This window comes from Succiniclasticum sp., from assembly GCF_056977735.1.
The window spans coordinates 1-101,500 of record NZ_DBMCWA010000010.1; the positions used below are offsets into that span (position 1 = coordinate 1).

The window sequence follows — 101,500 nt, forward strand, 5'->3', positions numbered from 1 at the left end:
ACGCATTGCAATTATACCATGGGTATTGACAGACCGATTGAATGAGAAAGGGCATAAAATACAACTATTATTTAATCTTAAAAATAATTATACGAGGAGGAAACAAGGATGAAATTTACCTGGAAAAAAGCAGCTGCGTTTGCAGCAATGGCAGCACTGACTGTTTCGTTTGCAGGCTGCGGCGGCGGAGACAAAAAGGCTGACGACAAGAAAGCCGCTCCGAAGGGCAATGACAAAGAATTGGTTATGTACATGGGTATCGTAGAACAGGCTGCGAAAGTCGTAGCGGCTGAATTCGAAAAAGATACCGGCATCAAAGTAAAATTTGTCCGCATGTCCGGCGGCGAGACCCTGAGCCGTATCCGCGCGGAAAAGAACAACCCCCAGGCCAGCCTGTGGTACGGCGGCAGCGCCGACAGCTTCATCATGGCCAAGAAAGAAGGCCTGCTGGAAGCGTACAAATCCCCCAACGCGGAAAAGATCAAAGCCGAATTCAAGGATCCGGAAGGATTCTGGACCGGCATTTACCAGGGCTACCTGGGCTTCATCCTGGACAAACGCTGGTTTGAGGAACACAAAGCGCAGCCCCCGAAATCCTGGGATGACCTGCTGAAACCGGAATTCAAGGGCCAGATCGTGATGGGCAACCCGGGTTCCGCTTCCACCGGTTATGTGCTGGTTTCCGCTACCGTACAGCGTCTGGGTGAAGAAAAAGGCATGGAATACCTGGCCAAACTGGACAAACAGGTAAAACAGTATACCAAAGCCGGCGCGGCTCCGGCCCGTTCTGCTGCTCTGGGTGAATGCGCCATCGGTATCACCTACCTGCATAACGGCATCCGCCTGATGAAGGAAGGCAACAAGAACGTAGCTCTGTCCCTGCCGGAAGAAGGAACCGCATACGAACTGGGCGCCGTTGCCATGATCAAGAACGCGCCGCAGAAAGAAGCGGCCAAGAAGTTCATCGACTGGTGCTTAACGAAGAAAGCCCAGGAAATCGGCCAGAACAACAATTCTTACCAGTTCCTGACCAATCCGGAAGCCAATCCGCCGAAAGAAGCCCTGTCCTTCAAAGATGCCAAGCTGCTGAAATATGATTTCCAGTGGTCCGGCGACAACCGTGCCCGCCTGCTGGAAGCATGGAACAAGGCTGTGAAGAAATAATAGTGTAGAACCGTAAAGGCGCATGCGTGTTGCGTGCGCCTTTTTTGAAAGCTATTACAAAGCGTTGGGCTTACCCCTCCCTCCCCCGAATCGCGTAGCCGACTCACCCGCAAGCAGCCTTGCGGTTCGTCGCGACACGCTTCATGGGGCAAGCCCTTCCGGGGTAAGCCCAACGCTTTAATTTCAGTTATCGTTAAAAGGAGTTCACGTATGCAAGCGAAAATCGGTTTAATCGGACTGGCGGTTATGGGCGCCAACCTGGCCCGTAATCTGGCAAACAACAACATTCAGACGCTGGTGTTCAACCGTACGGCTGCCAAAACAGAGCAGTTCATGCGTGATTTCGGTTACAATCCCTGCCTGCAGGCGGCATACAGTATGGAAGAACTGGTGCAGAATCTGGAACGGCCCCGGAAGATCATCATGATGATCCAGGCAGGGCCGGCTGTGGATGCCATGCTGGATACCCTTACTCCGCTGTTGGAGGCAGGGGATATCGTCATTGACGGCGGTAATTCCTATTTTGAAGATACCCGGCGGCGCAGCGTGAAGCTGGCGGAACTGGGGATGGAATTTGTCGGCATGGGCGTCAGCGGCGGCGAAGAAGGGGCCCTGAACGGACCCAGCCTGATGCCGGGCTGCAGCCGGAAGGCCTATGTGCAGCTGGAACCCATGCTGCAGGCGATTTCCGCCAAAGCCGGGGAGAGCGGAACCGAACCCTGCGTCGCCTATATCGGGACCGACGGCGCCGGCCACTATGTGAAGATGGTACATAACGGCATTGAATATGCGGACATGCAGCTCATCGCCGACGTGTATACCATCATGCGGCAGGTGCTGGGCATGGAGCCGGAAGAGATGGCGAAGGTCTGGGACGAATGGAACAAGGGTGAACTGTCTTCGTACCTTGTAGAAATTACCGCTAACATTTTGAAGAAAAAGGATGCGGAGACCGGCAAGGCCATGGTGGACGTGATCCTGGATGTGGCGAAACAGAAAGGCACCGGCCGCTGGACCAGCATGAGTGCGCTGGAGCTGGGGGTTGCCGCGCCCACCATTACGGAAGCGGTGTTTGCCCGCAACATGAGCACCTATAAAGAGGAACGCACGGCGCTGGAAAAGGTGTACGTGGATTTGCCGGGGGCTGGCAAAGCGGCAGCGGCGGATACAAACGCTGCCGGGGAAAATAAAAATGCCTCCGTTACGGAAGCGGAAAAAGAACAGCTGCTGGAGGATTTGCGCAATACCTTATATGCGGCGAAAATCTGCGCCTATGCCCAGGGCTTCAACCTGCTGGGAACTGCCAGCGAGACCTACGGCTGGGATCTGCAGATGGATAAAATTTCCAAGATCTGGCGGAACGGCTGCATCATCCGGGCCCGTTTCCTGGATGACGTCAGCGACAGCTTCGCGAAACAGGCGGGGATGAAGAACCTGCTGTTCAGTGACTTCTTCGCGGAAGCCCTGAAAAAAGCCCGTGCAGGCTGGGGCCGTGTGGTGGCTCTGGCAGCGGAACGGGGTGTATCAGTTGTGGCATTAAGCAGCGCCCTGTCCTACTTTGACGCCTACCGCACCGCCAACGGCAATGCCAACGTGCTGCAGGCCCAGCGAGATTACTTTGGCGCCCATACGTACCAGCGCGTGGATAAAGAAGGCAGCTTCCATACGGAGTGGACGGAATAAAGGGAAAGATTAAGTATTTAATATTATAATAAAAATAGCGTCACCCTTGTTATCAAGCGGTGGCGCTGTTTTATATTTTACGGGCTTTTTGCTGAAAATCCGTCGTTCTATAATAGAAAAATGCAAGTAGTTGCAAAAATCTATTCCGGGAACTTGACTTTTTACTGAAATCCTGTCATTCTATAATAGAAAAATGTAAATAGTTGCAAAAATCTATTATGGGGTGACGGCGATGGAGATTAAGCGTAACTACTATCTGAATAAACTGATTCGTAAGCAAGGCAATGGTTTGGTCAAAGTCGTTACGGGCGTGCGCAGATGTGGGAAATCGTTTCTGCTAAACACACTTTTTTTCAAGTATCTGCTGGAAAGCGGCGTAGCTGAAGATCATATCATCCGTTTCGCATTTGATTCTGCTGACGATTTGCAGTTGATAGGGGAAGATCTGCTTGCGTTGCAGGAACAAAAACGGAAAGTGGATCCGGAAAAGTTTATGGATTATATCCGAGCAAAAATTTCCGGGGAGGGAAAGTATTGTCTGCTGCTTGATGAAGTGCAGCTTCTGGATTCTTTTGAGGCAGTGTTAAACGGATATTTGCGCAGAAGTAATATGGATGTGTTTGTGACCGGAAGTAATGCGAAGTTTCTTTCCAAAGACGTGATAACGGAGTTCGCCGGGCGCGGGGACGAAATTCGTATGTATCCGCTTAGTTTTTCGGAATTTATGAGTGTGTTCAAGGGAGATAAGTACGAAGGATTTTCCCAGTACATGCTGTATGGCGGCATCCCTTTAGTTGTGTTGCAGGAAAATTTTCAAGACAAGGCAGCGGTTCTTTCCGGTCTTTTCAGCGAAATATATGTCCGTGACGTAGTAACAAGGAACAATGTACGCAACAGAGGAGAACTGGAAGACTTATTAAATATCCTGTCTTCCACGGTGGGATCGCTGACGAATCCGGAAAAACTGAAAAACACATTTCGCAGCATCAAAAAATCCAGAATTACGGCAGCCACTATACTTAAATATCTGGGTTATCTGGAGGATTCATTTTTGGTGGAGGCGGCCAGCCGTTATGATATCAAAGGGAAGGCGTACATCGAGACGCCGAAGAAATATTATTTTACGGATGCGGGTCTGCGGAACGCGCGGATTAATTTCCGCCAGATTGAACCGACCCATCTCATGGAGAACATAGTCTATAATGAACTGAGGATGCGGGGCTACAGTGTGGATGTAGGCGTTGTACCTGTGGCAGAAAAAGATAGGGACGGAAAAGTGGTTCGTAAGCAGCTGGAAGTGGATTTTGTCTGTAATCTGGGTTTCAGGCGCTATTATATCCAGTCAGCTTACTCCATTTCTGACGAAGAAAAGAAGATGCAGGAAGTCCGTCCTTTCCGCAAGATTGACGATTCTTTCAAAAAAATAATTATTACGCAGGATATGGCGCCGGCGCATTATGATGATTCCGGGGTTCTGACGATGAATATTTATGATTTCCTGCTGGATCCTGCGGCATTGGAAAATCAGTGATGCAATGATAATGAGTTGCATGCAAGTTATAATCAACTGGAACTAAAAAGCAGCAATGGAACGGCATAAGCAAAACATCGGGAACGATTGCGTAATTTCATGAGACGAAATTTGCCGTCGTGGCGAGACTGTCTGAGGGGCGAAGCCCCGAGTTTCGAAGCCACAGGCAAATAAGTCCATGAAATAGCAACCGTTCCCGGTTTTGCGATGCCGTTTCCTTGCTGCTTTACTATTTATGTCAATATTAAGTTTTGTTTTTACAAATCCCCATAATCAAAATCTACTGGCGCCGCGACCCGCTCATCGATGATGGACTGCAGCACCAGCCCGATGAACGGGTTCTGGTTCAGCTGAATAGCCTGGATCACGGCCTTTTTCAATTTTACGGGAACCTTATCCCGGGGCCAGGTAGATACAGACAGGGCCGCCATGCCGATGGCGTGCTCATAAATAGAAGTGAGACAGGCCTGCAGCAACGATTCCCCTTCTCCGGGGTAATCCTTCAGGTAATGGGCAAAATTGACCAGCAGGTCTTCTTCTTCCATATACTGGCGCAGATGGGCTTCCGCACAGTCAAGGAACAGGTGCCGCCGGGTGTCGACACGTTTCTCGTCTCCGCCTGCGTCTGCAAACATCAGATAACGGAGGGCCGTGTGATCTTTCGGATGGTCATTGTAAAATTTAATGACGTCCGGCCAGATGTCGATGTCAAGGTCGGCGGCGAAGTCCACGATTTCCGAATTCAGCCTGCCGCTGTTGTCAAACAGGGAAGCCCGGATCTCCGGTTCCCAGTCCTTGCAATAAATGAGGGCGTCGCACTGGCCGATCAGGAGCTGGGCGGCATTAGCACTGAGAGCTGTGCCCGCTTTTTCCGTCGCCATCAATTCCAGCCGGTCTTTAATGGCAAAGATGGTCAACAGGTTTTTCGGCGTTTTACCATACGTCTCCGCATGGCGCAGGAAGTCACGCAGCAAGGGCTCCAGTGCGATACGTACCGGCATCATCAGGGAATTTTCAAAAGGATTCCCTGCCGGGTCCTGGTTGGGAACGAGGAAGATCATGTAAGTGATGATGACGTTGGCAGCCGCCAGATAAATGTCTTCCGTAATTTCCTTTTCCTGAAGCATCTGCTCCAGGCCGCTTTCCTTGATAATGACCGGCGCCAGGGGCGGCCAGAAGATGCGCAACTCCAGCCCCTTTTTCAGCAGCCAGAGTCGCTGGGCGGGGGTGCGGTACTCCAGCAGCAGCAGTGTGACGGCCTTACCCCAGCCCTGTGTGTGACGGGCCAGGAACCAAAGTTCTTTCTGAGGATGGATTTCACTTAATTGGCAGGCCATGCACAGGAAAATGGTAAACTCCTCACAGCGGGCCATGGTAAAAAGGTCGTTGTACAGGTGTTCCGAAAAAGATTTGCGTACCTGGTCCAGCCCGATGAGGCCGCAGATCAGGTAGGCAAACTTGACGGCTTCCCGGTCTTTGGCGGTGTAAAACCACTCCTGGGCCAGATGCAGCAGGTCATAGCTGAGCTTTTCTCCCCGCAGCTGACCGGCCAGGGCAAAGAACACCGTGATCAGGGGGGTAGTATAGATTTTCTCATACAGATTGTTCTTGGTTTTCTGTGTGGGGTTCTTCAGCCATTCTTTCAGCAGCAGATAGATATCTTTGGCTTCTTCCATGGTACTTTCATCGGTTTTGGGATGGAACATGGCGGCGTCCTCGGCGCCGTAGGTATACTCCCGCATCAGATTGTCAGGCAGGGGGGAACCGTCATAGTTTCCTTTGCTGTCGAGGTGGTCGACGACGAACAGGAAGAGGCTGTTGTAATTGGTATTGGTATTGGTAACTTTATTATCAGAAGACATGGTAACCTCGGAGGCAGTTTCCCGCAGAAAAGCAGTTTCGCAGGAAGTCTGATGTAATCAGTTTGTAAATGAAATGTGTTTTTCGTGCCCTACATTATAGCACATTACAAGAATAATGTATACATGGCGCTGAATAGTTGAATTTGTAAACCTCATATAATACAATAAAGCCACATATCTTAGGGACGCCGGTTTTATCCTTTGGCGCGATTGGACACGCGCTTCCTGTTCCGCCGGTTTTTTCCCGAAAGCCTTTACATTCCAAGGAGGAGACAAGATGAGAAAAATTAAGACGGTTTTAGTTGCCAACCGGGGCGAGATCGCCATCCGCGTGTTCCGTGCCTGCAATGAACTGGGAATTCGTACTATAGCGATTTTTTCCAAAGAGGATACCCTGTCCCTCCATCGCAATAAAGCCGATGAAGCCTATCTGGTAGGCCGGGGCAAAGGCCCGGTGGAAGCCTATCTGGATATTGAAGATATTATGAGGATCGCCCATGAACACGATGTGGATGCCATCCATCCCGGTTACGGCTTCCTGTCGGAAAACGCCGAGCTGGCCAAGCGCTGTGCGGAAGAAGGCTTTATCTTTATCGGACCCCGTGTGGAGCACCTGATCATGTTCGGTGACAAGGTGAATGCCCGCGCCCAGGCGAAACTGGCGGAGATTCCTATGATCCCCGGCAGCGACGGCCCCATTTCTTCTGTGGAAGAAGTCCGGGAGTTTGGGGAAAAGCACGGCTATCCGCTCCTGATCAAGGCGGTCAACGGCGGCGGCGGCCGCGGCATGCGTGCGGTCAACTCTCCGGAGGAAGTGGAAACCGCCTATGCGCTGGCCAAGTCCGAAGCGCTGAAAGCTTTTGGCAACGATGAGATTTATCTGGAAAAATATCTGAAAGACCCGAAACATATTGAAGTGCAGATTCTGGGCGATGAACAGGGCGAGATCGTGCATCTGTACGAGCGCGACTGCTCCGTGCAGCGCCGCCACCAGAAGGTAGTGGAAATGGCACCGGCCACCTTCGTCAAACCGGAATTGCGGAAACGGATCTGCGACGCGGCCGTGAAGTTGATGAAAAATGTGGACTACATCAGTGCCGGCACCGTGGAGTTTCTGGCCACTGCCGATGACGAGTTCTATTTTATTGAAGTAAACCCCCGTATCCAGGTGGAACATACAGTAACAGAAGCCATTACGGGCATTGATATCGTTCAAAGCCAGATCCGCATCGCGGAGGGCTACGGCATCCACAGCCCGGAAGTGGGGATTCCGGAACAGGATAAAATCGGCATCCGGGGCGAGGCCATCCAGTGCCGTATCACTACGGAAGACCCGCTGAACAATTTCATGCCGGATACGGGTAAGCTTATCGCCTACCGCAGCGGCGGCGGCATGGGCATCCGTCTGGACGCAGGCAATGCCTTCACCGGTTCCGTCATTACCCCGTACTACGATTCCCTGCTGGTTAAGGCTACCACCTGGGGCCTGAACCATACGATTGCGGTGACCAAGATGTTGCGCTGTCTGAAGGAGTTCCGTATCCGTGGTGTGAAGACCAACATTGCGTTCCTGGAAAACCTGCTGCAACACCCGCATTTTATCAACGGCACCTATACCACCAATTTCCTTGATGAGACGCCGGAACTGTTCCATTTCCCGGAAGGCCGGGACCGCGGTACCAAACTGCTGCATTATATCGGGGACATTACCGTAAACGGCTATGCCAACGTAGGCGTGGTGCCCAAACCGGAGTTTGCCCCCATGAATCTGCCAAAGCCTTTTACGGGTGAACTTCCCTCCGGCACAAAGCAGATCCTGGACGCCAGAGGACCGGAACGACTGGCTAAGTGGGTGCAGGAGCAGAAAGAAGTGTTGCTGACGGATACCACCTTCCGTGACGCCCACCAGTCCCTGTTTGCCACCCGCCTTCGCACGGCGGATATGCTGCGGGTCATCAAAGATACCGCCGGCAAACTGCCGGAACTGTTTTCTTTTGAATGCTGGGGCGGCGCGACCTTTGACGTGGCTTACCGGTTCCTGGACGAAAGCCCCTGGCAGCGCCTGCAGGCGTTTAAAGAAGCGGCGCCCAACGTACTGTTCCAGATGCTGCTCCGGGGCGCCAACGCCGTCGGGTATACCAGCTATCCGGACAATGTAGTAAAAGAGTTTATCCGCCTGTCCGCCAAAAACGGCGTGGACGTGTTCCGTATCTTCGACTCCCTGAACAGTCTGGATAACATGCGCCTTTCCATTGAGGCGGTGCGGGAATGCAATAAAGTAGCGGAACCCGCGCTGTGCTACACCGGGGACATTCTGGATCCGGAACGGGATAAATATAATCTGAAATACTTTGTGGATATGGCGAAGGAACTGGAACGGGCCGGCGCCAACATCATCTGCATCAAAGATATGGCAGGCCTGCTGAAACCCCAGGCTGCCTACGAACTGATCAGCGCCATGAAGGACGCGGTGACGGTGCCCATCCACCTGCACAGCCACGAAGGCAGTGGCAACACCATCTACACCTATGCCCGGGCCATCGACGCCGGGGTGGATATCGTGGACGTGGCCATGAGCGCCATGAGCAACGGGACTTCTCAACCTTCCGCTGCCAGCCTGTATTATGCCCTGGAAGGACATCCCCGCCAGCCTAAGCTGAGCGTGGACGCACTGAATGAATTCTCCCGGTACTGGGAGACCATCCGTCCCTATTACAAAGCGGCAGACAAGACGGAAAACTTCCCCAATCCGGAAGTCTATGTACACGAGATGCCCGGCGGGCAGTATACCAACCTGAAGCAGCAGGCCGCTGCCCTGGGACTGCTGGACCGCTGGGAGGATATCAAGGACATGTACCACCGCGTCAGCATGATGTTCGGCGATGTGATCAAGGTCACGCCGTCTTCCAAAGTCGTGGGCGACATGACCCTGTACATGGTGCAGAATGAAATTACGGAAGAGGATGTGTATGCCAACGGGGATACCATGGACTTCCCGAAATCCGTCATCGAATTCTTTGAAGGCCGCATCGGCACGCCTTACGGCGGCTTCCCGAAACGCCTGCAGAAGATTGTGCTGAAAGGGAAAGAACCGATTGCCCAGCGCCCCGGTGCCGTACTGCCTCCGGTTGATTTTGAAGAGGTCCGGAAAAAGCTGGAAGACATGAACGCGCCCACTACGGACGAAGCGGTTTCCTCGTACTGCCTGTATCCGGATGTGTTCAAACAGTGGGTGACCCGCTGTGAGGAATACGGGGATGTAAGCGTGCTGGATACACCCACCTTCTTCTTCGGCATGACCGTGGGCGAAGAAGTGGACGTGGAGATCGAAAAGGGCAAAGTGGTCATCATCAAACTGATCCATATCAGCGAGCCCAACGAAAACGGCAAGCGCACCGTGTCCTTTGAGTTCAACGGTATGCCCCGTGAACTGGAGATCTTCGACAAGAACGTGAAGACGGAAAACGTGGCCCGCAAGAAAGCGGACAAGAGCAACCCGGGCGAAGTAGGGGCCACCCTGTCCGGTTCCGTGGTGAAGCTGTTGGTGGAAAAGGGGCAGAGCGTAACTAAGGGAACGCCGCTGCTGGTTACCGAGGCCATGAAGATGGAGACCACCATTGCAGCGCCCATCAGCGGTATCATCGGCCAGATACATGTACAGGCCGGCAGCCGCATTGAGAGCGGGGACTGCCTGCTGGAGATCGATTCGAAGAATTAAGGCATAGTTAAAATTTAAAGACAAAGCGTGCAAGGCTTCACAAAACCGTACGTGTTTGTGATTCCATGGACTTATGCGCCTGCGGCTTCGAAACTCGGGGCTTCGCCCCTCAGACAGTCTCGCCGCGACGGCGCATTTCATCTCATGGAATTACACAAACACTTCCGACGTTTTGTTCAGTCCTTGCACGCTTTTGTTTTAAATGTAAAGTTTATATAATGATAGTCATTCAAAAGATTGACTTTTTGATTTTTCAATTATTTCACTTGTCAGAGTAATTGTTTCGCGATAGAATAAACTATCATATTACTATGAAAAATAATACTGCAGTCGAGAGGTGAAATATATTTATGAATAACAACAACGATAATGGCAGAAAGCCGCTGTATTATTACTACATACTGGCTCTGGTCGTGCTGATGTTCCTGAACACGTCGGTGTTCCCTTCCATGTTCAAGACCAAAGTGACAGACCTGTCATACGACTCCTTTATCCAGATGGTGGATGAGGGAAAGTTCGCGAAGGTGGAGATTAGCGATAAACGGATTGCGGCGACAGCCAAGGATCCGGAGGATAAAAAGATTTATGTCACCGGCCGGGTGGAGGACAATCAGCTGGTAGAGAAGCTGATGAAAAGCAAAGTGACGTTTTCCCAGGTCATTCCCCGGGAACCCGGACTGCTGGAAAGTATTCTTACAACCTGGATCCTACCTATCATCATATTCTTTGCCATCGGCCAGCTCATTATGCGTTACATTGGCGGTAAGGGTTTCGGTGGTATGGGCAACTTCGGCAAGAGTAATGCCAAGGTGTACATGCAGGCCCAGACCGGCGTCACCTTTGCGGATGTGGCGGGGCAGGACGAGGCCAAGGAAGCATTGGTGGAACTGGTGGATTTCCTGCATAATCCCGGCAAGTATTCCTCTATCGGCGCTACCATGCCGAAGGGCGCCCTGCTGGTAGGACCTCCCGGTACCGGTAAGACTCTGCTGGCCAAGGCCATCGCCGGGGAAGCGAAGGTGCCGTTCTTCAGCATTTCCGGTTCCGAATTTATTGAAATGTTTGTCGGCATGGGCGCGGCCCGCGTTCGTGATTTATTTAAGGAAGCCCAGAAAAAGGCTCCCTGTATCGTATTTATCGACGAAATCGATGCCATCGGCAAAAAGCGTGACAGCGGTGCGTTCGGCAGCAACGATGAACGGGAGCAGACGCTGAACCAGCTGCTGTCCGAGATGGATGGCTTTGACGGCAGCAAGGGCGTGATCATCCTGGCGGCCACCAACCGGCCGGAATCCCTGGATGCCGCGTTACTTCGTCCGGGCCGGTTTGACCGCCGGATCCCGGTGGAACTGCCGGACGTGAACGGTCGTGAGGCGATCCTGAAAGTCCATGCCAAAGATGTGAAGATGAGCGACGATGTGGACCTGAAAAAGATCGCCCGATCCACTCCCGGTGCCAGCGGCGCGGAACTGGCCAACATTATTAACGAAGCAGCCCTGTGCGCCGTGCGTAACAAGCGGGAAAAAGTGACCAACGTGGACCTGGAGCAGGCGGTGGATATCATCATTGCCGGCTATCAGCGTAAGAGCATGGTCATTTCCGAAGAGGAAAAGAAGAACACTGCGTACCATGAGATCGGTCACGCGCTGGTGGCCGCCAGCCAGACACACAGCGCCCCGGTGGAAAAAATCACGATCATTCCCCACACCAACGGTTCCCTGGGTTACACCATGCAGGTGGACGAACAGGAAAAGGTCAATTATACCAAGGAAGACCTGTTTACTAAAATTGTGACCTTCACCGGCGGCCGGGCAGCGGAAGAAGTGGTGTTCAACCACATGACCGCCGGCGCCTCCAACGATATTGAGCAGGCGACCCGTCTGGCCCGGGCCATGGTGACACGGTTCGGCATGACGGAAGAATTCGGCATGATGGGTATGGAGACCATCCATAACGCGTATCTGGGCGGCGATGCTACCCTGACCTGCAGTGAAGCCACCCTGGAAAAGGTGGACGTAAAGGTCATGGAGATCATTAAAGAAGCCCACCGGAAAGCGCTGGCGATTTTGCGGGAGCACCGGGACGATCTGGACCGTCTGGCAGCGTACCTGCTGGAAAAAGAAACCATTACCGGCGTGGAGTTTATGGCGATCCTGAATAACGAAGATCCTGCGGAAGCCATGCGGAAAGCGGCGGAAGAAGCAGAATCCCGCAATGCGGAACAGCGGGTGAAGGATGAGGAAAAGGCCCGCCGGGAAGCGGAAGAACTGGCGGCCAAGCAGGCCCAGTGGACGGCGGCTTCGGCTGCGGCCGGCATGGAAAACGGTGCTTTGGGAAAAGAAGTGAAGGACGGGGCGACGGATGCCGAATTCCGCCCGGCGGATGAAGAGAAAAAAGAAGAATAGCGCCGGTTGTCCGTAAAGAAATTTGACAGATAAAGTATATAAGAAAAAAGAATAAGCGGAGACCATATCCCTGAAGGGGCCCCTTCGATGAGTGAAACGAGGAGGGGGAATAAGGGATAGGTCTCCGCTTTATTAATAACTGTTATATGTTTATTATTACACTTTTTCCGCTTCACCCATTTCACTCCAGCCGGTGCGCAGTTCCGGCGGGCGCTGCACGGTGTGGTCGGTGCGCTGGGTAAAGCCCCGGCCGAATACGTCGCTGGCATCCTGCACGATCATGAAAGCAAAGGGGTCCAGCTTTTTGACCAGCTGTTTGATCTTGGCCACCTGGGTCAGCTTGACCACGCAGAACAGCAGTTTCCGGTGCTGGTGGGTGTAGGCGCCTTCCCCTTCGATATAGGTGACGCCCCGGCCTACGATCTTGATGATGGCTTCGGCGATTTCTTCGTTGCGGTCGCTGATGATGATTATGTTTTTCTTGAAATCAAAGCCGTCGGTGAAGGCGTTGGAAACTTTAAATACGACGAAGTACGCGGTGAGGGTGTACAGGGCCGGTTCCAGTCCGAAGAAGAAAGCGCCTGCCGTCAGCAGCACGATGTTGATCAGGAAACCGGTGGTGCCGATGCTGATGCTGTAAAATTTCTGGACGATGGCACCGATGATGTCGCTGCCACCGGTGCTGCCGCCCACCCGGTACAGGGTGCCCAGCCCGATGCCATGGAGCACACCGCCGGCGATACAGCTCAGCATGGGGTCGTGGACCTGCGTGAGCTGCTGCAGCGGCGCAAACAGATGCAGGAAAAAGGACAGGACCAGGGTGCCGTAAATGCCGCTGATAAAATAGTTGCGGCTCATCAGTTTATAAGCCAGGATGAACAGAGGGATATTGAAGAGGATGTTGGTGACACTGACCTGCCAGCCGAACAGGTAGTACAGGATCATGCCCAGACCGGTGATGCCGCCGCTCAGTAAGTGGTGGGGCAGGAAAAAGGCGTTCAGCGCGATGCCGGAGATGCAGGTTCCCAATGTAATGGTCAGGTAGCGTTTTAGTTGTTTATTCATACTATATACCCCCTTGTAATGAATCAGAATTCCGTGTACAAACGTTTTTTGGACATGTGTCAGTTATTGTTGCTGACCTGATTTAATGTAGAGGTCAGGCAGAAAATACCTACATAGCATACCACTACGGTAAAAAAATGCAAGGGGGCAGTGAAAGAAAATCATTTAATCAGCGTCTTCTTAAAAATAAGTTTATTCATTTTTTGAGTGGGAAATATTTAAAAAAATGCTGTAATATGCTAAAATGTATTTGAAATTTTGTATACAGTATTTTTTGTCTTTGCATAAGGCAATCATATATGCCTGCCTGCAGGAGCATGATGATTGCCGCTATAGATTAAGGAACGGTTTATGAAACTGACTGAAACAGGGTATGCCAAGATCAATCTGGGGCTGGACGTGTTGGGCCTGCGTCCGGACAGGTACCACGAAGTTGCCATGGTGATGCAGACGATTAGCCTGGCGGACACCATTACCATTACGGAGAGCCCGGAACTGGTTGTGACGACAGATCGTATCGGGCTGGAAGGGGGGCCTTCCAACCTGGCTTATAAGGCGGCCGTGCTGATGGGAGAATTTGCCCACCGGGAGCCCCGGGTACACATCCACATTGAAAAAAAGATTTTTCTGGCGGCCGGGCTGGCGGGAGGTAGTACGGATGCTGCGGCGGTCCTGCGGGGGCTGAACCGGTACTGGGAACTGCACCTGTCCGTGGAGAAGCTGGAACGGCTGGGGGCCAAGCTGGGGTCTGATGTTCCCTTCTGTGTGGCAGGCGGAACGGCACTGGCCACCGGCCGGGGTGAGATACTGACTCCGCTGCCGGATTTACCGCCGTTACAGTTGGTACTGGCGAAACCGGCTCTGGAGATCTCCACACCATGGGCCTACCGGGAGTATGATAAGCAGAAGAATGTGGTCCATCCGGACATCGAGGGTATGGTGCAGGCTGTACAGACCGGCGATGTGCAGGGCGTGCTGCAGCGCTGCGGCAACGTGCTGGAGCCGGTGACGGCAGGCGCCCGCCCGGAAATCCGGGAGATTCGGCAGCAGATGCTGCAGAACGGGGCCGGGCCGGTCATGATGAGCGGCAGCGGTCCGACGGTGTTCGGAATCATAAAAGATAAAGAGGCCGGCGAAAAAATTGCCGGGATATTGCAGTCACAGCGTCTGGAAACCGCAGTGGCGGAGATGGTGGGGAGGAAGAAGATATGAGCGGACATTTGGAACAGATTCGTCTGGACAGTTATAAACCTTTGCGGGAGCTGGTGTGCGAACACATCCGGGAAGCGATCATCAACGGCGTCTTCGCGCCGGGAGAACGCCTGATGGAGATCCAGATGGCGGATGAGATGGGCGTAAGCCGTACCCCGGTGCGGGAAGCGATCCGCAAGCTGGAAATGGAAGGCTTTGTGGTGATGATCCCCCGGCGGGGCACCTATGTTTCCAACATGTCTATCAAGGATATCAACGACGTATATGAGATCCGCATCAGTCTGGACACCCTGGCTGCCGGGCTGGCGGCGGAGCGCATCAGCGACGAAGAACTGGAAGAGCTGCAACGCCTGCTGGTAAAGGTGGGTAATGCCATTGAAGAGAATGATATGTCCAAAGTGGTGGAAGCGGATATTGAATTCCACGATGTTTTATACAAGGCCAGCCGCAATGAACGGCTGCGCAACATCATCAACAACCTGCGGGAGCAGATCACGGTGATCCGGGGCGTATCCATGCGCTATCCGGGCCGGTTAAAGGATACCCAGGAAGAACACCGACGGTTAGTGGAAAGCATTGCAGCCCGGGATGTGGAGAAGAGCCAGGAAGCAGCCCGCATCCATCTGGAAAACGCGGAACGGACCCTGATGGCTGCCATGTCGGAACGGAATGGCGGCGAGGAGTTCCATACTTCTCTTGCGGTGAAAAAGTGACGGGACAACATGAATACAGCAACGATGCAATATAAGGAGACGCTGTCTGAGCGGCGTCTCCTTAAATATGACCTGGTGATCCTGGCCGGCGGCGGAGGTACGGTATCCCTGCCGGGGCAGGAGCGGCAGCCAAGGGCGCTGGCACAACTGAAGGGGCGCCGTCTGTTGGATTATATAATGGAATCAGTCCGCCAAAGCAACCGTATCGCATCCGTGGTCCTGGTGACACACAGCGGGCACCTGCAAGCGTTCCGGCAGGCGGCCGTTCCGGGTATGCTGTTATGCGCCTGTGACGGCAGCATGGCGGAATGCGCGGCGGCGGCGATCCAAAAACTGAGGGAACAGCCGGGGCATGAAAACATAGATAAGGTCGTTACCGTGTGTGATGACCTTCCCTTTCTGACCGGGGAAGCCCTGGACGATTTTATCGCCCGGGCGGAAGCGGCAGAGGCGGACGGGGTCTACGCCATCGTACGGAAAGAGGCCTGCCTGCGAGAGTTTCCTTCGTTGCGTCGCACCTTCTTCCATTTAAAAGAAGGCGATTTTACCGGTGGTAATGTTTCGCTGGTTTCCGTGCATTTATTCCCGGGCTGTATCGAAAAGATGAAAGAAGTTTTTGCCCTGCGCAAAAATCCGGTAAAGCTGGCAGCCTGGCTGGGGCCGCTCTTTATCCTGAAGATGCTTTTGCACCGGTTGTCCCTTGCAGATGTGGAGAATAAGGTTTCGGAGCTGTTCGGCTACCGGGGACGGGCCGTCATTACGGATCACGCCTGCATCGGTACGGATCTGGACAGGGCGGAGGAATGGGCGGTGGCAGAAAAATATTTGTAATTCTTTCCGCCGCATATTATAATGTGGCAAATGATAAATGAAGTTTTTACAGATTTGTTTATAAATTATGAGAGTTACCAGGCGATCAAAGGAGAGTATTTAGAATGGCAAAATTAACGGCTGTGATTCTGGCAGCAGGCAAAGGTACACGGATGAAGTCCAAACTGCCCAAAGTATTGCATAAAGTAGGCGGGCATCCCATGCTGGAACATGTGATGGACGCGGCAGAAGCGGCAGGCTGCCGTGATAACGTGGTCGTGATCGGCCACGGCGCGGAGCTGGTACGGGAACTGGTAGGCAGCCGGGCCCGGATCGCCCTCCAGGCGGAACAGCTGGGAACAGGCCATGCGGTGCTGCAGGCAGCGGATACCCTGAAGGATTTTACCGGCACGGTGATGATCCTGTGCGGCGACACGCCGCTGCTGGAGGCGGATGAACTGAAAAAGTTTTATGAGGAACACGTAAAATCCGGCGCGGTAGCCACCGTGATGTCCGCCGTGATGGAAGATCCCTTCGGCTACGGCCGTATCCTGCGGGATGCCAACGGGGATGTAGCCGGCATCGTGGAGCAGAAAGACGCTTCCGAAGAGCAGAAGCTGATTAAGGAAATCAATACCGGCAACTACTGCGTGGAAGCCCCGCTCCTGTTTGAAGTGCTGCGGACGCTGGGCAACAATAACGCCCAGGGGGAATATTACCTGACAGATGTGCTGGCCAAACTGCGGGCCATGGGCAAAAAAGTAGGCGGCGTGGTCACAGCGGACAGCGAAATGATCATGGGCGTCAACAGCCGCCGCCAGCTGGCGGAAGCGGAAAGCGTCATGCGCCGCCGTATTCTGGAACGGCTCATGGACGAAGGCGTGACAGTTATGGATCCGGCTTCCACGTTTATTGAAAAGAGTGTAAAAATCGCACCGGATACCGTGATCTATCCCAACACCTGGCTGCAGGGGACGACGGTGATCGGGGAAGACTGCCAGATCGGTCCCAACGTGCGTCTGGAAAACGTGAAAGTGGCCGACGGATGCTGCTGCGAATTTACCCATGTGCAAAACTGCGAAATAAAATAAATACGGGAGCGCAAACTTATTAATAAGAATTATAAACCGGATGAACCTGTTTTTCCCCTTAATAAAAATACTTGTGGAAAACAGGTCGTTTGGTATATACTAAGTAGGGATTTTTGAAATAGCAGTTCAAGGCAAGTCATTTCATGATACCAAGGGAGACAGGGGAGGACGTCCAAATGTTGGCAAATGAAGACAAATTCAGGATTTTTACTGGTAACGCAAATCCGGACCTGGCACGGGAAATCGCGGCCTATCTGGGAACCACGCTGGGTGACGCGGTCATCAACCGGTTTAACAACGGCGAAGTGCAGGCCATGATCAATGAAAGCGTTCGCGGCAAAGATGTATTTATTGTCCAGCCTACATGCGGACCCATTGTCAATGACAATGTGATGGAACTGCTGATTATGGCAGATGCCTTCAAACGGGCTTCCGCCAATCATATCATCGCGGTGATCCCGTTCTATGGATATGCCCGTCAGGACCGCAAGGCCCGGGGCCGGGAACCGATCACGGCCAAGCTGATGGCGGATATTCTGCAGTGCGCCGGTATCACCCGGGTGGTGACCATCGACCTGCATGCGGCCCAGATACAGGGTTTCTTCAACATCCCGCTGGATCATATGCCGGCGGCTCCCGTACTGGCCGATTACATCAAACAGAAGAATCTGAAGGATATGATCGTAGTGTCTCCTGACCTGGGCGGCGTAAGCCGTGCCCGTGTCTTTGCGGAACGGCTGAACTGCGGTCTGGCCATTATTGATAAACGCCGTCCCGAACCGGGCGTGGCGGAAGTCATGAACCTGATTGGCAGCGTAGAAGGCAAGACGGCCATCATGGTGGACGATATGGTAGATACGGCCGGTTCCCTGACCGAAGGAGCCAAGGCGCTGAAAAAGTTTGGGGCCAAAGAAGTCTATGCCTGCTGCACCCATCCTATCCTGACGGATCCGGCTTTAAACCGCATTGCTGCTTCGGATATTACGGAACTGGTTGTGACCAATACCATTCCGCTGCCTCCGAACAAGAAGCATCCTAAGATTAAAGTTCTTTCGATTGCCCCGATCCTGGCAGAGACCATGCTCCGTATTTACAACGACTGGTCGGTAAGCCAGCTGTTTGAAGAAGTATAAGGACAGGTATTTATCAGATGTAAGGTGCGCATTTGCCCGGCTTATGGGCTGGTGTTTTCTTACGATTCGGTTTTCTCAGGCTCCGTGTCACATTGGCGGAGCCTTTATTTTATTTTTGGTTTGGTAACTAAGGGTAATTTTTATGCGTGTAGTATATATCATGGGGGCGTTTTATCTGGCGGCGCTGGTTTTCCTTTGGGTGGGGCGGCTGGGCAAAATCTCCCGGAAACTGGCCGTCACAGTTTCCGCAGTCTTCCTGTTGGCAGGGTCCGGCGCACTGGCGGCGGCAGTGTATCCGATTGGCAACAGTTATGGAAAAACGGTGAACCGTTTGCAGGATTTACCCGGCAATGGGGTGGTCGCTGCGCCGTCTCCTGGCGGTGCGGAATTTGCGGCGCCGTTACCGGGCAGTGCGGCGCAAAAGCCTGCTCCGGACAGCGGCAAGACCGGTTCACCGGCTATACCATCAGGCGGGTATATGGCCCTGACCTTTGACGACGGGCCCTATCCGCCTTATACGGACCGTCTGCTGGATGTACTGAAAGAGAAGAAGGCCCATGCCACGTTCTTTCTGGTGGCGGAGCAGGCGCAGCGGCATCCGGAACTGGTGAAACGGGCGCTGGCTGAGGGACATACGGTCGGGCTGCACGCCTTCCGGCACCGGGACTTCCTGAAGCTGACGGAAGAAGAAAAACAAAAGGATCTGGCGCAGGGGAAAAAAGTACTTCATGGCATTACCGGTAAAGAACCGGTGTACTGGCGCCCGCCCCACGGCTTCCGGGATTTTTCCGTGATGGAAGAAGCGGCTGCGCAAAACCTGGCAGTGGTAAACTGGTCGGTGATTCCCCGGGACTGGACGGGGATCGGGAAACAGGAAATCTATGGCCGGGTGATGGCCAAAGCAGAAGACGGGGCCATCGTCCTGCTGCATGACGGGGACAGCCCGTTTTACAAAGCAACCCGTCAGGCAACGGTGGACGCGGTGGCTTTGCTCATTGACAGCCTGCGGGAAAAAGGGTATCATTTGGTATCGTTGGAAGAATATCAGGAGATAAACAGATGAAAATTATAGCAGGCCTGGGGAATATCGGCAAAGAGTACGATAAGACCCGGCATAATATCGGTTTTATGGTGGCGGATGAACTGGCCCGGCGCTGGAATCTGGAGAATGCCTGGCGGACGGACCGGAACGCCATGTATGTAGAATATCGTGCGCCGGAAAAGGTGTTCCTGCTGAAGCCGACGACCTATATGAACCTGAGCGGCAACGCGGTAGGACCCTGGGCCCACTTTTTTAATATTGCCCCGGAGGACGTGGCGGTGGTCCATGACGATATGGACCTGCCTTTAGGAACCATACGGATCCGGAAGAACGGATCCAGCGGCGGTCATAACGGGATCAAATCCATCATCAGCAACCTGGGGACGGACGCCTTTCCCCGGTTCCGGCTGGGCATCGGCCATCCGGTCCACGAGCAGCAGGCGGTGATCAGCCATGTGTTGCAGCGCTTTGCCGGCGACGATAAAACGCTGATCGACGAAGCCGTCAAAAAGATGGCGGACGCCCTGGAGCTGTGGCTGAAAGAAGGCGGCGATCTGAATCCGGTGATGCAGCAGTTCAACACCAAACCGGCCAAGGCGAAGAAGCGGGCGGCAAAAGAAGCGGAACAGACTGCCGTGGCGGAACCACAGTAGAATTTCATTTTTTTAAAACTTCCACTTGCGCTCCGGAAAAGAGTGTGATATTATAGTGAAGCGTTAATGTCGGGAAATATTAATGCAAATAAAAAAAGAGGTGCATAGAAATGAAAGAAAAAATCCATCCGAAATTTTATACTGACTGCAAAGTAACCTGTGGCTGCGGCAACACCTTCATCACCGGCTCCACCAAACCGGAACTGCGCGTGGACGTATGCAGCAAATGCCATCCCTTCTATACCGGCCAGCAGCGCAGCGTAGCCGCCCGTGGCCGTATCGAAAAGTTCAACAAGCGTTACAATGTAGAAAGCAAATAAAAGCAACTCACACAGCAGAGCTTAGGCTCTGCTGTCGTTGTCTTCCGACCTTTTTTGACAAAAGTGTAAACTGTATCCACGCGGCTGGACAAACAAGAATCTCCGGCCGCCGCGTAATGTAAATTCAACGTATGTTGATTGGAGATAAACGAATTATGGCGAAGTTAAGTATCGGCGGGCAGGCGGTCATCGAAGGCGTGATGATGCGCGGTCCCAAAGACGTGGCGGTGGCGGTCCGGAAAGCAGACGGGACCATCGATGTGGATGTGAAGCCGGTCAACAGCATTTCAGACCGGTATCCGATTTTGAAGAAACCGCTGCTCCGGGGCGTGGTGGCCCTGGTGGAATCCCTGATCATGGGCATGAAGGCCCTCAGCTATTCCGCCCAGGTATCCGGCGAAGAAGACGAGCAGATGGACGATAAAGAGATGGCCCTGACTATGGTGACCTCCGTGGCCCTGGCTGTCGGTCTTTTTATTGCCGTGCCCACCTGGTCCATGCGCTTCCTGCAGCAGTGGACCCAGAACAGCCTGACCCTGAACCTGGCGGAAGGCTTCCTGCGCATGGGGATATTTTTGGTGTATATCGCTGCCATTTCTTCCATGGAAGATATCCAGCGGGTGTTTAAGTACCATGGGGCGGAGCACAAGACGATCTTCACCTATGAAGCAGGCATGCCCCTGACGGTGGAGAACGTGCGGACCTTTCCACGGCTGCATCCCCGCTGCGGCACCAACTTCCTGATGATCGTCATGCTCATCAGCATCTTTATCTTTGCCTTTTTAGGCTGGCCAGGCCTGCTGGAGCGGATCCTGTCCCGGATTGTGCTGATGCCGGTGGTGGCGGGCATCAGCTACGAGCTGATCCGTTTTGCCGGAAAGAATAACGATAAACCCTGGGTGCACCGGATGATTTTGCCAGGCCTGCTCCTGCAGAAACTGACCACCCGGGAACCGGACGATGAGATGATCGAGGTGGCCATTGCTTCCGTAAAAGCGGTGCTGCCGGAAGAAGAACTGCAGAAGGTGGAACTGAAGGTGCCGGACGCCATTGCGCTGAAGGTACCGGTTGCAGCGGAGGAATGACAGTTGAGCACGTATACACATACCCACATTGACAGTGATGGAAACGTGATAACCCATACGCATGAAGTCGCCGAATCGCGGCTTAAAAGCCATGGCCATTATCATTCGCCGGAAGCCCAAAAACGGCAAATCAATCGCATATCACGGGCAATCGGACATTTAAAGCATGTGAAAACAATGATTGAAAATGACGAAGACTGTTCCGATGTGTTGATTCAGATATCTGCCGTTACTTCCGCACTCAGAAATCTCGGAAAAGAAATCATAAACGAACATATGACACACTGTATTGTCCATGCGATTGAAGAAGGGGACAAAGACGCTGTTGAGGAGTTCCAGAAAGCGGTAAAAAAATTCATGTAGCCGCTGGCGTTTCCTGCGCACAGGTGGTTGCATCAGTTACACAGCGCTCCTTTTCATCCAGTTGGTTCTGCCGGCCAGAGGGCCGGCTTTTTTGTTTTTGTGGGCAAAACGTCCTCGGTCAGCGTGCAGACGAATTGATCAGCGCTTTCTTAGCGCCTGAAAAGCAAAAAAGTATCCCCCGGGGAGGCTTACGGACGCAACGGAAGGCCGATATAATAAATACAATCGGTATTATTTATTGTTATAGTGGTCATTTATTGTTGCACTGGTTATAGAAAAAACGCAACTTACACAAAAGAGAAACGGAACGAGGCGTGAGGATGAAACACTATGCAGTCAGACGGCTGCTGCAGCTGATCCCGATACTGTTCGCGATCACCTTCCTGTCTTACGGGATGATGCGGCTGGCCGGCAGCGATGTGGTGGAACAGAAAATGGAAAATACCAGCGGTACGGTCTCGCAGGAGATGCTCGATGCAGCCAGAGAGGAACTGGGGCTGGACAAGCCTTTTATTGTCCAGTATGTTACGTGGCTCGGGAAGCTGGCCCAGGGAGATATGGGGGTATCCTATGTCTCCAAAAAACCGGTCTTTGCAACGTTTGTTTCCAAACTGCCTGCCACGCTGCTGCTGGCATCCGTTTCCATTTTGCTGACGGTGATCGTTTCAATCCCGCTTGGAATCTGGTCGGCTGTGAACCAGAACAAGGCGGCCGACTATCTGGTTCGCACGGCAAGCTTCATTGGGAATTCGCTGCCTAATTTTTTTGTATCCCTGCTCCTGATGTATTTTTTCGCGATCCGGCTGAACTGGTTCCCGGTGATTTCCCGGGGCGTCAGCCTGCAAAGCGTGGCTCTCCCGGCCTTCACGCTGGCTATTGCCATGTCGGCCAAATATCTGCGTCAGGTTCGCGCAACCGTACTGGATGAACTCAGCAAGGACTACGTGCTGGGCGCCAAAGCCAGAGGCGTGAAGTTTTCGACGACGATGATGAAAAGCGTGATGAAGGCTTCTCTTGTAACGATCATCACGCTGCTGACGCTCTCCATAGGTTCCCTGCTGGGCGGGACTGCCATTGTAGAGTCGATCTTCATGTGGGACGGCGTTGGCAAGATGGCGGTGGACGCCATCAATATGCGCGACTATCCGATCATTCAGGCCTATGTCATGTGGATGGCTTTGATTTATGTGCTGGTCAATCTGGTAACCGACATAAGTTACCGGTATCTGGATCCGCGGATCAGGCTGGGGGGAACAGAGCGATGAACAGGCCGGTCACGGTTCGTGTGCAAAAAGTAAAAAAGAACAGGATCCGGGCGCGTTTGTTCTTTTTCCTGTTTCTCGTTGCGATTCTGCTGCTGGTTTCCTTTTTTGCAGACCAGATCGTTCCCTTTGACCCTTACGCGCAGGATCTGGGCCTGTCCAGACAGTCTCCGTCCGCAGCTCATTTCATGGGAACGGATCAATATGGCCGGGATGTTTTTTCCCGCGTAGTGGTTGGAGCGCAGGCCAGTGTTTTCTCCACGCTGCTGCTCGTTTCCGTCACCTCGGTATTTGGAACTGTGGTGGGAACGGTCTGCGGCTATTTCGGACGCGGCATAGACTCGGTTGTGATGCGCATTTCGGATGTCTGCCTGGCATTCCCGGGCCTGGTCTTTGCGTTGGCGATCGCGGCGCTGCTTGGCGGGGGGATCAGTAACGCCGTCATTGCGCTGGCCGTCATCAGCTGGCCCAAGTACGCCCGCGTTGCGCGCGGTCAGACGCTGGCCCTGAAGAACAGTGACTTTGTAGCGGCGGCAAGGCTTGCCGGAGACAATTCTGTCCAGCTGATCCGACGGCACATTTTGCCGAACATCCTTGGCCCGATTCTGGTTACGGCCATGCTGGATATCGGGACGATGATGATGGAACTGGCAGGGCTGAGCTTCCTCGGACTTGGCGCGCAGCCGCCTGTGGCCGAATGGGGGAATATGATGAGCGGCGGGAGAAGCATGTTGCAGACATATCCCTGGCTTGTACTGTCTCCCGGTGTTGCGATCTTCCTGACCGTTGTGACCTTCAATCTGCTGGGGGATACGGTCCGCGACTATATGGATCCCAAAAACGCCGGCAATCCATAACCGGTAAGCGAATGCTTTTTTAGTACATTATATTTATGGGAGGGGAAAAAACATGAAAAAGATTCTGGCAGTCCTGCTGATGCTCTGCATCGCAATCGGCGTTCTGAGCGGCTGCGGCGGCAGCACCAATTCACCGTCTGCCTCCGGGAAAAAGAAAACCTTTGTCTTTGGCGACACTACCTTCAATGCGGAGAACGAAGAACCGGATATTAATCCGCATAACGCATACTCCGGATGGCCCTGCATCCGTTACGGTGTGGGCGAAACGCTGATGAAGATCGCGGACGACGGTACGCTGAATCCCTGGATTGCGAAGAGCGCTGTGAATGTGAATGAGACGACATGGGACATCGTGATCAAGGACGGGGTTCGTTTTTCCAACGGTAAAAAGTGCGACGCGGCTGCTGTCAAAGCCTGTTTCGAACACCTGATCAAAGTGCATGAGAGGGCGGCTTCCAACCTGAAGATCGCTTCCATGAAGGCGGACGGGCAAAAACTGACCATCGTCACATCGGAGCCAAATCCCATTCTGTTGAACTATCTCTCAGAAGCTTACGGCTGTATCATCGATATGGAAACCGGTATCCCGAAGAACGGATGCGTCGTGGGCACCGGTCCTTTCGTGGCAACGGAGGTCGTAACGGACAGTCATGTTAAACTGGTGAAGAATACAAACTACTGGGACGGCAACGTTAATATTGACGAAGTTACCGTCCGCACCATCTCCAACGGCGATACGCTGGCGATGGCGCTCCAGTCCGGCGAGATCAACGCGGCATATGGCATGGCGTATGCCAGTTATCCTCTCTTTGAAAACAACAAATTCAAGTTTAGCAGTATACAGACCAGCCGCTGCTTCTGGGGCATGATGAACTTTCACAAAGAGAACCCCGGCTACCGGATCATGAGCGATCCTGCTGTCCGCAAGGCGATTTCCATGGGGATCAACAAGAAGGGCTTCGTGGATGTCCTGCTCAAAGGCTATGGCTATACTGCAACCGGCGCCTTCCCCGACAGCTTTGCATTCGGGAAGGGGATCAATACGGTTTCCTACGATCCCGAACAGGCAAAGAAAATACTGCAGGATGCCGGCTGGGTTGATACGAATGGAGACGGTATCCGCGAGAAAGACGGTGTGAAGCTGTCCATCCGCTGGCTGACCTATCCCTCCCGGCAGGAACTGCCGCTGCTGGCCGAGTCTGCGCAGGCCACGCTCAAAGATATAGGCATCGAAGTCCAGGTCAACAATACCAAAAGCCACAATACGGTCCGGAAGGATCCCAAAGCCTGGGATATCTGGGTCAGCGCCAACGTGAACGCCGGTCTGGGCGATCCGCAGAATTTCTTTGATACGTATTGCCTGGATTCTTCCATCAAGAACTCCGGCGGTCACCACAGCGACAATCTGGAGAAGCTTGCCGTGCAGCTGCGCAGCACCTTTGACCCGGGCGAACGCGCCAAGATCGCAGTTAAGATGCAGCAGGAACTGCTGGATGACAATTCCTATCTCTTCTGTTCGTTCCTGCGCATGAGCATGATCATGCAGGCCAACGTCACCGGTCTTACGGCGCATACCTGCGACTTTTACGAACTGACTGCGGATCTGGATATCAAGTAAGGAACTGTGGCGAAATAATCAATTTATCTGCGGAAGGTTTCCTAAGGGAGACGCCGTCTCCCTTAGCGCCGTATTACGGATGAGGTCGTGTAATGAAAGGATTATTGGATTATCAGCATGTGGAGATTTCCTTTAACGGGACCCCGGTCGTCCATGATGTAACGTTTCAGCTGCATCCGGGCGAGATCCTGGGCCTGGTGGGTGAATCCGGCTCGGGAAAATCTACCCTGATCAGGGCCGCGATGGGATTGCTTGGCAGTTCCGGCATGGTCACCAGAGGCGATATCTGGTTCGAAGGGAAAAACCTGCCGGATCTGTCTGACGGGGAGATGCGGCATATCTGCGGCGAAAAGATCGGTATGATATTCCAGGACTGCGGCGCTTCCCTGAGCCCCATCCGTACCATCGGCGAGCAGATCGTGGAGAGCATGGCGGCCCATCGTAAGGTGGATGTCACGGAGGCAAAGACTGCGGCCATGGAACTTTTTGAAAAGCTGAACCTGAAAGACGGCGAACGGGTCTGGAACAGTTATCCTTTTGAACTCTCCGGCGGCATGAATCAGCGGGCGGGCATTGCAATCGCCATGCTCATGAACCCGGCGGTCCTTTTGGCGGATGAACCGACCTCCGCTCTCGATGTAGCCGTGCAGCGGCAGGTCGTGGAGGAAATGATGCATGTCAGGGATGTGTTCGGTACTGCGATTATTATTGTGACGCATGATATCGGCGTTGTCTCCGCCATGGCGGACAGTATTCTTGTGCTGCAAAACGGCAGGGTGATGGAATACGGCAGGGCGAAGGAAGTTCTGGATAATCCGCAGAACGGCTATACCAGGAAACTGCTCAGCGCGGTTCCGAGATTGAGGAGGGCGTAAATGGATCCGGTCCTGAAGGTTACAGACCTTTCCAAATCCTTTTCCCGTGCCGGGAAAAACAACTTTTTCGCTGTGGACCATGTGAGTTTTGCGCTTATGCCTGGCGAGATTCTCGGCATCGTGGGCGAATCCGGTTCCGGCAAGTCCACCATTGCAAAACTGATTACAAGACAGCTTGACGCGACTTCCGGAACGATTGAAATCGCCGGGCAGGATATTACCCGGTTGAAAGGGCGGGCGATGATTCCTGTCTATGCAAAGATCCAGATGGTCTTTCAAATGCCAAAGGGCTCTTTTGATCCCCGCCGTACCCTGGGCGACGGAATCTGCGAGAGCCTGCGGAACCAGGGGGTACCCAGGGCGGAGCGTGAGGCAAAGGCGCGCGGCCTGCTGGAACAATGCGGATTGTCCGGCGATTTTCTGAACCGCTATCCGCACCAGGTCTCCGGCGGGCAGTGCCAGCGCGCGGCGATTGCCAGAGCCCTGATGTGCGACCCGGAAATACTCATTCTGGATGAGGCGACCTCGTCCCTTGACGTGACGGTGCAAAAGCAGATCATGGAACTGCTGCAGGAGCTGCAGCAGAAAAAGCGGCTTGCCTATCTTTTTATCTGCCACAACCTCGCTCTGGTCCAGCAGTTTTGCGACAGGGTTATCGTTCTTTATAACGGGAAGATTGTGGAACAGGGACTTCCTGACGAGGTGATCCTGCATCCGGAATCTGAATATGCGAAGCGTCTCGTGGAGGCAGTTTTTTAATTGTTTCCCTTTCAAAAAATCTAATAATATTTATGAAATAAGTCGTGGAATTTCCACGACTGTTTTGTTATAATAGAACGAGCCCGCGTTTGTCCCATAAAAGAGCGGGCTTAAGGAACCGCTGATTAAAAACCGGAAGGCGGAATGCTTACCGGTCTTCTGTGAGGAAAAGACATGTTAGAGAAATTACACGGGGTAGAAGAAAAATATCTGGATCTGGAAGCGAAGCTGTCCGACCCGGATGTGGTCTCCGACCCGGAACAGTATTTGAAATATGCGAAGGCTCATGCCAAACTGCAGGAAATCGTAACCGTGTACCGGGAATACAAGGAGCAGAAAGCCCTGTATGACGATGATATGGCCGTGGCGGAAGAAAACAGCGATCCGGAACTGGCAGAGATGGCCCGGGAAGAGGCGGAATCCCTGAAGCCGGTGCTGGAGGATTACGAAAAGAAACTGACCCTGCTGCTGTTGCCCGGCGATCCCAACGATGACAAGGATATCATCCTGGAGATACGGGCCGGGGCCGGCGGCGAAGAAGCGGCGCTGTTTGCGGAAGTGCTGTTCCGCATGTACAGCCGCTACGCCGACACCAGGGGCTGGTCTGTGGAACTGATGGATGCCAACCCCACGGAACTGGGCGGCTTTAAGGAAGTGGTAGCCCAGATCTCCGGCGCCGGGGTCTACGGCCGCATGAAGTTTGAAAGCGGCGTGCACCGGGTGCAGCGGGTGCCGGAAACGGAATCCCAGGGACGGATCCATACGTCGACCTGCACGGTGGCGGTGCTGCCGGTAGCGGAAGAAGTGGACGTGGATATCCGGATGGAAGATATCCGGGTAGATACGTACCGGGCCGGGGGCGCCGGCGGGCAGTATGTCAACAAAACGGAATCCGCAGTGCGTATGACCCATATCCCCACGGGTATCGTGGCCCAGTGCCAGGATGAAAAGTCCCAGCTGAAGAACCGGGAGAAATGCCTGCGGGTATTGCGCACCCGTATCCTGGAGCAGAAGCAGCAGGAGCAGCAACAGTCGGAAGCGGCGGAGCGGAAAAGCCAGGTGGGTACCGGGGACCGCAGTGAGCGGATCCGTACTTATAACTATCCCCAGGGGCGGGTCACCGATCACCGGATCGGCCTGACACTGCATAAGCTGGATGCCATCGTGAACGGGGACCTGTCGGAGTTGCTGGATGCGCTGATGACAGCAAGCCAGGCAGAAAAATTACAGCAGGTGAAATAAACGGTTGCCCGTCCTGGCAGCAGCCTGCGGGCAGAATGGAAGAAGACAATGACAGAACAGGCCGTTTGGACTGTAAATAAAATATTGCAATGGACACAGCAGTACTTTTCCGGGAAGGGCTTGGAAAATCCGCGCCTGGATGCGGAGGTACTGCTTTGTGACGTGTTAGGCTGCCGCCGGATCGATCTGTTTATGCGGCTGCAGCAGGAACTGCGGCCGGAAGAGCTGAAACGGTACAGGGAATTTGTGCTGCGCCGGGCCGCCTGGGAACCGCTGGCGTATATTATCGGGCGAAAGACTTTCCTGCAGTGGGAATTCAAGGTGACCCCTGCGGTGCTGATCCCCCGGCCGGAAACGGAACTGTTAGTAGAAAAGCTGGTGCAGTGCTGCACGGGAAAATCGCTGTCGCAGATAGAAAAAGAAACGTTCTGGCGGAAAAAGGCGGAAGAGGCCAAAGCCGCGGCGGAAAAAGCGAAAGCGGTGTCTGCAGAAAAGTTAAAGGACGAAACGGATCCGGAAAAGGCAGCGGTCTGGCAGCAGGAGGTGGCGGACCGGGAAGCGGTAGTCCTTCAGGCGGCGGAACGGGCCGGCATGGCCTGGCTGACAGAAAATGACAGCCCTTCCGGGAACCCGACGGAGCTTGACGGGATGACAGATACAAGGACGGATGGCCTGTGCGGCAGCAGCAGGGCAGATTCTGTCGCCGCACCGGCAAAATCGGAACGGAAAGGTCCCGATATCCTGGATATGGGAACCGGCAGCGGAGCTATTCTTCTTTCTTTATTAAGATTATTGCCGCAAGGCCGGGGGCTGGCGGTGGATATTTCCCCGGAGGCGCTGGCGGTGGCAAAAGAAAATGCCGCCCGGCTGGAAGTGGCAGACCGCACCTGGTTCATGCAGTCGGATATCTGGTCCCGGGTGCCGGCGAAAGCGCAGTTTGACATTGTGGTGTCTAACCCTCCCTACATCCCGGCGCAGGTCATCGGGACCCTGGCCCGGGATGTGCAGAAAGAACCGCGTCTGGCGCTGGACGGAGGCGGGGACGGCCTGGCTGCGTACCGGAAGATTGCGGCAGGCCTGCCGCAGCATGTGAAACCGGACGGACTGGCGGCTTTTGAAGTGGGCGTCGGCCAGGGGGAAGTTGTGGCTGCCCTGTGCCGTGAACAGGGTCTTTCCGTGACTGCCGTGGTAAATGATTATGCGGGTATTGACCGGATGGTCTTTGCCGCACGGCCGGGCAGTGCAAAGGCGGAATGGGTGTTGCAGTTACAAAAATCATAACAGGCTGCCGGCAGACGGTTTTGTGGGAACAGACCGGACAGCGGCTGCCGTAATTGTTACGGATATAGCAGGTGGATATTGTATGGAAACGAAATTCTGGGAATTGAAGAAAAAACCGGACACGGCCATTGCGGAAGCAGCTGAACTGATCGCGGCAGGCGAGGTGGTGGCTTTCCCCACGGAAACGGTATACGGTCTGGGGGCGGACGGCCTGAACGCAGAAGCGGTGGCAAAAATATTTGCGGCCAAAGGGCGCCCGGCGGATAACCCGCTGATCCTGCATATTGCGGATACAGAACAGATTTATCCGCTGACCAGCGGCCTGAACGCCAACGCCCGGGCCCTGATGGATACGTTCTGGCCGGGACCGCTGACCATTGTGGTGCCACGGTCTGACCTGGTACCGGACATTGTGGCGGCCGGGCTGGATACGGTGGCGGTCCGGATGCCGTCCCATCCGGTGGCGGCGGCCCTGATCCGGGCGGCAGGCTGTCCCATTGCGGCGCCCAGCGCCAATGTGTCTGGCAAGCCCAGCCCCACCAATGCGCAGGACGTGGCGGAGGATATGATCGGCAAAGTGGCCGGGATCCTTGACGGAGGCAACTGCGGCATCGGAGTGGAATCCACCGTTGTGGACACAACGTCTCCCGTGCCCACGATCCTGCGGCCCGGCGGCATTACCCGGGAAATGCTGGAAGAACGGCTGGGCGCGGTGGAGATCGACCCGGCCCTGAACGGGGATCCGGCCCTGCGCCCCAAAGCGCCGGGGATGAAATACCGGCATTACGCGCCGAAGGCTCCCATGTACCTGTATGAAGGAACACAGGCGGCGCAGCGGCTGACGGAAGCCGTGCTGCGCGCCCAGAAACAGGGATTGCATATCGGGGTATTGTGTGACGACAGTGTAAAAACCAGGCTGGAGGAAAGCCTTCGCCGGGGCCATACCGCGGAGATTTTTTCCTGGGGGCAGGGGAAACCGGATCTGGCGGAGCATCTCTATGAACTGCTGCGTGATTTTGACAGGGTCTCTCCGGAGTTTATCGTCGGTATGGGCGTGGACGAAAAAGGTCTGGGACTGGCGGTGATGAACCGGCTGCGGAAAGCAGCAGGGTATCAGATCCTGCTGGCCGATGACAATATAATTGCTGTAAAGAGCGGTCACGGTTTCCCGGAACTGCTGCTGACGGTGGAGAAGTAAACGTTCCTGAAAAGGCCGGTTTAGTCTGTTTCGGCGGGGCTAATTCATGAGACCGGCGTTGTCTGAAAACTGTATGTGGTACTGTACGGCTTTTTGTGATAAAATAGATTGAATAAGCAAGCGACAGTTTTTGTTTGAAAAGAACGGAAGTTTGATTCGGGACCATCAGGAGGCAGTCTATGAAGATTGTAATCGGCAGCGATCACGGCGGGATCCATCTGAAGGAAGTACTGAAACAGCATCTGGCGGAACGGGGGATCGAGTTCCTTGATGCCGGGACCTATACGGAGGAGTCCTGCGACTATCCGGACATTGCGCTGAAAGTGTGTCAGAAAATTACGACTGGCAATGCGGAACGGGGGATCCTGGTCTGCGGTACCGGTATCGGGATGTCCATGGCAGCCAATAAGGTTAAGGGAATCCGTGCGGCACTGTGCGGGGATGTGTTTTCCGCCACCATGAGCCGGGAGCATAATAACGCCAATGTCATCTGTCTGGGCGAACGGGTGCTGGGGGCCGGGCTGGCCACCTGTATTCTGGATGCCTGGCTGGATACGGAGTTCGCCGGCGGGCGTCATGAACGCCGGGTGAACAAGATTATGGCGATTGAGGAATAAAAGATGGACTTGGCACAGATTGCAACTGCGGTCACCGCAGCTGCGGAAGAACTGATCGGGGCCGCGCAGCCGAAACCGGGACGGATTTTTGTGCTGGGCTGCAGCACCAGTGAGGTGCTGGGATCCAAAATCGGAACAGCCCGTTCACCGGAAACGGCGGAAGCCATCCTTACGGCGTTGCTGGCTGTGACCCGGGCCCATGGACTGTTTCTGGCCGTACAGTGCTGTGAACACCTGAACCGGGCATTGGTTGTGGAAGAAGAAGCACTGGAACGGTTCGGGCTGACAGAGGTGACGGTGCATCCAGTGCCGGAGGCCGGCGGCAGTGCGGCCAGCCGGGCGTATGAACTGTTTGCGCACCCGGTGGTGGTGGAATCAGTGACGGCAGATTTAGGCATGGATATCGGGCAGACGCTGATCGGCATGCATCTGAAACGGGTTGCGGTGCCCGTCCGCCTGCAGGTGAAAACCGTCGGGGAAGCGGTACTTACGGCAGCCCGTACACGTCCGCCGCTTATCGGGGGAGAACGGGCAAAATATTTTTGATTAATTTTGATTTTGAAAAATAAAAACCTGAAAGGAGTCTTACCCATGAACGTACACGTAGTAGACCATCCGCTGATCGCACATAAACTGACCATGATGCGCGACAAAAACTGCAACAGCAAGAATTTCCGCGAGTTGTTGGGAGAAATTGCTTCCCTGATGACCTATGACGTAACGAAAAACTGGGAGACCGAACCGGTGGAAATAGAAACACCGCTGGAAAAGATGACAGGGACCCGGCTGAAGGGGGAAGTGACCATTATTCCCATCCTGCGGGCGGGGCTGGGTCTGCTGAACGGTGTGCTGGAGATGATCCCTCATGCCCATGTGGGACACATCGGCCTGTACCGCGATCCGGAAACCCATAAACCGGTAGAGTATTATTGCGGCCTTCCTAAGCAGATGGACGCAAAATGCATCGTGGTGGATCCTATGCTGGCAACCGGCGGTTCTGCGGCGGCGGCGATTACCATGTTAAAGGAAAAAGGCCTGAATAATATCTGTCTCATGGTGCTGGTGGCAGCGCCGGAAGGCATTGAAGTGATTAATAAAGAGCATCCGGATGTGGAGATATATACGGCGGCTGTGGATCGAGAGCTGAACGAAAAAGCCTATATTCTTCCCGGGCTGGGGGATGCGGGCGACCGGGTCTTCGGCACATTGTAATTAATACACTGTAATTAAAAAAGATAATTGATAATTAATGGAGAATTACATAAGCCGCAGGAATGCGTTCAGGCCGCCCATGGCGGCTTACGGCGGCAGAATGAAGGGTTGTTATGAGCAGCAGAAATGAGATGAGGCCGGACTGGGACCATTATTTTATGGAGATCGCCCAGGTGGTCAGCAAGCGTTCTACCTGCCTGCGCCGCAGTGTCGGCGCGGTTATCGTAAAAAACAAACAGATTCTCGCTACAGGCTACAACGGCACTCCCAAGGGAATGCCCCACTGCGGGGAAGTTGGCTGCCTGCGGGAACAGCTGCATGTGCCTTCGGGCAAGAACCATGAGCTGTGCCGGGGGATCCATGCGGAGCAGAACGCGGTCGTACAGGCTGCGGTCCATGGCGTGTCGGTAGAAGGGGGGACCCTTTACTGCACTAACCAGCCCTGTGTCGTATGTACAAAGATTCTGATCAACGCGGGTATTGAGCGGATCGTATTTAAAGATCCGTATCCCGACAAGCTGGCGGAAGATATGCTGGCAGATTCCGGGATCCGGGTGGAAGTGCTGGACGCGGAACAGAAATAGGAAAAGGCTGGCCGGACGGTAAGGCCGGAACTTTTTTCCGAAGTTGTAAGTTGCCTGGCTGAAGAACAGGCAATCGTATTTTTTGCAGAAAGACCGAGGTCTGTTGGTTGTATATTTTAGCTTTTGTCATTGCCTTGCTGGCCGGTTTTCTTTTAACACCCTATGTAAAAAAACTGGCTTTTGCCATCGGGGCAGTGGATAAACCTGATAAACGAAAAGTGCATACGCGTATTATGCCCCGTCTGGGCGGACTTGCTATTTTTATGGCGTTCGTTCTTGCGGTTGTCTGCAGTCTGCCTATTACCCGGGATCTGATGGGGATCCTGTTGGGCGGTTCCTGGATTGTAATCGTGGGCATACTGGACGACAAGTATTCCCTGCCTGCCAAAGTAAAGCTGCTGGGACAGATTCTGGCAGCCTGTATCCTGGTGGCCTTTGATATAAAGATCGAATGGCTGAACAATCCATTTGGCGGTTACTTCTATCTGGAATACCTGTCCATCCCCTTTACGATTTTCTGGGTCATCAGTTTTATTAATGTAGTAAACCTGATCGACGGTCTGGACGGTCTGGCAGCCGGTGTGTCCGGCATCGCTTCCATTACCATTATCCTGGTGGCGGTCCATCAGGGGTATTATCCGGTGGCGACCCTGACGGCAGCCCTGGCGGGCGGTATCTTCGGATTTATCCATTATAATTTTAATCCGGCTACCATTTTTATGGGGGATACGGGCAGCATGTTCATCGGTTACATGCTGGCGGCGATCGCGATTTTCGGCGCGGTAAAAAGTGCGGCTACGATTGCGCTGATCGTGCCGGCTGTGGCGCTAGGCCTTCCCATCATGGATACAGCTTTTGCCATCCTGCGGCGGTACAGTAACGGGAAGCCGATCTTCCAGCCGGACAAGGGGCATCTGCACCACCGGCTGCTGGCCCTGGGACTGAGCCAGAAGCAGGCCGTGCTGCTGATGTATGCGATCAGCTTCATTTTAAGTCTGGGAGCTTTTGTGCTGGCCATGGCCAATGTGTACGTTGCAGCTGTCGTCATCGTCCTTATTGTCGTAGCCGTGGTGATCGGGGCCCGTAAGATCGGAATTTTGCGAAATCCGTAAACGGGTACGCGACAAGTTATTTTGCAGACCGGGATCCCCGGAACGTGCAGGAGACCACCCGACATAAAACAGGAACTGAGAAGGAGGTCCTTGTTTTGAAGAAACTGAGAATTATGACCGTATTCGGCACCCGGCCTGAAGCCATTAAAATGTGCCCGCTGGTGCTGGAAATGCGGAAGTATACAGACTATATCGAGCCCATCGTGGCGGTTACGGCCCAGCACCGGGAAATGCTGGACCAGGTACTGCGTCTGTTTGCCATAAATCCTGACTACGATTTGAATATCATGACCAGCGGGCAGACGCTGTACGATGTAACGGTGCGGGCGCTGCTGGGCCTGAAGGATGTGATTGCGGCGGCGAAGCCGCACCTGATCCTGGTTCATGGGGATACCACCACGACGTTTGCCGGTTCACTGGCTGCGTATTATGCCCAGATTGAACTGGGACATGTGGAGGCAGGCCTGCGGACAGGCAATAAGTTCTCCCCGTATCCGGAGGAGATGAACCGGAAGCTGACCGGGTCCCTGGCGGATTATCATTTCGCACCTACGGCTGTCAGCCGGGATAATTTATTACGGGAAAATGTGCCGGGAGACCATATTTTTGTGACGGGAAATACAGTCATTGATGCTTTGAATACCACTGTGCAGAAGGATTTTGCCTTTACCGATCCGGTCATTCATGAAGCGCTGGGAAGCGGCAAACGGCTGATCCTGATGACGACCCACCGGCGGGAAAATCTGGGGGAACCCATGCGGCAGGTGTACCGGGCTTTAAAGACCGTTTTGGAGCAGCATCCGGATACGGCGGCAATCTTCCCCGTACACAAGAATCCAAAAGTGAGGGAAGTGGTGCAGGCGGAACTGGCCGGAATTGACCGGGTCTACCTGACGGAGCCTATGGATTACGAACCTTTTGCCAATCTGATGAACCGTGCCGATATCGTGCTGACGGACAGCGGCGGTATCCAGGAGGAGGCGCCGGCCCTCGGCAAACCCGTGCTGGTGCTGCGGGATACCACGGAGCGCCCGGAGGCGGTAACGGCAGGAACTGTCTGCCTGACGGGTACCGGCTATGAAGCGGTCAGGGAAGAAACGTCCCGCCTGCTGGACGATCCTGCGTATTACCGCTCTATGGCGGAGGCGGTGAATCCCTACGGGGACGGCCGCGCCTGTGAACGGATCGTGCGGGCTGTCCTGTCGGCGAAGGGCTTTCCTGTAGCTCCCCCGGAGGAATTTAAAGGGACACGCTGATCCGATGTGTTTTACGGGGCCTTCCTAATTTGTTGTGATTCGTCACCCAGGGGCAGATGACGGTTTGTGAAACGCATGGCGCCTGTTTTTAACCGGGGTGAAAAATTTACATATTTTTCAAAAAGGTATTGGCAAATTGCCGTTTTTATTGTAAAATACAGATGATTTATAAGTTGAATTTTGGGTTGGAGTCTGCCCCGGGGAAGGGATTCTGTTTGCACGGCATGAAATTGCCGTTGGGGCATGCTCACGCGCACAAGGAGCAACATGTTCAGCTTTCAGGGAATGGACAAACGCGAAATCGTCGTGGCGCTGGCCGGACTTTATAAGCGCCAGGTTTATGTAGCTGCGGTGGTGATTGTGGTTGTCGCCCTGCTGATGAAATCTGCGCTGACAGGGGTTGGATCCGGGCTCGTCTGGAGCCTGCTGGACAGCCTGCTGCTTGTGATAAGCATACTGAAGGGCTTCAACAGGATGTCAGAGAAGGAACTTAAGTTCCGGGTGTTTATGAATTTCGTAAAACGCCTTACTCTGGCACTTGTTATGCTGTACCTGGTCTACAGGTATAATGCCGGTATTGTCTGGATGCTCATCGTATTTACGCTGATGCACCTTGTGCTGGTATGTAATTTGTTAATTTTCACGGGCCGGAAGGAACAGAAGAAGGTAAGCTGAGGGCCGTGAGGAAAGGAGAATAATATGGGTCCAGAGATTATTCATTATTTACCCCAGAAGATTGATTTCTTAGGTACCACCGTTCATATGCAGACGCTGTATATGTCCTGGCTTACGATGGCTATCGTTATCGTGATTGTAGCAGCGGCTACGAGCCAGCGTAAGCTCATTCCCTCGGGGGTGCAGAACGTGGTGGAGATGTTTATCGATTGGCTGGGAGACCTGATGGAAAAGAACATGGGCGTCGAGGGGCGCCGCCTGATGACTCCGTTCATCATCACCTTGTTCCTCTACATCTTCGTAGGCAATGAACTGGGCATGCTGCCTGCCGTTGGTGTACATTTCACTTCACCTACCAACGACATTAATGTGGCGCTGGGGCTGTCGATTATGGTTGCCGTTCTGGTATATATAATCGGTGTGGCCCGTCATGGACTGGGATATTTCAAGCATCTTATCTCGCCGACGCCAGTCATGCTCCCGCTTAATCTTTTGGAAGACTTTGCCCGCCCGATTACCATGGCAGCCCGTCTGTTCGGTAACATCCTGGCCGGCGAAATTCTGCTGGTCGTGTTGAACAGGCTGACACCGTGGCTGGTTCCTGACATCTGGATTGGATTCAGTCTGGTTATCGGTTTCTTACAGGCCTTTATCTTCACGATGCTGACCATTGTTGCTTTAGCCCCTGTATTTAAGGCTGTTCACGGCTGACGCTGACAGCCGTGGGCTGTTTAAAAAATTATTATTTTTATTAAGAGAAAGGAAGATTTTACAAATGGAAAATGCTCTTATGGTAGTAGCTTCTGTACTTGCTGCAGGTTTGATTGGTGCCGGTGCGGCTCTGGGCGCAGCGCTGGGCAACAGCCGTGTTACCAGCACGACGATTGAGTGCATGGCACGTCAGCCCGAGCAGGCGTCCAACTTTCAGGTTACCATGTTCATCTCTGTAGGTCTGATTGAATCCATGCCTATTATTGCTATCGTTATCGCGATCGTTCTGGTATTCGCCAACCCGTTTGTAGGCTGATAGCCGGTAATCCCGAAACACCTGAAATAGAAGTTTATAGAAAAGGAAGTGTGGGAAGTTGGTAAATATTGATGCAACTATTATTGCGCAGGTCCTAAACTTCATAATCCTGTTAGCTATTTTGGCTAAGTTCTGCTATAAGCCGTTATTAAAGGTCATGGATGATCGCCGTAACCGTATCATCAATAATCTTGACTCTGCGGAACAGACCCGCGTGGAGGCCGAGGAACTGAAGAAACAGTATGCGCAGCAGCTGGCTGATGCCCGTGCGGAAGCGACTGCTATTGTTGATAAGGCCAACAAGATTGGCCAGAAGCTTCATGATGACTTTATGTCTCAGGCTCAGGAAGAAAAAGAACAGCTCATGGCTACCGCCCGTGAGCATATTGAGCAGGAAAAACAGCAGGCTATGCTTGATGTCCGTACCGAGGTAATCTCCCTTGCTACGGAAATCGCAGGCAAGGTTGTTTCCGAAAAGCTTACCGGTGCTGAAGACCAGGCACTGATCGCCAAAACGGCGGACAAGGTTCTGAACAAGTAATCAAGTTTCTTTATTAGAGACTGTATTTCCGGCTAAGCAGCCGGCTGAAGCCTTGCGGTTTTCCGCCGCAAGCAATCTCGCCGCCTGAAAGCGGGAGATATGGAGGTGATGGATAACAATATGAAGGATGAAAAGCTTTCTTTCATAGATAAAAGCCTGCAGGGTCTGCAGGTGAGCCCGGAAGTCGTTAACCGTTGTGTCAAGGATGGCGCCGCCGTAATTAAAGCTACGGTAGCAGCACCCCTGAACGAGGAAGAAACGGCTGCCGTAGCCAAGTTGGTCGGCGCCCGTCTCGGCGCTGAGAAGGTTGCCCTGGAAACTGTAGTGGAGCCGTCCATTATCGGAGGCATCATTCTGCAGATCGGCGACCAGATTTATGACGCCAGCACCAAACGCCAGCTGGAACGTGTCAAAGGCGAGTTGGGCAAGGTAGATATGGCGGGGCAGAGCCTCTCCGCACCCAAGGGTATCGCCGAAGCCCTGGCTGCCAAAGTTCATGATTACAAGGCCGATGTTGACCTGGAAGAATTCGGTATTGTTGAGAAGGTAGGCGACGGCATCGCTACGGTAACGGGCATGCGCGGCGCTATGGCTTCCGAGCTGGTAGAACTGCCTCACGGCGTAACCGGCATGGTACAGAACCTTCGTCCGAACGAGGTCGGTATCGTTTTGATGGGTAATGACCAGATGATCAAGCAGGGCGATGTAGTACGCCGTACCGGCCGCATCATGGAGTGCCCGGTAGGCGAGGCCATGCTGGGCCGCATCGTTAACGCACTGGGCCAGCCCATCGACGGCAAGGGTGAGATCCGCACCAGCGAGACCCGCTGTGTTGAATCTCCGGCCTACGGTATTGCTGACCGTAAATCCGTAGACGTTCCGTTGCAGACCGGTATTAAAGCGATTGACGCCCTGGTGCCTATCGGACGCGGACAGCGCGAGCTGATCATCGGCGACCGCGGTACCGGTAAGTCTGCCATTGCGATTGATACCATCCTGAATCAGAAAGATACTGGCGTAATCTGCATTTATGTAGCAATTGGCCAGAAGGCGAGCCGTGTTGCCCGTCTGTCTAAAACGTTTGAAGAGCGCGGCGCCAACACCTATACGATCATTGTTGCCGCTACGGCAGCCGATCCCGCGCCCATGCAGTTCCTGGCCCCGTATACCGGCGTAACCATCGCCGAGTATTTCATGGACCAGAAGAAAGACGTCCTGATCATTTACGATGATCTGTCCAAGCACGCGGTTGCATACCGCGCCATGTCGCTGCTGCTGCGCCGTCCGCCCGGACGCGAAGCGTATCCCGGCGACGTATTCTACTTGCACTCCCGTCTGCTGGAACGTGCTGCACGCCGTAATGAAGCGGCCGGCGGTGGTTCCATCACGGCTTTGCCTATTATTGAAACCCAGGCCGGCGACGTTGGCGGTTACATCCCCACCAACGTAATTTCCATTACCGACGGCCAGATCTATCTGGAATCCGAGCTGTTCTACTCCGGCGTACGTCCTGCTATCAACGTAGGTCTGTCCGTATCCCGTGTAGGCGGTAGCGCCCAGATCAAGGCTATGAAATCCGTAGCCGGTACCCTTCGTCTGGACCTTGCCCAGTTCCGTGAACTGGCTGCATTCGCCCAGTTCGGTTCCGACTTGGATAAGGCTACCAAGGCGCAGCTGGACCGCGGTCAGCGCATGACAGAGATCCTGAAGCAGGGCCAGTATGAGCCTATGCCTGTTGAAAAACAGGTTATTTCCCTGTATGCGGCGACCAACGGATACGTGGATGATATCCCGGTTTCCGATGTGGGCCGTTTTGAATCTGAACTCCTGCAGTACATGGCTTCCAACAACCCTGAGGTTGCCGAATCCATTAAAACGGAGAAAAAGATTACCTCTGAAAATGAAGAGGCTCTCAAGACCGCTATTAAGAACTTTAAGCAGACCTTTGCTTCCAGTGAAGCGAGGTGATTGATTTATGCCAAACCCACGCGAAATACATCGGCATATGCGATCCGTTACCAATATCAGGCAGATAACCAAAGCCATGAAGATGGTAGCGTCCGCCAGGCTGCGTAAGGCGCAGGAACGCGCTATTACCACCAAGCCGTTTGCCGAAAAGATTAAACAGCTTCTGCAGGACGCGGTAAGCGACCGCAGTGTTCTGGGGCATATCGACCCCAAAAGCATGCCGCTGCTGGAGCAGAGACCTGTTAAGCGTACCGGCTACATTGTAGTAAGCTCTGATAAGGGCTTGGCTGGCCCGTACAATTCCAATGTGCTGAAACACGCCCAGATGGAATTGATGGACAGCGACGATTACACATTGATTACGGTAGGGCGTAAGGCTAAGGAATTTTTCAGCCGCCGCGGGTATGATATTTCCGAGGCATTGTTTGGCTTTTCCGATAAGCCCAGTTACGAAAACGCGAACGATATTGCCCGTGCAGCCATCAAGATCTTCCTGAACGGCTCCGTGGACGAGGTCGTGCTTATCTATACTGAGTTTAAATCGGCGCTGTCGTCTACCCCTGTGACGAAGCATGTTCTGCCCATCGTTCCGCCTGCAGCGGTGGAAGAGACGGACAAAAAAGCGTCAGGGGCCGGGGCTTCGGCCAACGAAATTATTTTCGAGCCTAACCCGGTGGACGTAATCAAGCAGTTGCTGCCATACTATGTTAAAACGGAGATTTATGCCGCGCTTATGCAGTGCGCCGCCAGCGAGCTGGGTGCTCGTATGACCGCCATGAGCAGCGCCACTGATAACGCGTCGGACCTCATCCGCAACCTGGAGCTGTCTTACAACAAGGCCCGCCAGGCTGGCATCACGAACGAAATCAACGAAATCGTCGGCGGTGCGGAAGCGCTGAACAGTTAAGGGAGGAAAGCATTGATGACGACTGGCAAAATTGTAACGGTCCTGGGTCCTGTTATCGACATTAAGTTTCCGCCGAAACAGCTCCCTGCGATCTACAATGCTATTCATATTGACGGCACGGTAGGTGAAAACATCAAGATCCACCTGACTGCCGAAGTAATGCAGCATATCGGCGACGATGTTGTCCGCTGCGTAGCCATGAGCTCCACGGACGGCCTCGTACGCGGTATGGATGCAATTGATACGGGAGCGCCTATTAAGGTTCCCGTGGGTCCCGGCTGCCTGGGCCGTATTTTCAACGTACTGGGCGAAACCGTGGATCATGATGATACCAAAGTGGAAGCGGCCGACTACTGGCCGATTCATCGTCCTGCCCCGGCCCTGGAAAACCAGGCCACTACCGAGCAGATCCTGGAAACCGGCATTAAGGTCGTTGACCTGATCGCCCCCTATGCCCTGGGTGGTAAGGTAGGCCTGTTCGGCGGCGCCGGCGTAGGCAAGACGGTACTGATCATGGAACTCATTCACAACGTCGCCACGGCGCATGGCGGTTATTCCGTATTTGCAGGCGTAGGAGAACGTACCCGTGAAGGCAACGACCTCTGGGGTGAAATGAAAGAGTCCGGCGTTATCGACAAGACCGTACTGGTTTACGGTCAGATGAACGAGCCGCCGGGAGCTCGTATGCGCGTAGGCCTGTCCGGCCTGACCATGGCAGAATATTTCCGTGATGTAGGCGGTCAGGACGTACTGCTCTTCATCGACAACATTTTCCGTTTTATTCAGGCAGGTTCCGAAGTATCCGCACTGTTAGGCCGTATGCCTTCCGCCGTAGGTTATCAGCCTACGCTGGCGAACGACATCGGCGCCCTGCAGGAGCGGATCACATCTACCAAGCACGGCTCCATCACATCGGTACAGGCTGTATACGTACCTGCCGATGACCTGACTGACCCTGCGCCTGCCGGAACATTCGCCCATCTGGATGCTACCACCGTACTTTCCCGTCAGATCGCGGAGCTTGGTATTTATCCGGCCGTGGATCCCCTGGATTCCACCAGCCGTATCCTGAGCCCGCAGGTTCTGGGTGAGGAACATTATAAGGTAGCCCGCGGCGTACAGGCAATTCTGCAGCGCTATAAAGAACTGCAGGACATCATCGCCATTCTGGGTATGGAAGAACTGGGCGAGGATGACAAGATTACCGTTGCCCGTGCCCGTAAGATCCAGCGTTTCCTGTCCCAGAGTTTCTTTGTAGCTGAACAGTTCACCGGCCAGCCCGGCCAGTATGTTCCGCTGAAGGAAACGATTCGCGGCTTCAAGGAAATCCTGGAAGGCAAGCATGACGATCTGCCGGAAGGCGCGTTCTACATGGTCGGCACGATTGATGATGCCATCGCGAAGGCCAAGAGCATGGAAGTGGAGTGATCCTATGGCCAGTTTAATGCGTTTTGAAGTCCTGGCTCCGGACAAGTATGTACTGAAGTCGGATGCCGTTTCCTATGTGGAAGCGGTGACCCTGTGGGGAGGGGTCGGCATCTTGCCGCGCCATGCCCCGCTGATTGCCGCGCTGAAGGAAGCTCCGCTGAAGTACCGCGATGCTGAGGGTATAGCTCATTTCCTGTGCCTGCAGGGCGGCTTTATGGAGGTTAAGGACAACAAGGTTGTGGTTATGACGGAGGCAGCGGAAACTGCTGATGAAATTGACGTTGACCGCGCCGAGGCTTCTGCTCTGCGTGCGCGTGAGCGCCTGGCAAATCCGGATGATGAGATTGACATGGATCGCGTCATGGGCAGCCTGCGCCGCTCAGAAGCGCGTCTGAAGACCGTAAGGCTGGCGGCGGAATCCCGCTGACCAGACCGGGCAGACTGCGTATTGGTCTGTATCAGTAAGGGTTAAGAAGGGATTCGTCCGGAATTACATTCGGGCGAACCTCTTTTTTATCAAAATATCGTAATATTTTTATAAAAATATTTGTACTATTGTTTGCTGAATTTTCCTTGATCAGTATTTCCTTAACAATGTTTTTATGACTGCAGGCGGAACGTCTGGGAACTTACTGGAGGTGTAAAAGTGGCTGTTCATCCGGGGGCTGTGATAGCCGTTGCGGGACTTGCCGTTGCGGGTTTCAGATTGTATACGGCGTTAAGTAATACCGCGCAGGTTGTCAGAAGCAGTTTGGAACGTTACAACGACGAAAAAATCCGTTACTATACCGTCAGCAAACAGGTTCTCGAGACAGTGATCGATTACGGTAAATTCAAGCTGGAGATATGGGATGAGTTTGGTACTTTGGCCCAGCTTTACAGCCGTATGACTAACCCGCCCGGACTCATTAGCTATAAGGGGATGGAGAGTGTGCATGCGGGGCGTCCGCAGATGGACGATATCCGCAACATGACAGCTTCTTTAAAGGCGCTTCATGAACAGCAGTGGGATGTGCTTGGCACAGGTATGCTGGCGAGTCTTGCCATTTACGGAAAGACGATGACGCAGAAAGTGGAAAAAGACCAGGTCCTGCACATTGACGGGTTCCCGGATACTGAGGAAGGCGACAGCGTGCTTGACACCATGGGATCAGTCCCGGCTCCCCATCATAGCGACAATGGGCTGATTGAAGAAGGCGCTGTTCTGAATGAAATACTGGGCGTGCCTGTCGTTCTGGATACGGAGGCTCTGTATAATGAGCTTTCCGCCAAACCGATCACCGAACTCACCAAGGATGAAGCGTTCGCCCTGAAGGACCAGATTGACTGGCGCAGCCTGAAACTTGCTGACGCGGTAGGCCGTATACGCCGTCTGGGCGATACCGTTGAGAGTGTCAGGAGTGATGTGGAACGCCTGCGGGAAGTGTGCAGGAGCAAGATGGAGAGCGTCGGTCTGTTGGTGCAGCGAATCCCGGATTACAATGAATTCAGTCTTGCGGATAAGCAGGATTATCAGTTCGCGGTTATGTTGCAGCGGACCATGCGTCTGCTGACGCGCCTGGATCTGGTTCTTAAGCGCGGCAATTTGTGCGTTCTGAACTCCATGGCTATCAACGACTGCAAACGCCAGGCAGCGGAACTGGTGCCGCTTCCCGATCCCAATGCGCCTGAAAGGTAAAAGGGGAGGGGCTTTAAGAGAAGATTCAGCGGCCAGGCCGCACTGTTTTTAGGAGGCTAAGGAGAAATGGCAAAAGATGCTTTGAGCAGTTTAGCCGGCAACCGTATGGGGCAGCTCAAGAGTGAGATTGCGGACCTCAAGGCGCAGCTCAGGAAAGAGTTTGAACCGGATAAGATAGCTGAGCTGAAAAAGCTTATAAGAGAAAAAGAAACCTACTACAATATACTTGCTGACCGTAGAAGGACAGGGATTTGAGCATTATGGACGAGCAGTTACTGATTCGTTTGGCGCAGATCGCGATACGCTGCGCAGTAGCGTATTATGTGTATAAAGATGCTATCAAACATGAAGTTCCCAACAAGAACTTCTGGGTAGCGGCAACCTTTCTGTTCTGGCCCGTCGTTGTGGCTTACCTGTTCTATCGGCAGCGCGCAGCCCGCACCGTGGATCTTTCCTTTGAGCAAAAAGCGCAGCTGGAGATAGATCATAAGCGCGAGGAAGAAAAGCGGCGCATCGCGGCGGAACGCGCCGAGATGGAGATAGAGCGCAAACACGAGCTCGAAAAGAACCAGATCAGCGAAGAAGAACTGGAAAAGCTCCGCGAGGAACGCAGGGCTGCCAAGGCGAAGCGTATGAAAGAACTGGAAGAAGAGCGTGCGGAACAGGAAAGGCAGCATGCCGAACTTTTAAAGCTGAAGGAAAAGAAGCTGCAGGAGACCGTGGCAAAGAATCTCAGCAATTTGGACAAGTAGTAGTAGGATATATAATTTCATTACGGGCGCTGCGCTTACAGGCGCGGCGTTTTCTTTTTGCGTCTGCAGTTTCGTGAGGCTGATGTAAAATTTTTTTCTCCCTCTTGCTAAATGACGCTTATAATGATAGAGTTAAATTGATAAGGAAACACTGATTCATTCGTTTCTGCGCCAGCGGGGCTGTTAGCTGTTGGTCGGCTCACGAACGCAGTGAATGAGTGTTTCTTTAAAAAATCAACGGTAGGGGGTAAGCTTGTGGAAAAGTTGATTGTCAGAGGCGGAAACCGGCTGGTTGGTTCGGTAAAGACCAGCGGCGCCAAGAATGCGGTACTGCCAATTATTGCAGCTTCGATTTTAGGGGAAACCCCCAGCTATCTGGATGAAATTCCCAAATTGGATGACGTACGCACGATTTGCGGTGTGCTGCAATATTTAGGTGTAAAAATAGACGATTCAAAAGAGCATGAACTGACGCTGGACACGACGACTATCTCTGCGTATGAAGCGCCTTATGAGCTGGTTCGTACCATGCGCGCTTCCTTTGTGGTGCTGGGTCCGCTGCTGGCCCGCAAAGGCCATGCCCGGATTTCCCAGCCCGGCGGCTGTGCCATTGGCAGCCGTCCGATTGACCTGCATCTGAAAGGCTTTGAAGCGTTAGGCGCTAAAATTTCCCAGGATCACGGCTTTGTGGATGCATATGCTCCCAATGGACTAAAAGGCGCGAATATCTATCTCGATTTTCCCAGTGTGGGCGCGACGGAAAATATTATGATGGCGGCCTGCCTGGCGGAAGGCACGACTACACTGGAAAACCCGGCGGAAGAACCGGAAATCGTAGATCTGGCCAACTACCTGAACCAGATGGGAGCCCGGGTACGGGGTGCCGGCACTGATGTGATCCGGATCGAAGGCGTAAAACATATGCACGGTGCAGAGCACTCCGTGATTCCGGACCGGATCGAAGCCGGAACCTTTATGATTGCGGCTGCCATGACTCATGGTGATGTAATTATCGAAAATGTACTGGCAGAACATCAGAAGCCGCTGCTGGCGAAATTACGGGAGGCCGGCGTATTCATAGAAGAAGATATTGACCGGATCCATGTATCCTGTCCCGGAACGCTGAAGGGCGTAAATGTGAAGACGCTGCCGTATCCCGGTTTTCCTACAGATATGCAGGCCCAGATCATGGCCATGATGACTATCTGTCAGGGGCGCAGCACGGTCATGGAGACTGTATTTGAAAACCGGTTTATGCATGTGGTGGAATTAAACCGTATGGGTGCCAATATTGTAACTACCGGGACCCGGGGCGCCATGATTGAAGGTCCTGCAAAACTGACGGGATGTGAAGTGAATGCTACGGACCTGCGTGCCGGCGCGGCGCTGATCCTGGCCGGTCTGGTTGCCGAGGGGCAGACTACTATCGGCAATCTGCATCATATTGACCGTGGTTACGAAGATATAGTAGGCAAATTGCAGGGGCTGGGGGCTGATATTCAGCGCATCAGCATGAAAGACTGATTTTCAGGTAGGAGAAGAATATGTTTGGCGGACATACAGATATCGGAATTGACCTCGGAACTGCGAATATCCTGGTCTATGTAAAAGGGAAGGGGATCGTGCTGAACGAGCCTTCGGTAGTGGCGGTAGAAAAAGCCGGCAATAAGATTCTGGCAGTGGGGGCGGAAGCCCGGGATATGCTGGGACGTACTCCCCAGGGGATTGTTGCGGTGCGGCCTTTAAAGGAAGGTGTAATCGCCAACTATACAATTACCCAGAAGATGCTGGAATATATTGTGAACAAGGTGGCTGGCAAAAGTTTCTTCTTTAAACCCCGGGTCATGACCTGTATTCCGGTCCACATCACTTCCGTGGAAAAACGGGCCGTGCTGGAGGCTACGATCCAGGCCGGTGTATCCAAGACTTATCTTATCGAAGAACCGCTGGCTGCTGCATTGGGTGCAGGGCTGGATATCATGGTGCCTTCCGGAAAGATGGTAGTGGATATCGGCGGCGGCACCACGGACATCGGCATCCTGAGTCTGGGTGGCGTAGTAGACAGCGATTCCGTCCGTATTGGCGGTGATAAATTTGATGAAAGCATCGTCCGCTATGTCAAAAAAGAATATAATGTCCTGATTGGGGATACTACCGGGGAAGCTATCAAGAAAACCATCGGCAATGTGCATCCCGGGGCAGAGGTCAAAAGCATGGATGTCCGCGGGAGGGACGGAATCAACGGCCTGCCTACCACGGTAACGGTCACTTCCGAAGATGTAAGGAAAGCGTTGGAAGAACCGCTGGAGACGCTGATTGGCCGGATCCGTTCCGTGCTGGAAAAATGTCCTCCTGAATTATCGGCGGATATTGTGGATAACGGGATATACCTTACCGGTGGCGGCGCGTTGTTGGGCGGATTTGCCAAAGTACTGGAAGAGGACACGGGAATCCGTGTTTTTGTGGCGGATAACCCGTTGGACTGTGTGGCTATCGGTACCGGGAAGGCGCTGGATAACCTTGACAAACTGCGCCCCGGTACGGTATACAGTAATGCCATGTTTTAATCAGCGTCTTCTTAAAAATTAAATTGTTTCAGGACGGTTTTGGAAAACATAGGATATTTTTGGTTCCATACCGTCCTGCTGATTTTACAGGGATGTGGATCATGAAGAATATTTTCAGTTGGATTCAGACTGGGGCAAACAGGTTTATCCTGTTGCTCACAGTTCTTTTATTGCTGTTGCAGTCGTCTGCCTTTGCGCAGGTTACCGGCATACGGGAAGGCAGCGGCCCGGCCCGGATACGCATTGTGCTGGATTTGGACAGTCCTGCAAAATGGAAAGACCGAAGTACGCAGAATGAAATTTTGCTGGAACTTGATACGGCCGCGAAAAGCAAAATACAGAAACAGCTCCATGACGATGCCGTTACGGACGTTGTAATGGAAAAAACCGGGAAAAAGACGGCAAGGCTGCGGATCAGCCTGAAAAAACCGGCCCAGCACAAGGTGATTGTGCTGAAGAATCCGAACCGGATCGTGGTCGATGTGTACCGTATCCAGATTATTAAAGTCAGCAAGGACCTGGGAAATGGGCTGCAGTATACATTTTGGCAGGATGATATGGGCGGCCTGCCGGTACGGTTATATGTGCTGAGACTGGCTTCGGACAGCGGTTATTATCTGAAGCCGTTCCCTGGTACAGTGCCTTTCAACGGCAGAGGAAAGCTTTCCCGGGCGGTGGCGGCTGCAGGTGCCCGGGCTGCTGTAAACGCCTGTTATTTTGATACCGATGGCTGGGTAATAGGTAATTGTAAATGGAATGACAGTTTCTATGGGGTGGAACCTTCACCTCACAGTGCCTTTGTTGTAAACAAAGACGGGAAACCGTCTGTACAGAAAAATCTGGCGTATCAGGGGACTGCAACCTTGCCGGGAGGCCGGGCTTTGACCATCCGGGGCATGAACCGGCAGCGGATTACCAACGATCTGGTGTTGTATAACGGAAACTATGGCAGAGGTACCCGCACCAATGAACACGGCCGCGAGATCAGGATCCGTCAGGGACGTGTGGCAGAAGTCTCTTCCAGGGGAAATATGCCTCTGGACAGTGCTTCGCTGGTGTTATCCGGGCACGGTATCAATGCGGATGCGCTGGCAAATGTCAAGCGGGGCGACCGGGTGGCTGTGAATCAGACACTGGGCAGCCGTGAGGCGGACGAAGCCCGGTTGGTTGTAGGGGCAGGTCCCCTCCTGCTGGAAAACGGGCAGATTAATGTCCGGATTCGGGAAGAATCCATTGCGCCGGACATTGCGTTCGGACGGGCCCCCCGGACAGGGGCCGGTGTTACGGCGGACGGAACGGTATTGCTGATGGTCGTAGACGGTCGCAGCCGGTATTCCGCCGGTATGACGCTGAAGGAATTCGCGCAGTATCTGAAACGTTTCGGGGCAGTCTCTGCCGTAAATTTTGACGGCGGCGGTTCTTCCGAAATGGTTCTGGACGGCAGGGTTATGAACCGTCCTTCTGATGGATCGGAACGGCCGGTAGGAATCGGTCTTGGCATATTCCGGAAATAACAGGGGAACGGCAGGCACCGTTTTACGATATGCCGGATTATCAAACGGATGAAATTCGAGAAGACCTCTTTGCTAAATTTTCAAATTCGTTGTATAATTAAATATTATAATAGATGTATTATATGCAAAAGCGTACAATAGGTTTTAAACAGAAGGTCAAACCCTTACGATGTTTTCTGTAAAGGAACGTATTAATGAAAGTATTATTCCTGTTTATTTGTTTGTTTTTGTCTGTTGTGTCCCCGGTTTTGGCACGGACGCCGCTGATGCCTGTGGAAAACCTGAAAGCAGGGATGCAGGGCTATGCGAAAACGGTTATATCTGGTGATACCATAGAGACCTTTCCGGTGGAAGTGCTGGGGGTTACGGGCAGCGAATCCATGGGATACCAGATCCTGATCAGGGCCGGTGGGGACGTGATAGCACGCAGCGGCGGTATTTCCCAGGGAATGAGCGGGAGTCCGGTTTACATTGATGGCAGGCTGGCGGGCGCTATTGCTTACGGAACGGCTTTTACGGATCCGCATTACTGCCTGCTGACGCCGATTCATGATATGCTGGATATTTTGGACAAACCGGAGCCGCACCGGACTGCCGGGGATGTGTCCCTGTTGCCGAAAGGGACGCCGCTGCTGGCTGGCGGGTTTACGCCGGCCGGCATTTCCGTATTGCAGGAAGGACTGCAACCGTATGGACTGGCGGTTGCAGATACCGGTGTTTCCGGGGGCGTCTCTTCTGCTAAGGATCTGGAACCGGGGAGTTCCGTTGGAGCTGCCCTGGTGCAGGGGGATCTGACATTGGGCGCATTGGGTACGGTGACCTGGACGGATGAACAGGGCAGGATCCTGGCTTTTGGCCATCCGTTCATGAAGCGGGGCGACGCGGGTTTCTTCCTGACAAAGACCTGGGTGCTGGCGTCCCTTCCCAATCTGCAGGCAGCTTATAAGGTTGGCACGATCGGCGCGGCGGCAGGTATGTTTAACCAGGATCGTGCAGCCGGCGTTGCAGGACAAATCGGACGTCTGCCTGCATACATTCCTTTATATGTATCGGTTTCCGATTCCACCCGTTCCCGGAATGGGAGCGCCAGGGTAAAAATAATCAATGACGAGCAACTGGCCCCGACACTGACTGCTTCCGTCCTTGCGAGCCAGGCGGCGAAAATAGCAGATCACGGAACAGGGGGAAGCGCCCGTATTCTGTTCGATATTACGGCAACAGGCAGCAAGGAAGAATTGTTGCATGTTTCCCGTGAGAATATGTATTTTGACAAGTCTGCCCTGGTCAAACAGCTTCCTGCTGAACTGCAGGAAACGGTGCAGGTGTTGTTGCAGAACAAGCTGGAAAAGGTGCGGATCACAAATATCGATGTCAATGTGGATGTCAGTACGGAAACCCTGGTGGCAGAAATCAAAAAGGTCGCGGTGGAAGAAAAAGAGCCGAAGCCGGGAGATACAATCCATTTGAAGGTTACGCTGAAACCGTACCGGGGGGAAGAGTTCATCCGTAAGGTACCTTACAAGCTGCCCGGGGATGCGGCAGGCGAACTGCGGTTAAATGTGAGGGGCGGCGCTTCTACGGCCTGGATCCAGGAGATGCTCCGCAAGCAGAAAGAAGAGGGGGAAGCCCATCCGAAAAAAGAAGATAAGAAAAAGGACGTAAAGCTTTCCGACTATGTAAAAGAAGTTAACAATGCGGACCGCAATAATGATATTATTGTTGAGTACGCGCCGGATCAGAAACGGCAGGCTTCCCTCCGTGAAGAAGAGGAAGAAGCCTCGCTGGCTGCCCTGCTGGCAGGAGGTCGCAACAAGCAGTCTGTGGCGATTGATTATATTGTTGACGGTGAACAGAAAGTAACGGTCAGACTGCCTTAAATTTGTCATAAGTTTTTTGTATCATACTATAAGAATTACGGGTTTGTTATATTTATTACAGGAACAGCCTGCCGTCAGGTTTACGGATTCCGGAGAAAGGAGAGCGGCATATGATTCATGCTTTATGTAATGCGGTCGGCGCTTTTGTCATGAAATTCTGCCGGCTGACAGGACAGATGATGCTGCTCTTTTTGGATACGCTGTCCAGAATTAAAGAAGTCAATATTAAAGAAATGCTGCGGCAGATGTCCCTTTTGGGCGCGGATTCCCTTCCTATCGTTTTGCTGACCATGCTGTGTACAGGGATGGTTTTTTCCGTGCAAACGGCACGAGAGTTTGTGGAACTGGGGGCTTCCGGTACTGTTGGCGGAATCGTGGCCATTGCTATGGGACGGGAGCTGGTCCCTGTCCTGACAGGTGTCGTGGTAGCCGGCCGGATCGGTGCGGCGATTGCGGCTGAACTGGGAACGATGAAAGTTACGGAACAGATCGATGCGCTGCGGGTCATGGCGACCAGTCCGGTGCAGTATCTGGTAGTTCCCCGTTTTCTGGCCATCTCGCTGATGATGCCGGTGCTGATCGTCTTTGGTAATTTTATCGGGAATGCAGGGGGCTATTTTGTCGCCCACTATTATGCGGATATCGGATCCATGACGTACCTGAACTCCATCAAACAGTTCTGTGAGCCCTTTGACCTGTTCGGTGGCATGATCAAAGGCGTTGTTTTTGGCGCCATTATCAGTATCGTGGGTTGTTTTAAAGGCCTGAACGCGAAGCAGGGGGCTGAAGGTGTCGGGCTTGCCACTACGGCTTCGGTAGTCCTTTCCATTATATTGATTTTTATATTTGATTACTTTCTGACCGTACTGCTGTACGTCGGTGATTAAGTGAGGCATTATGTCTGAATCTGTAATATCCCTGCGGGGACTGGAACTTGCTTTTGGCGAAAAGAAAGTGCTGCAGGGCATTGATCTGGAAGTAAAAAAAGGTGAGACCCTGGCGGTCATCGGGCCGTCGGGAACCGGTAAAAGTACCATTCTGAAAGTACTGATCGGTCTGCTTGCTCCGACCGGAGGAGAAGTCTTGATTGAAGGACAGGATGTATCCCATCTGACGGAAGAGGAATGGAATGAAATCCGTAAACACATAGGGATGGTATTCCAGTACTCTGCGCTGTTCGATTTTCTGGATGTGGGAGAGAATGTGGCGTTTGGGTTACGGCAGCATTTCCGGCTTCCGGAAGAAGAAATAACGCAGAAGGTAGACGATTTACTGCAGGATGTGGGGATGCTGGATGCCAAAGCGATGTATCCGGTGGAACTGTCCGGCGGTATGAAGAAGCGGGTGAGTCTTGCACGGGCACTGGCTTTCGGTCCCCGGATCGTCCTTTACGACGAACCTACGGCAGGCCTTGACCCTATACGTATGATGAATATCAGCCGACTGATCCGGAAGACGCAGCGGAAGCATAAAGTAACATCGATCCTTGTTACCCATGATATGGATTCGGTGTATGTGGCTGCTGACAGGGTTGCCCTGATCAATAACGGGAAGATTGTGGCGGTAGGGACACCGGAAGAATTCAGGCACTCGGAAAATCCCCTGATCCGGGGCTTTATAACCGGGGAAGAGATTGCAGGAGCGACGGAGGCATTTCGATGAAATCAAGTGAAACAAAGGTTGGCGCACTGACACTGGGCGGAGCTGTCATCCTGGCAGGTATGATCAGCTTTTTAGGTGCCTTTAAATTATTTGACGGCGGGTATGATCTCCACGTGGCCTATCCTTCGGTGAACGGTCTCCAGGTTGGCAGCGCGGTGCGGTATGCAGGCGTTCCTATAGGTTCTGTCAAAGAGGCTAAAGTGGAACCGGATCAGGTCGTTATTACCATGCATGTCAACAAAGATGTACAGATTCCTCAGGAAGCGGAGTTTTCCATCGGTTCAGACGGCGTCATGGGGGAAAAGTTTGTGGATGTACGCCCTCCCAAAAAATACAGCGGCGTGTACCTGAAACCGGGCAGCAGTCTGACGGGTCAGCCCGGCGGGGATATCAATGACTTTATGGCCAATTCAGGAAAGGTACTGGAAAAGGTAGAAGGCATTGCGGATGCACTGAACAATGTGTTTGGCGATAAAGAAGTCCAGAAATCAATGCGGGACGGTTTTATCAATGCCCGGGAAATCAGCAATAATCTGAATAAATTTACGAAAGTTATGGCCGATTCTGCCAAGGAAAACCAGGCGGAAATGAAGAACATGGTAGCCCAGTTCAACCAGATGAGCATACGCCTTAACAAGGCGATGGGACATGTGGAAAGCCTGATGGAAGGTGTGGACGCCAACGGCCAGACCGGACGGAATGTCGCAATTATGGCGCAGAATCTGGCAGTTACCAGCAAAAACATGGAAGAGATTTCCAATACGCTGGCAGAAGTGGCCAGAGATCCCCGGACAAAAGAAGACCTGCAGGCGACCATTCATAATGCCCGCGGTGTAACAGAACGGGCCAATAAGATCCTGGGGATGGGCGACGGGATGAAGGTGAAGTCCCATGCGGATGTGTTTCACAACATAAAGGGAGGAACCTGGCGAAGCAATTTCGGCATGCAGTTCGATAAGCCGAAGAAAGATACCTTTGGCTATCTGGGTGCTTCCAGTATCGGGAACGATACCAAACTGGACCTGTATCTCGGGAAACGGTTCCACGGGCTGAGTGTAAGTGCAGGCGCTATGCAGGGTAAATTCGGTGTGGGTCTCGGATATGATATCAACCCCAAATTCCGTATCTATTCCCAGTTGTATGATTTTGATGACAGCAAACTCCGTTTCGGCGGCGAGTATATGATTAAGGATGATATATTCCTGGTGGGCGAAAGCCTGGATCTGCTCCACGGCGGCAAACGGGATGTATATGTGGGCATCCGGGCCTATTTCTGATTCCGGTTGGTATAAAGAACGTTTCCGCAAAAAAGCGGACGGCGGTGTGAACGTTGTTACTAGTTGACTTTTGTGTCAAAAACCATATATAATTATCTTACTGACTTATCAGTCAGAAAATTGGAGGTATGGAAATGAAGATGAAAAAAACGGCACGTACAGCTCTGTTAAGTGCACTGTTGACCGTGTTGCTGGTACCGGGCGCTTATGCGCAGGAAACCCTGTCGATTGATTTGCAGACGGCTATTGACAAGGCCTTTGCGACCCATGCGGATATAAAGAAAGCAGAATACAGTCTGGATGCGGCACGGGCCGATTATAATGCTGCCAGGGAAAGCTTCGGCCCCAGGGTAACCTTTTCCCATCAGTCAACCCGGGGCGGTTATTGGGATGAACAGATGATTACCGGGATTGGTTACAGTAAAAATCTCAGGACATCACACACGAACGGATTTAATCTTTCTGTACCCATTTTTAATGCCAGTTTGAACGCAACGGAAAAACAGGCAAAAGCGAGATACCAGAGCGGCGTGTTAGGTGAGGAACTGGCTTTTATCCAGTTAAAGCAGTCCGTTTCCAACGCGTATTATACCCTGCTGGCGACTATTGATGCCCAGGAGGTTTGCGAGCAGTCGGTAGCGGCTCTGCAGGACCATCTGAAGAATGTACAGGCTCAATATGATGTTGGCGTCGTGGCCAAGGTGGATCTGCTCCGCAGTGAGGTGGAGCTGACATCGGCCCAGCAGAATCTGCTCAAAGCGGAGAATCAGCACAATATTGCGGAAGCAAGACTGAACAATATGATGGGGATCGATCAGGATACCAGGCTGGCTCCCGTGGAAGAGCTGGGATATAAGAACTATTCGGGGACGCTTCCTCATTGTATTGATTATGCCATGCTCCACCGTCTTGATCTGCAACAGAGCCGCCTGCAGGTGAAAGCAGCAGAAGCCGCCCTGAACGGTGCAAAAGCCGGTTGGACGCCTTCGGTTTCCGGCTCCCTTTCCAACAGCTGGTCTGACGACAGATGGCCCGGTGATAAGGGCAGTAACTGGGGTGCCGGTGTAGGTGTCAGCTTGAACGTGTTTGACAGTGGTGTGACAAAATCCAATGTGACTAAAGCCAAGGCGAATCTGATGAGCGCCAAGGAGTCATACCGGCAGGATACGGATAACGTGGAGCTGGATGTAAGGAACTGCTACAATACCCTGCGGGAAGCGGAAAAGCGCATCTCTACTACCCAGGTGGCCGTTGCCAAGGCGGAGGAAGATTACCATATCGCCCAGGTACGCTATGAGGCGGGTGTTGGCACCAATACGGATGTGCTGGACGCCCAGGTGGCCTTGAATCAGGCGCGTAACAATTTTAATACGTCTTTGTACGATTATAATCTTGCCAAGGCTGCCCTGGATACCGCTATGGGCATCGAAGCGCGTCCTGCCGATTACGGATACGCGACTTACGGCGAACGGTATAAGGCAACCAAGGCCGTATACGACGCAGCTGTAGAAGCTACGGATTCCGATAAAGCGCTGAAAGAAACGGTAAAGGCGCTGGAAAAGGCCCGGGCGGAGCGGCGGAAAGCGGCGTCGGCAGCAAAGAAGACTGAATAATGGTGAAGCTTGTTTATTAATTAACGAAAAGTTATTCAAATTATAAAACAGACTGTTGGCCGGAACATCATGTACAGGTGATGGATCGGCCGACAGCTTTTTTTACGCCGGTCTGCCTAAATAAAGAATTGATTTCAGGTGCAAAAGTTCACAGATGAGATACAAAAAAATGCTGTATTTCTGCGGTTTTTCTGCTATAATAACGTTAACATGGGATAATATTGTTATTTAATAAGGTATAACATGATTATAATGGTTTTTAATTCGAAATCCTGACATGTATTTGAGTAAACAAAGAAGACCGGAAACTTGACGGGGGCGTGAACAGTAATATGAATCGGTGGGCAAAATGGCTTGCAGGCATTGCAGCGGTTTTTTGCGCCCTTTTTTGGGGCGTTACACAGATTGTGCTGCCGGATCTTCTGAAACAGGTGGGACCGTATGCTGAAAAGCTGGCGGCGGATTATGTCAATGGTTCGGTGCAGGTCGGTTCTGTGGCCTGGCCCGGGAGTAACAGGATCCTGATACAGGATGTTACGGTTAAAGACCAAAAGCAGCAGGTGGTTGCAACGGTGCCCGCAGCATCTGTCACAGTAAATCCTTTCAAGGGTTTTTCCGGACTGGAAAAAGCGGTTTCCGTAATCGATTTGGAGAAACCGACAGTATACATAAAACAGGATAAGGACGAAAAATGGAACTATGAAAACCTCCTGAAACCCTCCCAGTCCGATACCACTCCTTTCTACGGGAAAGTCAACGTGCAGCAGGGAACTGCCGTGGTGCAGCTGCCGGAAGGGACTTGGCAATATCAGATTGACGGTTCGATGGACGGTAGTTATAATCCGGCTTTCGACCTGGACTTTAAAGTCAGTGCGCCCGGCATGGCGACAGCGACCGTATTGGGCAGCATTGACAATAAGGGCGTGGGCAGGATCGTCATGAAATCAGACCGGGTGGATCTGGCGCCTTATCATGCTCTGGCACTCCGTTATGGCCAGGTCACGGGAGTGGCCGGCCAGGTCACGGACATTGACGGCGAATGGAGTAATGACGGCAGGGATACCGTATTACGGGGCAAATGCAGACTGCAGGATGTGCGTGGCAGCTATCAGGCGAAGGAACAGGAACTGCCGTTCCGGATTACCGGTGATGTATCTTCGACGGATCATGTCATTACCTCGGACCGGCTGCTGGTAAGTCTGAATGAGCAGGTTGCGGTTCTTTCCGGCGCATTGGATATCCATGATCCGGATAATCCGGAAGGACATCTTTCCATTCAGTCTGATAAAGTTTCCTATAATGGTGAGACGCTCACTAATGTAGAGGCAGAAGCAGTATTGTCCGGAAATAAAGCGGCAGTGAATTATTTCTCGGCTGCGTACCGGAATGGCAGGATCGGCGGACAGGGCGTATATGAACTGGATTCCGGCAAGCTGACAGGAACGGCGGATATCCGCAATGTGGTCATTGAAGGTGAAAAAGTCCATGGAGAACGGTTTCTGCTTAACGCCATGCTGGCTGGCCATGGGACCTATAACCGGGAAGACGGGAGCTTAAACATGAATGTGGCCGCCAATACGATGAACATGCAATGGCGGGACACTGTTCTCAATGTGGCGGATTTCGATATGGATCTGACCAATGCCGGCGCTGACATCCATACCTTTTCGGCTTTGACCGGGAACGGTGCGCTGCAGGCTGCCGGTCATGTATCTTTTGATGGCAGCTACAATCTTTCCGGACGGATGGCAAATATGCCGTTGGATCCGGTTCTGGCGGCGGCAGGCCAGAATGGCAGCGGGTATATTTCTTCCCCATCTTATCATGTGTCCGGTTTGGGAAGCCGCATCAATTTTGAAGGCCCTGTACAGCTTCAGCAGGTTTCCTTCCGGGACATGTTCCTGCAGGACGGCCAGGGTCAGGTTACCGTTCGTGACAATGTGGCGGAGTTGAAAGATTATCAGCTCGTCATGGACCGGGGGAGCCATACGGCCAATGGAACGATCGACCTGCGGGGCGAGGAACCGCGGTTTGATTTGGCGGTGGAAACCGAAAAAGTACGTATAGAGCCACTCATGGCAGCAGCAGGACTGCAGGAAACGCTTAAAGTGACCGGAAATCTGAACCATCTGATGCATATTACAGGCCCATTGTCTGACCCTGCCGTACAGGGGGATGTGGATATGTCTGACGGCAGTGTGAAAGGGTATCTGGTGGATTCCGTAACCGGAAGGTATTTTTATCACAAAGGAGCCCTGAGGCTGGATAATATTGTAGTCAGGGCATTGTCATCCACGTTAAAACTGCATGGAGTTATGGATCCGGATCATCATCTGGATTTTCAGGCGGAAGCGACGGATGTGGATCTGAGCCGGCTTCCGGTCCGTGAAGAAGATGTCGCCCTGAAAGGCTATGCTTCTGCAACAGGACATTTGTCCGGAACAGCAGAGAAACCATTGTTCTCCGGTAATGTTATCAGCGAAGAATTCTTTGTCAATGAAGTTTCGGTGAAAAACCTGGAAGGGGTACTGGTCAGCAATGGACAGGATATTAATTCTTTAAAAGGTACCTGCGAACAGACGAATACGGACGGACTGACATCTGCCTATATGATCGATCTTGCATTAAATATCCCGAAACGGGATTTGCGGGGGAAAATGGGGATCATGTACGGCGATCTGCAAAATATCCTGAAAATGGCCAGGGTTGACTTCCCTGTTAAGGGGCTGGTTGCCGGGACGTTGGAATTTAACGGCCCGGATGCGGATACAATCGCAGATCTCTGGGGTTATAATCTGGATATTAATAGCGTAAAATACGATCAGATGGCCCTGAAGGCCCGGATGAAAAAGGGCGTTCTGACGGTTGAGAACATAAAACTTCAGGAAGACAGGACATTTTTCAGGGAGGGCACCATTTCTGCAGGCGGTACCGTTGACTTTCGTAACAGGGTAATGAATATACAGGCACAGGCGGTAGATGCGAACCCTGCCATCCTGACTGCATTTATGTATGAACCGGTAACATTGACCGGTTCACTGAACATGACAGCACAGATGGAAGGACCCTGGGATAAACTGAAAGGGAGCGGTTCTGCACAGTTGGCTCAGGGCAGTCTGGAAGAGATGTCCTTTGACCGCGCAGACCTTGTGTTCAGCCTGGAAAACGATATGATTACACTGCGTCAGTTCTCCGCCGAACAGGATATGTATAAACTGACAGCTGATGGCAAAATTCCGGTAGATATATTACGTGCTAAAGAAAAGAGAAAAAATCCGGATGCACAGATGAATATCCAGGTTGATTTCAACCAGGCAAGCCTTGCAGTTTTCGGAACACATCCCAGGATAGACTGGGGCGTAGGAAGCACCAAAGGTCTGGTGAAGATAACAGGTTCTTTGGAAGAACCGCAAATGTATGGGGATATTGAAGTAGAAGAGGGTTGTCTGAAACTGAAAGATGTCCGGACATTGATAGACAAAGTTGCGCTGCGTGTTGTATTCCGCGGCAGCAACATGACTGTTGAAAAGTTCGCGGCAGAACTGGGAAAGGGTTCTGTGGAAGCAAGCGGAAGTTATGACTTCAGGGCCCCGGATGAAAAGGCTTATCTGTTTAACGTTGCGGCGAAAAACGCAGAGGTGGAATCGGCAGTTTTTAAAGGCCGTATTAATGGGACTTTGTCAATGTCTCCGGAGCATTTCCGGATTCCTAAACGCCTTTTGCAAAAACAGGAAGCCGGAGAACCGGATAAGAAGGCAATGCCGGTACAGGGTATGGAAGAAGGCTGGCGTCCCAAAATAACAGCGGATGTATTGCTGGATGATGTAATGATCGATATGCCAACCATTCCCTCCCTGGGAGAAGGAGACAGTAATCTGGGAATGGATGTATCAGTAAAGCTTGGCCCGAAGGTTCATCTGTATAATAAATATTTATATGACCTGTGGCTGAAGGGTGCGGTAAAGGCCGAAGGCAGTACCGTCTTTCCGCGGATCAGCGGCGGTATCGACACGGATAAAGGGACTGTGACATATCTCCGGACCCGCTTTAAAGTTGACAATGGTTCTGTCAGGTGGCAGAATCCGGGATCCTTCCTGCCTTATGTGAAGCTGAACGCGAATACAAAATTCAGCCGGTACAGGATCGCTCTCCAGATTGACGGGTCGTTACGAAAAGATACCCTGGATATGAAACTGACGTCGAATCCGTATCTGTCGCAGAATGCGCTGGTCCGCATGCTGACATTGCAACGCTCGTCGGCCGGCAGTGATGATATAACGAATGAAGATATGCATAATCTGCTGATTGCCGGCTTGGAAACAGGGCTGCTGGGAGATGTGGAACGGACGATTCGAAAGGCGCTGGGAATTGATGAGTTCCGTGTTTATGTCGGTAAGGTTGAAAACGGTGTTGATTTTGATAACCGGATCATTCGTGAACTGACAGAGGAAGAAAAAGAGCAGTATAATTTCCTGGTCGCGAAAAATCTGACAGACCGCTGGAAAATCGGTTATACCAGCAGTTTTGACGGGAAATATGATAATATTTATACACAGTATCAGATTACCGAACATATGAATTTCACGCTTTCCCAGGATCAGGATCATGACAGACGGTACAGTGTGGAATATCGGATCACATTCTGAGCAGAGGTGGATCATTGTGCTGCAGAAATATCTGGAAGAACTGAAAAAAATAAAACTTCTTTCCCCGGAGGAAGAGAAAGAACTCTGGATTCGCGAAGCGGAAGGAAATGAAGATGCCCACCAGAAACTGATTACATCCTACCAGCCGCTGGTTTTTAAAACAGCGGCGCAATTCCATGTACCGGAAGAAACCATGATGGAACTGATTCAGGAAGGTACGGTGGGACTTTTGGAAGCTGCCGAAAACTATGATTATACAAAAGGCGTTGCATTCAGTCTCTATGCAATCCATCGCATCCGGGGCAGGATGCGTGATTTCCTGCACAGGGAGTTTTCCCACGTGGAACTTTCTTTGGACAGGGAAACGGAAGAAGGCTGGAGACTTGCGGAAGTGTTGCCGTCCTTCCAGCTGCTTCCGGAAGAGGTGGCGGAACGCCACGCGGTTTCCGACAGAGTATCCAGGGCCGTGGATCGGCTCCCGCAAAAGGAGAAACAGGTTCTGATGGGTATCTTTATAGAAAACAAGACACCCACCGTTCTGGCTGCGGATATCCGGGTTACGACGAATCATATATACCGCCTGGAAAAACAGGGGGTTCGCAGGATACGTGGGATGCTATCCCGCTTTATGAGCGACTTAAAAAAATAATTTTGCGTTTCGGTATATGAATTATGTTCGCTATGAACGGGTTTAAAAGAAAAGTGGTCTTATCGGGCTATAAAGAAGAGATAGTGGGAGAAAAACTGAGAAAACACAAAAAAATAAGTTTTTTTTGCAGGTTAATTTGCCAAGTTTGTTCAGATTATATATAATCATATGTAAGTTTGGAGGGAAACTCTATGACTCAGAGCCGATCTGTGTGCAGTCGTATCCGGAATGCGAAGGCCAGCCTTGACAATGCGGAACGTAGTTTTCGCAGTAATCAGGAGGTTCGTGGTGAACTGGATCTGATGCTGGCAGAAGCGGAACTGGATAATATACGACAGAAACGGCCGGGAATTTCCTGGACACGCCGCATGCTGGCTGCATGTGCTGCTGTTCTGTTGCTGGCTTCAGGAGGTTTGGGCTGGTGGTGGGCCTCTGCATATGGGAGAAATACGACAAATGCGGCAGGTATTCAGGGAATGGTGATCACTCCAGAAAAAGGGAAGCCCGTTGCAGACAGGGATAAAAACGTGCCTGTTTCCCGACAAAACGATACGCCTTCCGATGCTGTATCTGAAAAGAAAGCAATCATGAAAGAAAAACCGGATACACCGGTGCAGGCCGCTGTACCGCAACTGCAGCAGATGAGGAACCGGGACGTGGGTGTCCGGCTTTCTGCCGATCAGATGCGTCGGCTGATTCGTTCCGGAAAACAGGAACTGGAAAGCATACGATAAATTACAAAGACTTATTGTTATAATCACCGTAAGGTGTATAATATAATAGTTAGGCTATTGACAGAACCTTTGATTCTAAATTTCCGACTTTAAGGGGAGGTTTACTGGTATTATGAAACATGCTTTGGAAAAACAGATTACAGTTGGTTTGCTGGCAACACTGCTTGTTGCCAGTCCTGTGTTTGCAGAAACGACAACGACTGTGTCCGATTCGATTGGACTCAAAAAGAAACCTGTTTCAACAACGAGTGAAAAAGAAAGCACTGCGCAGACACAGGGAAACGGGACCGCAGGATCAACAACTGCCAGGACAAGCCGGTTAAATCTCCCTCCTGCGCAAAGTCCTGTTCCGGGGCAGGATATCGGGGTGCAGGAAGAAGAGAATGAACTGGCTCCTTATCTCAATAAAACCGTGACCAAAATTAGTGTTGAAGGAAACGAGGAAATCCCTTCGGAAGATATTCTGAAAGCAGTTTACAGTAAACCGGGTCTGCCTCTGGCAGAAGAGGATATTACCAGAGACATGCAGGCCATTTACGGTCTGGGCTGGTTTTATGAATTACGACCGTCCTTCCAGATTGTACCGGAAGGCGTCCAGGTAACCTATCATGTTCAGGAGAATCCCAAATTTGATCATTTGGAAGTAACGGGGAATACCAAAGTTTCTACTGAGCAGATTCGTCAGATTGTGAATCTTCCGAAAGGAAAAATTGTAAATATCCGGGAATCCAACAGGAAATTGGGCTTTGTGGAGGAACAATATAAAAGAGACGGTTATATCCTTGCCCGTATTACAGACGTAAGTTTCCAACCGGGAGGGGTTCTGGCGATAAAAATCAATGAAGGTATTGTAGAGGATTTCAAGGTTAAAGGGAATGTAAAGACAAAAGACAAAGTTATTTTACGTGAAATCCGAATGAAAAAAGGTGATCCCTTTAATGCAACACTGGCACGTCGTTCTATGAACCGTATTCAGAATCTGGGATTCTTTGAAGATGTTAATATGAAACTGAATCCCGGCCGTCAGCCTAATGCAGTAGAAATGGAAATCAATGTGGTTGAAATGAATACCGGTACCTTTGGCATTGGCGCAGGTTACAGTGATGCGGACGGCTTTGTCGGTATGATTTCAGTCGGTGACAAGAATTTCCGGGGAACCGGCGACAGTATCATGCTTCGCTGGGAATTTGGCGGGGAAGATAATAAAAACTACGAGCTTACGTACCGAAAACCGTGGCTGGATAAAAAAGAAACCTCATTGGGAATTTCCCTTTATGATTTTACCAACGAATATGCGGATTATGACCGTAACGGCGATGAAATTGCCCGGTATGACAAAAAACGTGTAGGCCAGGAGATTACGCTTGGCCGTCCCCAGGGTGAATTCGTCCGGCATTATATTACGCTGAAACACCGTGATGATAAATATAAAAAACCAATAAATGGATATAATGTTCAGTATTATGAACCGAGTTATGATACGGAATATGAAAAAATATTTCATAAAAAGACTACCGCACAGGAACGCCGTGATCAGAACTTTGGCACAACGAACAGTATAACTTATTCCCGTGTATATGATTCCCGTGACAATATCTATGATCCCCATGCCGGAAAGCGTAATTCCTATACGTTGGAACTTGCCGGTCTGGGCGGTGATTTCACTTATGAGAAGCTCAGCGTAAACTATCGTTATTATCTGCCTTTGCAGAGACAACGGGTGCTGGCGTTTGATCTGGCGGCCGGTTACGCCTGGGGCGACATGCCTTTGTCCCAGCGTTTTGCAGTAGGCGGTGCGGACACGCTGCGCGGTTACAAAGATGACCAGTTCAAAGGAAACAGTATGCTGCGGGGTACGGCGGAATACCGCTTCCCCATCAGGAACAAGGTACAGGGAGTAGTATTCTACGATATCGGCTATGCCTGGGATAAACGCGATCAGGATGCCTTTGATTTCAGCCTGATGGAATCCGGTTACGGTCTTGGCCTGCGGATCAATTCGCCGCTGGGTCCGATCAAGCTTGACTGGGGTAAAGGAAAGCAGCGCAGCCGGTTCCATTTCAGCTTTGGCGGACAGTTCTGATCACCATGTTGCAAAGGGTTGTTTTGTTACTGCTGGCTCTCTTCTGGACAGGAAGTGTGCTGGCGTCACCGGTGACAAAGGTAAATGTGCGTATCGTTGATGAGGGAGGGAACACCAGTCATGTCCTGCTTCACAAAATGGAAGACAGTATGCAGGTGGTGGCTTCCCAGTTATTTAACGGAAGGGATTCGGCATTTATTGCAGCTGATGTGCCAGGTTATGAGAGTCTTCTGTCGGAAATTGCCGACCGCGTCATTACCGGATACCAGACGAACCGGGTTTCTCTTTCCATGGTACAGGAAGACGAGGGAACTGCGGCGAATCTGGTCTTCAGGGTCGGTCCCTGGGCCAGGACGGTGCAGACGGTTGATGTGGATATACAGTTTTCCGGTGTCAGTCCTTTTGCCGCTGGCGTTTTACAGGAAAAATTACCGTCTTTAAAGGAACAGCTTCAGCAAACGCTGCAGGGGGCTTCTCTGGATGCAGCTGATTGGGCCGGCGGGGTTTTGCGGGGCCTGGTCAAAAGCAATGTCGAGTCTGAGTTACCGGATTTTAAGGCGGCGGTGGATCTGACGACCCGGGATGATCATGTGGCAGTACAGGTGATCATTTATCCGATAGGGGAACTGGTGCGCAGTGTGCAATACAGCATGATTTCCAGATCCATACCGAATATACTGCTGATGCAGCTGAAATATAAATATGCAGATAAGGCGAAGTCTCTGCAGGGACTTCCTGTTTCCTATATAGAAAAAAATCAGGAATCGCTGTCTCAGAAACTGTTGCGGGAACTGTCGGAAGAGCCGCAGGTCAGGCGGTACCATCTCAATCCGAAGGTGGCCATTCATTCCGGGGCTGAAACGCTGGTAGACATTTCGCTGGAGTCTGATGAATACAAAATCTGGTTTGAAGGATATGGCGATATTGACAGAAAAGACCATAATCTGTCCGGACGTGCCCATATCGGCAAATTCATCTCCCGCAGGGATGAAATCTTCGGTGAGGCGGGCGTGGATCTGAAGGATGTAAAGTGGGATTTCAGCGCAGGTTATGCGTACCATTGCGGAAAGGCAACTGTTTCGTATATGCGGCGTGTTCCGGCGGATGCCGATATCTACCGCCTGGAATATGATTTCACACCGAAATGGCGGTTCCGTTTTGAACATTTCGGTGACAGGAAAGAAAATGAGTATGCAGTCCGTTACAGGATTCATGAATTTTTAAGTGGTGAATATGTGTATTCTACAGAAAAGTCTTATTTTCGGATCGTGGGCAATCTGTAAAAAATTGATGAAAAATACGGTGAAATGTTGAAAGTACCCGTGATGATTGGTATAATAAATGAGTAAACTATTTTTAAAGAAAGCAGGTAATTTCTATTATGATGGAAAAATTGAGAAACCCTAAAAATGTTAAAACCATTTCATTGATTGTAGCGGCGATATTTGTCATCGGCTGTTTCACGCTGGCTATGAGCGCCGGTGGATTTGGAAACAGTGTGGCTTCCGCTGCGGCAAGCGAATCTGCAATTGGCGTAGTTGATTATCAGGTGCTGGTTTCCCAGCATCCCCAACTGGAGCAGGTCCGTTCGGATATGCAGCAGGCAATTTCTGAGACCCGTAAAGAATTTGATAAGAACAGCCAGAACATGAATGATGAAGAAAAAGAACGCTATTACCGGCAAATGCAGGAACGCCTGGCTAACAAAGAAAAAGATTTAATGGATCCGATACTGAAAGGAATCAACGATACCATAAAAACAATTGCAGATAAAAAGGGCCTGAAGGTTGTAGTTGATAAATCTACAGTGGTATATGGCGGTACGAACATTACTGATGAAGTTGCCAAAGCACTGCAGAATCCGAAGAAATGACAAAGCTTAAAATGAGGCTCTGTACGAGCCTCATTTTCCATTGCAGAAGGAGGAAACGCGATGCGCTGGCTTTTGATTGTTTTCACAGGTCTGGCGCTGATGCTTTCGGCCTGTAACAGAATGGGAAGCGGGGAAAAGATAGCGGTTGTAAACTGGGATAAAGCGTTGCAGGAGCATCCGCAGTATTCCCGTTTGCAAAAGATGAGAGATGAGTATAATCTGCTTTTGGATAAGCGTAAGGAGCAGGAAGTCATCGGAAAAACCCGTATAAGCGGTTTGGCAAAATTGCAACAGCTGAAGAGGAACAGCAAACAGAATTTCCTGTCTGCTGATTTTTTAGCCCGTCTGACAGAAAAGCAGATGGCTGAACAGCAAAAACTAAAGCAACTGAGTGGTCAAATAGCCGATCAGGTAGACAAGGAACTGGCGGAAGAAGAAAAGAAGCTGGAAGAGCATTACCGGTTGCAGCTGTTTAATTTGCGGCTTAAGCTGGATACGGTCCGCATGGTTCCGGAAGAACGTAAAAAGCTGGAGGCGGAACTGAAAGCGGTGAGGGCGGCCAGAGACCGTGACCGGATGCTGTTGATGCAACACAAAATAGGAATTGTAAACGAGCGGATGCAACCGCATATCAACGCCATGCGGCAACGGTTGGATGCCTATGCCGGTCAGCTGCGGCAGCAGATGATGGCAGATATGATTAAGGGTTCGGACCGGGATAATCCGTTATTGAAAAAGGCGCCAGAGGCTCTGAAAGAACTGCTTGGCACAATGGATCAGGAGCTGGACAGGCATCAGCAGGGGATTGAAACATTGGAAATCTCGATAAAAAAAGAGATGGAGAGCCAGGTTGTAAAGATTGCGAAAGAACGAGGTTATTCCGTGGTTTTTCATAAGTATCGAACCAATGTTTCGGCGGATGATATAACCGGTGACGTGATTGCCGGTTTGAAAAAACTGGAGACCCGTACGAAAGCAGCGGAAGCTTTAAACAAAAAAGCGGCTGGCACTACTGCGGGGAAGCAGGGTATTTCGGGAAATGCGAGCATTAAATAATTCGGGAGGATGATGATAGAAAATGAAAAAAGTATTAGCTTGTCTTATGATAGTCTGTGCATTGCTGGCAGTTGGCTGCAGCGGACGTAATGCTGCCTTTGGGGTAGTAGATATTAAAAAAGTGGAAGCCGAGGCGCCGGCCGTAAAGACAATCAAAGAAGACCTGGAGAAGAAAGCCAAAGAGCTACAGGAACAGATGCAGAAAGAGACCGAGGGGAAGAGCAGGGAAGAAGCAGAAAAAATCGTTCAGGATAAAAGGGCCCAGATGCAGGTGGCATCCTCTGAAGCACAGAACAAGCTGAAGGCAAGCCTGGACACTGCTTTGACTGAAGTTTCCAAAGAAAAGAACCTCAGCGCTGTCCTGGTCAAGGATGCAGTTCCTTCCGGCGGTGTGGATGTGACTGATGAAGTTATTAAAAAGATGAAGTAATGCAGGTGCGGAACATGTATCATGTATAACCTGCCAAACTATGCGAGAAGTATTTTGTATCACCCGTAGCGGGCGGAGTCACGTCCGTCCGCTTTTTTCCTTTATGAGAATAATGTCTGTTAAATAAAAACAAGGGGTTGTAATAACTATGGAAAAATCATTACAGGAGCTGGCTGCTTTCTTGCACGGTAAGCTGGAGAATGATGACCCTGCGATGCGTATTACCGGTGTAAACGGGCTGGTAGAAGCGGGACCGACAGAAATCTCGTTTGCTATACCGCCATATGTGGAATTCTGCCATAAAAGCCGAGCTGGCGCTATGATACTGGCCCCGGAAGACCGTAAATTGGAACGCCCAGTAATCAGGGTTAATAATCCCAAGCAGGCTTTTGCCGAATTGCTGGAACTGTTCCGGCCCAGGGAAGAGGTAGTCCGGGTGATCAGCCCACAGGCGTATGTGGCAGAGGATGCAAAAGTTGGTAACAATGTTGCGATTCAGCCTTTTGCTGTCGTGGAAACCGGTGCGGAAATCGGGGATAATACGGTGATTTATGCCCATGCATATATTGGGCGGCATGTAAAAGTTGGCAGCGACTGCGTGATTTATCCTAACGTAACCGTACGGGAAGACTGCATCATCGGCAACCGGAATATCCTGCAGCCCGGCTGCGTGATTGGCGGCGACGGTTTTGGCTTTGTAACAAATAACGGAAAACATAATAAGGTGCAGCAGACAGGGAACGTTGTGTTGGGCAACGATGTGGAAATTGGATGTAATTCCTGCATTGACCGGGCAACTGTTGGCAGTACGATTGTAGGCAATGGGACCAAACTGGATAATCTGGTACATCTGGGACATAACGACGTGGTCGGGGAAAATAACCTGTTCGTGGCACTCGTGGGTATTCCCGGCAGTGTGACCATCGGTAACAATAATACGTTTGGCGGGCAGTCTGCTACTGTCGGGCATATTACTATTGGCAATAATAATACTATGGCAGGAAGATGCGGCGTTATCGGAAATGTAGGGGACAATCAGGTACTGGCCGGGTTCCCTCATATGTCTCATGTAGAATGGCTGCGGCAGCAGTCAAAACTGCGCAAAATCGGCGAACTTATGAAAACTGTCAGAGATCTTCAAAAAGAAATTGCCGAACTGAAAAAAAGGAAGTGATCTGGAGTCTCTATGCTGGCATATTATGTAATGAAACTGCTTAGCAAAATTTTCTGCCTGCTTCCCCGGAGGGTGGGAATGGCCTTTGGCAGTGTGCTGGGGAGGATGGCGCTGTTGTTTGTGCCGGAATGGCGTATGAAAATGGCAGCGGCCAATGTGCAGGAATGTCTCCACGTACCGCCGGAAGAAGCCGAAAAGATTGCTGTTGAGAGCGTGGTCAAGTTTGGGCGTATGGTTATTGAAGTATTGCGTTTTCCGTTACTGAAACCGGACACAATTCAAGATGTTGTAAAAACGGACGGACTGGAATATCTGGAAGAAGCTTACGCAAAGGGAAAAGGTGCCCTGATGTGTACCGGCCATTTTGGCAACTGGGAATTACTGGGGGCCAACGTGGCCTTGCACGGTTATCCTATGTTGAGCATAGCCCGAAAGCAAAACAACAGTGCAATGGATCGCTTTATTAACGAATACAGGGAAATTGTCGGGCAGAAAGTTGCCTATAACCGTGGCAAGGAAGGGGTGCTGGCCATGGGCCGGTATCTTAAGGAAAAGCACCTGCTTGGGATCCTGTTTGATCAGGATTCTAACAATACCGGTATAAAAATCAGCCTTTTCGGCAAAGAATCTATCACACCGGCAGGACCTGCCGTATTCAGTCGTACCTTTGGCTGCCCGATTCTGCCGATTTTTATGCATTATGATGCAGATGGCAGCTGCCGGGCCAAAATCTATCCGCCGCTGTATGCGGAAAAGACAGCAGATAAAGACGAGGATCTTTATCAGGTAACAAAAAAATTAACGAAAATTTTGGAACAGGAAATCCGCAACAATCCACCCATGTGGTTTTGGGTGCATGACCGGTGGAAAGACGGCAAGAAGCGGTTTAAAGTGAAAAAATAGAATGTTGAGGGTATTTATATGGAAAAACAGGTAACATTGGCGGCCGGAGTGAGTTATTCCGGAGCAGGGCTGCATTCCGGGGAAGACGTGATTATGACGTTAAAACCCGGAAACCCGGATACAGGTATCGTGTTTGTCCGGACAGATCTGCCGGGGCAGCCGGAAATTCATGCGCGGGCGGAGCTGGTGACTTCCACATTGAAGGCTACGACCCTGAGCGAAAACGACGCCCAGGTCTTTACGGTAGAGCACCTGCTGGGAGCATTATTTGCCATGGGGATCGATAACTGCCGGATCGAGATGGATGCGCCGGAGCCACCTGTGACGGACGGCAGTGGTCTTGTGTTTGCGCAGCTGGTAAAAAAAGCCGGACGAAAGGAACAGGATGCAGAGAAAAAGGTATACGCGGTGGATAAATCGTTCTCTGTGTATGACGGAGACAAATTTATCGCCATGCTTCCCTATGACGGGATGCGCATCTCCTTCACCTCTGTCAATGCCCATCCGCTGCTGGGAACCCAGTACTATGACGTGCTGTTGGAGGAAGAGACTTTTTTAAAGGAAATTGCGCCGGCCCGTACCATCGGTTTTATGCGGGAAGTGGAACAGATGCGGAAGATGGGCCTGGGGCTGGGCGGCAATCTGGAAAACGCGTTGGTATACGATGATACCAAATGTCTGTCTGTGCCTCGTTTTCCTGACGAACTGGTGCGTCATAAAATTTTGGACGTATTAGGGGACCTGTCTCTGATCGGGCCATGGAAAGGGCACATTATTGCAGTTAAATCAGGACATTCTTATAATTCGCAGTTAGCAAAACAAATTATCGCTTACAGGGAGGGTAAATAATGGCAATTACACTGGATATTATTGAAATCAAAAAAATTCTGCCGCACCGTTTTCCCATGTTGCTGGTAGACAGGATCCTGGATCTGGAACCCATGAAATGGGCTGTCGGTGTTAAAAATATTACGGCTAATGAGTTACAGTTTCTGGGACATTTCCCGGACGAACCCATTATGCCAGGGGTGCTTCTGATTGAAGCGATGGCCCAGGTGGGTGGTGTGGCCATGTTGTATCCGCCGGAAAACAGGGGAAAGATTGCTGTATTTGCCAAAATCGACAAAGTCCGTTTCCATAAACAGGTGGTGCCTGGGGATCAGGTGGTGACCCGGGCGGAAGTAGTGAAGATCCACGGTAACATGGGCGTGATCCATTGCGAAGGAAAAGTTGACGGGGAACCGGCCTGCGAATGTGATTGTTTCTTTGCTCTTCAGGATAAAATCGAGAAAAATTAAGAAAAAGAGTAAAAGTACAGATTAATTCTTAGATAATCGTAAATATATGCGAAATATCATCAAATACGAAAAATAATCAAATGTTGAAAAACGTCGTATTTGAAGAGTATATTTGTTAAAGTAATACTTCTTGATGCTTGAGCAAATATCAGAGGGAGTGAGAAGATGGCGGCGATTGTTACACCATTACAGAAGATACATGAGACAGCGATTATTGAAAAGGGCGCGGAAATCGGTAAAAATGTAGTAATTGGCCCGTATGCGGTTATCAAACACGATGTTGTACTGGGGGATGGCTGCATTGTTGGTCCGCATGTAGTGATTCACCCGTATACGACAATTGGCAAAGACTGCCAGTTTTTCCCGGGCGCTTCTATCGGCAGTGTTCCGCAGGATTTGAAATTTAAGGGAGAACGCAGCTATACGGTCATCGGCGACCGCGGTGTTTTCCGTGAATGCGTAACTGTAAGCCGTGCCTGCGGGGAAGGTAATGAGACCCGTATCGGTAACGACATTCTGATGATGGCTTATACCCACATTGCCCATAACTGCATCGTAGGAAACAATGTAATCATGTCTAATGTGGCTACTCTCGCGGGACATGTGGTGGTGGAAGACCGGGCGGTTATCGGCGGCCTGGCTGCTGTGCATCAGTTCTGCCGTATCGGACGGAATGCCATGGCTGGCGGTATGAGCCGGATATCCCAGGATATTCCACCGTTTATGCTGGTAGCAGGCGATCCTGCGTTTGTGGCAGGGCTGAACAGTGTGGGACTGGCCCGTGCCGGGATGCCGCTGGAAATCCGCACTCAGTTGAAAAAGGCGTTCCGTATTCTGTATCGCAGCGGGCTTTCATTAGAAGAAGCTGTTGCTACCATGGAACAGGAATTGGACAGCAGCGAACCGGTTGAACATCTGATGCGCTTCCTGCGTAATGCAGAACGGGGCATTATCCATACGCGGAAATAAGATCAGAAATGAATGACAAAAAATAATAACAGAGGCAGCGGATTGTTTCGCTGCCTTTCGTTTATGAAACAGGCGGTGTATCAATGGAAACTTTGGGCTTGCTGGCCGGCATTGGCCATCTTCCGGTAGATGTGGCGCAGTCTGCAAAAAAACTGGGCTATCGGGTTGTAGCGATAGCGGTGGTAGCAGATACGGATCCGGAACTGCCGGAAAATGCGGATGTATTCTATACGATTAACGTCGGCAAAGTGGGAAAAATTTTGCAGACACTGAAACAGCATGATGTAAAAAATGTAACCATGATTGGCAAGGTTACGAAAGAGGTTTTATATAAAAACGGGGTTATGATTCCGGACTTGACTACAATACGTGTGCTGGCATCCCTTCCGGACCGGAAGGACGATACCATTATGAATGCAATCGTGAAGCTGATTGAAGACGCAGGCATGCAGGTGATGGATCAGACGGCGCTGATCCAACCGCTTCTGCCTGAACCGGGGGTGCTGACAAAGCGAAAGCCCACGGAACAGGAATGGAAGGACATGCAGTTCGGCTTCCGTATGGCCAAGGAACTGGGGCGGCTGGATATCGGTCAGACCGTGGTGGTAAAAAACCAGGCGGTCATGGCCCTGGAAGCCATTGAAGGGACGGACGCCTGTATTTTACGGGGCGGTTTTCTCGGCAAGGGTGGCGTAGTGGTTGCTAAAACAGCCAAACCGGCCCAGGATAACCGTTTTGATATGCCCAGCGTAGGAACTACCACGCTGACATCCATGATCCATGCGGGAGCTACCGGAATTATCGTGGAAGCGGGGCGGACCTTACTGGTTGACCGCAAACGCACACTGGCTATGGCTGAAGAAAAAGGGATTACTATTGTGTCTGTGAGTGAATCTGAATTAGTCTGATAAAAGGCGGGATCATAAAAGAAGCTGAAGCAGATAATAAAAAATGAAATATTTATGGAATCGGCAGCTGAAAGGTTTATTCAGCTGCCTTTTTGTGCTATAATAAGATGATTTAATATGTACAAAAATGGATAATTGTTGGCTGCGACAGGAAATGTTCCCAACTGCGGAACAGATAATGTATCATTCGTTTTTCCTCGCTGCCTGTATTATTGAGGTATTATGACCAAAATATTAATTTCTGCGGGAGAAGCTTCCGGTGATCTGCATGCCGGAGCTGTGGCCCGTGCTGTAAAACAACTGGATCCGGCAGCGGAAATCTTTGGAATGGGCGGCGACTGCCTGCGCGATGCGGGCGGTGAGGTGCTGTTTGATATCAAGGATCATAGTGTGATGGGTTTTGTAGAGGTATTGCGGAAACTGCCGGATATCTGGAAGCTGCGCAGCGCGTTTATTGAACTTATGGAACGGCGCAGGCCGGATGTATTGCTGACCATTGATTATCCCGGTTTCAACATGCGTCTGGCAAAACTGGCTAAGGAGCGGGGAATTAAAGTGGTTTCTTTCATCGCGCCTTCAGCCTGGGCGTGGCGGCCCAGCCGGGCGGCCGGTGTAGTGAAGGTTGTAGATAAAATTGCATCCATTTTCCCGTTTGAGTATGATCTGTATAAATCTTATGGGGCTGATATTGAATTTGTCGGGCATCCTCTGGTAGATACGGTCAAACCAACTCTGCCGAAGGCAGAAGCAGAAGCGCTGGCCGGCAAGCGACAGGGTCATCCGCTGGTGTTGCTGATGCCCGGGAGCCGTGTTATGGAAATTCAGCGGTTGCTGCCAGATATGCTGGCGGCGGCGAAGATTCTGAAACAGAAACGCCCGGATATTGATTTTGCCATGCCCCGGGCTGTAACCATTGACCGGGATATGCTGGAAACGCCAATCCAGGAAGCCGGTCTGGAAATCAGGCTGACCGAAGGACATAATTACGACGTGATGAGCTCAGCGGATTTTGCCGTTGCTACCAGCGGGACGGTGACCCTGGAAGCGGCCTTGTGCGGTTTGGGCTGCGAAATATTGTATAAATCTTCCCCTCTCAGCTTCTGGATTGCCAAGCGGGTGGTGGAAATTCCTCACATCGGTCTTCCCAATATTGTGGCGGGGCGGCTGATTGAGCCGGAACTGTTGCAGGATGACTGCACGCCGGAAAAGATTGCGTCTACAGCGATGGAGCTGCTGGAGCCGGAACGGTATGCCCAACTGCAGCGGGACCTGCAGGAAGTAAAGAAAAAGTTAGGGGAACCCGGAGCCGTAAAGCGGGTGGCCGAACTGGTGCTCCGCATGGCCAGGCAAAACCGGGAATAGGATTTTCTAAAAATTGAAATTTTAAAATCTGCAAGGAGTTCAGATGGACTTATATAAGCGCGTTTTAAGTTATATCAAACCATATCTTCACGTATTGGCAGCTGCCCTTGTCTGCACGATGCTGGCAGCAGGCGGGAATCTGTATCTGCCCTGGATTTTCCGGGATATGATCGATAAGGTGCTTAACGCAAAAGATTATTATATGCTGAACGTGATATCTGCCAGTATCGTGGTGATTTTTTTACTGCGAGGAATCTTTCTGTACGGGCAGAATTATCTCATGAGCTGGGTGGGACAGCACGTAATTATTGATATCCGCGGTGAAGTGTTCCGCAAATTGCAGCGCCTGTCCATGTCTTTTTATGATAAAAACAAGACTGGTACCATCATGAGTTATGTGACTAATGACGTGAATGCCCTGCAGGGCGCCATGGTTGATAATACCATTGAACTGGTTACGGAAAGTATCATTCTGATCGGCTCTGTCTGTGCCATGGTTTATCTGGACTGGAAACTGACGCTGTTTACGGTTCTGACATTTCCGGTAGTCCTGTATTTTATGAACTTTTTCGGGAAAAAGATACGCCGTTCCGGCGGACAGATCCAGGAAGCAACGGCAGATATTACATCGGTTTTGCAGGAATCCGTTTCTTCGGCCCGGGTAGTTAAGTCTTTTGTCAGGGAACAATATGAAATCGACCGCTTTGAAAAGGAAAATGAAGCGAACCTGAGGGCTAATCTGAAAAATTCGAAATACATGGCCACCCTTACACCGACAATCGAGTTTGTGGCGGCTCTTGGCGTGACTTTGATCTTGTGGTATGGCGGTAATAACGTAATTGAAGGAGAAACAACGGCCGGCTCCCTGGTTGCATTTCTTGCGTATGCTGTTAATATTTCCAATCCGATTAAACGGATTACCCGGGTGAGCGGCAATATCCAGCGGGCGCTGGCTGCGGCACAGCGTGTCTTTGATGTGCTTGATCTTCCGGAAGAAGTACGGAATCTCCCGGATGCTCAAGTGCTTCCTGCCGTGAATGGGAGCGTCAGCTTTGAAAATGTAACATTCTCATATAATAAAGGGGATGAAATCCTCCATAATCTATCTTTTGTGGCCAAACCCGGGCAGGCGATTGGCCTGGTAGGTCCCTCCGGCGCCGGCAAGTCAACGGTTGCCAGTTTATTGCCACGCTTTTATGACTGTGATTCTGGAACGATTCGGATTGATGGAACGGATATCAAACATGTGACGCTGGACTCCCTTCGGCAACAGGTGGGAATCGTGCCTCAGGAGACCATTCTTTTCAACGGATCTGTGTACGATAATATATTATACGGGCGGCTTGACGCCACAAAAGAAGAGGTTGAAGCGGCGGCAAAAGCGGCTAATGCCCATGACTTTATCATGGAATTGCCGGAGGGTTACAATACCATGCTGGGCGACCGGGGCGTGAATATTTCCGGCGGTCAGCGGCAACGGATCGCGATTGCCAGAGCGATTTTAAAAGATCCGCGTATATTGATCCTGGATGAGGCTACGTCTGCTCTGGATACAGAGAGTGAACGGATCGTTCAGGAAGCCCTCAACCGTTTGATGGTAGGGCGTACTTCCATCATTATTGCCCACCGTCTTTCTACAATAAAAAATGCTGACCGGATCCTGGTACTGGATAAAGGGAAGCTGGCAGAGGACGGCACGCATGACGAACTGATGCAAAAGAACGGTTTATATGCGCACCTGTACCAGATACAGTATCGGAACAACAAGGAAGAGAGCTGATCATAACCTATGATGTATATTCTTTATAATATTTTAGGCCTGCTGATTTTTTTCATCCTGATACTGCCGTTTTATATTTACCGTCTGATTACGGAAAAAGGGTTTAGCAGCCGGTTTCGGCAGAGTATGGGACTGATTCGCCGGGAAGAGATTGCGAACGTGGTCAATACTAACTGCGTCTGGATTCATGGCGCATCAGTAGGCGAAATTGTTGCGACCAGCCCGATGGTAAAGGAACTCAAAAGAATCATGCCGGAGCGGAAAGTTCTGGTATCTGCTTTTACCGTGGCCGGTTACAATATGGCGAAGCAGATCATTCCGGAAGCAGATGCCTATATTTTTTTCCCGCTTGATCTGCCCTGGGTAGCGGAATCCATTGTACGCCGTGTGCATCCAGGCATTTTCCTTCCGGTAGAAACGGAACTGTGGCCCAACTTCCTGCGGGCAATCCGGGAGCGGAACATTCCTGTGATGATGGTCAATGGCCGGATTTCCGAAAGGTCTGTAAAGACGTATCAATATCTGTTCAGCATCTGGCGTGACATGCTGCGTACTGTAAGCCGTTTCTGCATGCAGTCCAGCATTGACGCCAATTACATTACCCATCTGGGCGCGGATCCCAAAAAGATCTTTGTCACCGGTAACACAAAATTCGATCAGACCTATGCTGAAGTAACGCCGGAGGATCTGGAAACCTATAAAATTGAACTGGGGTTGGGAGATGACGCATTTCCGGTTATCGTGGCAGGTTCCACCCATGCACCGGAAGAAGACACCTTGCTGACTGCTTTTACTGAACTTCGAAAACAATATCCAAAAGCAAGGCTTATCATAGCTCCCCGTAAGACTGACCGGGTAGACGAAATCAGACGTCTGAGCAGCAAGTTTGGTTATGAGGCCGGATTGCGTTCCAAATTGAAGAACTACAGCGGTCCCCGCCCTGAATATCCGGTGGTCCTCATCGATACAATAGGTGAACTGGGCCGTATTTACGCAGTAGGCGATATTGTATTTGTGGGCGGCAGTCTGATGAACAGGAGTTATGGCGGTCATAATGTGCTGGAACCGGCAGCCCATGCCAAACCTATCCTGGTGGGCCCGAGTATGGAAAATTTTAAGGATTCCTACTCTTTGTTGACCAAAGCGGGTGCCTTACATACGGTACAGGATGCCCGTGACCTGATTAAAGAATTGCTGACAATTTCGGGAGACGATTCCCTGCGCAAAAAGATGGGGGATGCCTCCATGCAGGTCATCCGGGAAAACCGGGGCGCGGCCCTGAATACTATGCATTATCTGACAGATCTGTTGGAGAAAGCCGCGGTTCCCCGTGCTTATACGAAAGAATATCCTGTCAATACCCGTAACTTTAACGACGCGGGCGGCGGGGGTCTGAAACATGGAGCGGCTATCATCCAGTACATCTTCCATATAGCCCATGCCCCGGAACGTCCCTGGTATGCGTTTATCCTGCTGGGTCTTCTGCGGTGCCTGTCCTATATTTACGGTTTTGGCGCCCGGGTGAACCTGTGGCTTTATGAAGCAGGTATCCTGTCAAGACGGAAGCTGGACTGCTGCGTTATCTCTATCGGCAACATTACCGTAGGCGGTACCGGTAAAACGCCTACAGCCCAGCGGGTTGCCATGATGGTTAAAGACATGGGTTACCGCGTGGTGATCCTAAACCGCGGTTACCGTTCTCATTGGGATAAGCCTCTGGGCGTGGTATCCGACGGAAAGAAAATTTTCATGACCAGTTACGAGGCCGGCGACGAGGCCTACCTGATGGCCAAGATGATGCCCGGGATCCCGGTAGTCATCGGCAAGAACCGTGACGTGACCGGCAGTTATGCGGTGGATAAACTCCACGCCGAAGTCATCATTATGGATGACGGGTACCAGCACTGGCAGTTAAAACGGGATCTGGATATCGTGCTGGTGGACACACTGAACCTGTTTGGTAACGGTAACCTTCTGCCCCGTGGTATTTTGCGTGAACCGCTGAGCCATTTGAACCGGGCAGATATGTTTCTGTTTACCAAGTCCGATCAGAGTTCCCAGCTGACCAGAAGCATCCTGACCGAAAATATCCGGCAGTACAATACGAAAGCTCCCATTGTGGAAAGTATCCATCACCCAAAAGAGTTTGTAGAGATTGCGGACTGGTACAAGGGCATTCAGCAGAACCCACTGCCCCTGAAAGAATTAAAAGGTAAGAAGGTCATGGTGTTCTCAGCCATTGGAAACCCTTCATCCTTTGAGCAGAATGTTTCAGGCTGCGGTCTGGATATTGTGGAAGCGGTCCGATATCCTGACCATCATGATTACGGCATGCTGGAAATGCAGTATATCGCTGAGCGTGCCAGTGAGCTGAAAGCAGATGCCCTGATTACCACCGGGAAGGACGCGGTTAAGATTCCTACGGAATTTATTTACTTCAACCGGGATATTCCCTTGTATGTAATGAACATGGATATTATGATTACCCGGAATGAAGAGACATTTGACAAAAAGCTGGAAGATACGGTGAAGGCCGTGCTGCAGAAAATGAAAGATAAAACACAGGATTCTAAAAGTTCAGTACCAGTAAAGGAGATGCTTTCATGAGAGTGATTTGTGTGATTCCGGCCCGGTATGCATCCACCAGGCTGCCGGGAAAGCCACTGAAGCTGATTGCAGGGAAGCCCATGATCCAGCGTGTGTACGAGCAGGCGAAAAAGGCGGCGATGCCGGCAGAAGTGATTGTGGCAACAGACGACAAACGAGTCTATGATACGGTGCTTGCTTTCGGCGGCAACGCCTGTATGACACGGGAGAACCATCCCAACGGAACCAGCCGCCTGGCGGAAGTGGCGGAAAAATACCCTGATGCAGATGTTATCGTCAATGTACAGGGTGACGAGCCCATGATACCGCCGGAAATCATCGATCGTCTGGCGGAAGCCTTTGTCGAAGAACCGGATTTGAAGATGGCTACCATGAAAACACGGATGGAAGAAACAGAATTTGGCGATCCTTCTGCGGTGAAGGTGGTTGCGGACAAAAACGGGTTTGCCCTGTACTTTACCCGCAGCCTGATTCCGTATCCCCGCAATAAATCGGATTTGTTCAGGGTGTACAAACATGTAGGCATTTATGCATATACTCGTACATTCCTCATGCAGTACGCAGCCATGGATCCAACCCCGTTAGAACAGGTGGAAAGCCTGGAACAGCTGCGGGTTTTGGAAAATGGCTACAAGATCAAAGTACTGGAAAGCGATTTCCGGGGTATCGGGGTAGATACCCAGGAAGATCTGGATGCAGTGAACAAATTGCTGGCCGGGAAATAAAGAAGTCCTTACGGTGTTTTCTTGCGGAAATAATATTGATAATTGGAGGCAACTGATGCATATTGTTAATGTTGGACCCTATAAAGTGGGACCGGGGCAGCCCCTGCTGCTCCTGGCAGGTCCCTGCGTGCTGGAAGGCTATGAGCACAGTCTGGCCATCGGACAGGAAGTAAAACGGATCTGTGAAAAGCTGGGTATGCCTTACGTATTCAAGGCATCCTATGATAAAGCCAACCGCTCTTCCTATGATTCCTTCCGGGGACCCGGACTGGAGGAAGGGTTAAAGCAACTGGCAGCGATTAAAAAGGAACTGGGTGTTCCCGTAGTCAGCGACATCCATGAAACATGTCAGGTGGAAAAAGCGGCGGACGTGCTGGATGTACTTCAGATTCCTGCGTTCCTCTGCCGACAGACAGACCTTGTGTACGCAGCCGGAAAAACCGGTAAATGTGTTAATGTAAAAAAAGGGCAGTTCCTGGCGCCCTGGGATATGAAAAATGTCATTTCCAAACTGGAAGCGTCCGGAAATCAAAACATTCTTCTGACAGAGCGCGGCTCCAGTTTCGGTTACAATACGCTGGTCACCGATATGCGGGGGCTGGCTATCATGCGGGAACTGGGTTATCCGGTGGTGATGGACGCAACCCACAGTGTACAGATTCCCGGCGGCAAAGGTACCAGCAGCGGAGGACAGAGCCAGTACGTGCCCCATATGGCGCGGGCAGCAGCGGCAGTAGGTGTGGACGCTTTATTCCTGGAAGTCCATGATGACCCGTCCAAAGCGCTGAGCGACGGACCAAACATGGTGCGGCTGGATCAATTGGAAGCATTATTGACCGATGTGCTGGCCATTGACAGGATTGCACGCAAAGCGTAAAACGTACAGATAGTGCCGGGGAAAATGTGTCAGTATTCCCGGAAAACATGCAAATGAATTAAGCAGCGATTCTCTAAACCAGATGAAAGGATACGATAGACCATGAACGAAATGGAGACCGATGCCCAAAAGGTTTTGCAGATGGAAGCAGAAGCCATTTTGGACCTAATTCCCCGTATAGACAATCATTTTGACGCAGCGGTGGAAATGATTCTGGCCTGTCAGGGACGTGTAGCCATGACAGGTATGGGTAAGTCTGGCATCATTGCCCATAAAATTTCCGCCACGCTGGCCAGTACGGGTACTCCGTCTTTCTATCTGCATCCTGCGGAAGGGATCCACGGAGATCTTGGAATGGTGACTTCAGACGATGTGGTAATTGCCATGTCTAACAGTGGGGAGACCGGGGAAGTGTTGAATATTTTACCATCCCTGCGACGAATCGGGGCCAAACTGATTGCCATGGTAGGGAATTCTGATTCTACCCTGGCAAAAAACGCTGATGTGGTATTGAATGTAGGCGTAAAGAAGGAGGCCTGTCCTCTAGGGCTGGCTCCAACCTCCAGTACTACAGCGGCACTGGCCTTTGGCGATGCGCTGGCTATGGCTCTCATGGGGAAACATCATTTTACTTCTAAGCAGTTTGCTGTATTTCATCCCGGTGGCAGTCTGGGTCGGAAACTGTTGCTGACAGTAGGGGACATTATGCACAGCGGCAGTGAAAACCCGGTAGTAAAAGGAAGCGCTACTGTAACGGAGGCTTTGTTTATCATTACCGATAAAGGGTTGGGTGCTGTTTCTGTTGTAGATGAAAACGGGTTCATGATCGGTCTTCTGACGGACGGCGATATCCGCCGTGGTCTTTCCCAGGGGATGGATTTTCTTAAGCGGCCGGTCACGGAACTGATGACGAAGGAACCGAAGTATATTACGCAGGAAAAATTAGCTGCACAGGCTTTGCATATCATGGAAAGCCACAAACCAAAGCCCATTACCGTCCTTCCGGTCATTGATGAAGAGCGGCACGTAATCGGACTGCTGCACATGACAGATTTGGTACGGCAGGGTGTAGTTTAGTCGACGTCCAAAAAGTTTTATAACATATTTTTTTTCGGAGTTTGTAAATGGCATCACAAAATCTTTCACAGAAAGCATTGCGGCAAAAAGCGGAAAAGATAAAACTCGTTGCTCTGGATATGGACGGTACTCTCACGGACGGAAGTATCAATATCAGTGGAGAAGGCGAGCTGTTTAAACGGTTTAACGCCAAAGATGGTCTGGGGATTACTGCTGCCAGACGGCACGGGTTGCGCATTTCCGTTATTACCGGCCGAAAGGGGCCTATTATTGAACGGCGCACGGAAGAGCTGGGCATAGCGGAAGATGCCATGAGCGGGATTTCCGCGAAGAAGCAGGCGTTGCTGTTGCTGGCAGAAAAATATAATTTATCTCTGGAAGAGATTGCCTTCATGGGCGACGATCTTAATGATCTCCCGGCCCTTTTGGCAGCGGGACTGTCGGCTGCACCGGCAGATGCAGCAGATGATGTGAGGCAGAGAGTGGAATTCATTTCACCCCATAAGGGAGGACAGGGCGCTGTGCGGGATCTGCTGGAGCTGATCCTGAAATCCAGGGGCATCTGGGATGCCATTGTGAAAGAATTTATAGAAGAAGGAAAAGGGGAACGACAATAATGTTATATGCAGTTCTGAAGACCCTGAGCTGGCTGGCTTCTCATACGCCTTACAAGCTGCTGGTGAAGGTTGGCACTGGTCTGGGTCACCTGTATTGGCATATTGCAAAAAAACAGCGTATCCGCGCAGAGGAGACGATTCGGGAACGGTTGGGATACAGCAGGCTGGAAGCCAAAGCGACAATAAAACGCTTATTTATAAACCTGGGTATTTCCGTCATGGAAATGTTGTATATGCCTGCATTGAACAAAGATAATATCCGGGGACTGGTTACGTTTGACCATCCGGAAGTTTTGTGGGAGGCCCTGCAGAAGAAAAAAGGTGTTGTTATGCTGGCCTGTCATATAGATAACTGGGAATGGCTGGGGGCTGCTCTGGCACTGAACGGGTTTCCTCTCAGTGCCGTGGAAAAACCGCAGCCTAACAGAGTCTATTCCGATTTTATGAATGAGTTGCGAAGAGGTGTGGGACAGGAAATTTTCGCAAGGGGGAGCAGTGAAATTTTAGGCTGTGCCCGGGCCATGAAAAAAGGCCGTATGTTAGGGCTGATTGCCGACCAGGACGGCGGCTATGATGGCATTTTTGTCCCGTTTCTCGGGAAAATGGCCTCAACCCCTACCGGTCCGGCTTACTTTGCCCGTAAGTTCAAGGCGCCCTGCATTCCGATTTATATTGTGCGAAAACCGGATGGGCATGGACATCAGGTGATTGTAGAAGAACCATTTTACTATGAAGATACCGGCGACAGGAAAGCCGATGACTATAACCTGACCCTGAAAATGACACAATCCGTGGAACGGATCATAAAAACGTATCCGGACAACTGGCTGTGGTTCCAGCACCGTTGGAATACACCGTATGAAGAAGTGAAAGCAAAGGAGCAGGATGGCAGTGAAAAATAAAAACACAATACTGATGACTGCAACTGGCATCATTGTCCTGTTCCTCGTATTTGCCTGGCTGTTCTGGGGCAGTACGGTCCCGGAACCGACAGACAAGACAAAAAAGTCGGAAGCGCCCGTTACGAATGCCGCAGTTTATAATACAACTCTGAACAGGGAAACGGAAGGAAAGCGTCTCTGGGAACTGAAAGTAGGGGAAGCCCGCCAGATGAACGATGATGTGATCCAGGCAAAAGATTTGGAAGGAACCGTTTATCTCAGTAACGGTGATGAGATTCATATAAAATCATCAGCAGCAGAGGTTAAGATTAAAAGTAACCAATTTTCACTGAATCAGGGCGTAACGGCCCGTTGGAAAAATGGCGGCTTTATCAAAGCAGATAAAATTGAATGGAACCAGCAGAAAGATATTCTGACGGCGACTGGTGCTGTCAGGATTATCAAGGACGATATGCTGGCTACAGCAGAAAAAATCACAACATCCAGTAAACTGGAACATTTTAAACTGCAGGATAAAGCGCATATGGAAAGAGGCGGTCATTATGAAGAAGAATAAAGTGATACATGTTGCACTGGCGGGCTGTCTTACGGTGTTGTTGCAATATAATATGGTTCTGGCTGCTCCGGCGGCAGATGCAAAGTACAGCGTGGATGCAACTGAAATTGAATATGACCTGGCCAGCGGAGACGGAACCGCTGCCGGAAAGACTACAATCCGTTATGACGGCGGCACGGCTGTAGCGGAAGGCGGCGCAACTTTTAACAGTAAAAACCGTACCGGCCATCTCTACGGCGGTGTAACCGCAGACAAAGAAGATAACCACCTGCGCAGCCGGGAACTGGTTTTATATACCCCTGAGTTCATTTCTGCCGTGGGAGATGCAGTTCTCACCAGAGGTGACAAGGTATTGCAGGCGCCCCGTGTTGATTACCATAGTGACAGAAAATTTGCGGAGACACTTGGCGGAGCGGCCAGGATTTCCGCTACAGACGGCAGTTGGTTGTCAGCCGGCAAGATTGTATACGATTTCAAAACCGGGCGGGCTGATGCTACTGGCGGGGTGGATATGATGAACAGCGGGAAGAAGATGACAGGATCTGCTGACAGGGCTGTCTACGACGGTCATGAAACCGGTTACATCGAACTGATCGGTAACGCCAGGCTGACCCAGGACGGCAACACTGTCACTGGTGATAAACTGCGCGTTACCAACCTGTCCGGTCCGGACAGCAGGACGCGTGCCAGTGGCAATGTGCGCATGGTGTACTATCCAAAACCCGCAGCAGATAAGGATGCGCCCGGCGACGAAAGGCTCCATGCCGGAGTACAGGGCAAAGACAGGGAACAAAAAGCAACGTCCCACACGGAGGATAAAACAGCTTGATTATTGAAACTAAGAATCTGGTAAAGATTTACGGACAACGGAAAGTGGTGAACAACGTAAGCCTGCAGGTTGAGCAGGGGACTATCGTCGGGTTACTGGGTCCCAATGGAGCCGGAAAGACAACGACCTTTTATATGGTCGTAGGAATTGCAAAGCCAGACTCCGGTACCGTGACCCTGGACGGGAAGGATATCAGTCAGCTTTCCATGTATCAGCGGGCCCGCCTGGGTATTGGCTATCTTCCGCAGGAAGCGTCTATCTTCCGGAAAATGACAGTAGAAGAGAACCTTCTTTCAATTCTGGAAACAACTTCTTTATCCCATGAAGAGCGACTAAAGAAAATGGAGGACCTTCTTGACGAGTTCGACATTGGTCATGTAAGGAACAGTGTGGGGACCGCGCTCTCCGGCGGCGAACGGAGGCGTGTGGAGATTGCCCGTTCCCTGGCTACAGATCCGGCTTTTATACTGTTGGACGAACCCTTTGCGGGAATTGATCCCATCGCAGTGGCAGATATTCAGAGCATGATCGCCCATCTGGCAAAGCGGGGGATCGGGATATTGATTACCGACCATAATGTACGGGAAACGCTCAGTATCGTGGACAAAGCCTATATCCTGGCAAGCGGCGAGGTACTGTTGCATGGCGACAGCGAAAGCATTGCCAACGATCCGGTGGCAAGAAAATATTACCTGGGCGAAAACTTTAAGATGTAGGGGGATAGCAATGCATTTACGGTTATTGGACAAATATGTACTGAAAGAATTGCTGTATCCTTTTGTCTTTGGTGTAGCATCGTTTTCCAGTATCTTCATTGCCAGCAGCTTGCTGTTTAAAATTGTGCAGTACATCACGACGTATGGGGCGCCAGTTTCGACAGTGGGCCGGCTGTTTCTTTACAGTCTCCCGGAAATCGTCAATTATACATTTCCCATGGCGGTGTTACTGGCGACGCTGATGGCTTTCGGCAAACTCTCCGGCAACAGTGAGATTGTGGCCATGAAATCCGGCGGTGTCAGTTATTACCGGATTGTAGCGCCGGTCATTGTTGTCGGCTTTGTAGTCAGTATTTTTTCGGTCATCTGGGCGGAAAAAGTGGTACCGCCTTCCAAACATGAAGCCAAACGGATCCTGGCTGTGGAAATACGCGGTAATGTGAAACCGAAAACGCAGGATCACGTAGTTATCAAGACTCTCAGCGGGAACACGCAACGCATCACGTATGCCCGGTCTTTTGACGAGAGTACGGGGGTCATGAGCAATGTTACCATTGAAGAATTTCAGAAAGAGAAGCTGTTCCGTGTGCAGACTGCAAAAATGGCTACCTGGAAAGACGACTCCTGGGTATTGGAGGATGGAACCATTTTTACCATAAATGACCAGGATGATGTTACTGACAAAGCAACTTTCAGCAAACAGGTGATCCCGCTGAATATAACACCAAGGGAAATCAACTGGGAACAGAAGAGTATAAACGAAATGACATTGGGGGAACTGCGGGGCTACATTAAGGTCTTGGAACGACAGAAACTGCCTACCTCTGATTTGTGGACAGAAATATATATGCGTTTTGCCATCCCTCTTGCCAGCTTTGTGTTCGCATTACTGGGAGCGCCCCTTGGAACACAGCGGCAGCGCAGCGGTTCTTCGATTGGTATGGGTATCAGCGTAATCGTCATCTTTATGTATTACGGAATTATGGCTTTTGCTACCGGCCTGGGAAAAGGAGGGGTCATTCCCCCTCTGTTGGCGGCTATGCTGCCTAATATTATATGCTTTATCGTCGGTATCTTTATGCTGAAGAGGGCGGATTATTGATACAGGATCCCTGAAATTGAATCTCACTTTGCTATTGATATAAAAATCTGGCTGCCCTCTTTATGCAAAGGAAGTTTGCATAAAGAAAGTTTGTTAAATAATTATTAAAGAAGGGAATAGTCCATGTTTGGTATACGGCTGATGTTTTTGTTAGCAGTAATGGGCGGACTCATCGCCTATATTGCAGACAAGTTGGGAAGTAAAATCGGGAAAAAGAAACTGAGTGTGTTCGGTTTGCGCCCTCATGATACCTCTGTGTTGCTGACTGTTCTTTCCGGCGTGCTGATTTCGTTGCTTTCTATCGGTATTCTGGCGATTTCTTCGGAAAGTGCGCGTACGGCGTTATTCGGGATGGAAAAGCTTCAGAATGAACTGCTCCGGCTTAATACGGAAAAAAGTACTGCAGAAGAAGAATACAACAAGGCCATGACTTCCTTGAAGGAAAAAAATGCAGCCATTACTGAGCTGGACGGAAAAATAAAAGATGCCAATGCAGCCAGAACCGAGGCAGAAAAGAATCTGCTTGCAGCTAATAACAGTCTGAATGAAGTACGGGGTCAGTATGAAGTTACCCGGGGCGCGCTGATTAATGCAAAAAATGAAGTACAGTCTCTGGCCGAAGCCAAAGATAAGCTGAATGAAGAAATAAAAGACCTTAAGCAGGAGACTGATAATCTGCAGAAAGGCCTTGCGTTCATGCGCGGCGGACAGATGATGTATCGAAGCGGCGAAGTAGTGTTTGCAGGGGTTTTGCATACTGGTTCAGAAGAAGAAAACCGTAACCAGATGAACTGGCTGATGGAAGGTGCCAATACAGCGGCAATGAACCGGATCGGACTCGATCCGAGCTCTAAGGCGGAAATCATTTGGGCGCAGCGCGATGAATTTGAGAGATTACTGAACCTGTTAGGGAAAGCAAAAGGCAACAACGTATTGATAAGGGTTCGTTCTCTTGCAAATACAGTTGTAGGACAACCAGTTCTGTGTGGGCTGGAGGTTATTCCCAACAAACTGATATTTAAAGACGGGACTAAAATCCACCAGAAGGTAATTGATACGACTGATAAACAACAGAGTCTGGATCATACATTTATGGGATTTTTACAGGAAGTGAATGAACGTTCCGTAAAAGAAGGAGTCATGCCGGATCCATTGACAGGCAAAGTGGGAAATTTGAGTGCAGTTACTATGGTAGATACGGTTACCAGAATGCAGCGTATGGGAGGAAAAGTCCGGCTAACGGCTTATGCCGACGGTAACATTACTACGGCGGGTCCTGTGGAATTGAAGCTTAAGTTAGAAAAAATTTCTGAATGACCTTAACAATCCTATGGATAAGTTAAAGAATACATATATTGCAAGTAAAAATGAGCAGATAACATGTTATTATCTGGGCATTGATCCGGGACGGGAAAAAACCGGTCTGGCATTGGTCAGCGGGGCTGGGGAGATTCTTGCCGTGCAGATTATCAGAACCCGGAATTTTTTGGAGGCCTTGCCGGAGTTTCTATATGATAAACTGAGAGTAGCGAATTTCTGGGCTTTACGCAATCAATTGCAGGGAATTGTATTAGGGGACGGAACAAACAGCGAAGAACACCGGCAGTGGATTGAAAAGGTACTGCCTGGATTTCCTCTTCATATAGTTGATGAAAAATATTCAACGGAAGAGGCCAGAGCTCTGTATTGGAAACTATTTCCTCCCAAAGGCTGGCGCAGTCTGATTCCGCTGGGGCTGCTCACACCGCCCGAACCCCTGGATGGATATGCCGCTGTGGTGCAGGTCAGGCGCTTTTTGCAACAGGAGCAGCCGGAAGAATAAATAAAACTCTTGGTAAGTAGAAAACACAGGCATAAAGTAATCACGCGGAAGCAGTATCGAGTTAAAATACAGGGGGCCAAACGGAAATGCGTTTTGCGAATCAGCCGGTAGAATCATTTATACAGGACCTTAATTCCACGATGCCTATGCCAGGCGGTGGCAGTGCCGCTGCCATCTGCGGAGCTATGGCAGCGGCTCTGGCGGGCATGTCGGCCCATATGACGACGGGCAAGAAAAAATTTGCAGCAGTAGAAGACAAGATGCAGGGGATTATTGCCGCGACGAAGGTCCTGCAGGAAGAGATGCTGGATATGGCCCAGGAAGATGCGGATATGTACACTCTGGTATTGCATGCTTACAAACTTCCAAAAAACACGGAAGAAGAAGCGGCCCGGCGGGAAAACGCCATTGAAGAAGCCAGCAAAGCTGCAGTTGTTGCGTCTTTAAAGGTGACAGGCGCCTGCGTGCGGATCATGAAACTGGCCTATACTACCGTAACGGAAGGAAATCCGATGATGGTAACAGACGGCTCGGCATCCGCCTTTCTGGCACGGGCCTGCCAGCAGGTGGCGGCCTATAATGTGCGGATCAACCTGCGGGGCGTGCAAGATAAAACGGTTGTGAAAGAGGCGGAGCAGTTGCTGGAACGTCATCTGTCTGAAGGAGAAAAGCTGCAGAAGGAAATATTGATGGAAGTAGAAAAGAGGTTATAATTCTCAGCCTTTGTATGGTCGGGACCGGAGGCATTTGAATAAATACAGCGTGTGTACCCAAAAGGTGCGGGAAACTGTTTGTTAAAGAAGGTTTAACAGGCGGGATAACATTATTTTGCACATGATAATGCGGATCAGGTTTGGAATGAAGTGTTAGTAGGTCGTTCTGAAAATGGTATTGGTCCGGGCCCTGTTGACAGAAACTTAAAATTTTATTATAATCCATATTGTACTTTCGGAGAGGTGGTCGAGTGGTTTAAGGCTCTGGTCTTGAAAACCAGCGAGGCTAATCACCTCCGTGGGTTCGAATCCCACCCTCTCCGCCACAGAAAAAAAGCAGACCAAAACGGTCTGCTTAATTTTTTTATCCCTACTTTGTTATATGCAGTTCCTGACTCTTGATACTGACGTTTGTTTCCGGAGGAATGGAACGGGTGATGAAGGTGTTGCCGCCAATCACAGAGTCGTGACCGATGACGGTTTCGCCGCCTAAGATGGAAGCACCGGAGTAGATGGTCACGTTGTCCTCGATGGTGGGGTGGCGCTTTTTACTGCGAAGGGTCTGACCGCCCCGGGTAGAAAGCGCGCCGATGGTGACGCCCTGGTAAATTTTAACATTGTCGCCGATGATGGTCGTTTCGCCCACTACGATGCCGGTGCCGTGGTCAATAAAAAAATAGCGGCCGATGGTTGCACCGGGATGGATGTCGATGCCTGTCTTGCTGTGCGCGTATTCAGACATGATGCGGGGCAACATAGGAACTTTCAAATCGTAAAATTCGTGTGCCAACCGGAACACCATGATAGCATACATGCCCGGATAACAAAAAATAATCTCATCTTTATTGAACGCCGCCGGGTCGCCGTCAAATTCAGCCTGCACGGACGTTTCCACCAGATCCCGTATCTTGGGAATGCGGGACAGGAATTCCATGGCGATTTCCTGCGCCTTGTCCATGGAGGTATGGTAATCGGCGTTACTGAACTCCGGAAGATACCGCAGGTACATGGAGATTTGCTTCGTCAGGTTAAACAGCACATCTTCAATCAGGGTCTGAAGATTATTTTCTGCTGTATAAAAATGAAAATTTTTGTTACGATAATATCCGGGGAACAGGATTTTCTGCAGTTTGTCCAAAATATCAACGACCACATCCATATCCGGGCTGGTGAAAGTGTTCATCTTGTCGATGGTGCGGCCCTGGCTATAGTCTTTTAAAATATCTGCAGTAAGTTTTTTGATTTTTGTTTCAATATTTTTCATTGATGCCTCCGTTAAAATCAACAATGCACCGGTTGCGTATTGTTTTTCTTACATTATAGCAGAGGTTTCGGCAATTTGCTATAAATTAATAAGAAAACTGAACTAGTGCTGTTTTCATAAATATTTATAAAAAATTTGACACAATTCGCGCTTTGTGATATCATATCTCAGTCTGGACGATTATGTCCGGCCCCAACCGCACAAGAAGGTTCCGTAAACCGCCACAGCGCAAAGCGAAACGTTCAGCTGCGTCGCTTCTGGCAACGCAACAGACACGCAGCATTGCGAAAGGCGTGGCGTACCGTAATTGGCGAGTCCAAGAAGAGGGAGGTGCAATGCATGTACGCAATTATCAAAACCGGCGGCAAACAGTACAAAGTAGCAGAAGGCGACGTTTTGAACGTAGAAAAGCTGGACGCTGAAAAAGGTGCTGAAGTCGTATTTGATGAAGTTCTGGCTATCGTCAACGATGGCGAAGTAACCGTTGGCAAACCGTTCATTGACGGCGCTAAGGTTACTGCTACCGTAGAAGAACAGGGCAAAGGCGAAAAGATTCTGGTTTTCAAATACAGAGCCAAAGTCAACTATCGCAAGCGTGCTGGTCATCGTCAGCCGTTTACTGCCGTTAAGATCAGCGGCATTCAGGCTTAACAGCAGGGAAAATTCCCGGCTTACCAGCGATGATTACAGTAGATTTATACAAGAACCGTAAAGGAGAGATTACAGGATTCCGGTCCCAGGGTCACGCCGGTGACGCACCGGCCGGGGAAAGCGTAATCTGTGCCTGGGTCTCTGCGGCAACGCAGATGGCTCTTGTAGGTTTGGAACAGCAACTGAAGTATCCCGTGGACTATCAGGTGGATACGGAAAAGGGTATGTTGCAGGTAATATTGCAGCGTACGCCTGACATAAAAAGCCAGTCCCTGCTGGGCAGTATGGAAATCGTGCTGTACCAGCTTGCTGAGCAATGTCCGCAAGATGTTCGAATTCGCGAACATGGAGGTGAAATGAATGTTTAAACTTATTCTGCAGTTACATGCACATAAAAAAGGTACCGGTTCTTCCCACAACGGTCGTGACTCCAATTCCCAGCGTCTGGGTACCAAAGCACACGACGGTAAGGTCGTAACCGCCGGCAGCATCATCGTGCGCCAGCATGGTACTCGTTTCCATGTGGGAAAAAATGTTGGCATGGGCCGAGATTATACTATCTATGCCAAGATTGCCGGTGTGGTTCGTTTCGGTCGTCATGGCCGTACCGAACGCATCATCAGCGTAGAGCCCCTGGAAGAAGCAAAAGAAGCGTAATATCGAAAAAGAAAACCCCGTTCCGTCATGGAGCGGGGTTTTTGTTATTTCGGTTGTCTTCCTAAAAGCGCTAAACCAACCGGTTTGCAGTTCTTAGCTAATTTATGTATTAAAACACCGGCCAGCAATGAAGTCAATAACACCAGTACATAAAACAACAGAACCGGTACCTGCGTCATGGAAAAGCCCAGCATACCGAACCACTGGTACCAGTAGTACAGGATCAGGGGATGGATCAGGTAGATGATCATGGAATATTCAGAGAGGACATCTAATGCCATGCAGGGTAAAGAGCGTTTGGCTTCCGGGCTGCTTTCTGCTGCTCCTGCTGCATCAGTACAGCATGTTTTTCTGTCCGTAGTATCTTCCTCCAGCTTTTCCAGCGCAGCGCTGAAGAACAGCAGCCAGCACACGGTATAAAGCAAACCTTCCGGAGTGAGTTGGGTCATGTATTTGCCGGGGATATCTTCCAGAGGGACACCTGACAACACATATTCCCTGAACTTCCAAACCAGCAGGGCGCAGGCTAACAGAAAAATGCCCAGGCTGGAAGTGAAGTGGCTTTGCAGGAAGGCACGGATCTGTTTCTGGTGGGCAGCGCACACACCGCCCAATACGAAAATAAAACCGTAAAACAAAGGCAGGTAGTTCATACGTTCATTCAGGAGACGGATGATCATGGCATGGCCCTGGGTCCAGAGGGGGTAGTTCCAGTAGGTTGCGCTCCAGTTATAGAGGGTGATCTGCAGTGCGGCCAGCACACCAAGGCTTAAAGCAATGCCGGAAGCGGATTTATTGCTGATCAATCGTACCATCCAGCGCCAAAAGGGCATGGAAAGATAAAAATACAGCAGGATCACCATAAAATAAATATGGTAACAGCCTTCCCCCAGTAAAAATTTTACAATAAGCACGGAAATTGAAAAGGAACGGTCTGGCCGGTACATGTCTTCCCACTGCCACAGGGCGATGTAAAAGAACGACCAGACGAAATAGGGCAGGCCTACCGTGATCAAGTGCTTTTTTATGAAACTGAGGTAATGGAAGGGCTTGTGCAGCGCATCATTACAGAACAGCCCAAACCCCGAAATAAAAAAGAAAACGGGGACAGCGAAGCGGGTGAATACCTGGAACAGCAGAAACAAATCCAGGCGCGGCGTGGAAGAAGCAAATACAAAAGGCCCGATGTGAATGCCGATAACTCCCAGCATGGCCAGTGCCCGCAGTCGGTCTACGACGATGTTGCGGTTTGACATAAAGATCCTCGATAATCAAAAACTACTTGATTAATGTCAATAGCTTATGACATACCATAGTTTATCACGCGTAATTGAAGATACATTTTTGATAATCAACGAATACTATTATATCAGACTTTACCGGGCAATACAAAAAAATCCGGTTATGGATATACCACAACCGGATTTAATGATTTAAGGGGGATTAACAAAAAGTTATTGGTCCGTTATCCTTCAATCGCGATGTACTTCTTGCCTTCCACAGCTTTCGGATCCTTCTTGGGGATGTTCAGCCGCAGGGTGCCGTCTTCGAATTTGGCTTTGATATCCTCCACCGTGATGGCATTGCCTACATAGAAGCTGCGGGTGCAGGAGCCGCTGTACCGTTCCTGACGGATGTACTTGCCTTCCTCATTCTTTTCGTCCTTGTCCAGAGACTTGGCCGCGGTGATGGTAAGGTAACCTTCATCCAGCTGTACCTGGATACCTTCCTTCTTGAAGCCGGGCAGGTCTACGATTACATCATAGCTGTCCTTGTTTTCCCGGATATCGGTCTTCATAATATTGGAAGCGTGTTTGCCATACAACGGGGAATGGCCTTTCCCAAAGAAGGCGTTGGCGTTCATCAGGCCGCTGTCGTTCATCCAGTCATCAAATAAGTTTTCTCCAAAAATGCTCGGTAACATCATAACTCATTCCTCCATTCGTTAAGGAAGCGGCTGTGCCGCAACCTTACTATAATAATTTAAAATTTGGTAACGTTGGGAAACACCGGGAACGGTATTGACTTTTTGACTTTTGTTTTTTAAATAAAAGGCCCTGAGGCCGGATTATTTCAAAAGCACTAGTCTGAAAGAAGCCATTCAATGGCTTTTCTCAATACTGCTTTCCTTGTTTCTGAACATACTATAACACATTTTGTTAGCACTGTCAATAGTTGAGTGCTAATTAATTTAAATTTCTTGTAAGATCGACAGGGAAGTGATATGATAGACGCATTATAAGTATACCTTCTTTTCCCCCTTTGTGGACTGTATTATAAGCAAAAATCCCTGGAAATCGGGGAAATATAACGGTTCATTACAACGAATGAATGAAAATATTATATTTTAATAGGAATAGAGTATGGCTTTTATTTAAATTTGGTATATAATATAATATTATACAGTAGGGGTTCCATTTGCCTGTTACTGTTCGATGTATATGGGGCAAAACTTTCATTTGGCGGCGCTCCTGATGTAAACGCATTCTGAAAAATGACGGAAGAAGCTCTCATCTGGCGGAGGCCGGCTGCTTTTCGGAATTGGACAACGCAGCTTTCATCTGGTTGCGGGCTGTCTTTTATTATATATACGAGGTGTTCTTATGACTGACAATTTCAAACCGCAGGATTTCGCTGGTGCGGCCCGGACAAAACGGGGTAATGCACCGGGAGAAAGATATGTGTCCTTCAAAGTGGGGATCGACATCGGGTCCACTACGATAAAAGTAGTGGTACTGGATGCTGAGGAACGTATTGTCTATAAGCACTATGCCCGGCATTTTTCCGACATCCCCAGTGCTCTGGTGACGAACCTGACCGCCCTGAAAAATGTAGTAGGTCCGTCCCGTTTCCGTTTCGCCCTCACCGGTTCTGCCGGCATGGGTATCGCCCAGCGGCTGCAGCTGCCTTTTGTACAGGAAGTTATCGCGGCGGCCACGGCAGTGAAAAAGCTGATCCCCCAGACTGACACCATGGTGGAGCTGGGAGGTGAAGACGCCAAGATCATGTATTTCGGCAGCGCGCCGGAAGAACGCATGAACGGTGTGTGCGCAGGAGGGACCGGCGCCTTTATCGACCATATGGCGGCCCTTCTGAATACGGATGCCAAAGGCCTTAACGAACTGGCGGCCAATGCCAAACGCATCTATACGATTGCATCCCGCTGCGGCGTATTTGCCAAAACGGACATCCAGGCGCTGATGAATGACGGCGCTTCCAAAGAAGACATTGCCAAATCTATTTTTCAGGCGGTGGTGAACCAGACTATCGGCAATCTGGCCCAGGGCCGGGAAATTAACGGCAATGTAGCTTTCCTGGGCGGACCTCTTTACTTCCTTCCGGAACTGAAGAAACGCTTCATCGAAACGCTGAAGATGGATCCGGAAAAAGTGGTCAGTGTGGAAGACGGCGCCTACTTTGTGGCGGTGGGTGCGGCCCTTTCCGAAGAGACCAAAGAGCTGGAGTTTAAAGATCTGACTGCCAACCTGGACAAAGCGGAAGCTGGTCACGGCATTACCCGGGACGAGCGGCTGGCCTTGTTCCGCAACACGGAAGAATACGATGCGTTCATCGAACGCCACAATAAAGATAAAGTGAAACGAGGCGATCTGGCTGCTTATGCCGGCCCTGTTTATGTAGGCATTGACGCCGGTTCCACCACTACCAAAATTGTGGCCATTGGCCGGAATAAGGAAATCTTATATACGGATTACGGCAGCAACCAGGGCTCGCCCCTGAAGATTGTCATCAAGGAACTGACAGGTCTTTATAAAGCCATGCCAGAAAAGGCATACATTGCTGGCTGTCTCACCACAGGCTACGGGGAGAAAATCGTTAAAGCAGCCCTCCATGCTGACGCAGGGGAAGTGGAGACATTTGCCCACTACAGGGCAGCTTACGAGTTCTGCCCGGAAGTCACCTGCGTGCTGGACATCGGCGGTCAGGATATGAAGTGTTTCCTCATCAACAACGGAAACATCGGCAAGATCACCCTCAATGAAGCCTGTTCCGCAGGCTGCGGTTCTTTCATTGAAAACTTCGCCCAGGGGTTGGGCATGACTGCCGCGGAATTCGCAGACAAGGCCATGGACAGTAAGACTCCGGTAGATTTGGGGACCCGTTGCACCGTGTTCATGAATTCCCGTGTGAAGCAGGCCCAGAAAGAAGGTGCGCCCTTGGCGGACATCTCTGCCGGTATCGGATTGTCCGTCATTAAAAACGCCCTGTTCAAGGTAATGCAGTTGAAAGATACCCGGGAGCTGGGAGACCACATTGTGGTGCAGGGCGGTACCTTCTATAACAATGCCGTGCTCCGCAATATGGAAAAACTGCTAGGCAGGGACGTGATCCGTCCTGACATCGCCGGCCTGATGGGTGCGTACGGTGCCGCCATCCTGTCTCTGGAACAGACGGAAAAGGAAACGGAAGAACAGCTTAATGCAGCGAAGGAAAAAGCTGCTGCTTCCCACCGTTCCACGTTGCTTCCCCTGGAAGCCCTGCAGAACTTCACCGTCACTACCAAGTCCTACCGTTGTAATGGTTGCGGCAACCATTGCCTTGTGACCATGCAGACGTTCCCCGACGGAGGCCGTTACTTTACCGGCAACCGCTGCGAACGGGGGGAGGGCAAACCAAAAAATAAGAACAAAGCGCCTAATATCTACGAATATAAATACCAGCGGCTGTTCAATTATCCCAATGTAATCGACCCGGCTGCCCAGGTAGCCTCTGCTGCCAGAAACGCGCAGCGCAGCCAGAAAGTGAACCAGCCCCGGGGCCGCATCGGTATCCCCCGGGTACTGAATATGTATGAGGATTTCCCATTCTGGGCCACCTTCTTCAACAAGTTAGGCTATGAAGTGGTGCTCAGCGGCAAATCCACCCCCATGATGTACTACAAAGGCATGTCCACCATTCCCTCGGATTCCCTGTGCTATCCCGCTAAACTGGTTCACGGTCATGTGATGGATCTGGTGGAAAAAGGGCTGAAGAAAATCTTCTACCCCTGTATGCCATACAATATGGAAGATGACGTGAATCACACCGGCAACCACTATAATTGCCCGGTGGTAGCTTCCTATGCGGAAAACATCCGTAACAACATGGATGTGCTCCGGAAGGAAGAAATCAAGTTCATGGAACCGTTCCTGCCTATCAACGACCCGAAGAAAATGCTGCAGCGCCTGACCGAAGCCTTCAGGGACGAAGGCATTAAGCAGGGCGAACTGAAAGAAGCCATGGAAGCAGGCTACAGGGAACTGGAGCAGTATCGGGAAGACGTGCGCCAAAAAGGTGCGGAGATACTGAAAGAAGCCAAAGAAAAGAACCTTCCTGTCATCCTGCTGGTGGGAAGGCCTTACCATCTGGATCCGGAAATCAACCACGGTATTCCGGAGATGATCCAGTCCTACAATCTGGCCATCGTATCGGAAGATTCCGTGTACCATATGGACACGCCCAAAGACGAGCTGTCCATCGTGAACCAGTGGAGCTACCACGCCCGGCTGTACCATGCGGCCAGCTTTGCTGCGTCTCATCCGGAAATCAATCTGATACAGCTCAGTTCCTTCGGCTGCGGCCTGGATGCCATCACTACCAATCAGGTGCGGGAGATTATGGAAGGCCATCAGCGCCTGTACACCATGATCAAGCTGGACGAAGTCAGCAACCTGGGGGCGGCGCGGATCCGCCTGCGTTCCCTGCTGGCAGTACTCAGCCGGCGGCATGTGCCCGGCTACCAGCCCATTGTAATGCCGGAACGGCCGTACTTTACTCACGAATGCAAGGAGACCCACACCATTCTGGTACCTCAGATGGCGCCTATCCATTTTGACCTCATAACCCATGTGCTGGGAAGATACGGTTACCGGGTCGTGATCCCGGAAACCCCGAAAGAGGATTCCATTAACCTGGGGCTGCAGTATGTGCAGAATGATATGTGTTACCCGGCTATCGTGGTCATCGGCCAGATGCTGCAGGCCATCAAGAGCGGTCAATGCGACCCGGACCACACCAGCATCATGATGTTCCAGACCTGCGGCGCCTGTCGGGCTACCAACTATATGAACCTGCTGCGGCGGGCTTTGCGGAATGCGGGCTATCCCCAGGTACCGGTGTTTGCCTGCTGGGGCCTGGAGCAGGATGCCTTCAAACTGAACCCCTCCGGGTTCAAGGATGTGGCCAAGGCAGTGGTCTACGGGGACCTGTTGCAGAACGTTACCAACAGGATGCGTCCCTATGAACTGATTCCCGGTTCCACGGATAAACTGTTTGCCAAATGGATGAAACAATGCAAGGAAGAATTGGATCACGGCAACTTCCTGCAATTCAGACAGACCATACAGGCACTGGTGAAAGAATTCGATGCCATCCCCCTGGTGCCTAATCTATGGAAACCCAGAGTGGGCGTGGTGGGCGAAATTTTAGTAGAATACCATCCGGTGGCCAACAACCATCTGGAAGAAGTGCTGGCCCGGGAAGGGGCGGAAGTGGTGATGCCGGAGTTGGCCAACTTCCTGCTCTATATGGCCTTTGACGGCATCACCCGCCATGACATATTGGACGGCAGCTGGCTGAACAAGGTGGGAGCCCAGATGTTTATCAAGGTAGCGGATTTCTTCATGAACCCCATGCGGAAGGCACTGGCCAAATCGAAACACTTCACCGCTCCGATTTCCATTTATAAAGTGGCTGAACTGGCGGCGCAGCATGTATCTCTGGGTAATATGGCCGGGGAAGGCTGGCTGCTGCCCGGCGAAATGACCAAGCTGATGGAAGAGGGAGTGCGGAACGTGGTCTGCCTGCAGCCCTGGGCCTGCCTGCCCAACCATATCCTGGGCAAGGGCGTGTTCCGGGAAATCCGGCGGAGCTATGAGGATGCCAACCTGGTGGCCATGGACTGTGACCCCGGAGCCAGTGAAGTGAACCAGCTGAACCGGTTGAAGCTGATGCTCTCCGTGGCGAAGGAAAAATGCCCGGAAGGAATGACGCTGGCAGCGCCGGCAGAAACGGCGGAGAATCATTTAGCATAATAAATGATTTCACACAATAAAACACCTGATAACAGAAAACCTGCTTTTCCCGGAAAGGGTTAGGCAGGTTTTTTGCGGTTTGGTGAAACATTTTCCGGTATTTCGTGATGTAAGCAGAACAATTTTCTCCCTGCCACAGGAAAGCCATAATTATCTGGTAACCTGTATAAAACATGTAATACATACACAGATATGTGTTCAGATATTATTCTTAAATTGGAATAGAAGCGGAGGGATCACTATGAAGAAGGCGGCAGGATTTAGCGTGAAAAGAGCAGCATCAGTTACTTTGGCGTTGTTTCTCCTGAGTACATCGATTAGTTCAACGGCCCTGGCCGCCTCCATGGTTCCTCAGACGGGCATAAGTTATCGGATTCATGTTTCCCCCGGATCAGGCGGGCATGGATCTGGTTTGCATACACCTACGGGAAACCGGGTGCGGATGACACCGCAGCATGGCGCCTCTGTGCATGTGGGCGGGCGTATGTCCTCCATGCGTTCCCCGATATCCGGAGGCAGCGGCTATGTGCGGCCTTCTATAAGGCCGAGGCATTATTACCATCCGGTGGTACCGCTGCCGCTATCCCGCTGGCACCGGAGCGGCTACTACAGCGGGCATTACTGGCGCCCTTACGGCTATACTTCCCTCAGCGTAGTCTATCCTTCGGGGTATTACGGTTACCCTGTAGCCTATTACGGATATCCTGTTTGGGGCTATGGGCCGGGTGTGCGGATCAGCGTAAGATTGTAAAAAACAGTAAAATTACAGTGAACTGACAGTACGATGTTGAAATGTAAAATCTTTTATGCAAAGCGGAAGGATATTAAAACGCCTGTTGTTTTTTCCATGAAATTGACAACTTTTGATTATAAATATTCGTTCAAAAGTAGCAGATTATTGTTTCTTTTTGCCTGAAACGATTTAGTCGGCTGCGTTATACCGGAAATGGTATGATGCAACCGGTATTTTTATGGTATAATAGCTTTCGATAGAATGGTTTAAAAAGGTTTTATCTGATGATGTAAAGGAGACACGACTATGCGGATTGGTATTATCGGAGCAGGGACATGGGGCATGGCTTTGGCCCGGATGCTTTCCATCAGCGGGCACCAGGTACAGGCCTGGTCTGCATTTCCGGCGGAAGTCGACCGGCTGGCTGCTACCCGTATACAGAAGAACCTTCCGAATATGATCATTCCGGAAGCGGTTAAGTTTACAAAAGCAATGGAAGAGGTCTGCAGGGATAAGGATGTATTGGTCTTTGCAGTTCCTTCTGTATACGTCAGGAATACGGCAAGACAGGCGAACCCCTTTGTGAAGGAAGGTCAGATTGTGGTGGATGTGGCCAAGGGTATTGAGGCGGAATCGCTGATGACCATGTCCGAGGTAATCCGGGATGAACTGAAGGCGGATGTACAGATCGTAGCCCTTTCCGGTCCGACCCACGCGGAAGAAGTGGCCCAGGATTTGCCTTCCTGTATTGTGTCTGCCTGCAGGGATATCACTGTTGCTGAAAAGATACAGGACGTGTTCATGAATTCCTGTATGCGTGTTTATACCAATACGGATGTGAAGGGTGTGGAGCTTTGCGGCGCCCTGAAGAATATCATCGCCCTGGCCTCCGGCATGTCGGCGGGACTCGGATACGGGGATAATGCCAAAGCGGCCCTGATTACCCGGGGCCTGGCGGAGATTATGAGGTTAGGCGAGAAGCTGGGCTGTGCCAGGGATACCTTTTCCGGGCTGGCCGGTATGGGAGATCTGATCGTTACAGCTACCAGTATGCACAGCCGGAACAACCGGTGCGGTTATCTGATTGGGCAGGGGTATGAAACGGCTGATGCGGTAAACCGGGTAGGCATGGTAGTAGAAGGCATTAACGCCATCCCCGCAGCCATTGCTTTTGCGGACAAATATGAGGTGGATATGCCCATCGTCCGGGCAGTGGACGCTATTGTAAATCATAATGCGAACCCCAAAACTGTGGTAGCAGGGCTTATGGGACGTACGAAGACTACTGAGTTAATGTAAATGGATGGGTATCAGAATGGACTTGAATACATTTATGAAACATCTGAGGGTATACTGTGCTCCGCAAGTGTTCAACCCCTGGAACGACTATGAACCGGGGTTGGACATCAGCCCGGAAGCACCGGAGATTCGATATCGGAACCTACAGCGCTATCTGGAGTTGCGGTTACAGGCCCACTATCTGTTTATTGCGGAAGGGCTGGGGTATCAGGGGGGGCGTTTTTCCGGAATGGCTATGACCAGTGAGCGGATTCTTCTGGGACATCATCCAGAGGTGCGGCCGGAAGAGGTACTGGCGACGTGGAACTATCAACGCACCAGTAATCCGGAATCGCCGTTACTGAAAGGAACCCAGAAGACGTTGGGCTTTAATGAGCCTACGGCTACGGTGATGTGGGGAAGCCTGCACCGTCATCATTTGGGGACGTTTGATGCGGTACTTTGGAATATTTTTCCTTTTCATCCCCATAAGGGAAAGGGATTGCTTACCAATCGGACCCCGGATAGTAATGAATTGAATGTGGGTATTGTGTATGCCAAACAGTTGTTGGAATTGCTTCCAAACGCGCAGGTGGTGGCTATCGGGCAAAAATCTGCCGGTACCCTGCAGAAGTTCGGCGTTCCCTGCAGCTGCGTTCCGCATCCAAGTATGGGCGGAGCCAATAAATTTAAAGCAGCGGTTGCAGAATTGTTTGGAGAAAAATGAAAGGCAGACTGGTTCTGCGGACAGCGCACATATGAGTTAATCGGTGTTTCCTTAAATAAGCGGAGCGTATACCCGCAGGGCAAATAACAGGAGTTTGTATGTCAGAAGAAAAAGAAATCCGCGGCGCAAAACAAAATATGGGCGTGCCGGCTGCTCTTCCAGGTCTTTCCCCTATGACAAAGAACCAGGTCATGGATCTGGCTATGGATATGGGCAAAATTCTGCTGAAAAGTGGTGCTGAGACCAGCCGGGTAGAAGATACGATGATGCGTTTTTGCCGCAGTTACGGATATTACGAACTGAACGTGTTCTGTACCCCTACCGTAATTATTCTGGGGGACGAGAGCCCCAGGGGGAAAAGCCGTGTGTTCCGGGTGCGCTGGCGTTCGACGGATTTGGGGCTGATTATGGATGTGAACCAGCTTTCCTACAACTTTCGCAATTGGAAGATGAACTATGCGGAGATAAAGCATTGGCTGCAAGACCGGCTGACACAATCTCATCCCTATAATAACAAGGTGATATGTCTGGCTTCCGGTATCGGCAGTGCCTGCTTTGCTCTGATGCTTGGGGGAGACTTTTATGATTTTGCCGGAGCTTTTCTGGCAGGTTTCATCGCTATGTTCCTGTTAAAGGCTGTCAATAATTTTCACCCAACGCCTTTCTGGGAAAACTTTTTGGCCGGTTTTGCCATTGGGATTGTGACGCAGACATGCAGTTGGGTTGAAGCGGAGTGTACTCTGGAGAGCATGACAGTTGGCGCCCTGATGCCATTTTTGCCGGGACTGGCCTTTACCAATGGGGTTCGGGATTATATGGCCGGTGATTTGCTGAGTGGGAACAGCAGGATTGCGGAAGCGGTGCTGTTTGCGTTGTCCATCGCCATCGGACTGGCCTTTTCAATGAAGGCCTGGGTCTGGGGAGGTCTGCCATGATGATGTATATCGAAGCTTTCTTTTTTGCTTTTTTGGCAACCATAGCCTTTGGAGTGCTGTTTCAGGGACCTAAACGGATTTTATGGTTAAGCGGTATCATTGGTGCTGTTGGCTGGGTCGTTTTTATTGCGCTGAAGAAGATGTTTCTCATCCATTCTTTTTCTGCTAATTTCCTGGCAACGGTCGTGATTGCCCTGCTCAGCGAAATCTTTGCCCGCGTATGGAGGGCGCCTGCAACTGTTTTTGAGATTCCGGCCATTATACCATTAGTGCCGGGGCTGGGTATGTATACTGGCATGCGGTATATTTTGCTTGATTATAGCAATTTCGGCAGTGAGGTGCTGATGGGGGCTGCCATGGATTCCTGTGCCATCGCTTTAGGTATCATGATGGTATCTGGCGCTTTCCGTGCTCTGAAGACCAGCAGCGAACTGGCCCGCCAGCACCGTCAGGACCTGTTGGGAACGGCTGTTTCGCCAGAACTGTATGTAACGGATCCGGAAGACGAAGAGTAGTAAACAACACAGCGCCAGGGTTACCCTGTAAGGGTGACTCTGGCGCTTGTCATTTTAACAAAGCAAACCGATTACTTACCCGTCTTCAATTC

At 51.2% G+C, this 101,500-nt stretch carries 91 protein-coding genes and 1 tRNA gene; 87 read left to right on the forward strand and 5 right to left on the reverse strand.

The window, feature by feature from the left end; all coding sequences use genetic code 11:
• Positions 1–108: 108 nt before the first annotated feature.
• The 3 genes from ACZOWY_RS06770 (at position 109) to ACZOWY_RS06780 (ending at position 4,378) form a co-directional block, all read left to right on the forward strand.
• Positions 109–1,164 carry an ABC transporter substrate-binding protein gene (locus tag ACZOWY_RS06770; protein ID WP_484394235.1) on the forward strand — a complete coding sequence of 352 codons (1,056 nt, stop codon included), beginning with the start codon at positions 109–111 and terminating at the stop codon, positions 1,162–1,164.
• A 210-nt stretch (positions 1,165–1,374) separates the two neighbouring features.
• The gene (gndA, locus tag ACZOWY_RS06775; RefSeq protein WP_484394240.1) at positions 1,375–2,847 is read left to right on the forward strand and encodes an NADP-dependent phosphogluconate dehydrogenase; all 1,473 of its coding nucleotides are present in this window, start codon (positions 1,375–1,377) and stop codon (positions 2,845–2,847) included.
• Between the two features lie 232 nt (positions 2,848–3,079).
• Positions 3,080–4,378 carry an ATP-binding protein gene (locus tag ACZOWY_RS06780; protein ID WP_484394246.1) on the forward strand — a complete coding sequence of 433 codons (1,299 nt, stop codon included), beginning with the start codon at positions 3,080–3,082 and terminating at the stop codon, positions 4,376–4,378.
• Positions 4,379–4,635: 257 nt separating this feature from the next.
• Here the strand turns inward: ACZOWY_RS06780 and ACZOWY_RS06785 are convergent, their stop codons facing one another.
• On the reverse strand, positions 4,636–6,240 hold the full coding sequence (locus tag ACZOWY_RS06785; RefSeq protein ID WP_484394249.1) for a hypothetical protein: 1,605 nt from the start codon (positions 6,238–6,240) through the stop codon (positions 4,636–4,638).
• 277 nt (positions 6,241–6,517) lie between these two features.
• On the opposite strand from ACZOWY_RS06785, the gene ACZOWY_RS06790 reads away from it, so the two are divergent.
• Both ACZOWY_RS06790 and ftsH read left to right on the forward strand, forming a co-directional pair.
• Positions 6,518–9,958 carry a pyruvate carboxylase gene (locus tag ACZOWY_RS06790; protein ID WP_484394254.1) on the forward strand — a complete coding sequence of 1,147 codons (3,441 nt, stop codon included), beginning with the start codon at positions 6,518–6,520 and terminating at the stop codon, positions 9,956–9,958.
• 350 nt (positions 9,959–10,308) lie between these two features.
• A complete protein-coding gene (gene ftsH / locus ACZOWY_RS06795) occupies positions 10,309–12,363 on the forward strand; it encodes an ATP-dependent zinc metalloprotease FtsH (RefSeq protein ID WP_484394258.1) in 2,055 nt (684 codons plus the stop codon).
• 156 nt (positions 12,364–12,519) lie between these two features.
• On the opposite strand, the gene ACZOWY_RS06800 is transcribed toward ftsH, so the two are convergent.
• Positions 12,520–13,428 carry a YitT family protein gene (locus tag ACZOWY_RS06800; RefSeq protein ID WP_484394262.1) on the reverse strand — a complete coding sequence of 303 codons (909 nt, stop codon included), beginning with the start codon at positions 13,426–13,428 and terminating at the stop codon, positions 12,520–12,522.
• Between the two features lie 351 nt (positions 13,429–13,779).
• Here ACZOWY_RS06800 and ispE point away from each other — a divergent pair, with 351 nt between their 5' ends.
• The 73 genes from ispE to ACZOWY_RS07165 all read left to right on the forward strand — a co-directional run bounded on the left by ispE (position 13,780) and on the right by ACZOWY_RS07165 (position 87,943).
• Positions 13,780–14,640, forward strand: coding sequence for a 4-(cytidine 5'-diphospho)-2-C-methyl-D-erythritol kinase (ispE, locus tag ACZOWY_RS06805; protein WP_484394266.1), 861 nt, complete (start codon positions 13,780–13,782; stop codon positions 14,638–14,640).
• Complete coding sequence (locus ACZOWY_RS06810; RefSeq protein WP_484394271.1) at positions 14,637–15,353, forward strand: GntR family transcriptional regulator; 717 nt, start codon at positions 14,637–14,639, stop codon at positions 15,351–15,353. Before ispE ends, ACZOWY_RS06810 begins: the two co-directional genes overlap by 4 nt.
• A 9-nt stretch (positions 15,354–15,362) precedes the next feature.
• On the forward strand, positions 15,363–16,184 hold the full coding sequence (locus ACZOWY_RS06815; RefSeq protein WP_484394276.1) for a nucleotidyltransferase family protein: 822 nt from the start codon (positions 15,363–15,365) through the stop codon (positions 16,182–16,184).
• 104 nt (positions 16,185–16,288) lie between these two features.
• The gene (locus ACZOWY_RS06820) at positions 16,289–17,254 is read left to right on the forward strand and encodes a bifunctional UDP-N-acetylglucosamine diphosphorylase/glucosamine-1-phosphate N-acetyltransferase GlmU (RefSeq protein WP_484394281.1); all 966 of its coding nucleotides are present in this window, start codon (positions 16,289–16,291) and stop codon (positions 17,252–17,254) included.
• Positions 17,255–17,430: 176 nt separating this feature from the next.
• Positions 17,431–18,387, forward strand: a complete 957-nt coding sequence (locus tag ACZOWY_RS06825) for a ribose-phosphate diphosphokinase (RefSeq protein WP_484394285.1) — start codon at positions 17,431–17,433, stop codon at positions 18,385–18,387.
• Between the two features lie 142 nt (positions 18,388–18,529).
• Positions 18,530–19,450 (forward strand): polysaccharide deacetylase family protein, encoded by a 921-nt coding sequence (locus ACZOWY_RS06830; protein ID WP_484394289.1) that lies wholly within the window; start codon positions 18,530–18,532, stop codon positions 19,448–19,450.
• Positions 19,447–20,082, forward strand: a complete 636-nt coding sequence (pth, locus tag ACZOWY_RS06835) for an aminoacyl-tRNA hydrolase (protein WP_484394293.1) — start codon at positions 19,447–19,449, stop codon at positions 20,080–20,082. Before ACZOWY_RS06830 ends, pth begins: the two co-directional genes overlap by 4 nt.
• A gap of 110 nt (positions 20,083–20,192) precedes the next feature.
• Positions 20,193–20,402 (forward strand): 50S ribosomal protein L31, encoded by a 210-nt coding sequence (gene rpmE, locus ACZOWY_RS06840; RefSeq protein WP_093913754.1) that lies wholly within the window; start codon positions 20,193–20,195, stop codon positions 20,400–20,402.
• 152 nt (positions 20,403–20,554) lie between these two features.
• Positions 20,555–21,487 (forward strand): DUF1385 domain-containing protein, encoded by a 933-nt coding sequence (locus tag ACZOWY_RS06845; RefSeq protein ID WP_484394612.1) that lies wholly within the window; start codon positions 20,555–20,557, stop codon positions 21,485–21,487.
• A 3-nt stretch (positions 21,488–21,490) separates the two neighbouring features.
• Positions 21,491–21,850 (forward strand): metal-sensing transcriptional repressor, encoded by a 360-nt coding sequence (locus ACZOWY_RS06850; protein ID WP_484394298.1) that lies wholly within the window; start codon positions 21,491–21,493, stop codon positions 21,848–21,850.
• Positions 21,851–22,170: 320 nt separating this feature from the next.
• A complete protein-coding gene (gene nikB / locus ACZOWY_RS06855; protein ID WP_484394302.1) occupies positions 22,171–23,115 on the forward strand; it encodes a nickel ABC transporter permease in 945 nt (314 codons plus the stop codon).
• On the forward strand, positions 23,112–23,969 hold the full coding sequence (gene nikC / locus ACZOWY_RS06860; RefSeq protein WP_484394307.1) for a nickel transporter permease: 858 nt from the start codon (positions 23,112–23,114) through the stop codon (positions 23,967–23,969). Before nikB ends, nikC begins: the two co-directional genes overlap by 4 nt.
• Before the next feature lie 52 nt (positions 23,970–24,021).
• Positions 24,022–25,587, forward strand: a complete 1,566-nt coding sequence (locus ACZOWY_RS06865) for an ABC transporter substrate-binding protein (RefSeq protein ID WP_484394311.1) — start codon at positions 24,022–24,024, stop codon at positions 25,585–25,587.
• 92 nt (positions 25,588–25,679) lie between these two features.
• Complete coding sequence (locus tag ACZOWY_RS06870) at positions 25,680–26,462, forward strand: ABC transporter ATP-binding protein (RefSeq protein ID WP_484394315.1); 783 nt, start codon at positions 25,680–25,682, stop codon at positions 26,460–26,462.
• The gene (locus ACZOWY_RS06875) at positions 26,463–27,221 is read left to right on the forward strand and encodes an ABC transporter ATP-binding protein (protein ID WP_484394320.1); all 759 of its coding nucleotides are present in this window, start codon (positions 26,463–26,465) and stop codon (positions 27,219–27,221) included.
• Between the two features lie 174 nt (positions 27,222–27,395).
• Positions 27,396–28,463, forward strand: coding sequence for a peptide chain release factor 1 (gene prfA, locus ACZOWY_RS06880; RefSeq protein ID WP_484394324.1), 1,068 nt, complete (start codon positions 27,396–27,398; stop codon positions 28,461–28,463).
• A gap of 48 nt (positions 28,464–28,511) precedes the next feature.
• Positions 28,512–29,744, forward strand: a complete 1,233-nt coding sequence (locus tag ACZOWY_RS06885; RefSeq protein ID WP_484394328.1) for a N5-glutamine methyltransferase family protein — start codon at positions 28,512–28,514, stop codon at positions 29,742–29,744.
• A gap of 82 nt (positions 29,745–29,826) precedes the next feature.
• The gene (locus ACZOWY_RS06890; protein WP_484394332.1) at positions 29,827–30,942 is read left to right on the forward strand and encodes an L-threonylcarbamoyladenylate synthase; all 1,116 of its coding nucleotides are present in this window, start codon (positions 29,827–29,829) and stop codon (positions 30,940–30,942) included.
• A 179-nt stretch (positions 30,943–31,121) separates the two neighbouring features.
• On the forward strand, positions 31,122–31,559 hold the full coding sequence (rpiB, locus tag ACZOWY_RS06895; protein ID WP_484394336.1) for a ribose 5-phosphate isomerase B: 438 nt from the start codon (positions 31,122–31,124) through the stop codon (positions 31,557–31,559).
• Positions 31,560–31,562: 3 nt separating this feature from the next.
• Positions 31,563–32,105, forward strand: a complete 543-nt coding sequence (locus ACZOWY_RS06900; protein WP_484394340.1) for a TIGR01440 family protein — start codon at positions 31,563–31,565, stop codon at positions 32,103–32,105.
• Positions 32,106–32,150: 45 nt separating this feature from the next.
• Entirely contained in the window at positions 32,151–32,771 is a 621-nt protein-coding gene (gene upp, locus ACZOWY_RS06905; protein ID WP_484394344.1) for a uracil phosphoribosyltransferase, read from the forward strand.
• Between the two features lie 113 nt (positions 32,772–32,884).
• Positions 32,885–33,355, forward strand: a complete 471-nt coding sequence (locus ACZOWY_RS06910; protein ID WP_484394348.1) for a deoxycytidylate deaminase — start codon at positions 32,885–32,887, stop codon at positions 33,353–33,355.
• 107 nt (positions 33,356–33,462) lie between these two features.
• Positions 33,463–34,467 (forward strand): glycosyltransferase family 4 protein, encoded by a 1,005-nt coding sequence (locus tag ACZOWY_RS06915; protein WP_484394353.1) that lies wholly within the window; start codon positions 33,463–33,465, stop codon positions 34,465–34,467.
• Positions 34,468–34,562: 95 nt separating this feature from the next.
• Positions 34,563–35,723 carry a non-hydrolyzing UDP-N-acetylglucosamine 2-epimerase gene (gene wecB, locus ACZOWY_RS06920; RefSeq protein WP_484394356.1) on the forward strand — a complete coding sequence of 387 codons (1,161 nt, stop codon included), beginning with the start codon at positions 34,563–34,565 and terminating at the stop codon, positions 35,721–35,723.
• A gap of 285 nt (positions 35,724–36,008) precedes the next feature.
• The gene (locus ACZOWY_RS06925) at positions 36,009–36,398 is read left to right on the forward strand and encodes a hypothetical protein (protein ID WP_484394361.1); all 390 of its coding nucleotides are present in this window, start codon (positions 36,009–36,011) and stop codon (positions 36,396–36,398) included.
• Positions 36,399–36,422: 24 nt separating this feature from the next.
• The gene (gene atpB / locus ACZOWY_RS06930) at positions 36,423–37,109 is read left to right on the forward strand and encodes a F0F1 ATP synthase subunit A (protein ID WP_484394366.1); all 687 of its coding nucleotides are present in this window, start codon (positions 36,423–36,425) and stop codon (positions 37,107–37,109) included.
• 64 nt (positions 37,110–37,173) lie between these two features.
• A complete protein-coding gene (gene atpE / locus ACZOWY_RS06935) occupies positions 37,174–37,425 on the forward strand; it encodes a F0F1 ATP synthase subunit C (RefSeq protein ID WP_093729045.1) in 252 nt (83 codons plus the stop codon).
• Positions 37,426–37,483: 58 nt separating this feature from the next.
• Positions 37,484–37,966: a F0F1 ATP synthase subunit B gene (atpF, locus tag ACZOWY_RS06940; RefSeq protein ID WP_484394370.1), complete on the forward strand. Its 483-nt coding sequence runs from the start codon at positions 37,484–37,486 to the stop codon at positions 37,964–37,966.
• Between the two features lie 108 nt (positions 37,967–38,074).
• Positions 38,075–39,934, forward strand: coding sequence for a F0F1 ATP synthase subunit alpha (gene atpA, locus ACZOWY_RS06945; protein WP_484394374.1), 1,860 nt, complete (start codon positions 38,075–38,077; stop codon positions 39,932–39,934).
• A 7-nt stretch (positions 39,935–39,941) separates the two neighbouring features.
• Positions 39,942–40,841 carry an ATP synthase F1 subunit gamma gene (gene atpG, locus ACZOWY_RS06950; protein ID WP_484394379.1) on the forward strand — a complete coding sequence of 300 codons (900 nt, stop codon included), beginning with the start codon at positions 39,942–39,944 and terminating at the stop codon, positions 40,839–40,841.
• Positions 40,842–40,856: 15 nt separating this feature from the next.
• Complete coding sequence (atpD, locus tag ACZOWY_RS06955; RefSeq protein WP_484394383.1) at positions 40,857–42,269, forward strand: F0F1 ATP synthase subunit beta; 1,413 nt, start codon at positions 40,857–40,859, stop codon at positions 42,267–42,269.
• A gap of 4 nt (positions 42,270–42,273) precedes the next feature.
• Positions 42,274–42,696, forward strand: coding sequence for an ATP synthase F1 subunit epsilon (gene atpC, locus ACZOWY_RS06960; protein WP_484394387.1), 423 nt, complete (start codon positions 42,274–42,276; stop codon positions 42,694–42,696).
• Positions 42,697–42,915: 219 nt separating this feature from the next.
• Entirely contained in the window at positions 42,916–43,947 is a 1,032-nt protein-coding gene (locus ACZOWY_RS06965; protein WP_484394391.1) for a hypothetical protein, read from the forward strand.
• Positions 43,948–44,013: 66 nt separating this feature from the next.
• Complete coding sequence (locus tag ACZOWY_RS06970; RefSeq protein ID WP_484394396.1) at positions 44,014–44,202, forward strand: hypothetical protein; 189 nt, start codon at positions 44,014–44,016, stop codon at positions 44,200–44,202.
• 5 nt (positions 44,203–44,207) lie between these two features.
• Entirely contained in the window at positions 44,208–44,699 is a 492-nt protein-coding gene (locus tag ACZOWY_RS06975) for a hypothetical protein (protein WP_484394401.1), read from the forward strand.
• Positions 44,700–44,954: 255 nt separating this feature from the next.
• Positions 44,955–46,223 (forward strand): UDP-N-acetylglucosamine 1-carboxyvinyltransferase, encoded by a 1,269-nt coding sequence (gene murA / locus ACZOWY_RS06980; protein ID WP_484394407.1) that lies wholly within the window; start codon positions 44,955–44,957, stop codon positions 46,221–46,223.
• Positions 46,224–46,243: 20 nt separating this feature from the next.
• A complete protein-coding gene (gene mreB, locus ACZOWY_RS06985) occupies positions 46,244–47,266 on the forward strand; it encodes a rod shape-determining protein MreB (RefSeq protein ID WP_484394412.1) in 1,023 nt (340 codons plus the stop codon).
• Between the two features lie 101 nt (positions 47,267–47,367).
• Complete coding sequence (locus ACZOWY_RS06990) at positions 47,368–48,780, forward strand: phosphodiester glycosidase family protein (protein ID WP_484394417.1); 1,413 nt, start codon at positions 47,368–47,370, stop codon at positions 48,778–48,780.
• A gap of 248 nt (positions 48,781–49,028) precedes the next feature.
• The gene (locus tag ACZOWY_RS06995; protein ID WP_484394422.1) at positions 49,029–50,657 is read left to right on the forward strand and encodes a SpoIVB peptidase S55 domain-containing protein; all 1,629 of its coding nucleotides are present in this window, start codon (positions 49,029–49,031) and stop codon (positions 50,655–50,657) included.
• 110 nt (positions 50,658–50,767) lie between these two features.
• The gene (locus ACZOWY_RS07000) at positions 50,768–51,544 is read left to right on the forward strand and encodes an MlaE family ABC transporter permease (protein ID WP_484394427.1); all 777 of its coding nucleotides are present in this window, start codon (positions 50,768–50,770) and stop codon (positions 51,542–51,544) included.
• Between the two features lie 10 nt (positions 51,545–51,554).
• Complete coding sequence (locus tag ACZOWY_RS07005) at positions 51,555–52,319, forward strand: ABC transporter ATP-binding protein (RefSeq protein WP_484394432.1); 765 nt, start codon at positions 51,555–51,557, stop codon at positions 52,317–52,319.
• Positions 52,316–53,596: an MlaD family protein gene (locus ACZOWY_RS07010; protein ID WP_484394437.1), complete on the forward strand. Its 1,281-nt coding sequence runs from the start codon at positions 52,316–52,318 to the stop codon at positions 53,594–53,596. Before ACZOWY_RS07005 ends, ACZOWY_RS07010 begins: the two co-directional genes overlap by 4 nt.
• Before the next feature lie 134 nt (positions 53,597–53,730).
• Complete coding sequence (locus ACZOWY_RS07015) at positions 53,731–55,209, forward strand: TolC family protein (RefSeq protein WP_484394441.1); 1,479 nt, start codon at positions 53,731–53,733, stop codon at positions 55,207–55,209.
• A 431-nt stretch (positions 55,210–55,640) separates the two neighbouring features.
• A complete protein-coding gene (locus ACZOWY_RS07020; protein WP_484394446.1) occupies positions 55,641–59,855 on the forward strand; it encodes a translocation/assembly module TamB domain-containing protein in 4,215 nt (1,404 codons plus the stop codon).
• Complete coding sequence (locus ACZOWY_RS07025; protein WP_484394450.1) at positions 59,815–60,504, forward strand: sigma-70 family RNA polymerase sigma factor; 690 nt, start codon at positions 59,815–59,817, stop codon at positions 60,502–60,504. The genes ACZOWY_RS07020 and ACZOWY_RS07025 overlap by 41 nt, the downstream gene beginning before the upstream one ends.
• A 191-nt stretch (positions 60,505–60,695) precedes the next feature.
• On the forward strand, positions 60,696–61,238 hold the full coding sequence (locus ACZOWY_RS07030) for a hypothetical protein (protein WP_484394454.1): 543 nt from the start codon (positions 60,696–60,698) through the stop codon (positions 61,236–61,238).
• A 112-nt stretch (positions 61,239–61,350) separates the two neighbouring features.
• Complete coding sequence (locus ACZOWY_RS07035; RefSeq protein ID WP_484394459.1) at positions 61,351–63,321, forward strand: BamA/OMP85 family outer membrane protein; 1,971 nt, start codon at positions 61,351–61,353, stop codon at positions 63,319–63,321.
• A 5-nt stretch (positions 63,322–63,326) separates the two neighbouring features.
• Complete coding sequence (locus ACZOWY_RS07040; protein WP_484394463.1) at positions 63,327–64,604, forward strand: hypothetical protein; 1,278 nt, start codon at positions 63,327–63,329, stop codon at positions 64,602–64,604.
• A gap of 98 nt (positions 64,605–64,702) precedes the next feature.
• On the forward strand, positions 64,703–65,194 hold the full coding sequence (locus ACZOWY_RS07045) for an OmpH/Skp family outer membrane protein (protein WP_484394467.1): 492 nt from the start codon (positions 64,703–64,705) through the stop codon (positions 65,192–65,194).
• 60 nt (positions 65,195–65,254) lie between these two features.
• A complete protein-coding gene (locus ACZOWY_RS07050; protein ID WP_484394472.1) occupies positions 65,255–66,250 on the forward strand; it encodes a hypothetical protein in 996 nt (331 codons plus the stop codon).
• A 22-nt stretch (positions 66,251–66,272) separates the two neighbouring features.
• Complete coding sequence (locus ACZOWY_RS07055) at positions 66,273–66,680, forward strand: OmpH/Skp family outer membrane protein (RefSeq protein WP_484394475.1); 408 nt, start codon at positions 66,273–66,275, stop codon at positions 66,678–66,680.
• Positions 66,681–66,828: 148 nt separating this feature from the next.
• The gene (gene lpxD / locus ACZOWY_RS07060; protein ID WP_484394479.1) at positions 66,829–67,854 is read left to right on the forward strand and encodes a UDP-3-O-(3-hydroxymyristoyl)glucosamine N-acyltransferase; all 1,026 of its coding nucleotides are present in this window, start codon (positions 66,829–66,831) and stop codon (positions 67,852–67,854) included.
• A 30-nt stretch (positions 67,855–67,884) separates the two neighbouring features.
• A complete protein-coding gene (locus ACZOWY_RS07065) occupies positions 67,885–68,757 on the forward strand; it encodes a lysophospholipid acyltransferase family protein (protein ID WP_484394482.1) in 873 nt (290 codons plus the stop codon).
• A gap of 18 nt (positions 68,758–68,775) precedes the next feature.
• On the forward strand, positions 68,776–69,606 hold the full coding sequence (lpxC, locus tag ACZOWY_RS07070) for a UDP-3-O-acyl-N-acetylglucosamine deacetylase (protein WP_484394488.1): 831 nt from the start codon (positions 68,776–68,778) through the stop codon (positions 69,604–69,606).
• Positions 69,606–70,055 carry a 3-hydroxyacyl-ACP dehydratase FabZ gene (fabZ, locus tag ACZOWY_RS07075; RefSeq protein WP_484394493.1) on the forward strand — a complete coding sequence of 150 codons (450 nt, stop codon included), beginning with the start codon at positions 69,606–69,608 and terminating at the stop codon, positions 70,053–70,055. The genes lpxC and fabZ overlap by 1 nt, the downstream gene beginning before the upstream one ends.
• 165 nt (positions 70,056–70,220) lie before the next feature.
• Positions 70,221–71,024, forward strand: a complete 804-nt coding sequence (gene lpxA, locus ACZOWY_RS07080; RefSeq protein WP_484394498.1) for an acyl-ACP--UDP-N-acetylglucosamine O-acyltransferase — start codon at positions 70,221–70,223, stop codon at positions 71,022–71,024.
• Positions 71,025–71,107: 83 nt separating this feature from the next.
• Positions 71,108–71,932, forward strand: a complete 825-nt coding sequence (locus ACZOWY_RS07085; RefSeq protein WP_484394502.1) for an LpxI family protein — start codon at positions 71,108–71,110, stop codon at positions 71,930–71,932.
• A 222-nt stretch (positions 71,933–72,154) separates the two neighbouring features.
• Positions 72,155–73,294 (forward strand): lipid-A-disaccharide synthase, encoded by a 1,140-nt coding sequence (gene lpxB, locus ACZOWY_RS07090; protein ID WP_484394506.1) that lies wholly within the window; start codon positions 72,155–72,157, stop codon positions 73,292–73,294.
• A 43-nt stretch (positions 73,295–73,337) separates the two neighbouring features.
• Complete coding sequence (gene msbA / locus ACZOWY_RS07095) at positions 73,338–75,074, forward strand: lipid A export permease/ATP-binding protein MsbA (protein WP_484394510.1); 1,737 nt, start codon at positions 73,338–73,340, stop codon at positions 75,072–75,074.
• Positions 75,075–75,083: 9 nt separating this feature from the next.
• A complete protein-coding gene (lpxK, locus tag ACZOWY_RS07100; protein ID WP_484394513.1) occupies positions 75,084–77,681 on the forward strand; it encodes a tetraacyldisaccharide 4'-kinase in 2,598 nt (865 codons plus the stop codon).
• A complete protein-coding gene (gene kdsB, locus ACZOWY_RS07105; protein ID WP_484394518.1) occupies positions 77,678–78,406 on the forward strand; it encodes a 3-deoxy-manno-octulosonate cytidylyltransferase in 729 nt (242 codons plus the stop codon). The genes lpxK and kdsB overlap by 4 nt, the downstream gene beginning before the upstream one ends.
• Before the next feature lie 55 nt (positions 78,407–78,461).
• A complete protein-coding gene (kdsA, locus tag ACZOWY_RS07110) occupies positions 78,462–79,283 on the forward strand; it encodes a 3-deoxy-8-phosphooctulonate synthase (protein ID WP_484394523.1) in 822 nt (273 codons plus the stop codon).
• Positions 79,284–79,385: 102 nt separating this feature from the next.
• Complete coding sequence (locus ACZOWY_RS07115) at positions 79,386–80,360, forward strand: KpsF/GutQ family sugar-phosphate isomerase (RefSeq protein WP_484394528.1); 975 nt, start codon at positions 79,386–79,388, stop codon at positions 80,358–80,360.
• 47 nt (positions 80,361–80,407) lie between these two features.
• Positions 80,408–80,977: a KdsC family phosphatase gene (locus tag ACZOWY_RS07120; protein WP_484394532.1), complete on the forward strand. Its 570-nt coding sequence runs from the start codon at positions 80,408–80,410 to the stop codon at positions 80,975–80,977.
• Complete coding sequence (locus ACZOWY_RS07125) at positions 80,977–81,879, forward strand: lysophospholipid acyltransferase family protein (RefSeq protein WP_484394537.1); 903 nt, start codon at positions 80,977–80,979, stop codon at positions 81,877–81,879. Before ACZOWY_RS07120 ends, ACZOWY_RS07125 begins: the two co-directional genes overlap by 1 nt.
• Before the next feature lie 13 nt (positions 81,880–81,892).
• Positions 81,893–82,435, forward strand: coding sequence for an LPS export ABC transporter periplasmic protein LptC (gene lptC / locus ACZOWY_RS07130; protein WP_484394541.1), 543 nt, complete (start codon positions 81,893–81,895; stop codon positions 82,433–82,435).
• Positions 82,422–83,264 (forward strand): LptA/OstA family protein, encoded by an 843-nt coding sequence (locus tag ACZOWY_RS07135; protein ID WP_484394546.1) that lies wholly within the window; start codon positions 82,422–82,424, stop codon positions 83,262–83,264. The genes lptC and ACZOWY_RS07135 overlap by 14 nt, the downstream gene beginning before the upstream one ends.
• Positions 83,261–83,980, forward strand: coding sequence for an LPS export ABC transporter ATP-binding protein (gene lptB / locus ACZOWY_RS07140; RefSeq protein WP_484394552.1), 720 nt, complete (start codon positions 83,261–83,263; stop codon positions 83,978–83,980). The genes ACZOWY_RS07135 and lptB overlap by 4 nt, the downstream gene beginning before the upstream one ends.
• A 10-nt stretch (positions 83,981–83,990) precedes the next feature.
• Positions 83,991–85,082: an LPS export ABC transporter permease LptG gene (gene lptG, locus ACZOWY_RS07145; protein ID WP_484394556.1), complete on the forward strand. Its 1,092-nt coding sequence runs from the start codon at positions 83,991–83,993 to the stop codon at positions 85,080–85,082.
• Between the two features lie 123 nt (positions 85,083–85,205).
• A complete protein-coding gene (locus ACZOWY_RS07150) occupies positions 85,206–86,399 on the forward strand; it encodes a DUF3084 domain-containing protein (RefSeq protein WP_484394560.1) in 1,194 nt (397 codons plus the stop codon).
• A 13-nt stretch (positions 86,400–86,412) separates the two neighbouring features.
• Positions 86,413–86,904 carry a RuvC family protein gene (locus ACZOWY_RS07155; RefSeq protein ID WP_484394565.1) on the forward strand — a complete coding sequence of 164 codons (492 nt, stop codon included), beginning with the start codon at positions 86,413–86,415 and terminating at the stop codon, positions 86,902–86,904.
• Between the two features lie 86 nt (positions 86,905–86,990).
• A complete protein-coding gene (locus tag ACZOWY_RS07160; RefSeq protein ID WP_484394569.1) occupies positions 86,991–87,617 on the forward strand; it encodes a cyclodeaminase/cyclohydrolase family protein in 627 nt (208 codons plus the stop codon).
• A gap of 237 nt (positions 87,618–87,854) precedes the next feature.
• Positions 87,855–87,943, forward strand: a tRNA-Ser gene (locus ACZOWY_RS07165).
• A gap of 44 nt (positions 87,944–87,987) precedes the next feature.
• Here the strand turns inward: ACZOWY_RS07165 and epsC are convergent.
• Positions 87,988–88,881: a serine O-acetyltransferase EpsC gene (epsC, locus tag ACZOWY_RS07170; protein ID WP_484394573.1), complete on the reverse strand. Its 894-nt coding sequence runs from the start codon at positions 88,879–88,881 to the stop codon at positions 87,988–87,990.
• Positions 88,882–89,220: 339 nt separating this feature from the next.
• On the opposite strand from epsC, the gene rplU reads away from it, so the two are divergent.
• From rplU to rpmA, 3 genes are read left to right on the forward strand one after another with little or no spacing between them, the layout of a single operon-like run.
• The gene (rplU, locus tag ACZOWY_RS07175) at positions 89,221–89,532 is read left to right on the forward strand and encodes a 50S ribosomal protein L21 (RefSeq protein WP_093729086.1); all 312 of its coding nucleotides are present in this window, start codon (positions 89,221–89,223) and stop codon (positions 89,530–89,532) included.
• Between the two features lie 29 nt (positions 89,533–89,561).
• Positions 89,562–89,900, forward strand: coding sequence for a ribosomal-processing cysteine protease Prp (locus ACZOWY_RS07180; RefSeq protein ID WP_484394578.1), 339 nt, complete (start codon positions 89,562–89,564; stop codon positions 89,898–89,900).
• Positions 89,893–90,189, forward strand: a complete 297-nt coding sequence (rpmA, locus tag ACZOWY_RS07185) for a 50S ribosomal protein L27 (RefSeq protein ID WP_484394584.1) — start codon at positions 89,893–89,895, stop codon at positions 90,187–90,189. Before ACZOWY_RS07180 ends, rpmA begins: the two co-directional genes overlap by 8 nt.
• Positions 90,190–90,233: 44 nt before the next feature.
• Here the strand turns inward: rpmA and ACZOWY_RS07190 are convergent, their stop codons facing one another.
• Complete coding sequence (locus tag ACZOWY_RS07190; RefSeq protein WP_484394587.1) at positions 90,234–91,445, reverse strand: acyltransferase; 1,212 nt, start codon at positions 91,443–91,445, stop codon at positions 90,234–90,236.
• A 209-nt stretch (positions 91,446–91,654) separates the two neighbouring features.
• On the reverse strand, positions 91,655–92,116 hold the full coding sequence (locus tag ACZOWY_RS07195) for an Hsp20/alpha crystallin family protein (RefSeq protein ID WP_484394591.1): 462 nt from the start codon (positions 92,114–92,116) through the stop codon (positions 91,655–91,657).
• Positions 92,117–92,792: 676 nt separating this feature from the next.
• Between ACZOWY_RS07195 and ACZOWY_RS07200 the strand changes: the two genes are divergently transcribed.
• The 6 genes from ACZOWY_RS07200 to ACZOWY_RS07225 all read left to right on the forward strand — a co-directional run bounded on the left by ACZOWY_RS07200 (position 92,793) and on the right by ACZOWY_RS07225 (position 101,408).
• Positions 92,793–97,220, forward strand: coding sequence for an acyl-CoA dehydratase activase-related protein (locus tag ACZOWY_RS07200; RefSeq protein WP_484394594.1), 4,428 nt, complete (start codon positions 92,793–92,795; stop codon positions 97,218–97,220).
• Positions 97,221–97,461: 241 nt separating this feature from the next.
• A complete protein-coding gene (locus tag ACZOWY_RS07205; protein ID WP_484394596.1) occupies positions 97,462–97,971 on the forward strand; it encodes a hypothetical protein in 510 nt (169 codons plus the stop codon).
• A gap of 288 nt (positions 97,972–98,259) precedes the next feature.
• Positions 98,260–99,252 (forward strand): NAD(P)H-dependent glycerol-3-phosphate dehydrogenase, encoded by a 993-nt coding sequence (locus ACZOWY_RS07210; RefSeq protein WP_484394601.1) that lies wholly within the window; start codon positions 98,260–98,262, stop codon positions 99,250–99,252.
• A gap of 34 nt (positions 99,253–99,286) precedes the next feature.
• The gene (locus tag ACZOWY_RS07215; protein WP_484394604.1) at positions 99,287–99,958 is read left to right on the forward strand and encodes a uracil-DNA glycosylase; all 672 of its coding nucleotides are present in this window, start codon (positions 99,287–99,289) and stop codon (positions 99,956–99,958) included.
• 98 nt (positions 99,959–100,056) lie between these two features.
• Complete coding sequence (locus ACZOWY_RS07220) at positions 100,057–100,893, forward strand: threonine/serine exporter family protein (protein ID WP_484394608.1); 837 nt, start codon at positions 100,057–100,059, stop codon at positions 100,891–100,893.
• A complete protein-coding gene (locus ACZOWY_RS07225) occupies positions 100,890–101,408 on the forward strand; it encodes a threonine/serine exporter family protein (RefSeq protein ID WP_484394610.1) in 519 nt (172 codons plus the stop codon). Before ACZOWY_RS07220 ends, ACZOWY_RS07225 begins: the two co-directional genes overlap by 4 nt.
• Positions 101,409–101,500: the final 92 nt, after the last annotated feature.

Bases quoted from the DNA above. Each gene is read 5' to 3' on its own strand.
- ACZOWY_RS07190 (WP_484394587.1), bottom strand. From the start codon at position 91,445: ATGTCAAACCGCAACATCGTCGTAGACCGACTGCGGGCACTGGCCATG.
- ACZOWY_RS06830 (WP_484394289.1), top strand. From the start codon at position 18,530: ATGCGTGTAGTATATATCATGGGGGCGTTTTATCTGGCGGCGCTGGTT.
- ACZOWY_RS07025 (WP_484394450.1), top strand. From the start codon at position 59,815: ATGACAGACGGTACAGTGTGGAATATCGGATCACATTCTGAGCAGAGG.
- ACZOWY_RS07180 (WP_484394578.1), top strand. From the start codon at position 89,562: ATGATTACAGTAGATTTATACAAGAACCGTAAAGGAGAGATTACAGGA.
- ACZOWY_RS07135 (WP_484394546.1), top strand. From the start codon at position 82,422: ATGAAGAAGAATAAAGTGATACATGTTGCACTGGCGGGCTGTCTTACG.
- ACZOWY_RS06865 (WP_484394311.1), top strand. From the start codon at position 24,022: ATGAAAAAGATTCTGGCAGTCCTGCTGATGCTCTGCATCGCAATCGGC.
- ACZOWY_RS06820 (WP_484394281.1), top strand. From the start codon at position 16,289: ATGGCAAAATTAACGGCTGTGATTCTGGCAGCAGGCAAAGGTACACGG.
- ACZOWY_RS07125 (WP_484394537.1), top strand. From the start codon at position 80,977: ATGTTATATGCAGTTCTGAAGACCCTGAGCTGGCTGGCTTCTCATACG.
- prfA (WP_484394324.1), top strand. From the start codon at position 27,396: ATGTTAGAGAAATTACACGGGGTAGAAGAAAAATATCTGGATCTGGAA.
- gndA (WP_484394240.1), top strand. From the start codon at position 1,375: ATGCAAGCGAAAATCGGTTTAATCGGACTGGCGGTTATGGGCGCCAAC.
- ACZOWY_RS07200 (WP_484394594.1), top strand. From the start codon at position 92,793: ATGACTGACAATTTCAAACCGCAGGATTTCGCTGGTGCGGCCCGGACA.
- ACZOWY_RS07005 (WP_484394432.1), top strand. From the start codon at position 51,555: ATGTCTGAATCTGTAATATCCCTGCGGGGACTGGAACTTGCTTTTGGC.
- rpmE (WP_093913754.1), top strand. From the start codon at position 20,193: ATGAAAGAAAAAATCCATCCGAAATTTTATACTGACTGCAAAGTAACC.
- lpxA (WP_484394498.1), top strand. From the start codon at position 70,221: ATGGCGGCGATTGTTACACCATTACAGAAGATACATGAGACAGCGATT.
- ACZOWY_RS06785 (WP_484394249.1), bottom strand. From the start codon at position 6,240: ATGTCTTCTGATAATAAAGTTACCAATACCAATACCAATTACAACAGC.
- ACZOWY_RS07205 (WP_484394596.1), top strand. From the start codon at position 97,462: ATGAAGAAGGCGGCAGGATTTAGCGTGAAAAGAGCAGCATCAGTTACT.
- ispE (WP_484394266.1), top strand. From the start codon at position 13,780: ATGAAACTGACTGAAACAGGGTATGCCAAGATCAATCTGGGGCTGGAC.
- ACZOWY_RS06990 (WP_484394417.1), top strand. From the start codon at position 47,368: ATGAAGAATATTTTCAGTTGGATTCAGACTGGGGCAAACAGGTTTATC.
- kdsA (WP_484394523.1), top strand. From the start codon at position 78,462: ATGCATATTGTTAATGTTGGACCCTATAAAGTGGGACCGGGGCAGCCC.
- ACZOWY_RS07115 (WP_484394528.1), top strand. From the start codon at position 79,386: ATGAACGAAATGGAGACCGATGCCCAAAAGGTTTTGCAGATGGAAGCA.
- ACZOWY_RS06875 (WP_484394320.1), top strand. From the start codon at position 26,463: ATGGATCCGGTCCTGAAGGTTACAGACCTTTCCAAATCCTTTTCCCGT.
- lpxD (WP_484394479.1), top strand. From the start codon at position 66,829: ATGGAAAAATCATTACAGGAGCTGGCTGCTTTCTTGCACGGTAAGCTG.
- ACZOWY_RS07150 (WP_484394560.1), top strand. From the start codon at position 85,206: ATGTTTGGTATACGGCTGATGTTTTTGTTAGCAGTAATGGGCGGACTC.
- atpG (WP_484394379.1), top strand. From the start codon at position 39,942: ATGCCAAACCCACGCGAAATACATCGGCATATGCGATCCGTTACCAAT.
- ACZOWY_RS06900 (WP_484394340.1), top strand. From the start codon at position 31,563: ATGGACTTGGCACAGATTGCAACTGCGGTCACCGCAGCTGCGGAAGAA.
- ACZOWY_RS06810 (WP_484394271.1), top strand. From the start codon at position 14,637: ATGAGCGGACATTTGGAACAGATTCGTCTGGACAGTTATAAACCTTTG.
- atpA (WP_484394374.1), top strand. From the start codon at position 38,075: ATGGATAACAATATGAAGGATGAAAAGCTTTCTTTCATAGATAAAAGC.
- nikB (WP_484394302.1), top strand. From the start codon at position 22,171: ATGAAACACTATGCAGTCAGACGGCTGCTGCAGCTGATCCCGATACTG.
- lpxC (WP_484394488.1), top strand. From the start codon at position 68,776: ATGGAAAAACAGGTAACATTGGCGGCCGGAGTGAGTTATTCCGGAGCA.
- rplU (WP_093729086.1), top strand. From the start codon at position 89,221: ATGTACGCAATTATCAAAACCGGCGGCAAACAGTACAAAGTAGCAGAA.
- ACZOWY_RS06885 (WP_484394328.1), top strand. From the start codon at position 28,512: ATGACAGAACAGGCCGTTTGGACTGTAAATAAAATATTGCAATGGACA.
- ACZOWY_RS07045 (WP_484394467.1), top strand. From the start codon at position 64,703: ATGATGGAAAAATTGAGAAACCCTAAAAATGTTAAAACCATTTCATTG.
- ACZOWY_RS07225 (WP_484394610.1), top strand. From the start codon at position 100,890: ATGATGATGTATATCGAAGCTTTCTTTTTTGCTTTTTTGGCAACCATA.
- ACZOWY_RS07035 (WP_484394459.1), top strand. From the start codon at position 61,351: ATGAAACATGCTTTGGAAAAACAGATTACAGTTGGTTTGCTGGCAACA.
- rpiB (WP_484394336.1), top strand. From the start codon at position 31,122: ATGAAGATTGTAATCGGCAGCGATCACGGCGGGATCCATCTGAAGGAA.
- ACZOWY_RS07055 (WP_484394475.1), top strand. From the start codon at position 66,273: ATGAAAAAAGTATTAGCTTGTCTTATGATAGTCTGTGCATTGCTGGCA.
- atpE (WP_093729045.1), top strand. From the start codon at position 37,174: ATGGAAAATGCTCTTATGGTAGTAGCTTCTGTACTTGCTGCAGGTTTG.
- ACZOWY_RS07210 (WP_484394601.1), top strand. From the start codon at position 98,260: ATGCGGATTGGTATTATCGGAGCAGGGACATGGGGCATGGCTTTGGCC.
- ACZOWY_RS06910 (WP_484394348.1), top strand. From the start codon at position 32,885: ATGAGCAGCAGAAATGAGATGAGGCCGGACTGGGACCATTATTTTATG.
- ACZOWY_RS06780 (WP_484394246.1), top strand. From the start codon at position 3,080: ATGGAGATTAAGCGTAACTACTATCTGAATAAACTGATTCGTAAGCAA.
- ACZOWY_RS06815 (WP_484394276.1), top strand. From the start codon at position 15,363: ATGAATACAGCAACGATGCAATATAAGGAGACGCTGTCTGAGCGGCGT.
- ACZOWY_RS06770 (WP_484394235.1), top strand. From the start codon at position 109: ATGAAATTTACCTGGAAAAAAGCAGCTGCGTTTGCAGCAATGGCAGCA.
- lptG (WP_484394556.1), top strand. From the start codon at position 83,991: ATGCATTTACGGTTATTGGACAAATATGTACTGAAAGAATTGCTGTAT.
- ACZOWY_RS06975 (WP_484394401.1), top strand. From the start codon at position 44,208: ATGGACGAGCAGTTACTGATTCGTTTGGCGCAGATCGCGATACGCTGC.
- ACZOWY_RS07065 (WP_484394482.1), top strand. From the start codon at position 67,885: ATGAAACTGCTTAGCAAAATTTTCTGCCTGCTTCCCCGGAGGGTGGGA.
- rpmA (WP_484394584.1), top strand. From the start codon at position 89,893: ATGTTTAAACTTATTCTGCAGTTACATGCACATAAAAAAGGTACCGGT.
- ACZOWY_RS06800 (WP_484394262.1), bottom strand. From the start codon at position 13,428: ATGAATAAACAACTAAAACGCTACCTGACCATTACATTGGGAACCTGC.
- ACZOWY_RS07195 (WP_484394591.1), bottom strand. From the start codon at position 92,116: ATGATGTTACCGAGCATTTTTGGAGAAAACTTATTTGATGACTGGATG.
- ftsH (WP_484394258.1), top strand. From the start codon at position 10,309: ATGAATAACAACAACGATAATGGCAGAAAGCCGCTGTATTATTACTAC.
- mreB (WP_484394412.1), top strand. From the start codon at position 46,244: ATGTTTGGCGGACATACAGATATCGGAATTGACCTCGGAACTGCGAAT.
- atpC (WP_484394387.1), top strand. From the start codon at position 42,274: ATGGCCAGTTTAATGCGTTTTGAAGTCCTGGCTCCGGACAAGTATGTA.
- lpxK (WP_484394513.1), top strand. From the start codon at position 75,084: ATGATGTATATTCTTTATAATATTTTAGGCCTGCTGATTTTTTTCATC.
- ACZOWY_RS06825 (WP_484394285.1), top strand. From the start codon at position 17,431: ATGTTGGCAAATGAAGACAAATTCAGGATTTTTACTGGTAACGCAAAT.
- atpD (WP_484394383.1), top strand. From the start codon at position 40,857: ATGACGACTGGCAAAATTGTAACGGTCCTGGGTCCTGTTATCGACATT.
- upp (WP_484394344.1), top strand. From the start codon at position 32,151: ATGAACGTACACGTAGTAGACCATCCGCTGATCGCACATAAACTGACC.
- ACZOWY_RS07220 (WP_484394608.1), top strand. From the start codon at position 100,057: ATGTCAGAAGAAAAAGAAATCCGCGGCGCAAAACAAAATATGGGCGTG.
- ACZOWY_RS07040 (WP_484394463.1), top strand. From the start codon at position 63,327: ATGTTGCAAAGGGTTGTTTTGTTACTGCTGGCTCTCTTCTGGACAGGA.
- lptC (WP_484394541.1), top strand. From the start codon at position 81,893: ATGACTGCAACTGGCATCATTGTCCTGTTCCTCGTATTTGCCTGGCTG.
- ACZOWY_RS07215 (WP_484394604.1), top strand. From the start codon at position 99,287: ATGAAACATCTGAGGGTATACTGTGCTCCGCAAGTGTTCAACCCCTGG.
- ACZOWY_RS07160 (WP_484394569.1), top strand. From the start codon at position 86,991: ATGCGTTTTGCGAATCAGCCGGTAGAATCATTTATACAGGACCTTAAT.
- ACZOWY_RS07030 (WP_484394454.1), top strand. From the start codon at position 60,696: ATGACTCAGAGCCGATCTGTGTGCAGTCGTATCCGGAATGCGAAGGCC.
- msbA (WP_484394510.1), top strand. From the start codon at position 73,338: ATGGACTTATATAAGCGCGTTTTAAGTTATATCAAACCATATCTTCAC.
- ACZOWY_RS06890 (WP_484394332.1), top strand. From the start codon at position 29,827: ATGGAAACGAAATTCTGGGAATTGAAGAAAAAACCGGACACGGCCATT.
- ACZOWY_RS06925 (WP_484394361.1), top strand. From the start codon at position 36,009: ATGGACAAACGCGAAATCGTCGTGGCGCTGGCCGGACTTTATAAGCGC.
- nikC (WP_484394307.1), top strand. From the start codon at position 23,112: ATGAACAGGCCGGTCACGGTTCGTGTGCAAAAAGTAAAAAAGAACAGG.
- ACZOWY_RS07120 (WP_484394532.1), top strand. From the start codon at position 80,408: ATGGCATCACAAAATCTTTCACAGAAAGCATTGCGGCAAAAAGCGGAA.
- ACZOWY_RS07010 (WP_484394437.1), top strand. From the start codon at position 52,316: ATGAAATCAAGTGAAACAAAGGTTGGCGCACTGACACTGGGCGGAGCT.
- ACZOWY_RS07000 (WP_484394427.1), top strand. From the start codon at position 50,768: ATGATTCATGCTTTATGTAATGCGGTCGGCGCTTTTGTCATGAAATTC.
- ACZOWY_RS07085 (WP_484394502.1), top strand. From the start codon at position 71,108: ATGGAAACTTTGGGCTTGCTGGCCGGCATTGGCCATCTTCCGGTAGAT.
- ACZOWY_RS06790 (WP_484394254.1), top strand. From the start codon at position 6,518: ATGAGAAAAATTAAGACGGTTTTAGTTGCCAACCGGGGCGAGATCGCC.
- pth (WP_484394293.1), top strand. From the start codon at position 19,447: ATGAAAATTATAGCAGGCCTGGGGAATATCGGCAAAGAGTACGATAAG.
- epsC (WP_484394573.1), bottom strand. From the start codon at position 88,881: ATGAAAAATATTGAAACAAAAATCAAAAAACTTACTGCAGATATTTTA.
- ACZOWY_RS06870 (WP_484394315.1), top strand. From the start codon at position 25,680: ATGAAAGGATTATTGGATTATCAGCATGTGGAGATTTCCTTTAACGGG.
- kdsB (WP_484394518.1), top strand. From the start codon at position 77,678: ATGAGAGTGATTTGTGTGATTCCGGCCCGGTATGCATCCACCAGGCTG.
- ACZOWY_RS07015 (WP_484394441.1), top strand. From the start codon at position 53,731: ATGAAGATGAAAAAAACGGCACGTACAGCTCTGTTAAGTGCACTGTTG.
- fabZ (WP_484394493.1), top strand. From the start codon at position 69,606: ATGGCAATTACACTGGATATTATTGAAATCAAAAAAATTCTGCCGCAC.
- ACZOWY_RS07050 (WP_484394472.1), top strand. From the start codon at position 65,255: ATGCGCTGGCTTTTGATTGTTTTCACAGGTCTGGCGCTGATGCTTTCG.
- atpB (WP_484394366.1), top strand. From the start codon at position 36,423: ATGGGTCCAGAGATTATTCATTATTTACCCCAGAAGATTGATTTCTTA.
- lpxB (WP_484394506.1), top strand. From the start codon at position 72,155: ATGACCAAAATATTAATTTCTGCGGGAGAAGCTTCCGGTGATCTGCAT.
- ACZOWY_RS06970 (WP_484394396.1), top strand. From the start codon at position 44,014: ATGGCAAAAGATGCTTTGAGCAGTTTAGCCGGCAACCGTATGGGGCAG.
- ACZOWY_RS07155 (WP_484394565.1), top strand. From the start codon at position 86,413: ATGGATAAGTTAAAGAATACATATATTGCAAGTAAAAATGAGCAGATA.